Source organism: Solidesulfovibrio fructosivorans JJ] (genome assembly GCF_000179555.1).
In the GTDB taxonomy this organism is placed as follows: Bacteria; Desulfobacterota; Desulfovibrionia; order Desulfovibrionales; family Desulfovibrionaceae; genus Solidesulfovibrio; species Solidesulfovibrio fructosivorans.
Genome location: NZ_AECZ01000006.1, coordinates 1 through 107,179, shown reverse-complemented (window position 1 = coordinate 107,179; position 107,179 = coordinate 1). Strand labels below are relative to the sequence as shown.

The following is a 107,179-nucleotide window of genomic DNA, read 5'->3' as shown; positions in this document are numbered from 1 at the left end:
TAGTTCTCTAAAACCGCTTTTTCCAGTACGCCGAGCGTTTTTTCATGGTTTCTTCGAGCCGGGCCAGTTCGCGGCGATCGTCGTCGTTTTTGGCGGCGGCCTTGGCTTTTTCCATCTGGAATTTGGCCTGACGGGGGTTGTTTTCGTAGATGGCGGCGTAGGTCAGGTTGAGGTAGGCGTGGAAGATGTCGCCGGCCTGGCCGAGCACCTGGCCGTAGATGGCGCGGATTTCCGGGTTTTCCGGCACGCGCATGCGCACCTGGTCCAGGTAGGTCACGGCTTCCCTGTAATTGCCTTCCTGGGCCAGCATGCGGCCGTATTCGTAATTGGCGTCGATATCCCGGGGATTTTGCCGCAGGGCCGCCTGGAGCAGGCTCTTGGCCCGGGCGAAGTCGCGGATCTTCAGGAAATAGCGGCCCGATTCGCGCAGCACCAGCGCGTCCTTGCCGCCGCAGGCCAGCGCCGTCTCGAAGGCCGATTTGGCCTGGCTCACGTCGGCCAGCGACCGGGACAGGGCGATGGCCAGCCCGAGCTTGTCCAGGCAGGTGGCCTTGTCCCCGAGCTTGCGGAAGTAGGCCACGGCGTTGTTGGCGTCGGTGTAGCGGGCGCGCACCAGCATCTGGGCGCGTTTGAAGGCCACATCGTTGTCCTTGCGGTCGAGCACGTTTTTGGGCAGCAGCTTCAGCCGGTCCCTGAGGTAGCCCATGCGTTCCTCAAGGCCGGGGTGGGTGCTCAGGTAGGTGGGAATCACGCCGCCGCCCTGCATGAAGCGCAGCCGGCGCATGGTTTCAAAGGCCTCGACGAGCCCTTGGGGCCGGTAGCCGGCGGCGACGAGGGTGTTCATGCCGACCTGGTCGGCCTCGCGTTCGTCGTCGCGGGAATACTTCAGGTAGGCATGGGCCGAGGCCGCCTGGCTGCCTATGGCGACGGCGCTGCCGAGGTCGCGGTTGCCGGTGGTCTGGCCGAGGATGACGCCGGCCAGGACGCCGACGAGTTGGCCGATGGAAAGGGCTTGCATTTCACCCATGCGCTTGGCGATGTGCTGCTGGCTGACGTGGCCCAGTTCGTGGGCCAGAACGCCGGCCACCTCGGATTCGTGATCCATCTGGAGCAGCAGGCCGGTGTAGACGAAGACGTAGCCGGCCGGGCCGGCGAACGCGTTGACGGCGTTGTTGTTGATGACGCCGAGGGTGATGGGAAAGGCCATGGGCGGCTTGACCCGCACCAGCCGGTTGATGATGCCCTGGATGTAATCGTTGACTTCGGTGTCTTCGATCAAGGGCATCCGGGCCCGGATGAGCGCGTTGAACTTCTCGCCGAGCTCGCGCTCGTCCTTGAGGTCGAAGGAGAAGAGGCTGGCCTGGGCCGCGGGGACAAGGACCGCGGTCACGAAGAAAAAGACGGCGGCCAGGGCCGCGGCAAGTCGCCGGGTCACGCCCGGCGCGAAGCGGAAGCGTTGGACGGACATAGCCGGTATATATCTCGATCCAGGCGGGAAGGAAAGTCGACGGCGCTTCCCTAACCCATCTTTCATAAAGGGCTTTCAAGCGGGCTGGGCAAAAAAAAAGCGACGGGGAACGGCCGGAGCGCCGACCGTTCCCCGAGCGGAGGAAAAACCGGGTATATTCCCGGCTACTTATTCATGAGGTCGAGGAACTCGCGGTTGTTTTTCGTGCCGCGCATCTTGTCGAGCAGGAACTCCATGGAGTCGATGGGGCTCATGGGGGCGAGCAGCTTGCGCAGAATCCAGACGCGGTTGAGCACGTCGGTTTCGAGCAGCAGCTCCTCCTTGCGGGTGCCGGACCGGTTGATGTCGATGGCCGGGAAGACGCGCTTTTCGGCGAGGTGGCGGTCCAGATAGATTTCCATGTTGCCGGTGCCCTTGAACTCCTCGAAAATGACTTCGTCCATGCGGGAACCGGTGTCGATGAGCGCCGTGGCGATGATGGTGAGCGATCCGCCGCCCTCAATGTTGCGGGCCGCGCCGAAAAAGCGCTTGGGCCGCTGCAGGGCGTTGGCGTCGAGGCCGCCGGAGAGCACGCGTCCGGACGAGGGGGTTACGGCGTTGTAGGCGCGGCCGAGACGGGTGATGCTGTCGAGGAGGATCACCACGTCGATCTTGCGTTCGACCAGGCGCTTGGCCTTTTCGATGACCATCTCGGCCACCTGCACGTGGCGCTGGGGCGGCTCGTCGAAGGTGGAGGAGACGACCTCGGCCTTGACCGTGCGCTCCATGTCCGTGACTTCCTCGGGGCGTTCGTCGATCAGCAGCACGATGAGGAAGACGTCGGGGCGGTTGGCGTTGATGGAGTTGGCGATGGTCTGCAACAGCATGGTCTTGCCGGTGCGGGGCGGGGCGACGATGATGCCGCGCTGGCCATGGCCGATGGGGGTCAGGAGGTCGATGACCCGGGACGAGTAGTTCTCCGCTCCGTTTTCCATGACGTAGCGCTTGTCGGGATAAAGCGGCGTCAGGTTGTCGAAGAGCACCAGGTTTCGCGAGGCCTCGGGCGGGGCGAAGCCGATCTCGCCCACGCGCAACAGGGCGAAATAACGTTCGCCTTCCTTGGGCGGGCGGATCTGGCCGGAAACCACGTCGCCCTTGCGCAGGCCGAAGCGGCGTATCTGGGAGGGCGAGACGTAGATGTCGTCGGGGCCCGGCATGTAGCTGTACATGGGCGAGCGCAAGAATCCGAAGCCATCGGGCAGGATTTCCAGCACGCCTTCGCCGAAAATGGCGCCGTTTTGGGAGGCGCAGCTTTGCAGCAGGGCGAAGATGAGCTCCTGCTTGCGCATGCCGTTGGGATTCTCGACGTTGTATTGGACGGCCAGGTCCATCAACTCGGGCATGCTTTTGAGCTTGAGTTCGGAGAGGTTCATGGACGTCTCCATGAGGCCCGGTTTCGCTGCAGGTGGTTGCACAATGTCGTCGTTTTCGACGGTATCGGTAGGTGCGGGAGGGGGAGGGGACTGGGGCGGACGTCCACGGCGTTTTGGTGCGTTGCTCACAGGAATAGCCCGGCGCAAAGATGCGCATATTGAAGTGAAAGAAAAAACCCGATGCAGCGTGAGTTCAGTGGGGTCGCTCCACGGGGGGAACGGCGCAAACTCGCTTTTTTACGGGGACCAGGGCAGTGGGGGACAGACCGACAACGGCCTGGAACGATCCATATACATTTTCCGGGGACTGTCAAGCGCATGGGCGGCTTTGGGTCGAAAAGAGCCGCCGGCCCGGATCATTCCTCGGGTTTGGGCGCCAGAACGTCGGCGAAGATCTCGTTGATGACGTCTTTTATTTCCTGCTGGTCCTTGTCCAGGGCCAGGGCCAGCTCGAGGGTGAGCAGGCTGGTGGCCTGCTCGAGCAACCGGCGCTCGCCGAAGGAAAGCTCCTTGTTCTGGCCGATCAGCAGCAGTTCCTTGAGCACGTAGGCCACGTCGGCCAGATCGCCGCTTTTGAGCTTCTCGGAATATTCGCGGTAGCGGCGGTTCCAGTTCTGGCCGGTGTAGCCGGTGAAATCCGACCGGTCCTTGAGGGACTCGATGATGGCCAGCCCTTCCTCGGCCGTACACAGCGGCCGCAGGCCCACGTTTTCGGCGTTGGCCACCGGGACCATGAGCGTGACGTTGTTGCTGAGGATGCGAACGATAAAGAAATCAGCCGAGGTCCCGCCGATTACCTGGGTCTCGATACGTTCGACCCTGCCCACTCCCTGGGCCGGATACACGACAAGTTGTTCCTCGGAAAACACCGTTCGACTCCTTTCGGAAATCGCGCGTTAGGCACGCACGATCGCCGTCTAGGAGCCAAAATAGCGCACTTGCCGCCATGTGTCCACGCATTCGGACGTGATGCTCGGAGTCTGAGGGCGTTAGGGGGAGGGATCAAGCGCCTATTTCAGGCGGATGTGGCGGCAAACGCTCCGGCCCGGCTCATGGCCGTTTCCAAGCCGTCCTCGAAATAGGTGAAGACGGCGTCCACGGCGGCCGGCAATACTTGGCGCACCACGGCCATTTCCTCGCCGCGGAAGGGTTCGAGCACGTAGCCGGCCACATCGCGTCCCGGCTCGGGGCGACCGATGCCCAGGCGCAGCCGGACGAAATCCGGGCTGCCGAGTTCCTGGGTCAGGGATTTGAGGCCGTTGTGGCCGGCGTTGCCGCCGCCGCGTTTGGCCCGCATGCGCCCGAGCGGCAGGTCGAGTTCGTCGTGGATGACCAGGACGTCGGTCGGGGCGAGCTTGTAGAAATCCATGGCCGCGCGCACGGCCCGGCCGCTCAGGTTCATGTAGGTCAACGGCTTGACGCACACGAACTGGGCAAAGGCGCCGCCCGGCAGCACGGGCAGGGCGATGGCGACGGCGTCCATGTCCTTGCGGGAGGTCATGGCCGATTTGGGCGCGCCGCCGAGTTCGCGCGCCCGGGCGATCAGGGCGTCGACGGCCAGAAAGCCGAAATTGTGCCGCGTCGCGGCGTAGCGGGGGCCCGGATTGCCGAGGCCCACGATGAGGGCGGAAACAGCCATGGCGGTTTTTTGCCTCTGGGCGGCGGCGTCAAAAAGGGCGGAACGCGCCTGGAAAGCCGGTGGCGCGTCCCGCCCGAAAAGGCGCGATGCCTCTTGCGTGCGTCGGGTTAGGCCTCGGCCTCGGCGGCCGGCTCTTCGGCGGCGGCCGTTTCCTCGCCCTGGTCCTCGGTCTCGATGACCACGGCCAGCAGGGAGAAGTTGTCCTCGTAGACGGCCTTGACGCCCTCGGGCAGGACCAGGTCGGCGACCTGGACGCTCTCGTTGACGTCGAGGTTGGTGATGTCGATGACCACCCTGTCCGGGATGGCCAGGGGCAGGCAGACGACCTCGATGGACTCGCGGTACACTTCCAAAGCGCCGCCCTTGACCTGGCCCTTGGCCTTGCCGGTGACGACCACGGGGATGTGGACGTGGATGGCCTTGGTCAGGTCCACGCCGTAGAAGTCGACGTGGGTGATGCGGGGCTTGGTCGGGTGGTGCTCGACCTTCCACATCAGGGAGGGCTTGGTCTCCTCGCCGGCGTCGGTGGCGATCTTGAGGTCGAAGACGTGGGAGGAAGCGGTCTTGGCGTAGAGCTTTTGCAGCGGGAGGTGCTCGACCATGACCGGAACATTGGCGCCGGTGGCGTCGTAATAGATGCCGGGGACCATGTCCTTGGCACGCAGCTTCCGGTTGGCCCCCTTGCCGAGGCCCGTGCGGGTCGTCACGGCGAGGGAAAGAGTCTCTTTCATGGCAGGTATCTCCTTTGCGCCCGTGGGCGAAATATGATTTTGGGTCAGGCGGCGCGTGCCGGCATCTACGTGAAAAGCACACTCACCGAGGATTCGGTGTGGATGTTGTGAATGGCCTTGGCCAGAAGCCCGGCGATGGACAGGACCTTGATCTTGGAGCAGGCCTTGGCCGTTTCGTTGAGGGGAATGGTGTTGGTGGTGACGATCTGGGTGAACGGCGAGGCTTCCAGGCGCTCGATGGCCGGGCCGGAGAGCACGGGGTGGGTGGCGGCGGCCATGACCTCGCGGGCGCCGTTCTCGAGCAGCACGGTGCCGGCCTGGCACATGGTGCCGGCGGTGTCGATCATGTCGTCGAGGACCACACACAGCTTGTCGGTGACGTCGCCGATGACGTGCATGGCCTGGGCCTGGTTGGGGGCGTCGCGCCTTTTGTCGATGATGGCGAGGCTGCCGCCCAGGCGTTTGGCGAAGGCCCGGGCCCGTTCCACGCCGCCGGCGTCGGGGGAGACCACGCAGACGTTTTCCCCGGAAAATTCCTTGAAATATTCGGCCATGATCGGGGCGGAGAAAAGATTGTCCACGGGCAGGTTGAAAAAGCCCTGGATCTGGCCGGCGTGCAGGTCGATGGTGAGCAGGCGGTTCATGCCGGCGACGGTGAGGAAGTCGGCCACGAGCTTGGCGGAAATCGGGGCGCGCGGGGCCACCTTGCGGTCCTGGCGGGCGTAGCCGTAGTAGGGGACCACGGCGGTGACGCGCTGGGCGCTGGCGCGCTTTAAGGCGTCGAGGATCAGGCACAGCTCCATCAGGTTGTAGTTGACCGGATAGGAGGTGGACTGAATGACGAAGATATCACAGCCACGGACGTTGGCGCCGATTTCGACGCGGATTTCGCCGTCGCTGAACGTGCCGACCTTGGCCGGAAGCAGCGTGCAGCCGAGATGGTCGCAAATGGCGGCGGCCAGGACGGGGTTGGATGTTCCGGTCAGTATCTTCAGATCGCCTTGCGCCATGCCGGGCCTCGGGGAAGGTATGGGCCGCCGGGATGGCCGGGCGGCGGGGCCGCCGTCGCCGGCGGGCCGGGTTGCTTCGGAAATATGGCTGGGGCGGTAGGACTCGAACCCACGAATGCGGGGACCAAAACCCCGTGCCTTACCTACTTGGCGACGCCCCAGTATGCCGTTTCGCCCGAAGGCGAATACATTCGCGGTGATCCGTGTCGCACCGCCTACAGCGACGCGAGGAAGGTGCGGGGACCGTCTCCGGACAGGTCGGCCAGGGCCATGACGGCCGTCTGGCGCTGCCGGAAAAGTCCGAACACCGCGGAACCCGTGCCGGAAAGAAGGGCGCCCGCCGCCCCGAGGGCCAGCAGGCGTTCCTTGACCCGCCCGAGTTCCGGGTGGGCGGCGAATACGACGGGTTCAAAATCGTTTCGCAGTGGCGCTCCGGTCACGCAAAACGCCCTTCTATTAGCGTCAAAAACGCTTGTCAAGAGGCTGGCCCCGGCTTTGGCGGGGAAAGTTCTGGCCGCGTCCAGGGCGGCGTAGGCCCAGGCCGTGGGAACGTGGCAGGGGGAGCAGACCACGGCCGCATGCCAGCCGGAAAGCCCCGGATCGGTGGGGATGAGGCATTCGCCGACGCCGGTGGCCATGGCCGGCGCGCCGAGCAGGAAAAAGGGAACATCGGCGCCGAGAGCCAGGGCCAGGGTGGCAAGCCCGGGTTCGGCCAGGGCGGCCTCGCCGGCCCGGTCGTTCAAATAGCGAAGCATGACGGCCGCGTCCGAGGAGCCGCCGCCAAGGCCCGCGCCGTGGGGAATGCGCTTTTTGAGGCTCGCTTCGAGCCGCGGGGAAAAGCCCGTGGCCGCGGCAAAGGCGCGGTAGGCCCGCACCACCAGGTTGTCGTCGGTTTCCAGCTCCGGGTCCGAGCAGGACAGCTCGATGTCGCCCGGCTCGTCGAAACGGCGGATGAAAAAGGCGTCGCACGGTTCGGGCAGGGGCAGGAAAAAGGTGTCGATGTCGTGGTAGCCGTCCGGGCGACGGGGACCGACGGCAAGGCGCAAGTTGACCTTGCAGGGGACGGGGAGGGCGGTTTCCTCGGCGCAGTGGGAGGGCAAGGCCATGGGCGAGCCTGTCATGCCGCGGGCGCGGGGAAACCCCACGCCCGCGGTCGGTTGGTTATTTGGAATCCTTCAGGGGCACGGTCCGGAAGATGGTCTGGCGCTGCCGCTTGATCTGCAGCATGACCACACCCTTCTTCTTGCCGTCGGTGTCCACGACCTTCTTGAATTCCTCGGGGGTGGAAACCGGCTGCTGGTTGACTTCGAGCACCACGTCGCCGGGGCGCACGTCGGACTGCTCGGCATCGGAACCATCCGCGACCTCCGTTATCAGCAGGCCGCGCGCCTTGTCCATGCCCAGGGCCTTGGCCTCCTTGCCGGTGATGGGGCGCAGGGACAGGCCGATGATGGTGGTGGCATTTTCCGGCCCGGATTCGTCGCCTTCCATCTGGCCGCGCTCCTGGGCCAGCTTCTTGGCGTCCCGCTGGCCCAGGGTGACGGAAACGGTGACGGGCTCGCCCTTGCGCAGCAGGGTCATTTCAGTCGACTGGCCGGGCTTGAGGGTGGCCACGCGGCGCAGCAGTCCGTTGGAGTTGTCAACCTTTTCGCCGGCGATGGCGGTGATCACGTCGCCGCTTTTGAGGCCGGCCTTGGCGGCGGGCTGGCCGTCCATGACCGAGGTGACCAGGGCGCCCTTGGTGTTTTCCATGCCCAGGGCCTTGGCCGTGTTTTCATCGATGTCCTGGATGGTCACGCCGAGCCAGCCGCGCTTGACGGTTTTGCCCTGGCGCAGTTGGTCGATGACGTTTTTGGCCATGTCGGACGGGATGGCGAAGCCGATGCCCTGGCCCGAGGCCACGATGGCGGTGTTGATGCCCACGACCTTGCCGTCGAGGTCGATCAGGGGGCCGCCGGAGTTGCCGGGGTTGATGGAGGCGTCGGTCTGGATGAAGTTGTCGAAGGGACCGGCGCCGATGATGCGGCCCTTGGCGCTGACGATGCCCAGGGTGACGGTGTTTTCCAGGCCGAAGGGGTTGCCGATGGCCAGCACCCAGGCGCCGACCTTGAGCTTGGAGGAGTCGCCGAATTCGAGGTAGGGCAGGTTGGACTTGCCATCGACCTTGAGCAGGGCCAAGTCGGTTTCCTGATCGCGGCCGACGATCTTGGCCTTGACCGGGGTTTCGTTATCCTTGAACTGGACCTTGACCTCGTCGGCGTTGTCGATGACGTGGTTGTTGGTCACGATGTAGCCGTCGGCGGAGATGACGAAGCCGGAGCCCAGCGAGCGCTGCTTGTGGGGATGGCCGCCACCGCGTCCCTGGGGGCCGAAGAATTTCTGGAACTGGTCGAAAAAGTCGTCCATAGGCCCGCCACCGCGCTTATGGAACTGCTCGAAGAGGTCGCGCATGTTTTCCTGGGCCTTGATGGTTTTGGTGGTGGAGATGTTGACGACCGCCGGGCCGGCCTTGTCGACCAGTTCGGTGATGTCCGGCAGGGGGATGCGCGCCGCGGCCAGGCTGGCCCAGGCCAGAAAGAGCAGGGCGGCGGTAAGGGGAGCGAGGATGCGTTTGGCCATGGTGAACTCCTGCGTCGTTGCCGGGGGCTCGCATGCGGAGCCTGTCCGGGGGTGATGTGATTTCCGGGGGTGCCGGAAGGTTTCGCGGGTTGCGGCAATGGTATTTTGGTATACGCCGCTCGCGGTTGTTGTAAACCGAATCCTTTGTTCGGAGCGTTGCCGGGCGTCGGTTGAGCCCGTATCCCGACGTCGCCTTGTCGTTCGCTTGGCATGCCGTTTTGTTGACAAGTCGCGTTCGGGCAAATAATAAAATTTGTTCGGCGCGCGTCAATCGGCGCGGGCGAGCGAAACGACGGCCTTCGCAAGATTTGGTCAGAAAGAAGAGTTGTTTGATTTCGCGATGTTAACAAATGGCGACTGACCCGTATCCGGGTCAAGCTGAAAGCTGTATGAACATCGTTTCATGCGCTTGCCCTGCTCCCGTAGCTCAGTTGGATAGAGCGATCGCCTCCTAAGCGATAGGCCATGCGTTCGAATCGCATCGGGAGCACCAGAAAAATCAAGGGGTTGGACCAGGATGGTCTAACCCCTTTTGCGTTTATGGAAGGATTGGTCCCGCTATGGTCCCGCTGCGAAGGGGACAGGTCGGGACGTTGATGTAAGGCGGCGCGCGATTTGGCACTGATTTGCACTTCGTTCGGCACCCCGCCCTGACGCTCCTCTTTTTAATATCGTGCGCCCCGTTGCCCTCCTTCGTCCGCCTCGATGGACATCCGGCAATGGCCGGCTCCGAAAACGCCGTCCAGGCAGATTTCCAACACGCGCCCCATGCGGCTACCGGCGGCGGACGCCTTGCCTACGCGACTGGAAACCGTTTCGTCGGGGTCGCCGCCGGTCAGGACGGACAGAAATTGGTCTAGGCCGAGCAGGACGTTCCAGCAGTAGCGTTCAAGCTTGTTGCTCATAACTGAAAGACTCCATCCTTCAGTTGCTGCAAGCGCTCGTCGGTGGCGAGGTAGTTCTTTTCCCGCAGCATCCGCAGGGAACTTTGCGTGAGCGGAGCGGCCATATCCACGTAGCCGACGGCCCGGATGAAGGCCCACATGCGCTTGACGTCGCTGTCCGTGGCTTCGGCGACCAGGACGGCGTCCAGTTCGTCCTGGTTGAAAAGGCGCATGAACTCGGCCGGGGTGAAGCGGACACTGGCGGGCGACCGTACCGAAGCCGGAGGGGCGGCCGTCCGCGTTACGACCTCGGACCATGTCGCCGGCGCGAACAGCGTGTGTTGTTGGCCATCCATCTCGACGACTGCCGTCGAGTAGCCCTGGAACGCCGGGCGCACGACCGCGCAGGCATCGTGCCCAGAGATGATGCGGATCTCGTCCGAACCGATGGTCACGGTCGCGTCGTTGCCTCAGGGATCATGATGCCGAGGGCGGCCAGGAAATCCCGGGACTCTGCCGACAGAGGTTTGTATAAGAAGTGATCATGCCACCCACCCCATTTGAGCAAAGGATTTGGCCTGGGTTGAACCGGGACCTCCAGACCCGCCGTTGACACAGTGCGGCCCAGTCGCCACGCTCGCGGGACCTCCGTTGGCCGTCATGGCTCCGGCGTTGCTGTAGGTGCCATCGTAGAAGAAGTTAATAGATCCACCGCCGGAGCTGCCACCTCCCGCGCTGGTATTAGAGCCATAAGGTGCTCCACCAACCAATCCATTTGCCGTTAATTGAGCGCCGGCAGCGATTTCAACATTTCCTCGGCCAATATTGATGAGGACCCCACCAGTACCATCAGCACCGTTACTACTGGGACCATTGTTCCCCGTGCCGCCGGGATTTCCCGCGCCTCCCCCGACAGTGTTTACGCTGGCGTCAGGCGAGGCTATCCCCCCCCCTCCACCATATAAATCGGGGCCGGCAACACACCGAGACTGAGCCGCTCCCGCACTACCAGCTCCGCCACCCCACGGCCTGCCTGGAGCTCCATCCGCCGATGAGCCGGCGTAGGCCACACTGCCACTCGCGCCTCCTCCGGTACCCCCATTCGTGCCGCTGAGTCCGGGTGCCCCCGCTATATATGTAGTGGATTGAAATCTTCCCTGACCGCCAAGCCCGCATCCGGCGGCGGAGAGGATAACGCTCCCGTAAGATACCCAGGTCGCCCAATCGCACGACACATCACCGAGGCCGTGCAGACGATCCACGTAAAGATTGGGGTCGAAGATGCAGTACCCGGTGGACTTGATCCAATCCAGGAACTCCTTGTAGCTCGTGCCTTTTCCGCTGAAGGTGATCTGCGCCGGGACAAAGAGGTCCCGAACTACCCACTTGCTCGATCCGGCAGCACCTCTCGCCGTCATGATCATGGCCCCGGCCGCTCCCATGGTCAGAGTATCCCACAGCGGCATGAATCCACGGCACCGACTGGTCACGGAGAGCGGGGCGTTGACGGTCAGGTTGCGGGCCCGCAGGACCTGGATGGGGCCATCCAGACTGGATGCGATATTCGTGGTCGCATTGATCGTCAGATCGCCGTTGGCATCACAAAGGGGATGATAGTTGTAGAGAGCGAAGAAGTTGGCCAGCTTGGGGCCGGGCGTCCATACCCTGGTCCAGGGCAGGGGATCGCGGAATCTCGTTATACCCATGGCTACCCCTCATCTCCCGAGGCCAGAAACGACACCGCCGCCACGTTGGAGCGCGCCCGCAACTTGTCCGGCGTGTCGCTTGAGGCGATGCAGACCTTGGTGTCGATATGGATGGATTCGCCGGGTGCCAGCGACGCCATGAGGATGGTGGCCAGAATCGTGTCATCGGCGGTCGTGAGCGTCACGACCACGTCGGCGGTTGCCGCCGGGTCGGTGTTGCAGACGATCAGGCCGATCACGGCCACCTCAAGGCTTGGCGTCGGCACGACCAAGTCGGTGGCCACGCCGGCCTCCACGCTCGCTAACGGCCAGGGTTTCAGCGCCATACTCCCGTCCTCCTACCCGACAATGATGGCCAGCCGCCTGGCCTTGGACATATTGCCGACCGGGCCGGCCGGGCCGACCTCGCCCCGGAGGCCGGTGACGGCCGTGGTCACGCGCAGGCCGAACAGGACGTTCCAGCAGTAGCGTTCAAGCCTGTTGCTCATAACTGAAAGACTCCATCCTTTAGTTGCTGCAAGCGCTCGTCGGTGGCGAGGTAGTTCTTTTCCCGCAGCATCCGCAGGGAACTTTGCGTGAGCGGATCGGCCATATCCACGTAGCCGACAGCCCGGATGAAGGCCCACATGCGGCGCACGTCGGTGTCCGTGGCTTCGGCGGCCAGGACGGCGTCCAGCTCGTTTTGAGTGAAAAGGCGCATGAACTCGGCCGGGCTAAACCGGGCTTGCGCTGGCGGATTGTCGATGTCATCACGCCAGGCGCTGATGGCTTCGAGAGTCGACGGGTTGAACAGGACGTGGCGCTGTCCCGAAGCGTCCTCGTAGACCACGGTCGGATAGCCCTGGATATTGGACATAAGCGCCACGGCCGTCGCGTGATCGGTGATGACATCGCCGGGTACAGGGTTGGCGGTCTGCCAGAGGGCCAGTAAGTTCCGGCTGGCCGCGACCAAGTCGGAATGGAGTAAAAAGAGCCCTTGTGCCATATATCACCACCCCATTTGGACGAACGTTTTTATTGATGTTGCCCCGGCACCGCCATTTCCGCCGGCCGGACTGCCAGACCCTGCGGATCCGTTGGCCCTGATCGTCCCAGAATTCGACAAGGTACCACCGTAATACAGGCCCACAAAGCCGCCGCCGGCTTGGCCATAACCGGAGGAGGAGAGGTATGCTGTGGCGTCGGCAGAGAGTACCGCTCCTGTGGTTATGGTGACGTTGCCCCGGCAGATGATCAAAAGGATTCCGCCCCCGTACAACGCCGAATACTGATCGGCGTCGGGATGATAGGCGTTGTCCTCAGCCATCTCCGATCCGGCTCCCCCACCCCACATTTGCCCAGGAGCCGAAAATCCGTTTGAGGAGATGTACCCCGCGCCGGATGCGTATATCCCACCGCACCCGCCCCCTCCTGGAGCGGAGAGTCCTGCTCCCCCCGGGTTCCCCGCAATCTGGGATGCGGCTTGGGAGTACCGCGCCCCCCTGGCTCCCCGCCCCGATGCTGTAATGAGGTTTGTCCCACGACCAGCCCAGGAGACATAATCCGCAACGACGTCTGGCATGCCGGCCGGAGGTGCAGCAAAAAGGTTGGGGTCGAAAAGGCAGTACCCTGTTGCCTTGACCCAGTTTAAAAACGCCTGCGGCGAAACGTTTACCCCCGTAAAAACCATGCTTGTGGGAATGATCAGGTCCTGTTTTGTCCATTTGGACGACCCGACCGGGCCCTTGCCCGTCATGGACAGGCCGCCAGCGGACCCCATGGTCAGCGAGTCGCACAGGACGACGAGCCCCCGGCACCTGTTGGTCACGGTGAGCACCGCGTTGACCGTCAGCGCGCCGTACCGGACGACCTGCATAGGGCCGTCAAGAGTTGTGGGATTTGTCGTGGCCGACGCAATCGTCACATCACCCTGACTGCGGTACAGCGCAAAGAGATTGGCGATATTGGTCAAGGGGATCGTTTGCCGCCAACCCTTCGGATAATGCACCCCCATGGCTACCCCTCGTCTCCCGAGGCCAGAAACGACACTGCCGCCACGTTGGAGCGCGCCCGCAGTTTGTCCGGCGTGTCGCTTGAGGCGATGCAGACCTTGGTGTCGATATGGATGGATTCGCCGGGTGCCAGCGAGGCCATGAGGATGGTGGCCAGGATCGAGTCTGCGGCATTGGTGAGCGTCACGACCACGTCGGCGGTTGCCACCGGGTCGGTGTTGCAGACGATCAGGCCGATCACAGCCACCTCAAGGCTTGGCGTCGGCACGACCAGATCGGTGGCCACGCCTGCCTCCACGCTCGCTAACGGCCAGGGTTTAAGCGCCATACTCCCGTCCTCCTACCCGAAAATAATGGCCAGCCGCCTGGCCTTGGACATATCGCCGGCCGGGCCGACCTCGCCCCGGAGGCCGGCGACGGCCGTGGTCACGCGCAGGCCGAACAGGACGTTCCAGCAGTAGCGTTCAAGCTTGTTGCTCATAACTGAAAGACTCCATCCTTTAGGTGCTGCACGCGCTCGTCGGTGGCCAGGTAGTTCTTTTCCCGCAGCATCCGCAGGGAATTTTGCGTGAGCGGATCGGCCATATTCACATAGCCGACGGCCCGGATGAAGGCCCACATGCGCTTGACGTCGGCGTCCGTGGCTTCGGCGGCCAGGACGGCGTCCAGCTCATTTTGAGTGAAAAGGCGCATAAACTCGGCCGGAGTGTACCGGGTTTGCACAGGAGGGGTGTCGATCCCTTCGCGCCAGGCGCTGATCGCTTCCAGGGTCAACGGGTTGAACAGGCAATGCCGTTGCCCCTGGGCGTCCTCGTAGACAACGGCCGGATAGCCGGCGAATTGCGGCATGAGCGCCACGGCGGCCGCGTGATCGGTGATGACATCGCCGGGTACAGGGTTGGCGGTCTGCCAGAGGGCCAGTAAGTCCCGGCTGGCCGCGACCAAGTCGCAATGCAGCAAGATAAGTCCTTGAGCCATATCGCCTCTATGCTGCCCAGCCCATCTGGGCAAAGTTTTTTTCAGTTATTGGGGCCGCTCCGCCCGGTCCTCCATAGTACCCATTTAAGGGGACGGAATACCCACCGTTGGCGGTAGCCGTTCCGGCATCGGTTTTGGTGCCTCCATAAATGCAAATGTTCGCGCCAGCACCAGAACCACCATCACCGGCAGAGTAGCCACTCACCCCATTGGTGGAGCGCACGAAACCGGCAGCCAATGTGATGTCGCCTCTGCATACGATGATAAGATTCCCGCCAACACCCCAGGTCACCCCATAACAATCCCCGGGCAGCCCATAAGCGCCGTATCCATTGGCTGCCTGACCGCCGCGTCCGCCGCCCCATGGATAGCCGCGCTCCCCCCGTCCGCCGATGCTGGTCGAGGTAGGTTGCACGAAAGCCGCCGCGCTCGCGCCGCTGCCCGGCCCCTTGGCCCCAGCATTCCCCGTTGCCCCGTGCTGTCCGGAGGGTTGGCCGGCGGTTAAGGAGTTGGGCGCGGTGGCGGCGCCACAACCGGCGGCGGAGATCAACGTCAGGCCTGGGTCCAACGTGGCGACACAGTCGGCCATGGCGGCATCAGGGTATTGCCAGAATACCGGGTCACCAAGGAAAGTTCCTGTTTTGCGAATGCAACCCAGGACGTCTTGTTGATTGATTTTGCTGGCTTGTAGCACGATGCTGTTGGGAATGGTCACATCGTACAATGGCCAGGGGAAATTCGGGATGGCTCCCTTGGCATACATCGCAATGCTGCCGGCTGCTCCGCCAATGAGCGAATCGCAGAGAATCATCAACCCGCGACATCTGTTGCTCGCGGTGAGCGCCGCATTGACAGTCAGCCTGCCAAAGCGGGCAACCTGAATCGGACCATCCAGTGTCGTCGGAATGCTGGTGGCATTGGCAATCGTTACATCCCCTTGGCTGTCGTAAAAGTCAAAGAGCCTCGGCCCGACCGGTAATGTCGTCTGCCACCCCGGATAGAAGCGAACCCCCATGGCCTACCCCTCATCTCCCGAGGCCAGAAACGACACCGCCGCCACGTTGGAGCGCGCTCGCAACTTGTCCGGCGTGTCGCTTGAGGCGATGCAGACCTTGGTGTCGATATGGATGGATTCGCCGGGTGCCAGCGACGCCATGAGGATGGTGGCCAGGATCGCGTCTGCGGCATTGGTGAGCGTCACCACCACGTCGGCGGTTGCCGCCGGGTCGGTGTTGCAGACGATCAGGCCGATCACGGCCACCTCAAGGCTTGGCGTCGGCACGACCAGGTCGGTGGCCACGCCGGCCTCCACACTCGCTAACGGCCAGGGTTTCAGCGCCATGCTCTCGTCCTCCTACCCGAAAATGATGGCCATCTGTCTGGCCTTGGACATATCGCCGACAGGGCCGGCCTCGCCCCGGTCGCCTTTGTCCCCTTTGTCGCCCTTGTCTCCCTTTTCGCCTTTCTGGCCGGTTGCCCCTTGCGGGCCGGTCACGGCCGTGGCCACGCGCAGGCCGAGGACCACGTCGCATGGCGAATTGGGGATGGCCACGAAGCGCACGATGCTGCCGCCGAAGGGATCGGTCACAGTCAGGCTGTAGGCGCTGCCCTCGCTGCCGAGCGCATTGGGGAACAGCTCCAGGACCGCTTCGCCCTGGGCGTCGGTTGCGGCCTCGGCCGGGCCGAGCGTCACGTCCTGGCCCTGGTAGCGTTCCTGGCAGGTCAGGACGGCCTTGACCGCCGCGCCGGGCACGCCCTGGCCTTTTGTGTCCTGATAATGGACCGTGACAGGCACGGTGGGGATGGCGCTCATGCCGTGGCCTCGGCCTTGGGCCAGACAATGGCCTCGCGCACGGCCTGGACGGCTTCGGGCGTCGCGGCCTCCCGGACCTTTTTCTTGGCGGCCAGGCGCGCGGATTCGATGGCCGCGCCCATGGTGTGCCAGGCTTGCGACATGGCCAGGATGGTCTCAGCCACGGCTTTGGCTGTGTCGGCGGTGATGCCCACCTCGCCGGCGATGAGCGGATAGGCGGCCGGATCGGGATTTTCCGCCGCCAGGAACGCCGAGGCCTGCGCTTCCTTGGCCAGGTAGGTCATGGCCCGGCCCGGGGTGAGGCTCATGTAGGGCGCAAGCAGCGCGTCGGCCTGGGCGTCGATGGCGTCCTCGGCGGCGGCGCGGATCACGGCCATGTCCGGTTGCCAGGAGGCCGAGGCGACGTCCCAATTGTAGGCGCGGCCGGGCGGCGGCGTGCGCGTGTAGCCCTCGGGAATCGGTCCCACGGCCCGGATGGCCAGGGCGCTGCCATCGGCGGTGGCGTAGGCGGTTTGCCCCCGATAGTCCTCTTCCACGCGCCAGGTCTGGCCGTCGAAGACCGCCGCCTGGCCGTCGCCGGTCGCGGGCGGCGGCGTGGCCGTGCTCCCGGCCGGGAACAGGTAATTGGGGCTGCCGTCCGGGTTTTGCGGTCGGGCCGGGGACACGCGGGCTTCGGTTTCGCCCAGGAGCACGCCCTGGGCGTCGCACAGATACAGTTTCACGGCCTACCTCCAGCGTATGATGAACATGACGTTCGCGTTTTTCATGCGGGTTTCCGAAGCGGCGGGCACGTTGGCCAGGGCCGACGCGCCGTTCTTGTCGCTCGTCACCTGAAAATCCTTGGAATAGTAATTGTACGGGCCGTTATCCCAGGCCTGCACGTCCACCACGCCGGTCTGGCCGGCGGCGGTGCCGACCGTGCCGCCCAAGGGGTGGTTGTGCTTTTTGACGGCGTCGGCCTGGGTGGAGCCGACATGGTCGCCGCCGGTGCGCAGGGCCGCGTCCGGGTCCAGGCCACGTCCGTGGTCCCAGCCGCGAAGGGCCAGGCCGCGCAGGTCCGGCAGCCGAAAGTAGCTGGTGGGGGCCGTGCCCCAGGTGGTGCCGATAACGGCGTAGAGCGCCGTATAATCGACGATGGGCAGCGACGATCCGTCGCATTCCAGCCAGTCGCCGCTGGCCGGCAAGGTTTCGTGGGGCCATACCCGTATCTCGCCCACCTCGCTTGCGCCGGACAGCAGGTTGATGGCCTGGCGCAGCTGGTCGTAGTCGCCCTTGACCGGCGCGATGCCGGCGGCCTCGATGGTGCGCGTCAGGTTTTCCTGGACGTCGTTGAGCCAGGCGGCGGAAACGACCGTGGCCATCTGCGGGACGGTCGGGTCGCCCTCGGTGAAAAGACTGTTTACGGCTCCGGGGCCGTCTATGCGGTGCATTGCGATTATCCTCCGTAGGCAAAGTGGACCATGGTGTGGGCTGGTGCGGCGTTGCGGATGGCGCATTCCAGGAGCTGGTTGCTCCAGCTGACCAGCGGCTCGCCCGCGCCGGACACGCCGGCGCGGAAAAGCGTTGTCGGCTCGCCCGAGGCGTGGACCATCCAGACGAATTGCCAGGGCGCGCCCTGGGCCAGCGACTGCCCGGCGCGCCAGCCGGCGGCAAAGAGCGCCTCATAATTGGTGATGCGCTCCCCGGCGTGGGAGAAGCCGGCCCGAAACGGGTCGAACTCCTCGATGGTGACGGCGTAGCCGAGTTGCCCGGCCAGCCAGATGAAATAGGCCCGGTTGATGGCCGCCCGTTCGGTCAGGGCGATGGCCAGCAAGGCCAGGCGCTCTTGCAGGAGCAACCCCTGTTGGCGACAATCGCCGGGCAGGCCATAGACGCGCTCGTAATCCTCCAGCCATTCGAGGGCCGCCAGCGGCGTGAGGCCGCGCAACGGGTCGAGGCTGACCAGCAAGGCCGTATCCAGCGCCGCGCCCTCGGCTATCAGTTCCGGCTCGATGCGCCCGGTCGGGGCGTAGATTTCCGGCAAAAGCGCCTGGAGCAGCGCCGCATGGCCGGCCATCACAGCGCCTCCGCTTCGACCAGGCCCAGGCGCGGCCATTCCAGGCGCGTGGCGTCCACCACGGCCACGAAGTTGGCCTGCGGCACCTTCACCTGCCGGTCGATGACGCCGGGCAGGCTGGAGGACACGGCCTCGATCTTGGAGCGGTAGACCACGCCGCCGGGCGGCAGATCGGCCAGGGCGGCCTCCAGCGCGTCCTGAAGCTGGGCGGTGTATAGGGCCAGGGTGGTGACCGAGGCGTCCAGTCGCACAGCCACCTTCACGGCGACATCGACGGGCGTTGGCGACAGCACCCAGGCGTCCTTGCAGGCGGCCGGGCGATGCACGTCCACCACGGCCTGGGCGGCGGCGATGGCCGAGGGTGTGGCCGGGCCGTCCGGGCCGAGCACGGCCACGTCCACCGAGCCCAGGTCGCGCCTGTTCGGGAAGGTCCAGGCCCGGGAGATGCCGGCCACGGTCAGCGCCCAGCGCCGGTAGTCGTAGGCGTTGCCGCCGCCCGGCGGGTGCCGCATGTAATCCAGCAGCCGGGCCAGCAGCTCGGCGTCGGTCTCGGCGGCCAGACCGCCGGAAAGGGTTAGCCCCGCCTGGGACAGCACGCCTTCCGGGGCCTGGACGAACAGCACCGGCTCGCCGGCAAAGGTGGGCATGACGCCGGCCTTGGCGGCGGCCACAGGGACGACCACGCGGCCGTCCGCGCCGATGACGGCCTGGGCGGTCGTCTGGAAGGTCAGGCCCGTGGCCAGGTGGCGCACGGATTCGCCCGAGGCGATGACCGCGCCGGGCGTGCCTTGTACGACCAGGTCGCCGCCGGCAGCGATGGCGGGCTTTCGGGTGATGCCGCGAAGCGCGGCGTGCCGCTCCAGGTATTCCGGGTCGGCGGTATCGGGCAGCACCTGCCGGGCGATCCACAGCTGGTGCTGATAGAGGCCGTCCACGGCGGCGGCCACGGCCGTGCCGCGAATGGAGAAATCGCTGTCCGCGTCCGTGGCCGCGTCGGGAAGCTGGTTCTTGATGTCGCGCAGATACGCGGCGCGGATGTCTTCGAAGCTGGGAATGGTGTACATGGTCAGGCCACCTGCACCGGATGTTGAAAGGTGACCTGCCGGCCCAGGGCGTCCACAACGGTGATGCGGAGCAGACAGCGGCCGTCATGCGGCTGTTCGCTGATCACGTCGATGGAGCGCGCCCGTCCGTCGTCCAGGAGTGGTTGCAGGGCCGCGGCGGCATATTGGCGGGCCAATACGCCGATGCGGGGCAGGTCCTTGGAGCGCGCCAGCTCATGCAAACGCGACCCGATGGAAGGGTCCGCCCACCAGGAGCCGAGCGGTGTCGCCAAACGAATATAGACGGCGTTGCCCAGGTGGTTTATCCTGGTCTGTGAATACTCGCCGGTATATGGATCAATGCCTTTGTCGATGCCCATGGCCGCCACCATAGTGGCGGTGCGGGGTGGTGGGATAGGTGAAGGGGTTCAGGAAGTGAAAAAATACAATACGAAGTGGGGTTATTTAATATAAATGAAAAGGTGAAAACGTAGAATCAACTGTCTGATTTTTTTGACTTCAGGTTTTTTTCTTTTATGGCTTTCGCAACACGTTCTCTATAGATTGTCAACATTTGCGCAAACATAATAACACCCCAGCTTTCACGTATGGCGATACTTGAAACTGAAAATATGACAAATCTCCAAAAAAAATTACTAATAACACTTAAACCAACTAACACCCAAAGTATAAGCGCAACAAGAATAACTAGTATTGCCCGTTGGACGCTAAAAACATAACCAGTTATTCCCTCTTGATGGTATTTTGAAAGTTCATCCAGTTCTGCCGTAGTTAGTAAAGCTGTTATATTTCCAGACCATGCGAATGTAATCCCTGCCAAAATTCCCACAAATGGGATGATTATGTTTTTTGCTGAATCAACGATACAGTTGTCTAAGAATAATGAAGCTAGTAGCCCAACTAAGACATGAAGAATGAGCCAACGGTCTACGAAGACTTGAATTCCTGCTCTTCGTTCTCCATTTTTACAAAATAGCCACTTCCAAAAACTCGGCGGCTTATTCATCTTCTACTCCCCTGATGGACTTATATTTATCCCGTAGTGCATTCAGTAGCTGTATCAGCTCTTGCTTATTTTTTGCATGGACCTCTTCAATGTCAATATTTGCGATATTAAACTTACTTTTTAGTTGTATCTTCTCACTTCTAAGCTCAGGGGTCTTTTGCACCCTTGCAGACGCATCCGATCCAGTTGCCGCTGCTGCATGAGTTAACTCTATCAATGGTTGACTTTTAAGCCCTTCTTCCGATCGCACCCCCGCTGTACTTGTTTCACCATCTGTTTCTTCAAGAAAGTTTTGCAACGGTTTTTCAAGCATTTCATTGAAGTCAAAAGGATTCTTACGGAAAAAAGTTACATCAAATTCAGTTATCTTAAAAGCAGATGAAAGGTGTTCAATGAAATCAATTGGGTTAGGGATGGGGTCTACTTGGCATCTGCACAGTTTAAAAAAATTTTGCTCATCTTTCTTCAAGTACTGGAAAAGGGGACCCTCGGAGAAATTGTTTATTATATACATTATATATTTAGCTAAAGTCGTAGGAAGAGGTGTGGCGCTGCATTTTTCTATTGCTAGAACTTGATTAAACGAGTCATATAAACACTTTGTACTTTCAACAATATCGTCTTCAGTTTCAATGAACAATCTATGCGTTGGATCATATTTGTCTCTGCTCTTTGTAGTCAATCTGCCAAATTTGAAAAATACAGACTTATCATCAATTTCTTCTGTGTTTGCCATAATCCATTCAATGCCTTTACGGACATAAGCACTTGGACGCAACTTAATAATCTCAAGAAGTAACTTGCCTCTGTCTAATTCAAATAGTGTTTTCTGGTCCCTTTTATTGACAAGCTTCAGTCTGAAAAAATAAAATCTATCCATAAATTTTCTCCTGATCCATTTTTTTAGTTAATACCTCCTTAAAAATGCCACCGTCAATCATAAGGCGTAGGTATAGCAGTGAAAATTTGCCATACGACCCAATAAACAGCCTCTTATATTCCAATCGGCTCATCCGTCGGTCCGCCGCCGTCGTTCTCGGGATGGACGTGATGCACCAGCGACACCCCGCCCGTGATGTGATCCACGTCCGCCCGGGACGTCCCGGTAATATGCAGATTCCCACGCCAGACGCCTTCGCAATCCGCCCCATCCTCGTCGCCGCCCAGGTCCCAAACGGGGGCGTATAAGCCCATGCGCTGGCTGGCGCGCAGGCGGATGCGCGCCGCCGTCATGTCGATTTCGTCCTTGGCCCGGACCTCCAGCTTGTCGCATTCGATGGCCACGACCTTGTCCTGCTTCAGGGTGATCTTGGCCCCGGCCTGGTTGTAGACGCAGACCTCGCCGCTTTTAAGCGCCTGCACGCGGTAGTTGCCGTGTTCGGTGGCCACGATGACGCTGTGCGCGGTCTTGCCCCCAAGGGGCAGCACGATGCACTGGCTGCCGGCCGGGGGCGCGCTGGTAAAGCCGAACTGCTGGAAGACTTCGGAAGCCTGCAACTGCTCGCCGGCCAGGCCATCGGCCTGCAACAGCTGCACGCCGGGCGTGGTGTCCAGCGCCGTGAGAACGGCCCGAAACCCCAGGCGCACCCGGGACAAGGCGCGCGCGATCTTGGCGTCCACACGCCGCAAAAAATCGTTGCTCATGACAAATCCACCGAGTGTCCTTTCTAGGCCTTGTTTTTCCTTGTGCCCTTGCCGCCGGTCTTGGCCAGCTCGGGCAGCCAGACGCCGTCCTCTTTGAGCGTCAGCTCGGTGACGCCGCCCTTGTCGCGGCCGCCGAGGAACGTGCGGCCCATGAGGAAATAGGTGGCATCCAGGCCATGGGGCTCGCTGACCAGCCGCACCCGCTGGCCAGGCGTCCAGGGCTTGCCGCTTTCCCCCTGTCCCGTGACGCGATGGCCGCGCACCAGGGCGGTGAGGGTCAGGCCCTCCAGCCGCGAATCCATAAGCGCCTTTTGCGCCCGGCGCTTGGCCTCGGCCGCGCCGTCGCAGTCGCCGGCGACCAGAATGCGAGGCCGGTAGCCCGGCACGTCCGGGTCGGTCTCCCGGTGCTGGATGTTGTGTTGGCCGTCGGCCGTCTCGGTGCCGTGGGACTGGCCCAGCACGGTCACCTCGCTGTAGCGGCCGGACACGTCTTCGGTCACGGCAAGCGACAGGACGTTGTTGCCTTGCCCGTCCAGGCGCATGACCAGCGTGACCACGGGCACGGCGGCGTAATCCGGGCCGCCGACCACCAGCGTGCCGTCTGGCTCGAACCAGGCCCAACAGCCGTTGGCTTCGCAGGCCTGCCCCAAGGCGTCCCAGGCGGTCATGCCCGGCTCGATCTCCACCTTCTCTCGCGCGCTTACGACGTCCACCCGGATTTTCGAGACCCCGAGCGGCCGCACGGCCAGGTCCACCACTTCGGTGAGCGTGACCTTGCGCCGGGTGAAGATGGGGGCCGAGCAGTCCACCAGCACTGCCGCGCCGTCGCGGCCGGAAAGCGTCAGGGCGTGTTGGCCCTTGGCCACCTCGCGCTCGATGCGGTCGATGCGGCCGGTCAGGACCACGTCCTGGCCCAGGCAGGCCTCCATGGCCGCCCAGGGCCGCACCGTGGCCGGAATCCTGTCCGCCGGGATGCCGAGCGTCACGCGCCAGGCGTCGGCCGGGGTGATCAGGTGCGACTCGATGCGGTAGCTGGTCCAGTCCCGGTGCTCCCGGCCGGCCACGCGGAGGGTGATGCGCTCGTCGGCGGCGTCAGCTGGCGAAGCCATAGAGCACTTGGCCTTGGGCCACGAAATTGGGATTGCGCAGCCCGGGATTGAGCCGGGACAGCTCGGCGGCGCGCGTGTGGTCGGCGTAGAGCCAGTGGGCGAGCAGCCGCAGGTTGCACAGGCCCGGCGCGGCGTGGGTCACCAGCGGCGGGTGCAGGTGGATGACCGTGGCCCCGAGCTCCTGGATGGAAAGCGCCGCCGTGCGCAGCCGCTCGACCACCGGGTAGGCCTGCCCGGTGGGCAGCACCAGCCGGTGCTCGTCCATGCAGTCCTTATAGCGTTGCCGCGTCGCGCCCACGATGGCCTCCACCTCGGCCGGGGTGAGGGTCGGCTCGGCCGCGTCCTCGGCCAGGGCCGCGGCGGCGGCATTGCCCATGGCCACGGCCCGCTCCAGGTTGCACACGGCCGCCGCCATGGCCCAGGCCTGGCCGGTGGCGCTGGAAAGGTCCGCCTCGGGCGCGGCGCTTTCCGTGCCGGGCGGGGGTACGACCACGCTTGGCCGGGCGACGGCCGCGCCGATAAGCGGCCCGGAGACCACGCTCCCGGCATAGCGCGCCGGGTCCAGACGATAGGCCGAGGGACTCCCGGCGGCCGTCAGGGGTAGGCGCGGCAACTTGTCCGAGATGGCCGCCAACCGGGCGAACCGGCCGAAGGTGGCCGCCGGAAGGTCGCCCAGGTCGGTCACGGCGGCGGTCACGGCCCGGGCCTCGGAAGCCAGGGCATGCGGGAGGGCCAAAAAGTCGGAGGCCACCGCCCGGGGAAGCCCGGCCAGGTCCCTGGCCAGGTTGGTGACGGAACGGACCGCGCCCAGTGTCTCGCCCCGGACGTAAGCCGCGAGCCTGACCGGCACCGTGGCGGCCCAGGCGGCATAGCCGGCCCAGGAGGCCAGTGTGGCCAGGGACAAGGCGCTTTGCTGGTCCCCGGCCAGGCTCGCCGCTTGGGCCGTGGCCGTGGCCGGCTTGTCGAAAAAGGGGATGTCGGGGCTTGCCTCCATGAAGGCCAGCTCCATCTCGGCATAGTCCGGCTGGTCCTCGTTGTGGTCCACGCGGTAGCTGGCGCAGGCCATGGTCAGGGAGCCGAAGACCGGGTGGATGAGCTCCCCCTTGCCGGGCGTGTCCAGGGCGGCGATGAGGCGGGTTACGGCCTCCTCGTAGTCGTCGCCCCAAAAGACGGCCCGGAAGGCGACCTTACGCGGCCGGCGGCCCATGTCCTCGATCTCCGCGCCGTCGCGGTACGGGTATTCGTGCTGCACCAGCGCCCGCTCCGCGTTGTCGCTCACGGTGATGACGTCGAAGGGCACGCCGCGGAAGGAAGCGGGTAAAAGCGAATCGCGCCAAGCCATGACTACTCCCTTTTGGCGTCGGCCGTATTGTAGTTGTTCACGACCCGGGCCATCTCATGGCCGTCGACATGGAGCACGGATTCCAGGTGTATGGTGCTCCTGTCTTCGACCACGATGCGTTGCGCATCGTTCATGGCCTGGCCGGAGAGTCCCCAGGCTTTGTGCGCGCCGTGGAGGACGCGGGAAGCGTCCTGTCCCGCCTGGTCGCCCCATATCCACTGGCCCGTGTCGCGGCCCGCCTTGCCGCCCATCATGTAGCCACCAATCCCGCCGAGGATCATGCCGATAAACGTTCCCACCCCGGGGGCGACAGCGGTGCCAGCCATCGCGCCGACCTTCGCGCCCGCGATGGCAAAGGCGGTCTCGCCGGCGGTTTCGGCATGGCGGATATTTTTCTGGGCACGCGACAGCGTAGGATTCGCTTCCGTGGCAAGCGCTTCCGCGCCGGCCACCAAAAGGGGCACGCCTCGCAGCAGATTCTTGCCAGCGCCCTTTGCGATGGCGGCGGTAAGGCCGCCTCCCCCTCCGCCGGCGAAAAGACTGAAGGCGCCGGCACCCGCGAAAGCCTCGGCAACCGCGCCAAGGCCCGTGGCCGCCTCGGTGGCCAGGGTGGTCAGAGTGGGGAAGCGCTGGGCCAGATCGGTGGCCGCGTCCGCCACGGCCTTGAGCGGCCCGGACACGTCCTGCAACATGCGGGACCGTGCGATCTCGGCCTCGTTGGCCGTGCTTTCCATGCGCGCGCCCGTGGTGGACCGGTAAACCTGATAGGCCTTGTCATTCGTGCCCCGGGAGTTCCGTATCTGTTCCAGGACGTTTTGGATGGAGTCTTTTTGGTTGTTCGCCGCGATGAGGGCTCGCAGCGCCTGCCGGTTCTGAAAGACCTCGCCCACGGCCGAGGCATTGGCCAGGTCGGCCATGTCGGAAAGAATCCGTCTTTTCTCGTCGCCCTTGGCGGATGCCAAACGCTTTTGCAGCGCCTTGTATCGCGGGTCCCTGCTCGCCATCTCCTTGTCAACCAAGTTGGCGATGGCTTCCAGGGGGAGCATGCCCTGTTCCCGCGCCCGGGTGAGCGCGCCGTTCAGGTCGATGCCGAGCTTGGAGAAATTCTCTTGCGTGCCCTGGGAGTTGAGATTTCGCAGCAGGTTGGCCAGGTCGCTGCCGGCCTCGTCGCCGCTGCCGGCGGTGACGGCCGCCACCTGGGCATAGGCGAGAATCTGCTCGAAGCCGGCCATGGACCGCATGCCCGAGCCCGAGGCCATCAGCTTGGGCAGCCACTTGGCCGAGTCCCGCAGCGCGAAGCCGCCGGCCTGTCCGGCGGCCATGGCTTTGTCCAGGGCCTGGCCGGCCTGTCCCTCTGTGAAAAAGCCCTGTTGCATGCCCTGGATGACAATCGCGGCGATTTCTCTGGGACTCGTTCCGGAAGCGGTCGCGGCCTTCTGAATAGTCGGAAGAAGCCGTTTGGCCGCGTCGACCTTGACAGCTCCCGAGGTCAGCATGGCGTCCAGGGCTTCGGCCGCCTGGTCGCGATCGCCGCCGCCTTGGCGCAGGGCCGTGTTGACCGCGTCCGCCAGGCCTTGCATGCCTTTGATGCGGCCGGCCACGTCGCGGTCGGCGTACGCGGTGTTGGCCATGAGCGCCAAGCGCTTCTCGAAGGCAACAGGCTTGGCCAGCGCCCGGCCGGCGACCATGGCCCCGGCGGTGACGCCCGCGCCGGCTTGGCCGAAACCTTTGACCGTATCCAGGGCGGCCCGACCGGCCGTGCCCACGCCGCGCAAGGCGTCGCGCAGGCGCTTGCCGGCCCGGGCCGCCTGGTCAAGGCCGTGCAAGGCCTCGTAGGCCATGGCGCCCACGGACTTGACCGCGCCGCGGGCCCAGCCGATGTCCGAGACTGCCCGGGCCGCCTGGCGCGCGGTTTGCCCCAGGCCGGCCATCTCGTCGCTCAGGCGCGTGACGACGGCGATTTCCGTGGAGTTGTCCATGGGTTACGCCTCCCGCCCGCGACGGCGCGGCACGATGCGCCGACCGTTGCCGGTATCGGCGCGGCCGGTCAGGATGGCCAGATAGGTTTCCGCCTGGGGCATGGTCATGGCGCGGATGTCTCCTAAGGTGAACGTTTTGCCCGCCAGCGCTACTTCGAGGAGCCGGAAGTCCCGGAGTCGGCGCTCGCGGGCGCGAGCTTTCCCCGCAGGGACTCCTCGGCCGCGGCAAGGGGCGTGTAGTCGCTGTAATGCAGCCCGGCCAAAAGACCGGGGGTGATGGCCTCGGGCGCAAGCGTCCCCAGGCGGGTGAGCGCCCGGGACCAGATGTAGCGGGACAGGCGCGCCGAACAGGCGTTTTCCGGGGCGTTTTCGATGGCCCATTCCATGTCCTCGATGGTGGGCACGCGCATCTCGAAGTCCTTGTGCAGCGCGCCGGCGGCGTCCTTGTAGCCGACCAGCAGCTGTCCGGCGACGGTCATCATGGGCTATTCCTCCACCTTGTTGAGCGCGAGCAGCTTGATGTCGAGGCGCGCCTCGTTGTCCACGGTGTACTTGCCGCCGACGCTGATCACGGCGCAGTCCTGGTAGCTTTCGCGTTTGCCGCCGTCGGTGACGGGATAAATGGTCAGCTTGGCCCCTTCGACGCTCGACCAGTCCAGGGCGTCGTCCTTGGGCACGGCGGTGGTGACGGTCAGCTCCCAGGTCTTGACGCCCTGGTGGTAGCCCAGGGCGCGGCCGGTGCGGTTCATGGTTTTGACGACCTTGCGGCCGGCGTCGTGTTGTTCGTCGAACTCGATGACTTCGTATTCCCGGCCGTCGATTTCCAGTACGACGGCTCCGAGGTATTCCTTTAACGCCATGATGATTTCCCTCCGTTAGAGCAGCAGGTCGATGCGACCGGCGAAGACGTGCAGGCCATTGACGACGTCGGCCGGGATGGCGGCGTCCAGCCGGTTGGGGTCCTGGCTGTCGCGCTCCACGATGAGCGCCGGCAGGTTGGCCTTGACCTCTTCCACGATCTCCAGCTCCTCCAGCTTGTAGAGCACGTCGATAAGCTCCGAGCGCACCTTGGCCGCCGTGCGGGTGGTCAGCTTTTCGCGCGGGAAGCGCAGGCTGATGCGCTCGCGGCAGGCCGTGCGCACGTAGTCCAGGGTGCGGATGGTGGTCAGGTCGAGCAGCGCGATGTCCTCGATGCCTTGCGGATCGCGGGTGTAGGTGGTGATGGCCCGCACGATCTGGACCACCTCGCCGGGGCCGACTTCCAGGGGCGTCACGCCGTTATACAGCGCGGACTCCTGTTCCATGCGGCTCAGGCGCTTGGGCACGGGCGGCACGGCCACGGGCGGGAGCGCCAGGGTATTGAGCGGCCGGGCCGGGTCTTCCTCGCCGGCGATGACGGCGGCGTAGGCGGCGGCCACCACCCAGGCGGGCGAGGCCGTGCCGGGCAACAGCGCGCAGGTGATGCGGCCGCTGTTGATCTGCCCGGCCAGGGTGGTGGCCTGGGCCAGGGTGCCGGTGTGGGCGTAGACGCCGATGGCTCCGCGCTGCTCCAGGGCGTGGCTGACCGCGTCCAGATGCGAACGCAAGGCGGTCAGCTGGGCCTGGCCGCTATAGGGCACGGCGATGATGTCGTGGCCGTCGGCGAACACGGCGGTCAGCCCCGGGGCGATGTCCGGGTCCACCGCGCCGCCGGCCATGGCCGAAAGCTCCATGGCCAGGCCGTTCACGGCCAGGGAGCAGGCCAGCGTGATGCCATTGCCCGTTTCGCCCTTGTTGCGCGCGGTCAGGGTCACCACGCCGTTTGCGGCGGCGGCCGTCACGGGCAGCGTGCGGTTGGCGTTGACCTTCGCGGCCAGGGCGTCGGCCACGGCGGCGGCGGTGTCGCCGAGAGCGGCCGCGACCTGGAGGAGCTGCGCGCCGATGGTCAGGTTGACCACGCCGATGCCGGCGGACGTGCCGGTGAGCGTCACCGTGCCGGTGGCGGCGACGCCGGCCGCGTCGCCTGGCACGGTGACGACTGTCAGGCGCAGGTAGGGGTTGGCGGTGATGGCCGCGCGCACCATCAAGTGGGCCAGGGAGCCGGTGCCGAAAAGCGTGCGCGCTTCCTCGTCGGAGAAGACCTCCACGGGGGTCAGCGTCGGCTGGCTGCCTTCGGCCGTGCCCTGGGCCACGATGCACATGCGCTGCACGTTGGCCGGCAGGGTGCGCACCGCCAGCTTGGTGTTGAATTCAAAGTATTTTCCGGGCTTGCGGATGCTCGCCGGGAGCGTGTCGAACGAAATGTTGGGGCTTGCCATCACGCCTCCTTTTTCTTCGCCGTTTTGGGCGCGGGTTTGGCCGTAGCGGCCTTGGTGGTGGTCTTGTCGGACGCCCGCGGCAGCAGGTCGCCGTCCGCGACGCGGCGGCGGTAATAGGCGCTGTCCGACACGGCCACGGCGGTGTCCTCGGTGATGTGGCGGCGCGGCATGCCCTCCATGGGCACGCGCAGGCCGGGCGCGGCGCGCACGGTGATGGTGGTCACGGCTTGTCTCCTTGTAATGCGACCAGGTCGGCGGCGTCGGGCACGCCGTCGTCCGGCAGCAGGTGATAGTTGAGCCCCACGCGCTCCAGCAGGGGCGGCTCCGGGGCATCCGGTTCGCGCAGGCGCAACGGATAGACGGTGTGCCATTCCAGGGCGAAGGCGGACACGGCCTGGCTTCGCAGGCTGGCGCTCACGACGGTGCGGGCGCGACCCGGCGTGAAAGGGTCGATTTCGAGCCCCAGGTCCTGCCCGGTCAGCAGCCGGCGCACGTCCGCGATCATGCGGTAGGTGCCAACGTTGCGGCCGTCGCCCTGGCGGGGGGCGGCCTCGGAGCGGAGGTTTCGCGCCCCGACCATGACCACGAAGGTGGCCGGGATATGCCAGACGTCCTTGGCGGTATTGATCGCCTTGCCCGGGCCGTCGTGGTCGAAGGCGACCCACAGGGCCGGAAAGCGGCGCACCACCTGTTCGAGGCCTGCGTCGAACTCGCCGCCGTAGGTGGCGATGGTCGGCTTGTAGGGCAGGGCCGCCGCCGCGAGGCGGTGCTTTATGGCCTCCTCGATGACGGCGATCACGCCTTGTCCTCCGCGACCGCCTGCCCGGTGGACGGGGACTGGCCGGGCAAATCGGCCTTGTCTTCAGCCACCCGCGTCAGCCACTCGAGGGCCTGCCGGTAGCGCTCCAGGATCGTGTCCGTCTCGCTGGCCAGGCCCCCGGTCAGGCGATAGCGGGCGATGTCGCACACGGCCGCCGTCAAGACCGGCGGCACGGGATCGGCCACGGGCACGGCGTAGCGCCGGGCCAGGTAGCTGTCCGCCTCGGAAGCGGCGCGGGCCAGGGCGTTCTCGGCAAGCGCCGCGTCCACCGCGCCGGTATTGTCCCGGTCGGTGATGGCCAGCAGCTCGTCCGTGCCGAAGGCGGCCGTCATGTCGTCCAGACTGGCGTACATTTACTTGTCCTTGGGCTGTGGGGTCTCGGGTTTGGGGGCTTTTGCCGCGTTGCCGCAGGCAAAAGCCCCATCTGCGGCCCGGATGTGGGCGCGGGCGATGCGCGCCACGGCAATGGCGGCCGTGGCGTGGCTTATGGGAGAGTGGAAAGCGTTGCGCATGTCCGCCACGCTAGTGGCGGGAGGGGGATGCGCGATAGGTGAAGGGGTTCAGATGAAAATAAAAGGCGACCAGAAGGTCGCCCATGCGATGGCGCGGGAGGAATTTGACTAGATCAAGACAGATCGACTAATGTATTATTGTCATAGCAAACTTTAATCGTGAATGTAATGGTGGCGCCTGCAGCATGGACAGCCTTTTTGATTTTGTCCCGGATCGTTCGTATGGTTTGCTCAGAAAAGGTCGAAGGGGTCCAAAAAAGTAGTCCATTTCTCTCGAATTTGAAGGAAGCGCATCATAATTCTTGCGGATTTCGGCTCGAATTTCAGCCGCCTTTTCTTCCGTTTCCTTAGAGTTGCTTGCGGGATGTACCGCATAAGCAATAAAACCACTAAAGAGAGATGTGGGGGGAGACCTTTTTTCAGTCAGATCAAGGATGTTAGACGCTTTGTTCATGATTTTAACCGCATATTCCCCGTTAGTCCCCCGTTAAAATCCATCCTCCCCCCGTCGCCCTAGCCTCGTCCCTCCAGCACCCTTTGCAGCGATTCTAACGCGGGTTTCTCGATTTCCGCCTCGTCCGGCGGCCAACGCCAAAAAAGCGCCTCGCCGGGACCTTGCCCCAGGGAAAGGGGCGTCCTGCGGCGGGCGCTGCCGTACTGGCCTTTCCTGGCCCCGAACCGGTGCGTGGGGGGCTCACGTCGGCCGTTCCCACCTGGCGAAGTCCGGGATGGTTTTGTTGAAGCCGCCGGCCAGACTGGCCAGCATATCGATCTTGACCGCCGCCGCCATCTCCAGGGGCGGACGCTCGTGCGCGGAGGCCGTCCGCTCGGCCGCGATCGTGTCCTTGCCGTGGGCTATGGCTACCAGCCCATCTTGGCCTTGATGTATTCCACGGCGATGGCCACCACGCCGCCGGCAATGGTGCCGGACACTCCGCCGGCGATGGCCGCCCGCCGGTCCACGGCATCGATCCGCGCCGCCATCTTGTCCATCTTCGCGTCGATACGCCGTAACAGGGCCAGTTCCGTGGACTGCCCGGCCAAGTCGTCGCTCATGCCTTTCCTCCTTCGATAAGTCGGTCCAGCTTGGCTTCGATGGCCTTCAGCCGGTCCAAGGTTTCGGTGCGCATCAACAGGTAATCGTCGCGACGCACGCAGCCGTCCGCCACCCGCTCCCGCAAGGCCGCCACGTCGGCCTCGTGGCCCTTGAGCGCATCCTGCAAGTGCTTGATCCACAGGCCGCCGAAAAAGGCGATCAGGCCGAGCAGCACGTTGACGGCCATGGGCACCCACACGGCGGCGTCCATCAGCGGTTCCCGCCGTCCGTGGCCAGGTCGATCAGGGCGTTTAGCTGCGCCTCCATGGCTTGCGCGCGCGTCCCATAGTCGCGGATGTGGGCCAGGATGTCGGCCGGGGTCACGGCGCGGCGCGGTCGTAATCCGGGGTGAGCGGCCGGGGCGGCGTCGGGCGCTCCAGCAACTGGGGCGGGATCTGCGGCTTGGGGCACGGCACCATCACCGGTGTCACCGGAACCGGGGGCGGCGGCACCGATGGCCTCGTTGTACAGGCGCACAAACTCAGGGCCGAAAACACAATCAAGGCCAGCAGTCGCATGGGGGATTCTCCTTGTGATGCTTCTGATTTTGGCCGCGCTTTGGCGCTTGCTCCGGTCCAGCCTCGCGGCAAGGGCATTGGCCCGGCTTTGGGTCGCTTCCAGCTCCTGGCGGGCCTTGCGCTCGGCCTCGGCCCAGGCTTTCGCCTGCTCGGCCTTCCATGTCTCGGCCTGAGCCTTGAGAGTGGCCACCTCGGCCAGCCTGGCGGCATCGGCCCGGCCGTAGCCGATGCGGTAGCCGGCCCCGAAAGTCAGGACGCAGGCGAGCATCCCAGCCACGGCACCCAGCACCCACTTATTGAGCAGCAGTGACATGGCACACCCCCTGGCCCCAGCCGGCCCGGATATAGAGTGGTTCGAGCGTCCCCAGGATGCGGCGGGGATAGCCCCGGTTTTCTTTCCAGGCGGCGGCTGCGCGGCCGGCGTTAAAACGCTCGACGTGGTCGAACCAGATTAACGGGTCCACGCCGTTTCGCCCGGCAAGCGCCTTGTCGCGCCGCACCCAGCCCAGGCCGCCGTTGTAGCCGGAAAGGGCCATGGCCATGCGCTGGCAGCCGTCCTGGGCCGTCACCCGGTCCCACAGCCACTTGTCGTAGGTTGCCAGGGCGCGAAGCGCCCAGCCCGGGTTGAAGGGATCGTTGGCGGCCAGCCCGGGCACAAGCCCGGCGATCCACTTGGACGTGGACGGCATGAACTGGGCCAGGCCGCGCGCGCCCACCGGGGAGACGGCATTTTCCCGCCAGCGGCTTTCCTGGTGCACCTGCGCGGCGAGCGTCGCGACGGGCGCGGCAAGGCCGAAGGCGTAGCGGCCGCACCGGGTCAGCTCGGCCCGGTGGCGCAAGGCATTGGCCGGGATGGACTCGGCCCGGGCCGCCACAAGGGTGAAAAGGAGCACGGCCAACGCCCCGGCGGCGAAGCCCGCGCCCCACAGGAACCCTGTGAAGAAGTGCTTGCAGACAAAGCCCGAGGCCGCTTCCGCCCGGGCGAGCCAGGCGTCGGGGATGCGGCCGAGCATGTCGGCCAGGAACCGGCGCACGGCTACAGCCCCAGGCACACGGCCAGCATGACGCCGAGCACGATCAAGGCGCGACGCAGCAGCGCGGCGGCGAAGATGGATGCGTAGCCCGGCACCACGGCGTAGTCGGCCTCGTCGTCGGGGTAGGCGGCGTCGTGGGCGCGCCATTCGCGGGCCAAGTAGCCGTCCGGCCTGGCGTAGGGAAACAGCCAGCGGTCGAGCCAGTAGCCCACGTAGCCGGCCAGCAGGACCAGCGCGAGCTTGTAGAGCATGACCGGCAGCTGCACCGGCGACACAACGGACAGCGCCGCCACTAGCAACGCGGCCGCCACGGAACAGGCGAGCAGACGCGGGGAATGGAACTTGTGGGACATGGACGCCTCCTTGCATTGCGGTTTGGAGGCGCAAATGGAACCGCCCCCGGACGCCGCCTATGCTAGGCGGCGCACCAGGGGCGGTGATAGGTGAAGGGATTCAGTCTATTCCGTGCCGTTTGACATAAGGAGTCCCAGCCCGACGTTGGGCACCAACTGCGCAGCACACTTTACACCATTCACACGAGCAACCCGTTCTTTTCCATCAAGAAAATCACCAGGATTGTCACCTAATAAAGCCTTGTATAATTTATGTAGGCCGTCTTCTTTGACCTCAGGATTGATAAGCTTTCCCATGAGCTTTGTAACAAATCCAGCGGCTAGAAACGCATCCATGGCAGATGCCGCATTTTTATTCCACTGTACGAGAAAAACAATCTCTTTAACTTTTCCCGTATCCTTGCTTAGCGCTATGTGTGACGTGGTCAACGGAGTAACATCTTTTCCGGATTTTGTGATTATTTTTTTAGATGGCTCCATTTCGATGGATATAACTGCAGATTCTAAGGCTTTTATTTTTGCATTCTCTATTGGTGTCTTGAAATATCCATTATTTTCATTCGCGGCTACACTAATCGACTGCACTATATTCCCGCCGTGCAATCTCGCCATGGGATTTGCTTCAACCGCCCAAACTTTCCCGCATAAAGTCACCCACAAAGCTATTACCAATACTGCCAAACGTTTCATGTTTCCCCTCCGTTAAACTAACCGGAATTGGTCCTCTGGCTTTACCGGAACGGTCTTGAGAATGAGCCAGATACGCCTATCTGAAAGTTTATACCGCCGCGCTAAGTGAAAAACAACCTCGGCCGACGACCGCCCCTTGTTGGTCTCGGCCACGAAATACGCGTTGATCTCCGCATCCCGGACCGCCTGCAAGGCCGCCGCGCACCGGGGCACGTACAGTTCGCCGCCGCCGAAATGCGCCACCAGCGTGTCCGCCGCATCCTCGCCTACCACGTCGGCCAGCATGTTGTAGCGTTGCTCGCCCAGCTTGGTTTGCCGTTTGGGCACGGGGAAGGTGGTGCCGCCCAAGGACCGCACCAGGAGCACTGCCTTTGGCAGGCCGATCAGGTCCACCAGCTCCTGCACGGACGCCGGCAGGTTCTGCTGCTCGCTCATGCCGGCCTCCCATGGCGCGCTGCGTCGCGCGAAAGCGCCGCCAGCACGCCGCGCGCCTGCTCGGGTGTGAGCCATTCCAGCTTTTCCACGCCGAACATGCGCTTGGCGATGCCCCCGGCATAGCTCCAGGGCCGCTTGGCTTCGGCCAGCAAGGCCTCCATCTTGTCGATATATCCGGCCGCACCGGGGACCGCCGGCTTGCGGCGCGAGGGCTTCTTGGCCGGCTCCTGCCAGCCGAGGGTCCGCAGGTAGGCGACCACCCGCACCAACTGCGGCACGGTGCAATCGCCGGCGCTTTCGTGTTCGGTCAGCCGCTCCAGGACAGCGCGGTAGCTGGCGTCATCCAAACCAAGATCTTTCTTGGCGATATGGATTTTGGCCAGCAGGCTTTTACGGGATTCGGGACGCATCTTTTTCTCTTTGGCTGCTCATCAGGCCCGGGCCGCCACGCCCGGACGACCGCCCACGCGGGGCGGTTTCGCTTAGATCACACCGGCGATGAGGCGTTGCGCCTGCCGGACGTAGGACGTGCCGAGCTGGCCGTCCCGCATGGCCTTGGTGAGCAGGCCGGACAGGGCTTCGGCCTGCTTTTTCCAGAAAAGCGCCTGGCTTTCGGCGCTCTTGAGCGCCCGCATGGGCACCTGCCGTTTTGTATCGGGCATGCCTGTTCCTCCGGCCGACCTACGGCCAATCCTGATTGCAGTATTCCACCAGCCGGATGCCGGCGGCGGCCACCGTGGCCGCGACCTGCCGCGTCTCGGTCTCGCGCCCCTGGATGCCGCTGCGCAGGGCACGCAACCCGTTTCGGGCCAGGCCGCGCGCCAGCGCCGTGGCGTCCTCGGCCGTGGTCGCGGGCGGCATGCGGCGCAGCTCCTCCCGCACCTCGATGGGCAGCGCGTCCATCACAGCGCCGCCAGGTCCAGGGCGATGGGGGTGTAGGAGCCGTCGTCCTGGCGCTCGTAGACGCGCAGGAGCTTCTTGCTGCCCACCACGCGCAGGCTGTCGGCAATGGCCTCCATGGCCTCGCGCCAGCGCGGGTCCTGGATGTCGAGACGCCGCAAGCCCAGGATCGCGCCGGTGTTGACCCGGCCTTCCTTGTCCACGGCAAAGGCCTGGTTGATGATGGCCTTGATCTCGTCGGGGCTGCCCTGGGTCCATTCGGTCAGGCACTCGTCGATAAGCGCCTTGGCCGCCTGCAAGCGCTCGTCAAAGGCCAGGTGCTCGCTGATCTGCACCTGCACCTTGTAGCGGCCGTCGAAGCTCAAGAGCGAAAGATTGCCCTTGAGGCCGCCGCGCCTGGCCCCGTACTTCTCGGCCGAAAGGTCGGCGAAAGCCTGGATGTCGCCCAGGGTGTTGGCGCGGAAATCGCGCATGGCCATCTGCACGCCCTTGGCCGTGGCCACGATGTTGCGCGTCAGCTCGTCGCGCAGCTTGTCCACTTCCTTGACCTTGGCGGTGGGGATAAGCCGCCCCTTGGCGTCTTCCATGTAGCCGTCGGGAATCGCCGTAGCCGTCGTCATGCCGTTTGCTCCTTTCCGGCCGCCCGGGGCCGGTCGTTGACGTTGGTTTTGGGGGCCACCCGGTGCGGGCAGGTCTGGCAGGCCCGCCACAAGCGCAGGGCCGCCGGGCTGGACGTGGGCATCCTGTCGCCGTTGTCCGCGCATTCGCCCGGCGTCACTTCCCGGCCGAGATGCGGGCAGACCCGATGCCCGAGGATGGCCAGGACCTTGGCGGACAGCTTGTCCGTGCCTCCCGGATACTTGCCGGCCAGGGCCAGGCTGATGGAGGTGCGCGAGTAGCCCAGCCGCCGGCCTGTGGCCGCGATGGACGTCCGCGCCGCCTCGGCGGCCAGCAGCGCCAGCCAATCAGCGGACATGGCCAGCCTCCAGGGCGATGCGGCCAAGCTCGAAGACCTGGCCGGTGTTGCAATCCGTCAAGCGTCGGGTTTGGGTGTTGAAGGCCGGGGCTTCGGGGCCGCTGATGCGGTCGCGGCGCAGCCGCCAGCGCTTGACGCCGCCTTCGCCGCGACGGGCAAGCGGCAGCAGATAGCCGGCCGTCTCCAGCGCTGCGAGGTAGCGCGTCAGGTTGCGCTCCGGCTCCTTCTCGCTGCCGTCGCACAGCATGGTGAGCAGGTCGTCGAGGCTGAAGCCGTCGCGTATGCTCATGGCGCGCCAGGCCTTTTGGCGCAGGGATAACGCGCGTCGGCTCGGGGCAGCATTACCGCAGGGACCGGAAGTAATCTCCCGATCCTCGGCCAGAAATTGCCGGCCCTTGTCCGTGATCTGGTGCATGCCTTCGGCCGATAGGATGAGCCCTTTGCGCCGCAGACTTTCCAGGCAAAGCCGGGCGGCCTCGCGGGTCTTTCCCAGGCGGGCCGCGATCTGCCGCGTCAGCTTGGGGCCGTCCGCCAGGGCGTTAAGGATCGCCAGCCCTGACCAGGCCATCTAACGGCCTCCGGCGGCGCAGGCGGTGCGGTTCGGACCGGCGACGCCGATGCGGACCATCTTGGGCGTGCGGCTTTGCCAGTCGAAAGCCAGCGGCGCGCCTTCCAGGTCGGCCACGTCCACCGTTTTCAGGCCGTTGAGTCTGGCCAGGCGCTCCACGGCCGCGATGACGTTTAAGGCCTCGCGCATGCGGCCGCCGGAGATGCGGTGCACCTCGGCCATGAGCGCCGGGGCCATGCGCACTTCGGAAAGCTGCTCGCAGGCATGGGCCACGTCGACGAGGCTGGCGGGCTGAAACTCCACCACCTGGGCGATGCGGCCGTGAATCTGCTTGTATTTGCCGATTTGCTGCTGGATGCGGTCCATGCCGATCAGCACCACCGTCACCTCGGCCCGGTCGGACAGGTCCCGGATTTTCTCCAGGGCCACGGCCTTGTTGTGGAGCGTGAACTCGGCTTCGTCGATGACGATGGGCAGCTGGGCCTCCACCACCCGCTCCAGCAGGCGGCCGAAAAGCTGTTGCGCCGTGCCCGAAGGGTCCACCTTGATGGCCTTGGCCAGCTCCACCAGGAAATACTTGGGCGTCCAATCCACATTGGCCCGCAAGAACACGGCCCCGGTCTCGGCCGCCCAATGTCCGACGATATGGGACTTGCCGAGCCCCGGCGCGCCGTGCACCAGCATCATGCCGGCCTCGGCCGCGCCGCGCTGCTCCACGGCGGCGATGCCGGCCGTGAAGCGCGAATAGTTCTCCGTTTTGACAAACTGCTTGCGCATGCCTTCTCCCTGTCGGTCTATTTGGTTTGCGCCCGGTGCGGGACGTTGCCGCCGTCCCAGGCGATGCCTTCGTAGCGGTAGAAATCGTGGAGGTCGGCGTAGGCCGGCGACCGGACATAGGCGTCCATCCAGGCCTGGTCGCCTTCGGTCCAGCCGTCGCGGTGGCGCATGAGCCAGGTGTAGCGGTCCTGCTCGGACAAAAAGAGGGGCCGCTTCCCGGAGTCCGCCGGGACGACGTCCCGGGGCTCGGGAGCCGGCGGGTCGGGCAACTCGGGCGCTGGCGGCGTGACCGCGTCGGCCACAAGCGTGATGTCCTGCGGCGCTTCGGGGAGCTTCACCGTGGCCCCGGGCGCGATCCGGGCGATCTTGCCGGCGAGCCGGGCCACCTGCCCCTTGGCGCGCCGCTCGCGGGCGGCCTCCACCTGGTTTTTCGGGAAATAGTCGATGCTGTTGCCGTCGAGCCGGGCCGTGCAAATCATCTCGCCCCGGGTGGTCCAGCAGTAGACCTTGGACGCGTCCCAAATGTCGTAGCGCACGTCCACGAAATCGCCGTGAAAGTCGGCCAACGCTTCGGAAAAATAGGTGTTGTTGAAAAGCCGCACCTCGCCGTTTCGCACCTTGCGGGGGATGCCCGGCATAAAAAGCTCGTCGCGGACGGCCTCGGGAACCCGGAAAGGCTCGAAGCCGCGTTCAACGAAACGTTGCCAGGCTTCATTGGGCGAGAGGTGCCGCCGCCGGCCGCTGGTCTGGTCCTCGATCCGGGGCAGGCCGCGATGCGGCGTGGCGTTGTATTCTTCCACACGGGCGAGAAGCGCCGCCTTGAACGCCTCCCAGGTGGGGAGCAGCCGGGAGGCGGCGCGCTTTTTCAGGTCCGCCCGGGTGATCTTGAAAATTTTGTGGGCGGCGTCGCCGTCCATATCGGCATGGGAGCAGGACGGCAGGCGCTTGGACAGCGGGTCGCAAAGGGTCTTGACCGCGCGCTCCATGAGCCCCTTGCCCTGGGGACGGCCGGGAATGGCGCGGACCGCCTCGATGCCCAGGCGGTCGAGCATGCCCGAACCCGGGGTGAGCATGATGTTGTTGACGTAGCCCGGGCCGTTGTCGGTGTAGAAAAGCGCCGGGATGCCGCCGAACAGGCAGGCCATGCGCAAGGCGTCCAGCACCGTGCCGGCGCTTTCGGCCTCGCCGATGGACATGCCCACGCAACGACGCGTGGCCACGTCGAGCACAAAGGTCACCTCGGCCTTGAAGGGTTGGCCATGGATCGGGTGCTGGATTTCGGCGTCAAAGGTGGTGCCGTCGGCGGTGTAGACGTCGGTGGGCCACAGTTCGGCCGTGCTGCGGCGCTTGTGGGGGCGGCGCTTGAGCAGCGCGTTGCCCGTGTCGCGGCCGGCCTCGCGGTCGGGATCGGCCATCTTGGCCAGAAACCGGCGCACGGCGAAAATGGAGGGTGGCATGCCTTCCCAGGCATCCGCGAACTGCTTGTAGGCATCGGCCACAGTGGGCTTTTGCGGTCGCTGCCAGATGGCCAGGAAGGCCGGAGCCCAATCGGGCACACCCATGTCCTGGCCCTGGTGGCGAGGAGCCAGCGCCGCTTCGCCGCCTTCGGCGAACTTCGAGCACCAGTCGTAAAGGCGGCGTCGGGACAGGCCGCGTCCGGCGGCCATGCGGTCGTTGGCCACCTGAATCAGTTTCGCCAGCCGGGGAACCAAGGTCTTGTCCGTGGCCGCCGCAAGCAGGTTGCGGATGGCCTTCTCCTTGCCGACGAGCGGTGTGGCGTGTTCGATCTCGCGCACAAAGGCCAGCCGGGCCAGGGCGGTCTCGCGCTGGTGCCTGGTCAGCTTGGAAAGGGGCGACGGCATGGTGGCCGGAGCCGCCGTCGCGGGCACAGAGACGGTGGAAACGGTGGGCGGGGTGACCGGTCCGGGACTGCCGGCCAGCATGGCGGCGGCAAACGCCTGCCGCACGTCCTCGGGCAACGAGCGCAGGTGATAAAGGCGGCGCTTGCCGCCACGGCAGGCGGATTGTTCAAAGGACCAGGACTCCTTGCCCGCTCTGAGCTGGACCGCGCGTCCGGATTTGCCAAGCGCCCGCGCGATCTCTTTTGCCGTGACCGTATCTTGCATCATCGCAACCGCCTTACGCCGCTTCCTGTCCCTTCATGTCTTCCGGCAACGCCAACAACCGTCCCGGACACCCCACGGCAAGCAGCGCCCGAAGCGCCTTTCTGTTGTTGCGTCTGCCGTGTACGGTCTCCGAAACGATGGAGCGGGCAATGCCGGCCCGGCGGGCGACGTCGGATACCGAAATGTCCCTTTCCACCATCCAGGCCCGGACTTTCCTGCCTTCACGCATCATAATTCCGTCTCACTTTTGCGTTTGCGCACTTTCAAGCGACTGATTTTCCGTTCCGTCCGCGCCCATTCCAGGAGCCGGGCGTGGTCGCCGTCGATGGCCCGCCAGCCTTGCCCATGCGACCGAGCACGCAGTCCAGATGTCGGGCGCTTTGCATCGAACGCGTGGTCCTTGATTCGAAAATTCCCAGGCGTCGGACATTGTGTAACGGTGTCGCCCCTGGTAGCTACGTGTGTAGCGGGTTGACCGTCGCTGCTCGTTTTTAACTTAACGCTTAAAATTGTCAGTCTCAAGCTAAATTTTAAGTTCGGACTTTAAATTTTTCGGTTAGATATATGTTTAACGATTTCCGTCAATTAGCTTTTAACTGAATTTCGAACTTTGTTTCGGAGATGCCCGTGGAAAGTGCGAAGACCTTTGACACAATTTTCATGCGACTTCTGGCCGCGACGGAATCCAGGAGTGAGTCTGATTTTGCCAGGTGTATTGGCATTACGCCGCAGTCTGTTAACGGCGCGCGCAAAAGAGGGAAGGTTCCGCCCGATTGGGTTCAGTCTGTAGCTGAAAAGACTGGCGTTTCAAGCGATTGGTTGTTTTTTGGACGTGGTCCCATGCGCTGGGGCGGCGAATGCGAAGCCTCGCCTCAACTCGCAATGGAGCCAAACCGGGCGGGGGGACTGCGAGCGGGGGACCAGATTGAGCAGGTGGTTGCGGAGGATGATCTGCAGTGGATGGCCCCGGATGCCGCGCCGAGCATGGGATATGCCCTTGTTCCCAAGGTGATGGCGCGATTGGCGGCCGGGACGGGAAGTCTGGAAACGGAAGGAAAAGTAATCGGCTACTACGCGTTCAAGTTGGATTTCTTGCAGCGGAAGGGACATCCAAAGAAGATGGTGCTTATGGATGTCGCCGGCGACAGCATGGAGCCGATGCTTTTTGATGGCGACACGGTTTTAATAGATGAAAGTCAGCGCGAGATAATAGCTGGTGCGATATTTGCGGTCGGCATAGAGCAGGAAGTTTTTGTGAAGTCCCTGCTTCGTGTGCCTGGGAAGCTTGTTTTGCAAAGCCGTAACGAACGCTACGCGCCCATAGAAGTGGATATGAACGGCGACTTGGCCGGCACGGTGCGCATTATCGGGCGCGTTGTCTGGAGCTGCCGCGAGTACGTGCGCTAGCCCGTCAAAAGCCGTTCGATCCCGTGCCAAAAGGCGCGCATTTTCCCGTCATTTTCTGTCAATCAGTGCCAAAATTCCTTCGTGCCTGGCGTCGCCTTAAGATCTAGGCCCGGCTGGCCTTCTCGGCCGTTCACCCCCCTTTCTCTCTCGTGCCGAACTGATCGCCTCCCCGGTCACGGGGGCGCGGATTGAAACTCGATCTTCTGGTTGACGAATTGGATCGCGGCAGTCGCCCCCCGCATGGGGGCTGCGACATCTTTGGGTGGACCAGGGGTTGGACTGATACGGTCCAACCCCTTTTACGTTGGGGAGGGGGCTTCCCCCATCTCTTCCCCCTTTTTGCATTTGTAAGGCGGCGCGCGATTTGGCACTGATTTGTGTGGGCTTGGGCCCCACAGCACTGTTGCGGGTGTTCCCATGACCAAAATGAGAATTCCTATCGGCCAAGCTGCGTTCGGGTTCCTGGGGGTGCTGGGCCGCATCCGCCAAACTGGGAAAGATGCGGCACCGGTCAGAATGCATCCGTGAAACAATCAAAAAAGCCTGTAACGGAGAAGCAAACTCGGCATGGAATACGCTGCCCCTCCCACCACCCCGTTTGTTTGCGCCATCGGCGTGACCGGACATCGCGACCTCACGCCGGAAACAATTCCGGCCATCGCCAGGGCCGTTGCGGACGTTCTGGCCACAATCCGGGAAGAGGTGGCATCGCAACTGCGAGAAGTTGAGCGGCACCTCTTCAGTCCCTCTCCGCCCATCCTGCGCTGTGTCTCCCCGCTTGCCGAAGGCGCGGACCGGATCGTGGCCCGGGAGGCCCTGAAACAGGACTACGAACTCCAATCCCCGCTGCCCTTTGCACGAGAGGAATACGAAAAGGACTTTGCCCAGGGAGCCTCGAAACACGAGTTTCGCGACCTGCTCGCCAAGGCATCGGCCGTCCTGGAATTGGACGGAATCCGCCCCTCCCAGGACGACGCCTATCTTGCCGTGGGCCGCGTCGTGCTCGAACAAAGCGACCTTCTCCTCGCCGTATGGGACGGGGCCGAGGCCAAGGGACGCGGCGGCACGGGCCAGATCGTGGCCGAAGCCCGGAGCCGGGGCATCCCTGTGGTCATGGTTCATCCGGCCGAACCCGCCGCCAACCGCGTCCTCTCTCCCTGCGCCACCGGCGAGTGGGGCGCGGATCTCAAAACGTGCATCACCCGGTTGCTCCTGCCGTCGGCGACGCCGCTCGCTCCGTCATCCCCAAAAGCCAAGCCCGCCGCGTCATGCGTCAAGCGATGGTTCGAATCCCTTCTTGGCGGGACTCCGTCCGGCACCAGCCCGCAACAATACTTCGCGGAAACATGGAAGAAACCAAGCCGCCTGGATGCCATGCTGGGTGCGTTTCCCTCCTGGTTCGAGAAGACCCTCGCCTTCCACCGGTCCAAAGCCACGTCCCAGACGGCGTCCCCTTCGGTGAAGTCCGCCTGGGCCCGTCCCTGGTGCGATGCCCTGGACTCGCATGGGGCCCAGCCCAGGCGCGTCGAGCGCTTGCTGACCGAGCACTACCTGTGGGCCGACCACTTGGCCGTCTATTACGCCGCGCGTTTTCGCGCCCTGGGCTTCCTCCGCCATTTGCTCATGGCCTCGGTCATCATCGGCCTGCTTGTCGGGGCCTATACGAAGGAGCTCAGGGGGCTGGGGTTCACCATCCAATTTCTGTCCTTCGCGGCCATCATTTGGCTGGTGCGCATCAACCGCCGGCGCAATTGGCACCAGCGCTTTCTGGACTATCGTTACATGGCCGAGCACCTGCGTCACATGTGTTATCTCGTTTTTCTCGGCCGGACACCCGGCTGCGCTCATGAGGAGGGCGCCCCGGCCTGCGACAAGGCGGGATGGTCGGTTTGGCTACTGCGCAACGTGTTCCGCCAAGCGGGATTGGTTGATGCGGCCATCACCCCGGAAATGCTTTTGTCCTACCGTCGCCTCATCAAGGAAAAGGTGATGGAAAACCAAATGGTATTCTATCGTGATCGGCAACGGCGCTATGAGACTATCGCCAGCCGGCTTGAGGCGTTCGGCCTGGCCTGTTACCTGGGCGGGCTGCTCTTTATCCTTCTGCGCGCCCTTGTCTTCCTTTTCGTCAAGGACGACGTGGCCGTAAGACTGCCGTTCGGCGTCAACGGCCTTCAACTGTGCACGTTTATGAATATGATAGCCCTGGTTATTCCGGCTGTGGCTTCCATGGCCTTCGCCTTGCGTTCACAGGGAGAATATCCAAGTTTGGCCAGTCGCTATAAAAGCATGCTGGCCTTGCTCGGACAGCGTGAGCAGTTTCTAGAACAAAGTCATTCGATGAACTCTGCCGCGCTCGGCGATTTCGCGGAGGAATTGGCGCAGTTGCTGTCGAGCGAGGTGTCGGGATGGCATGTGCTGGTCAAAGCCAAAGGGCTCAGCCCATACTGAGTTGAAACGCGCGGCTCGGATCAGGCTGCCGCCCACTTAGGCGTGAACGTGCAGGAGTTCGCGCACCGCTTGCGCGCTCTGCGCCGCGAGCGCCTTGGCCGCCAAAGCGCGGCAGGCCTCCATGTCCACGGACCGGATGGTTTCCTTGACGTCCGGGATGGCCGGCCCGCTCATGCTGAGCTCCGTCACTCCCAGGCCGAGCAGGAGCGGCGCGGCCAGTCTGTCGCCGGCAAGCTCCCCGCACACGCCCGTTTCGATCCCGGCGGCCTTGCCCGCCTCGCAGGTCAGGGCGATCATGCGCAACACGGCCGGATGGTAACTGTCGCAGAGCTTGGAAACCGCCGCATTGCCCCGGTCGGCGGCCATGACGTACTGGGTCAGGTCATTGGTGCCGATGCTGAAAAAATCGCACAGCCCGGCGAGCCTGCCGGCGATGGCCGCGGCGGCCGGCACTTCGACCATGATGCCGGTCTGCACCCGGGAAGGCATCGCCCGGCCCGCGTCCGCGAGTTCCCGGCGCACGTCCTCCTGGAAGCGCAGCACCGAGGCAAGCTCGGCCGCGTCGGACACCATGGGGTACATGATGCGGATGTCGGCGCTCCCCGCCGCCCGAAGCAGGGCGCGCAGCTGGGTGCGCAGCAGTTCGGGCCGGGCCAGGCAAAAGCGGATGCCCCGTTCGCCGAGAAAGGGGTTCGCCTCCTGGGGAACGTCGAGATAGCGAAGCGGCTTGTCCCCGCCGACATCCAGGGTGCGGATGATGACGGGCCGGCCGTCCATGGCCCTGGCCGCCGCGAGATAGGCCTCGTACTGCTCGTCCTCGTCCGGGGCTTGCTCGCGGTCCTGGAAAAGAAATTCGGTGCGGAAAAGCCCCACGCCCTCGGCGCCGTATTCCAGAACGCGCGCGGCATCGGCCGGACCGCCGATGTTGCCGAGGACCGCGATCACGGTCCCGTCGCGGGTCTTGGCTGGAGCGGCGCCACGGGCCTTGGCCGCTTCGCGCGCGGCGAGCCAGGCCGTGCGCTTGGCCGCCACCGTCTCCCGCACGGACGGTTCCGGCGCGGTCCAGACCGTTCCGGCCACGCCGTCCAGGGCGACGACCTGACCGTCGGCGACCCCGCCGATGACATCACCCACGCCGATGACCGCCGGGATGCCCAGCGCTCGGGCCAGGATGGCGGCATGGGAGGTCGCGCCGCCGGTTTCGGTCACGATGCCGAGCACCATGGCCGCATCGAGTCCGGCCACGTCGGAGGGCGCGAGATCATGGGCCATGACGATGGACGGCGTGTCCAGGCGAATGGTGCGCGCGCCCTCGCCGGAGAGGATGCGCAACACGCGGCGGCCGCAGTCCAGGACGTCGTCGCCCCTGGCCCGCATGTACCCGTCGTCGAGGCGGTGATAGTCGTCCGCCACGGCATGGATCACCTCGGACCAGGCATAGGCGGCGTCGACGTTTTCCGAGGTGACGCGCGCCACGGCTTTTTCCCGCAGGTCCCTGTCGCCGAGAATCAGGCCGTGCACTTCGAAAATGGCGGCATTGGCCTTGCCGGCGGTCTTTTCCGTTTCCCGGCGCAGGACGTCGAGCTCGTCCAGGGCCGTGGTGATGGCCGCATCGAGCCTGGCGATTTCGCCCTTGGCGTCGGCCACCTGCCGGCGCGTCACTTCCGGCAGGTCGGCCAGGTGCGTCAGGGCCGGTCCCACGGCATAGCCGGCCGAGGCGGGCGCGCCGGAAAACTGGCCCTCTCCGTCGGCCTGAGCGGATTTGACCGGCTCCGGCGCGTTTTGCGCGACGTCCGCCTCCCGTTCCCCGAAATGGTCCGCGTGCAGCGCGCGCAGGGCTTCCACCGCCTCTTTGGCGTCCGGCCCGGAAGCGGTGATGGTGATGGTGTCGCCGTGGCGCACGCCGAGCAGGGCGATCTGGTTGATGCTCTTGGCGGAAGCGGTCTCCCCGCCCTTATGCACCTCGATGACGGAGGCGAATTTCCCGGCCGTGGTCACGAGGTTGGCCGCCGGCCGGGCGTGGAGCCCCAGGGCATTTTCGATGGCAAGTTCCAGAGTGAGCGTCTCTCCCTGGGCTGCCGCCTGGGCGACCGGGGCATCGGGGGCCGAGGCTTCGCCGGTCAGGGGCGCGAGCTGGGCGATTTTCGCCTGGAGCGCGGCGGCGGCCTCGTCGCCGGCCTCCTTGAGCGAGGTTCCAGCCGCCGCCTGCACCGCCGCCGCCACGGTTCCTTCCACAAGGGGAGCGGCGCAAAGGCGGATCTTTGCCCGGACTTCCTCGGACAGGAAATCGAGGGCCGTTTCGGCGCTCAAAAGGGCGCTGCCGAGGTCCATGAGCACCAGCACGCCGGCGTCCGCCCGGCCGGCGACGCTTTCGATGGCCGCCAACACCTGCATGGCGTCGGTGCCGATGGGATTGTCGGGGTCGTCGATGCCGCCCACAGCCTCCATGGGCACGGCTCCTTGGGTCATTTGCGAGGCCAGTTCGAGCACGCCCTCGGCGAGCTTTTTGCTGTGGGAAACAATGACGATGCCGATCACGGGCGACTCCGATGCCATGGGGCCTTGTGTTTCGGTGCGGGGGATTAGCGCAATGCTTCCCGCAGGGTTTCGAGCATATAGAAGGAAGACGTCGCGCCCGGGTCCTGATGGCCCACGGAACGGGGTCCAAGGTAGCTGGCGCGGCCTTTCCTGGCTTGCAGGGGAATGGTGGCGGCCAGGGCCTTTTCCCCCACGGGCACGAGCGCCTCGGCCAGGGCCGCCGCATCGTCGCCGTTTTGGGCGAAAGTCCTGGCTTCCGTAAGAACCGGGGCCCACAGGTCGTACATGGTCTTGTCCCCGGGCTCGGCCCGGCCCCGTTGGCGCAGGCCCTCCACGCCCGTTTCCAGGAAGCGCAGGAAATCGGCCACGGAAAGGGCGTCCTTGCCGGCCACGGCCATGCCGCCCTTCATCCAGAACGTCCCGTAAAGCGGGCCGCTGGCCCCGCCAACGCTGGACATGAGGGTCATGCCCACGGTTTTTAAAATCTCGCCGATGTCCTTGTCCGCCACCCCGGGCAGCTTCTCCATGACCTTGCTGAAGCCGCGGTGCATGTTGATGCCGTGGTCGGCGTCGCCGATGGCGGCGTCAAGCTCGGTGAGATAGCCCTTTTTCGCGGCGTAGACCGCATCCAGATTGCCGAGCCAGGCGAGGACCTGGGCCTTGCTGATGGGCATGGAATTCCTCCGGGGTGGCGTTATGGAAAGCCTTTTAACGGATCAGGCCGGGCGTGTGCACGGGCGCGTCCCAGAACCGCAGGATCTCGTCGTCGGCCTTCAGCAGCGTGATGGAAAAACCCTGCATCTCCAGGGAGGTGATGTAGGAGCCGATAAGGTTGCGCGCGATGGTGAGGCCTTTGTCCCGGCAGACCGCGTGGAGCTTCCGGTACACGGCGTAGAGTTCGGACACCGGGGTGCCGCCCATGCCGTTGACGAAGGCGATGACCGCGTCACCCTTGGCCAGGGGCGCGTCGGTGAGCGTCCGTTCCGTCCAATCCCCTCCGTCCCATTCGCGCACCGTTCGGGTGTAGGCGGGGTCGTCGATGATCTGCCCGGCCGCGTATTCGGTCAGCGCGTCCACGGGCTCGATGGGCATGCGGTGGGTGCCGGGCTCGCCGTGGATGCCGATGCCCATCTCGACTTCGTTTTCGCCCAGTTCGAAGGTGGGCTTGCCCGCCGCCGGAACGGTGCAGGAGCTTAACGCCACGCCGAAGGAACGGCCGTACTGGCTCACCTTGCGGCAAAGCGTCGCGCACCGCTCCAGGTCGTAGCCGGCCGCCGCCGCCCCGCCCACGATCTTTTCGGCCAGCACGGTGGTGCCCACGCCGCGCCTGCCCGCCGTGTACAGGCTGTCTTTGACGGCCACGTCGTCGTCGATGAGGACGTTTCGGACTTTGACCCCTTCGGCGGCGAGCAGTTCCACCGCCGTTTCGAAATTCATCACGTCGCCGGTGTAGTTTTTCACCACGAACAGCACGCCTTCTCCGCTGTCCACGGCCTTGGCGCAGGCGACCATCTGGTCCGGGGTGGGGGAGGTGAACACCTCGCCGGGACAAGCTCCGTCAAGCATGCCGGAGCCGACAAAACCGCCGTGCATGGGATCGTGGCCGGAGCCGCCGCCGGAAACCAGCGCCACCTTGCCCGCCACCGGCGCGTCGGCCCGGCGAATGAAGGTGGGGTCGAAGCTCACGGCCAATTCGGGATGGGCCAGGGCCATGCCCTCCAACTGTTCCCGCACAACGTTTTCCACGGCATTGATCAGTTTCTTCATGGCGGACCTCCTTGGGCGACTGGTGATACGCAAAGATAGCAGATATGCGGCGGAAATTGAAGGTGGTTTCCCGGGATAGGCCGGGGAACCGATACGGCGGGAGAGGCGCGTCGGGAAGCCTCCGGGGACAGCGGCGTTGCCGTGCGCGGCAAAAGGGGACTTTGACGGTCCGGCCAGTCCCGCTCCTGCGGGGACTTCGGCGTTTATACGGGCAGGTTGGCGGTCGAGGCCGGATGATCCCCGCAGGCGCGGGGATCATCTCATGGCATCGAACGCATCAATGGAGCGGAACGGATCATCCCCGCGCCTGCGGGGGACACGAGCCGGCGAGCTCCTGACGATCGCCTTCCGTAAGCTGTTGCTCGTCTTTGAGGTCCACTCCGGAAAGGCCCAGGGCCAGGGACTTGGCAACGAGATAGTCCAGGGTCCGGGCCGCCCGATCATGGGGCAGTCCCTGGGGCCGGATGTTGGAAATGCAGTTGCGGCGCTCGTCGGTCAGCCCCGGCTTCGGGGCGTAGGTCAGGTAGACGCCGAGGCTGTCCGGCGAACTGAGTCCCGGCCGTTCGCCAATAAGCACGATGACGATCCGCGCCCCCAGGATTTGCCCGACCTCGTCACCCACGGCGACGCGTCCGCCCTCCACCAGGATGACCGGCGAGCGGCGAAGTCCCCGGGCCTCGGCCAGGGGCGAAAAGGCTGTCAGCAAGGGCACGGCCTGACGCTGGACCGCAAAGGACGAGAGCCCGTCGGCCACGACCAGGGCGAGGTCCACGGGGGCGAGGTTCGCCTGGCGCAAGGTCGTGGCGCCGGCCTCGGACAGGCGTCGTCCCAGATCCGGCCGGGCCAGATATTCCCGTCGATCCCGAACCCGGCTGGCCAGGGGCAAGGCCGCGATTCCCTCCCGCGCCAGATCGTCGAGAAACCTGGGCGTATCCAGGGGATGGTGCACGGCGTCCCGGGCCTTGGCGTGGTCCAGGGTAAAGCGCAGGTGGGCGGCCGTGGGCAGGCTGACGCCGGCCTGGCCCAGAGCCACCCGGGCGGCGGTAAATTGGCGCAACCGGTCCCAGGGGGCCGGCGTGACGATGGCGTCGGAATCGTGGTTAGGCAATGGCATGGGGAAGAGCCAACCTCATGTTCTCCCGGCTCAGGGGCCGCGGCCGCATGTCGCGGTCGAAAAGGCCCATGTCCACGAGCCACTTCTCGAACTCGGGCGCGGGGCGGAGCCCCAGGACCCGGCGCAGGTACAGGGCGTCGTGGAAGGAGGTGGTTTGGTAGTTGAGCATGATGTCGTCCGAGCCGGGAATGCCCATGATATAGGCGCAGCCGGCCGCGCCGAGCAGGGTGAGCAGCACGTCCATGTCGTCCTGGTCGGCCTCGGCGTGGTTGGTGTAGCACACGTCCACGCCCATGGGCAGGCCCAGGAGCTTGCCGCAGAAGTTGTCCTCGAGCCCGGCCCGAATGATCTGCTTGCCGTCCAGGAGGTATTCCGGGCCGATGAAGCCCACGACGGTGTTGACCAAAAACGGGGAAAAGGCCCGCGCCACGGCGTAGGCCCGGGCCTCCACGGTCTGCTGGTCCACGTCGTGGTGGGCGTTCGCCGACAGGGCCGAGCCCTGGCCCGTTTCGAAATACATGACGTTGTCCCCCACCGTTCCGCGTCCCAGGGACAGGGCCGCCTCGCGTCCCTCGGCCAGGAGGGAGAGGTTCACCCCGAAGCTGGCGTTGACGCCCTCGGTGCCGCCGATGGACTGGAACACCAGGTCCACCGGAGCGCCCTTGGCGATGGCGGCGATGGTGGTGGTCACGTGGGTGAGTACGCAGCTTTGAGTGGGGATGGCGTAGCTTTGGCGCAGTTCGTCGAGCATGACCAGAAGACGGATGACGCCCTGGAGATTGTCGGTCGCCGGATTGATGCCGATGCAGGCGTCGCCGGAGCCCAGGATCAGGCCATCGATGATCGTGGCCAGAATGCCCTTGGGGTCGTCCGTGGGATGGTTGGGCTGCAACCGGGTGGACAGGCGGCCGGGCAGGCCGATGCTGGTTCGAAACGCCGTGTTGGTCCGTGTCTTTGCCGCCGCCAGGATGAGGTCCTGGTTGCGCATGATCTTGGAGGTGGCCGCCACCATCTCGGGCGTGAGCCCAGGAGCCAGGGCCGTTAGGCTGGCCTCGTCGGCCTGATCCGAAAGCAGCCATTCGCGGAAGGTTCCAACGCTCAGGTGTTTGACCGGGGAAAAGGCGGCGGCGTCGTGGCTGTCCAGGATGAGCCGGGTGACCTCGTCGGCTTCGTAAGGAATCAGCAGCTCTTCCAGAAAGGCGGTCAACGGCACGTCGGCCAGGAGCATCTGGGCGGCCGCCCGCTCTTCGGCGCTTTGGGCGGCGATGCCGGCGAGTTGGTCGCCGGAGCGTTCGGGCGTGGCCTTGGCCAACAGTTGGCGCAGTCCGTCAAAGCTGTAGCGGCGAGGGCCGATGGTCAGGGAGTACACAGCGGTAGCCCTCTTGGGGTTTGGGTTGCGTCCCCCCGCGCACCTTTTCGGGAAGGCGCGCGGGGGGCGGTTCTAGCGGCGGTCGTTATTTCTCCTCGACGAAGACCGCCTCGAGTCCTTCCACCATATCCTCCTCTTCTTCGGCTTCCTTGGAAAAGACCCTGAAGTAGAGATAGGAAGCGGACAGAATGACGAAGAAGATGACGGCCAGGGAGAGGTTATAAATAGTCACCGCCACCAGGGCCAGCACGGCGATGGCCAGTCCCACGGCCGGGGCCACGGGGTAGAAAGGCGCCTTGAAGGGCCGGGGCATGTCCGGTTCGTTGCGGCGCAGGGCGAAGTAGGTGACCAGGGAGATGACGTAGAGGGTCAGGGCGCCGAACACCGACAGGGTGATGATGTCCCCGGTCTTGCCGGAAAGCAAGGCGATGATGCCCACCACCATGTTGGCGATCAGGGCATTGGCCGGCGTCTTGAAGCGCTTGTTCACCTTGCCGAGTATCGGGGCCATGTAGCCCACCCGGCCCATTTCCATCACAGCCCGGCCGGCGGCCAGGATGATGCCGTGGAAGGAGGCGATGAGCCCGAACAGGCCCACGAAGATGAGCATATGGTAGAGCAGGTGGCTGTCGCCCACGATGTGGCTCAGGGCCAGGGGCAGGGGGGAGTCCGAAGGCGCCGCGCCCGGGGTGGGGTAGACGATGGCTTCCCAGCCGGACACGCCCACGGAGCAGGCAAAGGTGAGCACGGCCAGGACCACCAGGGTGAGAATGGCAGAGCCGAAGCCGATGAGGATGTTGCGCTGGGGATTGACCGTTTCCTCGGCCACGTTGGCCACGCCCTCGATGGCCAGGAAGAACCAGATGGCGAAGGGAATGGCGGCGAAAGCGCCGCTTATGCCGTGGGGCAGGGCATTGGCGGTCAGGTTCTGCCAGTGGAAGCTGGGGGCGGTGACGCCGCAAAACAGCAACAGTTCGCCCACGGCCAGCACGGTGACGAACAGCTCGAACCCGGCGGCGGCCTGGACGCCGTAAATGTTCAGGGCCGTGAACACAACATAAGCGGCGATGGCGATTTCCGTGGAGGGCACATTGGGGAAGAACAGGTTGAAGTAGGCGCCGATGGCGGCGGCGATGGCCGGCGGCGCGAACACGAATTCGATGACCTGGGCGATGCCGGCCAGAGCGCCGAGTTTCCGGCCCAGTCCCCGGCTGGCGTAATCAAACGCGCCGCCGGCCTTGGGGATGGCGCAGGCCATCTCCGTGTAGCAGAAGGTGAAGGTCAGGTACATGAGGATGATAAACCCGGTGGCAATGGCCAAGCCCAGGGTGCCCCCCTGTTCCAGGCCCAGGTTCCAGCCGAAATATTCCCCGGAGATCACGTAGCCCACTCCGAGGCCCCACAGCATCCATGGCCCTAATTTTCGTTCCAGTTGCGTAGATTTTTCGCCACTCATAACTCCGACCTCCGGTAAGATAAAATGAGGGGGACGCGCCCTTCCCTCGGGGGCGGTCCCGGCCGTAAGCGCGTTGGGCATGTCAGCCCCAGCTTCGCGGAATAACTGGGACTATTTGCATGGGACATGCCAAGGAGCCGGGGCAAGGCCTTGGAGGCCCGTGAAAGGGCGGCGGCGAGGATTGGCGGCAGGAGCGTTCGGACGGCATGTAGGCCGCCAACGAAAACGCATTGTAAAAGCGTATTGTTATGATTCGCGGATTTCTTGGCCGACGCGACGGCGATTCCAGGAGCGAAATGGTTCGTCAGTTTCTGGAGGCAAAATTGGGGGAAGCTGGAATGGAGGGCTCGGACAACTCCATCAAGCCGACAGTTTTCGCATGCTATGGAACAGAATTGTTGTTTGATGAGACAATATTGTTTTGCGGATGATCGCGCCTGGCCAGCCGGTTCGCCTTTCTCCCGGTCCGGTTCACAAGAAGGGCCGCATCACGCCGCCCACCTCCCGGTCCCTTATGGTTTGAGCGCATTGGAACCCTTTGTTGAAGAAAGACGCTACGGCAGGCGCAGGATCTCCCTGACCTGGCCGTCGGTAAGTTCGCGGCCGAAAAAGCGCGCGTAGAAATCCTTCGCCTCGGCAACCAGGTCCATGTCCTTGAAGCGCTTCGGATACAGGGTCTTGCCCATCCACAGCACCGCCAGGATCTGCTCCGGCGTGAAGTGCGTGTAGCCGTGCATGCCGAAGGGAACCGCCGCCACCGCATGGCGCTTGACCGCGGAAAGCGTCGCGTAGCGCGGGTCGGAGAGCACCTCGTTGACTTCCTTTTTGTTGAAAACGAGCAGCACGTCCGGGTCCCAGGCCAAAAGCTGCTCTGGGCTGATGCGGGGATGTTCCAGGGACAGGCCGGCTGGCGCGGCGTATGTCCCGCCTGCTTTTTCAATCAGGAACCTCGCCGTGGACACCATGGGAATCATGAGTCCTGAGGCCCGGATATAGAGCGCCTTGACCCGCTTGTCCGGCGGAATGTCCGCTGTCGCCCGGGCCACGCGGTCCAGATTGGCCGCAAACGCCGCCTGCAACGCCTTGGCCCGCGCCGTCGCGCCAAGCGCATCGCCAAGATCGGCAAGGGCCCGGCTTACGGCCGTCGGTTCGCGCCAGGACAGGCAGTAGGCGGGAAAGCCCCTCGCCGACAGCATGTCGGCCGTGGCCGTCGATTCCACGAGCACCAGATCGGCGCGCAAGGCCATGAGCGCTTCGAGGTCGGGCGTCCAGGACGGCCCCATGGACGAGACCACCGGAGCCGTCGTCACCTGGGGCGCGAACACGCCTTGATACTTCCATTGCCCTCCATGGAGCCCCTGGGGCAGTCCGTTGACGATTTCGCCGCCCTTGCCCAGGGCGACCAGGAACGCGTTGAGCGAAGGCGTGCCGCCGGCCGTGACCACACGCGCGACGGCGTCGGGAATATCCACCGCGCGGCCGCAGCCGTCCGTGACCCGCCTGGCCAGGGCGGACCCCGGCCAGACGAGCGATCCCGCCAACAAAACCGTCGCGGCGAGCAAGCCGGCGCGCCCGCGCAAAGGACGGAAAGCGAGTGAGGTAATGCGCATGACGGCTCCGGACCTAAAACGTGATGGTGATGCCGCCGACCACGGTCAGCGGCGAGCCGGGGTAGTAAGTCGCCGAAGCGGTCTGCGTATCGTCCGAGGCGCTGCGGATAGTGGCCACGTAGCGTTCGTCGAAGAGGTTCAGCACGTCCAGGGTCAGCTTGCATTCCTTGTTGCGGAAGACCGGCGGCAGATCGTAGCTCAAATACAGGTCCACGATGTTGTAAGGACGGATGTAATCGTGGTTCTGCACATCGCCGTAACGCGAATCCACGTATCGGTACAGGACCGTGCCTTTGAACTTGTCATAGGTGGCCGTGGCCCCGAGCTTGCCGAGCCACAGCGGCACGTCCGGCACCTGGTTGTTTCGCACGCGCAGCGTCGTGCCGAGCGAGGAGTTGATGTTCTTGGTGAACTGGAAGTTGTTGTAGGAGCCGGAACCGAAGAGCGTCAGCCAGGACAACGCCTTCCAGGACACTTCCAGCTCGGCGCCGAAGGAGCGGGCGTCCGCGCCGGGTTGCAGGTAGCTTGCGCCGATGAGCGAATCGTAGGCCGTGACCTGCTTGTGGTGATAGTAGGCGTAAAACAATGTCGGGGCGATGGAAAAAACGCCGTTGTTGTAGCGCAGGCCGACGTCGATGTTGTCCGAGGTCTCGAGCTTGATGTCGTTCCACAGATGCTGGAGGGTGATGCCCTGGGCCAGGAAGGCGGCGGCATTGCTGTTATAGGCGCTGTAGAGGGGACCCTGGAGCGGATAGGCGTAGTTGCGGCCATACATGGCGCGCGCGGTGAGGTTGTCCGTCAGGTCGTAGCTGAGGCCGACATTGGGCAGCCAGGCGTGCTTTTCGGTGGCGTCGGTGGATTTGCTGGTTACGACGCCGGAGCTGTAGTCCCGGGCGTCGTCGTAGGAGACGTCGGGCACGCCCGAGGTGTCGTAGCTCGTGACCCGGGGCATGGAGGCGGACAGGTATTTGAGGCCGGCCGTGGCGTGGAGCTTCCCGAAGTCGCCCGAGGCCTGGATGAACGGAGCCTTGAAGAGCCGTTCGCCCACGGTGTTGAGCATCTTCCAGCCGCCAAAGGAATTGCCCCAGGTCTGCAGGGTGTAGAACCGCTGTCCGGCCACGGGAGGCGGAAAGGCCGTGATGTACTGGTACCAGAAGCCGCCCTTGAGTTTCACGGGATGCAGGTCCTGCTCGATCTGGGCCACGAAGCCCCACTGGCTTTCCCGCATTGCGTTGAGGTTGAAGCCGATCTGCTTGGCCTTGGACGGGATGGAGGTGACGTTGGTGAATCGGCGCGAGCCGCCGTCCCCGGCGTAATAGGGCTTGAAGGAGAAAAGCCCCCCGGACCAGAGGTCGGCTTCGAGTTTGCCGAAGACCGTCCACTCCTGCATGTCCTGGTAATTGTAGCCGTAATAGGCGTAATCGGTGGTGGTGTCGCCGGTTCGTTCGCCGGTGAAGTCGAAGCCCCGGTACAGCGACATGTTTTGGGTTTGGGCATAGGTCAGGGGGCGGTATTCGTCCTGGTGGAAGGCGTTGTAGATGCCGTAGGCCTCCAGGCGGACATGGCCGTAGAACAGCGGCTGGGCCAGGCCGGCCATGATGTTGGTGCGGTCGGTGTAGCCTTTGCCGCGCCATTTGTCGGTCTGGCTGTAGGAGGCGGAACCGAGGAAGCGCGTGCCGAGCAGGGGCGATTCGCCGGTGTCCAGGCGGGCGAAGCTGCGGGTGAAGCCGAAGGAGCCGTATTGCTCGGAGAACGTGGCTCCGGGGGTGTCGGCGGGTTTTCGCAGCAGCATGTCCAGGGCGCCGGCGGAGTTGCCGAAGCCGAAGCCCTTGTCCGCGGCGATGGGGCCCCGGCCCAGGCTGAGGCTGGAGACGTTTTCCATGTCCAGGAAGTTGCCCATGCTGCCGTTGCCGACGTTGATGCCGATGGGCAGGCCTTCGATGGTGCGGGACAGCCGGCCGTAGGTCGAGGCGGACTGGCCGCGGATGCGCAGGGAATTTTGATCCTGGACGAGCCCGTAGGGATCGGTGCCTTCGGCGTTGACCGAGGGCAGGAGATTGAGCGCCCGGTAGGGGTTGGTCTGTCCCGGGCCGGCGAAGGTGGTCACCGTGTCCTGGTCGAGGACCGTTTCCGTGGCCGGCTGGGACTGCTCCTCCTGCAGGGGGCCGGGGGTCTTCTTGCCGGTGACCACGGCTTCGCCCATGTCGTATTCGCTTGTCGCCCGGTCCTGCCCTTGGGCCATGCCGCACGGCAACAGGCACAGCAGGGCAAGGACGGCCGTGATAAAACGGGGGGTACGCATCACATCACTCCTCAAGGCTTCCGTGTTTCCTGACAGGCGGCGGCAGGACCCGCCACATCCCCTCCACAAAGGCCAGCTTGGCCTCGATGCCGTACATGATGGCCAGATGCTCGGGCGTAACCACGGACGCGGTCGGACCGACGTCCAGCACCCGTCCCCCCGCCAGCAACACGGCCCTGTCGGCTACGGCCAGGGCGTGCTCGGGCAGGTGGGTGGAAAAGACGCAGCTGCGCCCGCCGTCCGCCAGGGCGGCGATGCGGACGAGCAGGCGGCGCTGGTTGCCGAAATCCAGGGCGGATTCCGGTTCGTCCATGACGGCCACGTCCGCGCCCTGGATGAGCGCCCTGGCAAGCAGGGTGAGCTGGCGTTCGCCGCCGCTGATTTCGGTGTAGGGGCGGCCGGCCAGCGCCTCGAGTCCAAGCTCGGCGAGACAGTCCCGGACAAGGGCGCGGTCGGCGGCGGTGTAGGGCGCAAGGGGGCCGCGACGCGGCAACAGACCCAGCCGCGCCACTTCCTCCACGGTGTAGGGGAAGACGGGGCGGTGTTGCTGGGGCAGGTAGGCGATCCGACGGGCCAGAGCGCGCCTGGAAAGGGAGCGGATATCGCGGCCGCGAAACCGGATGGTGCCGGCTTTCGGGGCGAGCACGCCCATAAGCGCCCGCAGCAACGTGGTCTTGCCCGAGCCGTTGGGGCCGAGCAGGGCCGTGATCCCGCCTTCTTCCACGTGGAAGGATAGCTCGCGCAGCACCGTGCGTCGTCCGTGGCCCAGACGCACGTTTTCGAGGGCGAACAGGGCGTTCACGCGAAATTCCCGCGTCTGGCGCGCAGCAGCAGGACAAAGCAGGGAATGCCGCAAAGGGCCGTCAGGATACCCACTGGCGCTTCGACCGGGAAAGCGGTGCGGGCCAGGGTGTCCATGGCCAGAAGGTAGGCCGCGCCGACCAGGGCCGAGGCCGGCAGCAGCCGCGTCATGGACGGCCCGACAAGCCGTCTGGCCAGATGGGGGGCGATGAGCCCCACCCAGCCGATGACGCCGCCGACCACCACGGTGAGCGCCGAGGCCAAAGTGGCCAGGGCGATGACTCCGCCCCGCACTTGCCCGACCCGCACGCCGAGGCTTGCGGCCTCATCGTCGCCCATGGTCATGGCGTCCAGGGGCCGGGCCAGCAGCAGCAGGCCGCAAACCGCCGCGAGCATGGGGAGGCAAGCGAGCGCCGTCGTGCGGCCGTCCACCAGCGCCAGGGAGCCCATGAGGAAAAATACGATGCTCGGCAGTTGGTTGTAGGGGTCGGCCACGTATTTGACCAGGGACACCAGGGCCGAAAACAGCGCCCCGCTGATGACACCGCCAAGGACGATGGACATGACGGCCTTCTCGCCCTGGAAAAGCGACAACAGCACGGCCAGTCCGGCGGCGGCCAGCCCGAAGCCGAAGGCCAGCCCCTGAACCCCGGCCAGGGACCAGGACCACAACAGCCCCAGGGCCGCTCCGAAGGACGCGCCGGCCAGGACGCCCAGTATGCCCGGGGAAACCAGCGGATTGACGAGCAGGGCTTGATAGGCCGAGCCGGATGCGGCCAGGGCGGCCCCGGCGGCCAGGGCGGCCAATATGCGCGGGCCGCGTATGGCCCACAGCAGATTGGAGAGCGTCGCCTCTCGCCGGGGATCGAGCCCGCCCAGGGCGTATTGTCCCAGTTCCTTGGCGGAGACCGGCATTTTGCCGAGGCACAAGGACAAGGCGGCCAGGGCCAAAAGCAGGGCCGACAGGCCTCCCCAGGCCAGCAGGGGACGTACGCGCGTCACGGCCGGGTCTCGCCGCGCCCCTCCTCGAAGAGGGTTGCCGCCCGACGGCGCAGGGCGGCCAGATCGTTTTCGCGCAGCGTGTCCCAGCCGAGCCAGGCTAGGCTGGCTTCCTCGGGCAGGGGGCATGGCACGTCCGGGTGGAGGGAGGGGAAAAAGGCTCCGGAGCACACGCGTCCGACCTCCGCCCCTTCCATGTGGGCGGCGAGAGTGGCGAGTTTTTCCGGGCCGTTGCGTTTGACGAGCTGGAAAAAGGGCATGGCCACCGCCCCGTCGCGGGGCCAGACCACCGTGGCTGGCCGGCGTATGTCGGCAAGGCGGGCGAAAAAATACGGCATGACGGCCACGGCCGGGCTCTGGGGACTGCCCGTGCCGAGAAATTTGATGACCTGGGAGGGGTGCATGCCGCAGCGGACGTTGCGTCCCAAGCGGCGCACGGCGTCGTCGCCGAATTTGGCCTGGATGTGCAGCATGAGCGAGCCGCTGACCTTGTCCCCCATGCCGCAGACGGCCACGTCCCGGACGAAGGCCTCGTCCAGCAGTTTTTCCCAGGCGTCAGGCGTTTCCCGTCCCTTGGCCAGCACGGGATCGATGACGAAGACGAAGACGTTGACTCCGATGGCCCGGTAAATGCCCTGCGGATCGGCAAAGCCGTACGGAGCCAGGGCGGGGTTGACCTTTCGGCCGGGGTTGGCGGCGAAATGTTCCTTTGTGGCCCATCGCCGCATGAATGCATGGTCGAGCAGGGTGTTGTATCCGGCGGCCATGGTCAGGTCGGGCATGCGGGCGAGGTCGGTGATGGTGTCGCCTTGATTGCTGATGGACGACTCGTTTTCGGATTGCACCGTGATCCGGGCTTCGGGGGGTGTCCCACGTCCCTGGATTTCGCCGGCCTGTTTCAGGGCGATTTCCAGCGGCGCTTTCAGGGCGCAGGGGACGTTTGCCTCCACCCAAAGCGGTCTGCCCGTCGTTTCCGCCATCTCGTGCCGGGCCGCCACCAGTTCCAGAAACGCCCGCGGATCAAGGCCGCGGTGGCGCAGCAGACTTCCCAGAGTGAGATACGCGGACAAGGGGTCATTTTGTTCGTGGGAAGGTTCTTGCGTCAGTCCGGCCAGCTCCAGCAGATGGCGTCCATCGGGGTATTGCCGCAAAAAATGTTGAACAGTGAAGTCGAGAATGTCGCTTACATTTGCAGACATGTTATTTGGTACCTGATAATCGTAATTCAGTTTTGTAAAAATAAAAGGGAAAATGAGACTGTTGCGTGGAGTACAACATGATTTGACAAAAGTGCAATATTGTCACGCGAGAAAGATTTTTAGTGACGTCATATAGGGTCACGGTTGTTACTGGAATGGTGATGTCGCGTATTGCCGGCATATTGCGTATTTTGCGTGGCGTACATCTGGCCAAGGGGAGAGGGGCTGGCAGGGCGGCCGATCGGCTGGGGATGGGGGGATCACGATGCGGCTGTGCGCGCATGGTCGGCGTGGACGTGGCCTTGCTCGTGACTGTATGATGCGGTTGGCTGTGCGAACCCCAAGTGGGGAGGGATTGCCGGGGAGGTTCGCACGGTTGCGGAGGGGAATGATTTCGGTAGATTGTTTGGTGAGAGTTCTTTGCCAAGGGAAGATAGGGATACATTTTGACGTCGGTTCGCGGAGATGCGGGGGAGAACCCCGTGTTGTCCGGGTATCGGGACCGACAGTCGCCCCCCCCCCCACGCGGGGGCGTGGATTGAAACCACGATTTCAAGGTCTCCAATGATTATGGCGGCCAGTCCTCCCCCCGAACGGGAGGCGGTGACAAACCTCGCCGCGTCTCGGGCGGGGGAGAGGCATGCCGCTTAGGCGACTCCCAGAATCCAGCCCTCGATGGCCGCCGTCGCCCGCTCCGAAGCGGTCAGCGCGGGGCGGCAACACGCCGCCAAAGCGCCGTCGGCATCAGCCCGGCGCAACCATGCCGCCAGACTGTACGCGTCCTGCTGGTCCTGGGTGCGGCCTTCCCTCGGAAAGCTCCGGCTCCACAAGGCGGGATAGCATTCGGCCACGACCGATTTCCCGCTCGGAAAATCCCAGCCGTCAAACGGCCAGAAATGCACCCGGTCGCCAAGCTCGCGCCGCAGAAATCGCAGCCAGGGCAGGCCGGCGTGGGTGGACTTGGCCACCGATCCCGGCACATCGAAATGAAACACCGACTTGGCCCGGCCCGTGCGGATCTCGGACAGACGCCGCCAGCGGGCGTTGCCCGGTCGCGTCCCTTCCTTGCCATATGCGCCGTCGCGGATCTGCTGCACGGTGACCGAAGGCGCGTCGGTCGGCCAGAATGCCTGGAAATCATCCAGAAAAGCCGGCCAATCGCGCGGCGAGCCGTATCGCTCGAAGTAGGGCAGGGGAAAGGAAAACCCGTGGTCGATGCCGACAATGGTCGGGACATCCTCGCCAAGACGTTGCGTGAGCCAGACGGCCAGCTCCCGGCGCGACCAATGCTTCCGGCCATACTCCGGCGTATGCGCCTCGGTCGGCGGAGCGGTCCCTTGCGCCGTGTAGACGCGCAATCCCGCCAACCCCGTTTCCGCCGTGGCGGCCCCGGAATAATCGATGCCGATCGCCCGGCCAAAAGCGGGCCGGGGCTTCGCGGCGAGTGTTTTTTCGTGCATGGGGCTCCTTGCATTCCTGAACGGGCGGTCAAAAAAAACCTAACGCCCGGCGCTACCGGCCGCAACGGCGCTTGGACGCCGATGCGCCGCCCCGCTTGCGAAGTCTCCCGATTCTCCCTATGTCGGTAGGAAGTTGGAAAAGGAGACCCCATGGGACCCAAGCATGGTCGCATTATCGTGTGGCTGGTCGTCTGGACGCTTTTGGGCCAAGGCATCGCCCTGGCCGGCGATGCGGAAACCATCGGCCCGAAGGGCGTCTGGAAGCTGCCCGAGGCCGCCTGGACCGACTGTCTGCAAAAGGCGCAGGACGCAACCGACTGCCTGGCCCGCATCATGCGTCAGACCGGCGCGACGCCGGAAGCCCTGGCCGTAAACAAAATGCTCGACGGCGAGGGCTACATGGAAACTTTTCAGGAAATGGGACGAGTGGACGTGGCGGTGATGGTTTTTCCGTTGCGGGCCAACACCAACGCCGTGACCTACCTGGTCAACGGTTCGCCGACGCTCGTTTCGAGCGAAATCGAGCCTGCCGACCTGCCGCTTGCCGCCGACCCGACTTACGCCGCCTTGCAAAAGGCCCATCCCGAACTCATGTTCTGGCCGACCGGCGAAGGCCCGAGCGCCGTGGACACCCCGCCCGGCGGCGGCCAGGGCTTCGTCTTCACCTATCCGCTCTTAAACGGCTGCCACGCCTGCGCCGTGCTCGGCCAGGCCCTGCTGTCCCTCGATTTCGGCCCGGACGGAACCTACCACGGCCCACGGCTCCTCCGCGTGGAAGCCGCACGGTAAGCTGTTTCGCGGGCAAAGCGCGGGAGGGAAACCTTTGTCCTCCCGGCTTGCGTGCGTCCCTTCCTGAAACCATAATAGTGTGCCCGGAAGGCGGCTAATCGCTGTCCGGGCGGCAGCCTGTCCGGAGAGCCCAGGGAATGCATTACGAAATAACGGACGCGAAAGCCCAGGACCACCCGGCGATCGACGCACTGGCCGTGGAGGGCTGGCAGGTTCTCAAAAGCGGTTACGCTCCCGAAAAATGGGAAAGCCTCCTTCTGGCCATTGGTGGCATGTCAAAGCTGTCCGAAAACGGGCGGTTGATCGTTGCCAGAAATTCCGAAACCATTTTGGGCGTTGTGGCCTACCTGCCGCCCAATGCCTCTGACCCTGTCGTTTTTCCGGAAGGATGGCCTTCCATTCGCATGTTGGTGACCCGACCGGCCTATCGGAACATGGGGATCGGAAGGCGTCTCATGGAGGCTTGCATTGCGCGGGCCAAGCAGGACGGTTCCGCGTGCATCGGCCTGCATACCAGTCCGATCATGACCGTCGCATTGCCGCTCTATTTACGCATGGGATTCGTGAAGGACAGGGATTTGGAGCCCTTTGCCGGAGCGCCTTATGCGAGATATGTTCTATACTTGAGGGGAAAAGATAGAGTTTGTGGGCTGCCGCGACGTTGCAATCAGGTTCCGCTTTCCGGCTCCTTCATGCCGCTGTCCCGCTCCACTTTGACCACCCGCGTTTGGAATGCCGTATACCATTTCTCCCGGCCAAGCCGCTGCGCATTTTGGTGGTGAAGATTTTGCTTCCATCGAGTGATGGATTCGAGATCCGACCAATAGGAAACCGTGATCCCCACAGCATCCCTTGCCGATTCCACGCCGAGATAGCCGGGTTGGCCGGCCGCCAGGGCAAGCATTCTGTCCGCCATGGCGGCATACCCGTTATCGCCCTCTGTGCGGATCGAGGTGAAGATGACCGCATAATACGGCGGTGTTGGCGTATGGGCGATCAAAAGGAAGGTGTCTCCTTGGAGTGTACTGCCGGCCTGGGGAGAACCTTCCCCCAAAAAAACGGCAGGCCTTTTCCCACACCCTTTAACTGCGCTTCCAGCCCGTGACCAGGGCGATGGCCTTGATGCCTTTTTTCTCGCCGGTAAATCCCAGTCCTTCCTCGGTCGTGGCTTTCAGGTTCACGCGGGATTTGTCGAGGCTAAGAAGCGCCGCCACGTTCAGGCGGATGGCCTGGGCGTGGGGGCCGATGCGTGGAACCTGGGCGATGATGGTCAGGTCCACGTGGGTGATGGTCAGCCCCGCTTCGCGCGCCAGGAGCAGCGCCTCGCTGACGAACACCCCCGAGGCCATGTTGTCGAAGTCGGGATTGCTGTCCGGAAAAAGCTGGCCGATGTCGCCGCCGGCCACGCAGCCGAGAATGGCGTCGGTCAGCGCGTGCAGCAGCACGTCGCCGTCGGAATGGGCCAGCACCTCGGGCGCGCCGAGGATGGGATAGCCGCCGAGCTTCATGGGCCGGGCCGGCTGTTTGCCGGGATGGGCCGGGTTGGCGTAGCGGTGCACGTCGTAGCCGTAGCCGACCACGGGCACGGGCGACGGAGTGGCGTCTTCGAGCAAGGCCAGATCCTCGGGATTGGTGATTTTCCGGTTGTCCGGGTGGCCGGGCACGGTGTGGACGGGACGGCCGAGGTGCTCGACGAGGCTTGCGTCGTCGGTGACGGTGAACTCCTCGCCGGCGTGGGCGAAGGCCTGGCGCAAAAGGGCCGCGTCAAAGCCTTGCGGGGTCTGCACGGCGGCCAGCCGGCTGCGGTCAAAGGTGGCCAGCACCGTTTCTTCGCGCACTTCCTTGATGGTGTCCGTGACGGGCAGCACCGGAATGACGGCCTCGTGTCCCTCGCGAAGGGCGGTTATGACCCGGCCGACAAGCGCGGGATCGACAAAGGGCCGCGCCGCGTCGTGGACGAGCACGAAGCGGCAGTCTGAGGGCAGCGCGGCAAGGCCGTTTTGGACCGAATCCTGCCGGCGAACGCCTCCGGCCGTGGTGAGAACCGCCACGCCCGGATCATGGGCGGCGAGCAGTCCGGCCAACGCCTTTCGGGCTGCGTCCAGATCGGCCGGCGGAAACACCACCATCACGCCGGCAATGTCCGGGCAGCGGGCAAAGGTGGAAAGCGACCGCCAGTACAGCGGCTTGCCGCCAAGGCGCAGAAACTGTTTTTTGACGCCGCCCGAGGCTTCGGCGAGCCGGGTTCCCGAACCGGCGGCGAGCAGAACGGTCCAAACGGACACGGGGTATCCTCGATAATCAGGTAGAAGGTGGAAAAAAGGGGGAGCCGGCCGATAAGCCGGGTTCTGTTCCCCGGAGATTCCGGGGCGGTCGTCATTCCTCTAGGACCGCGATTGCCCGCGGCCTCAAGCAACCTACCCGAGGGCACGGCCGGGCCAGCCTTGACGCCCTCCTATTTGGTTTTGCTCCGAACGGGGCTTGCCGAGCTTGCCGCGTCACCGCGGCAACTGGTGGGCTCTTACCCCACCGTTTCACCCTTACCGGCGCAAGCGCCGGCGGTTTGCTTTCTGTGGCGCTCTCCCGGGATCGCTCCCGCTGGGGGTTACCCAGCGTCCCGCCCTGCGGAGCCCGGACTTTCCTCCCCGGGCCAAAAGGCCCGCGACGACGACCTGTCCGACTCCCCGAAATCCCATAAGACCGTTTCCGCCGCGCGTCAAAGCAATTGGGGGAATCGGCGGCCCATTCCGGTGATCTTTCCGGTCGGCGGCTTGTGTCCGCGTCACGCCGGTGCTACACGGAAACCATGGGAAATGGCACGACATTATCGGGAGGCGGCGTGATGCGGACCTGCCTTTTCATGGCTTTTGCCGTGGCGGTGGCCAGTCCGGCCCTGGCCACGGATTGGGTCTTTTTGAGCGCGCACGACGACCAGTCCGTGGAACTATATTATGACCGTCATTCCGTGCGGGTGTCCGGGAACACCGTGCGTGTTCGAGTGAAGCGGGTCTTTTCCGAGGACGAAGGCCGGGAACTGGCCGCCGAGCACGGCGACGGCGAGCCCATTGCCTACAGCGTGGAGCGCATCCTGCTCGACTGCGCCGGCAGACGCCTCAAACGCAACGCGGCGGCCTGGATCGGTGTCAGCGGAAAGCTGCTCGAACGGACCGTGGCCACGCCGGGCGTGCCCTGGCGCCCCTTGCGCCATGGGGGGTTGGGCCAGGCGCTTTGTCTGGAACTGGAATAGATGGACCAGGTTTATCCAAATACCCGTCGATTCCTGTTCGTTCGGTAGCAATACAGCGTTATACAGAGTCGTTGGAAGGGGGGCCTGGGGGGAGAAGTTTTCCGCGGAAAGGGTTCCCCCAGCCTCTTTTCGAGGGGCGTCACGAAGAGGCTCCTTGGGCAAAAAGTCCGGTCAGGGCGGCGAGCAGCATCGCCTTGCGCACGGGTTTGCGTAGGTACAAGGTATAGCCGGCGTCCAGGCAGGCGGTCTCGTCCGCGGTTTGGGCCTTGCCCGAGATCCCCACGATGGGGGTCGGGGGCAGGCCGTGCACTACCTCGTAGGCGCGGATGCGGCGCGTGGCCTCCAGACCATCCATGACCGGCATGATATTGTCCATGATGACGCAGTCGTAGGCCCCGGCGACAAACCGCTCCAAGGCCTCCCGGCCGTTTTGGGCCTCTTCCAGGACAATGGGCGCTTCTTCCAGATATAGCCGCACGATCTGCCGGTTGACGCTGGAATCGTCGACCACGAGCACCTTCCAGGGGCCGCCGGTGGGCCATGTCGTCCCGGTGGGGGCGGTTTTTGCGTCCGAAGGCGTGTTCGGCGCGTCTTCGACCCTCATATCCAGGCATGGGGCCGGCAAGGGCGCTTCGGGCAAAGCGCGTCGACCGTTACATGGACGCCTCGGTGGATGGGCATGCGTTGGCATAATCTATTTCTTATTATTTATTTATAAATAATAACGGCTTGTATTGTCGCCAAATATCGAACAACGAATGTCGAACACTTCACGGTATTTTTACTATGGGACTTTTTTCCGCCAGGTTCAATGGGATTCCGCAAAAAACAATCCCTCTGCCTGGTGACAATAGGAAAGTGCCTGTGGCAGGCTTAGGGAAACGGAAATGACGAAACTTCCGGGCTCCTGTTATGAAAAAACGCTTCCTCTTGATCGTGGCGGCATCGCTGCTGCTGGCGGTCGCCGTATCCGCCCTGGCCGCCGCCGGCGACGATGCGGGCTATGGTGGGCTTTTGATGCGTCATGTCGCGGACGGGCGCGTGGATTATGCCGGGCTGAAAACAGATGAGGCGCGACTCGACGCGGCCTTGGAGGCCATGTCCCGGGTCGATCCGGCCGCGCTCTCGCCCCAGGCGCAATTCGCCTATTATATTAATGTCTATAACGCCTGGACCCTGAAGCTGATCCTGGAGCATTACCCGGGCATTCGTTCCATCAAGGAGGCGGGGAGTTTTTTTCGTTCGCCGTGGAAACGGTCATTTGTGCGTCTGCGGGACGGGGTGGTGAGTCTCGACGACATCGAGCACGGCATCCTGCGGTCGCGTTTCCATGACCCGCGCGTGCATTTCGCCGTCAATTGCGCCTCCAAAAGCTGTCCGCCCCTGGCCGACGCGCCGTATCGCGGTGAGACGCTTGACGCCCAGCTCGACGCCGCGACCAAGGCCTTCATCAACAACCCGAAGAACACCTTTTTCAAGGATGGCGCGCTCCATGTCAGCCGCATCTTCGACTGGTACGGCGAGGATTTCGGCGGCGCGACCGGGGTGTGGACGTTCATCCGCCGTTTCGCCGATCCGGCCCTGGCCCGGGAGATGGATGCCGCGCCCCGCCATGAACTGGTCTATGACCCGTACGATTGGTCGCTCAACGGCCGATGACCATGTCTTGCGTCAGGCCCGCTGATTTGTGCTCGAAGGAGCCCGGGGAAGCGGCCACGCGATGCTGGCGATCAAGGGAAGCGACGCCCGTTGTCCTTTTGCTTTGCGCGCTGGCCGGGTTGGCGCTTTGCGGGAGGCTCGAAGCGGGGCGTGGGTGGTATGCCTTCTGGTGGCTGGCGTCCTTTGGCGGTCTGGCCTGGACGGCGGTCCGGTTTCCGGCGATGGGGCGGGGCAGGGCAACGTTTGCCCTGCTCACGTTGGGGCTGGTGTTGCGGTTCGCCTTCGTGTGGGCTTGGCCGGCCGATTCCGACGTCAACCGCTACATCGTCGAAGGCGCGCTCCAGACGGTGGGCGGCAATCCCTATTTGCTGGCTCCGGGCGACCCGGGAGCGGCGCGGCTTTTGCCCGAAGCCCTGCGCCCGGTGTTGGCCCGGGTCAACCACCCGGAGCTTTCTGCCGCCTATCCGCCCCTGGCCGAACTTTATTGCCGGCTGGTGGCCGCGATTTCCCCCACCCGGGTCGCATTTCAGACAGCGGCCGCTCTGGCGGACTGGGGGGTATGCCTGGCCGTGGCCGTCTGGGTGTGGCGCACGGGACGTCCGGCAGCGCTTTTGCTTTTGTGCGTGGCCAATCCGCTCTCGCTGGCCATGGCGGCCGGGGAGGGGCACTGCGACGCGGTCGCGGCCCTTGGCGTGGCCCTGGCCATGGGCGCATTCGCGTCCAGGCGGGACCGCGCGGGCTTTTTCCTGCTTGGCGCGGCGGCCATGGTGAAATACCCGGCCGCGCTTCTCATTCCCTTCTTTTTGCATCGAAGCAACGCCCGCCAGGCCTGGGCGGCATTGCTCCCTCTGGCTTTTTTCATGGTGTATGCCTCGGCCGGGGGCCATTACTTCACCTCCCTGGCCGCCTTCGCCGGCTACATCGCCCATGGCGGGCCGGTCGCGGCCGGGCTGCGACCACTTTTGGGGGGGCTTGCGCCGTGGGCGTCCCTGTTCCTTGGCGCGGCGACCCTGGCCGTGCTGTGGCTCTCCCTCCAGGACGACAGGCGCGGCCCCATCGCCGGGCTGACCGTCGGGCTCGCCTGCCTGCCAACGCTCTATCCCTGGTACTTTCTGCCGGTCGTGCCGCTTTTTTCGGCCCGGCCGGGCTGGGCGTACTGGTGGCTTTTGGCCGGCCAATGCCTGGTGACCACGCCTTCCTGGCTGCGGGCCGGCGGACTTGGCGGCGAGGGCTGGGCCATGGCGGCCGTCTGGCTGCCGTTTGTCGCTTTGACGGTCCTTGGCTGGCGACGCCCGCTGCTTCTGGTCGCCGACAGGCCTTTCGCGCCGGTTGCGCGGTGTTGGGTGGTGATTCCGGCCAGAAACGAGGCCGATCGGCTCGGGGCCTGCCTGACGTCCCTGGCTCCGGGGCGTGCCGCGGGAACCATCGCCGGGGTGGTGGTGGCCGACGGCGGTTCGAGCGACGCCACGGCCGCAGTGGCCGCCGCCCACGGGGCGCGGGTGGTCGCGGCGATGGGCGGCCGGGGGGGACAGATCGCGGCCGCCGTGGCTGTTTGCCCCGGCGAGGCCGTGCTGGTGGTTCACGCCGACGCGGTGTGCCGGCCGGACGTGCCGGAGCGGGTGCTTTTCGCCCTCAACCGGGACCCGCGCCTTTCGGGCGGGGCGGTGGGCATGGATTTTTCCGGCGGCGGCTTCGGGCTTTGGGGCATTGCCGCCTTAAACGCCCTGCGCGCCCGGGCCACGGGCATAAGCTTTGGCGATCAGGGGCAATTTTTCCGGCGCGAGGCCCTCGATGCCGTGGGCGGCTTTCCGGACATGGCGCTCATGGAGGATGTGGAACTGGCGCTCAAGCTGCGCGAGGCCGGCGAGACGGCCTCCCTCGGCGGCGGGCTAACGGTTTCGGCCAGACGGTGGGCCGGCCGGGGATTTGGTCCCAACCTGGTCCGGGTGCTCACGCTTTTTATCGGCTATCTCCTGGGGCGTCGTCTGGGGCTTGGCGATCCGACGGGCGTGCGCCACTTCCGGCGCTACTATGGCCGGCCGCCTCACCAGACCCCGATATAGCCCTTGGGCGCAAGGTCCCAGGTGCGGCCGTAGACGTTGACCGTCTTGGTCGGCTCGCCCTTGGCGTCGACCAGCGTGCCGCCGGCGTGCAGCCAGCCGAGCAGGCCGGCGGCCATGTTGGCCACGGGAAGGCCCTCCCTGGCCTTGGCCTCGGCCCATTGGCCGCTGCGGTAGCCGATGGTGCAGTAGGCCACCGGCCGTTTGTCGCCAAAGCGACCGGGATCGGCCAGGTACTCCTCGGCCGTGACGGCTCCGGGCAGGGTGGACACGGCCCGCTCGGTCGGCTCGCGTACGTCGATGGGCAGGAGCTTGCCCTGTCGCCACAGCGACACGGCGTCCTCGGCCGACACTTCCGGGGCGTTCGGAAAATCCTTTTTGTACTGGGCGAACAGTTCGTAGACGCGGGCCTTGCGCGCGGCGTCGTCGGCCGGCGGTCGGGAACAGGCGGCGGTCACGAACAGGGCCGCAAGCACGGCAAGCGCCGTGGCCAGCCCGGCCCGGCTTATGATCCGTTTTTGTCCGACCCGGCGTTTCGGGCCGGGGAGAGTTCCTTGATTTCCCGCCGCCCCCGGCGGCAGGTTTCGGGCAATCATGTTCCCCCCGGGCTCGCCTTGTCCCCGGTCAGACAAAACCCGACAACGCCGATGACGATGGCCGCCATGAGAACCAAATATTCCATGGTATGAGTCTACCACGCCTCGCCCCCCGCGTCGATGGGCAAGAGATGACAGCCGCGCCAAAACGATCTATCTGACGGCGACAGTTGCCATAGCCTTTTGAAGCTCTATTGGAGGACACATGCGAAAATGGAACTGGCTGCTTGCGGCCGCCCTGGTTGCCTGCGTGGCCGCGCCCGCACGGGCCGATGACGATGTGGACCGGGTGCGCAAGGTGCTAAGGGAGCACCCCGAGATCGTCCTGGAGGCCATCAAGGCCCAAGGACCGGCCGTGCTGGAAGTGATCGAAAATACGGCCAGGGCCCGGCAACGCGATCTCGAGCGCGCCCGTTTCGCCGCCGAGCTGGCCAAACCGCTGAAACCCGCGCTGGAGCCCGGCCGCGCCTCCCTCGGACCGGCCAACGCTCCGGTGACCATCGTCGAATATTCCGATTTCCTGTGCCATTTCTGCGCCCAGGCCAACGGCACGGTCAAGGCCCTGCTCAAAAAGCATCCGGACGACGTGCGCCTCGTCTTCAAGCACTTCGCCACCGGGAAAAACGACGCCCGGGCCGCCCTCTACTTCGAGGCCATCAACCTCCAGGACCCGAAGAAGGCCTGGGCCTTCATGGACAAGGCCTTCGCCGACCAGGAAGCCGTGGCCAACAAAGGTGACGAAGCCCTTTCGGCCATGGCCAAGGAACTCGGCGTGGACATGAACCGGCTGGCCAAGGACCTGACCCGCAAGGACCTTGCCGAGCGCATCAAGGCCGACGTGAAGGAAGCCCGGGGCTTCGGCTTTGCCGGCACCCCCATCTTCCTGATCAACGGCGCGGCGGTGCGTGGAGCTGTGCCGCTCGATATCCTTGAAGAATATGTGGCCGTGGCCAAGAACCCCAAGGCGGCCGCGACCCAAAAGCCCTGACGCCGCGAACCCGTCCCCGACGCGGGCGGCATCGCGGCGGAACAGGGAAGGAATCCTCCCCCCCCCGGGCGGGCTTGTCAACCGGGCCCGCCCGGCCTATGGAGAGATATCCCGAAGGCCTTTTACGGCCAGGTCGTGCCATGCCAAGCGTCAGACAGATACTCGTCCAAAACGTCATTAAATTTCTGCCCGTGGGCCTCATCGTCATCGACCCGAAGGGAGACGTGATGGTGGCCAGCCCTTCGGCGGGCGTGCTGCTCGGCATTCCGGCGGAGAGCCTGGAAGGCAAGAACTGGCGCACGCTCATCCGCCCCGAGTCGGCCAACGAACAATTCAACCGCAACGTCGTCGACGCCGTGGAAAAGGGCCGGGCCTTCCGCCATTGCCTCACGGATTACCAATGTCCGGACGGGCAGCCGCGCCGTTTTTCCATGACCGCTTCCTGCGCCGAAAACGGCGGCAAGCGGGCCGGCGTGACCTTTCTGCTTGACGACGTCACGGCGCTTTACCGGAGCCGGGAACGCGAGACGGCCATATTGCGGGAGAAAAACCGCCTGCAATACGACATGATCGAAAGCCTCAACAACCTGGCCTTGTCCGTGGCCCACCAGATCCGCAATCCGGCCGCGGCAATAGGCGGCTTCTCCCTGAAGCTCTTGCGCGAGCACAAGGAGCGGCATCTGCCGACGGAATATCCCGACATCATCTTTCAGGAGGCCAGACGCCTCGAGGAACTGGTGGCGGCGGTGGTGCGGCTGTCGTCGCTGCCCCATCCGCGCCTGACCGCCTTGCCGCTGGCCGGGTTGGTGGAGGAGGCCACGGCAAGGGCCGAACAGGCGGCCGAGTCCCTGCACAAGCGCTTCGAGTGCTCCTTGTCCCTGGAGGATGTCGAGATCGTGGCCGACGGCAGCCTGCTCGGGCAGGCGCTGCATGAAATCCTGCTCAACGCCCTGGAATTTTCCGGCCGCGACACCGTGCGCGCCGCCATCACCCTGGCCCGGCGCGACGACAGCGTCCTTTTGGCCGTGACCGACGACGGCCCGGGCGTGCGCCCCGATCTGCTTTCCTTCGTGTTCGACCCGTTTTTCACCACCAAGGCCCGGGGCGCGGGCATCGGCCTGACCCTGGCCCGGCGGGCCGTGTCGGAGCACAACGGCGAAATCGACGTGCGTCCGGCCGAAGGCGGCGGCACGACCGTCTCCATGCGCCTTTTCGACACCCCCGAGGCCGGGCTCGGCCGGGAGGCCTTTTGCGGGCCCATGGGCCTCGACGTGCGCGAGATCAAGACCAAGGCCCGGGAACTGGGACTCGACGTCACGGGACTCACGACCATCGACGCCGTGCGGGCCATCCAGAAAAAGGAAGGCTTCGCCCCGTGTTTCGCCTGGGGCGTGCACGACCGCTGCGGCCAGGAACTGTGCGCCTTCCGCCGTGAATGCGTGAAGACGACCCGTATCGGCGATGTGCGCCGCATCACCTATGGCGGGAATAACGACGGTCCGGCCTGAAGGGGGCTGGTCGGCGATCCCGATGCCGTTTTTTATGAGAAGTAGAGCATTCGAAGTGTATGGGCAGGGTATTTCCCCGTCTGGCGGGCGCGGGCGTTTCGTGCGGGGGCTTTTGCTTTGCTCCCTGGCCCTGGCCGGCTTGACGACGGCCGCCTCGCCGGCTGTGGCCGGTCCGAAGGACAAGGGGCGGGCCGTCTACGGCTACGAGGACGATTGCGGCATGCTGCATACGAGCCCGGTCAAGCGAAACGCCCACTACAAGCTGCTTTATACGGGCAAGGCCGACCACGAGACCCTGATGCGGGCGCTCAAGGACAAAGACGCCATCGGCGGACCGACGCCGCCCCGGCCGGTCGCCGCGCTGCCGGTGGATCTCGGGCCGCTGTCCGAGCGCGGCGAGCGCATCATGAGCCTGGCCAAGCCCTATCTCGGCGCGCCCTACCGGCTTGGCGGCGACACCCCGGCCGGCATCGATTGCTCCGGGCTGACCAAGGCCGTCTTCGCCGGGTTCGGCTGCGATCTGCCGCGCCAGAGCCGGCTGCAGGCCGAGCGCGGCAAGCCTGTCGCGCCGGGCGAACTCGAGGCCGGGGACCTGCTCTTTTTCGCCCCGGATCGAAGCGCGGGCATAAGTCACGTGGGCATTTACCTCGGCGGCGGGCGCATGCTCCACTCCAGTCCCCGCCGGGGCGGCGTCGGCGTGGACCGGCTGCCCGGAACGGACTATGCGCGCTGGTTCGTGGGGGCAAGGCGTCTGGCCCGGGTGGAAACGGCGGCCGTGACGCGGGCGGGTCGATAACACGGCGGGGGCCGCGCGAGAAAAGCGGCTGATGGAGCTTTCATGAAAAACTGCGTTCCCCGGATCGATGCCGAGGCATGTCTGGGCTGCGGCGCTTGCGCCGCGGTGTGCCCTTCGGGCGTTTTGGGTTTCGACGGGCGGAAGGCCTCGGTCGTCGCCGAGGGCTGCATCGGCTGCGGGCATTGCGCGGCCCTGTGTCCGGCCGAGGCCGTGACCGTTTCGGCCGGGGAAAACTGGACGGCCGCCTTCGCCACCATCGACGCCCCGGGCAAGGTCGTCGCGCCCGGCGAATTTTCCCCGGCCGAACTGGTGGACCTCATGCGCTCCAGGCGCTCCTGCCGGTGCTACACGTCCGATCCCGTGCCCGGCCCCATGCTCGAGGACCTCGTGCGCGCGGCCGTGACCGCTCCGTCGGGCACCAATTCCCAGGCCTGGACGTTTACGGTGCTGACGTCGCGGGCGGCGGTCATGCGCCTTGGCGAGGCCGTGGCCGGCTTTTTCCGGCGCATAAACAAGCTTGCCGCCAACCCCGTCGTGCGCAAGGGCTACGCTCTGATCGGCCGGCCGGAGCTTGAAAACTACTTTCGCGAGCATTATCCTTCCGTGGCCGCGGCGCTGGTCAAATGGGACCGGGACCGGACGGATCTGCTTTTTCACGGGGCCACGGCGGCCATCGTCATCGGGTCGGTGCCGGGGGCGAGCTGTCCGACCGAGGATGCGCTGCTGGCCGCCCAGAATATGCTGCTGGCCGGGCATGCCATGGGCCTTGGCTCCTGCCTCATCGGCTATGCGGTCGAGGCCATACGTCACGACAAGAGGGTCCGGGCGGCGGCGGGGTTGCCGACCGGGGAAGCCGTGCATGCCGTGGTGGCGCTCGGGTGGCCGGATGTGACGTTTTTGCGGCACACGTTTCGGCGGCGGCCGATCGTGCGCTATCAGACCGCCTGAGGGCAGGCGGGCGAGTCCATTCCGAAACGTCCGGGGGGTATTTCCGGCGGGGGCCGGGGATGCCGACGTTTTGGGGAGGGGTAACGATGCGGGGCAGGCTTTTTTGGGCCTTGGCCTTGACGCTGGGGCTGGCGATGGCTTGGCCGCGATTCGTCGTGGCCGCGGATGCGCCAATTTTCAAGCAGGTTGCGTCGTTGCCGAAGGACATGCCCGACGCCCGGGCTCCCGCGCCAGGCGGGGCGGCGCATCCGGGCGCACACGGGCCGGCCTACGCGCCGGTTGCCGACGGGGGCGGGTTGGACCTTTATATCGCCAACCTGGGGAAAACGGCCCGGAGCCCGGCGGGGACGGCGTTCGATGCGCGTATCGCCGATTTTGCCGCCAGCAGTAACCGGTACTCCATTGAGGTGCGTCTCTCCCGGAGGAGGTTGTACCTGTATGAAAACCTGCCCGACGGCACCCGGCGGCTGGACCGCGTCTACACCGTCGCCGTGCCGAGCCGGGACATGGAAGCGCCGCAGGGCTGGGGCGTGGTGACCGGCATCAGCTTCGAGCCCTGGTGGCACCCGACGCTGGCCATGAAGGAGCGGGCCCGCAAAAAGGGCAAGACGCTGCCCACGGCGGTGCCGCCCGGGGTCAGGGAAAACCCCATGGGCACGTTCAAGATATTTTTGTCCCACGGCATGGGGTTTCGTATTCACGGCAACAACAACCCTCGCTCCATCGGTCGTCCCGTCACCAGCGGCTGCATCCGCATGCGCAACGACGAGGGCAAGGAAATGGCCAAGCTCCTGGATGTGGGAACGGAAGTGGTCTTTTTGCAGTAGGAAAGGCCCGGTCGTCCGCCACGTGGAGGGAGTTCCCCGGGGGCCCGGGGAAGGAGACGCATGAAAGCGATGTATCCTTGCGGCGCGTCGTTGCCCGAGGATGTCCTGTCCGTCTTCGATCCCGAGGGCGCGAGGCGGCGCATGGGCGTCGACCGGGCCGGCTTTGGCCGCGTGTTCGAACATATCTGGCGCGAGGTGTCCGAGCGCCGCACCTTGATCGACGCCGCCTGGCAGGCCGGGGATTTCAAGCGGATCGGGCTGCAGGCCCATACCATCAAAAGCGCAGCCGCGACCATCGGCGCGGAGGGCCTTTGCCGCGCCGCCGCCGCGGTGGAGCGGGCGGCCGAGGCCGGCGATCGCCAAGCCCTCGACGCCGCCATGGCCGCGCTGCGCACGGCCCGGGAAACGCTTTGCCGTCTGGTCGGCATACAGCAGCGTTGACAATCCCCCGGGCCGCAACATGACGAAAGGAGTGCCCATGCGGCGTTTGTTGTCGGCAGTGGCCGTGCTGGCCCTTTGCCTGTCCGGGTGCGCCACGGACAAATCGTTTGAAAAGGAAATCCTGGGGCATCAGGCTCCCCCGTCGCCGACCGATACGGGCTGGTCCCGTGCGCCGGCGACGCCACCACCGCCTCCCCCCCCGCCGCCGAGCGCCGCGCCCGCGCCCGAGCCTGTTCCCGCAGGGACAGCCCCTGTCGCCACGCCTCATGGGCCGGCGGAGGAGCCCGCCGCGCCCAAGCTCTTTACGCCGGCCCAGGCGAGCCCCGCTCCCGCCCCCGTTTCCCCGACCAAGTCGGCGACGCCTGTCCACGGGGCGCAGCACGGTTCGCTTTTCACCTTCCAGGTGGGGGCGTTCGCCCATGCCCAGACGGCCAACCAGCTCATGGCCACGCTCCAGGGCAAGGGCTACAGCGTGCGGGTCGAGCAGGGGACGCTCAACAGAAAGACGTTTTACAAGGTCTTCGCCACCAAGGAGGGAACCAGGGCGGCTCTTGAGGGTGAACTGTTCGCCCTTGGCGTGAGCGAGCCGCGTCTGGCCGCGGAGCGTCCGCTTGGCAGCGCCGCGCCCGCCGGTCAAAAGGCCGCCGCGCCGGCCGCGCAGCCGGCGTCAGCCACAGCCGCGCAGCCGGTTCCCGTCGTCGCGAAACCGGCGCCCGCCGCCACGGCAAAGCCTCCGGTGCGCTACGCGCCCCCCGTGGTGGAGCCGGCCCCGCCCTTGCCGGACGGCTACGTGCCGCCGCCTCCCAAGAATAAGGAATAGAGGAGCATGAACATGCGAGAGGGGAAACCCTTTTGCAAAGGGTTCTCCCCTCTCGCGCTCTCCTTTATAATAGGAATAGGGTGAATTTGTCCGTAATAGGCCAATTATCCTATTAAAAATCTTTGGAAAGGGGGCCCGGGGGGAGAACCTTTCTGCAAGAAAGGTTTCCCCCCGGTCTTTTTTTTCTGCCCATCCCGGACAAAATGGCGATGCCGGCAAGAACCCCGGCGCAACCGGCGAGTTGCCGCGCGCCGATCCCTTCGCCGCACAGCCAGGCGACAAAGGCCAGGGCCGCCACGGGCATGACGCCCGTGACCACGCCGGCCGTGGCCGCCTCCACCCGCACCACGCCGTAAAACCATAAGATGTAGGCCACGGCCGTGACGCCGAGGCCGTAGTAGACCAGCTCGGCCATGTCCCAAGGCGTCAGCCCCCCGGCCGGAAGCGCTCCCATTTGCCATATCCCTGGGATCAGAAAGAGGAAAAAGCCCAGCAGCGACACCCACATGGCGGCGGCCAACGGGGAAAGCGGTTCGTCGACCGCCCGGCGCAGCAGCAAAAAGGCGGCCTCGAACACGACGGCCAGACAGACCAGTCCGTTGCCGAGGAGGGCCGAGGTCCCGTGGGCGCTTGACGGAGCGGCGTTGACGGCGGCCACGCCCGCCACCGTGGCCGCGATGCCGATCACGGCGCGCCGGTTCGGTCGTTCATGGAACAACAGCCAGCCCAGCAGCGCCACCATGGCCGGCGTTGCCGCCGCCACCACGCCGGCGTCGGCCGCTCCGGTCAGACGCAGGCCTTCAAGCAGACAAACCGTAAAGAGAAACGATCCGCAAAGGGACTGGGCCGTCAAAATGCCCAGGGTTCTTGGGGCGATTTTGGGGAAACGTCCCTCCATGACGATGGTCAGGGGAACGAGGACCAGCGACGCCAGGGCGAAGCGGACCATGGACGCGAAGTGGATGGGCAGTGTGGTCGCCAGGATGCGGCCCACGGCCACGGACGAACCGACCAGGATCATGGCCGCGACCAGGGCGGCCACGGCGAACGTGCGCGCGTGCATGAGAAACCTCCCGCGTTGATGCGGAAGGCAGGCTAGCCCTGGTCGCGGCCGCTGTTTTGAACAATCTTGCGGTAGGCCCCGGGCGGCATGCCGAAATGGGCCACAAAGGCCCGGGTCAGGTGGCTTTGGTCGGCAAAGCCGCTTGCGGCGGCGATGTCGGCGAGCCGCGCCTGGCTGGTGAGCGCGTCCTTGGCGGCGCGCAATCGCCTGGCGAGCAGGTGGGCGTGGGGCGGCAGGCCCGTGGACCGGGCCACGACCCGGGTCAGGTGCCAGGGCGAAAGGCCGGTCGCGGCGGACAGGTCGGCCAGGGTTATGGGCTCGGCGAAGCGCTCGGCGATGACCTCCAGGGCGCGCCGCACGGCGCGCGGTTCGGGACCGGGCGCCCGTGCGGTCCTTCCCTCGGTGGCATGGCGGCGCACCCAATAGGCGAGCAACGACAAAAGCCGCGCTTGCCGGGCTAGGGCGTCCGCCTCGGCGTCGAAAAGCATTTTGTGGACGTCGGCGACCAGTCCGGCCAGTTCCGGGTCTTCGATCACGCCCTGGCGGAAGTAGGGCGGCGACACGCCTTGGGCTTGGACCATGGCCAGGACCTCGACCGGGATATAGAGCATGCGGTAGCGCCAGCCGCCGGGCAGGGCGGGTTCGCCGTCGTGGGGAACGCCCGGCTGGACCAGATTGACGCTGCCGGCCGGGGCGACGAGGCGGCTGCCCCGGTAGCGGAAGGCCAGTCCCCCGGCCTCGATCACGCCCAGGGCGTAGCCTTCGTGGGCATGGCGGGCGAAGCGCTGGTCGCTGTAGCTGGCCCAAAGCGCCAGCCCGCCCGTTCCCAGAGGGAGCGGGCGGGCTGTGACTGTCGATCGGGAAGGCGTGTCGCGTCGGCCGGTCATGTCGGTTTCGGCCCGGACCGCGTGCGGTTTACTTGCTGACGGCGTTGCGGCGATACTGGATGTAGGCGTCCTTCATGGCGCTGTAGGGATCGACGGCCGGTCCCACCACGCTGTCGTAGGCCTCAAGCGTGCCGGGCAGGTTGTTGAACACGTCGCCGGCCTTGATGATGTAGGACCAGTACCAGGGGTTGTAATCGTCGTGGATGGCCCAGGGGCCGAAGATCCAGGTGAGCGGATTGGCGGCGGCGTCGCCGACGAGGCCTATGCTGTCGCGCACGCTCGACGGGCCAAGCAGCGGCCACACGATGTAAAAGCCGTCGCCCATGCCGTAATGGCCGAGGGTCTGGCCGAAATCCTCATTGCCGGGCTGGAGGTTCGGATCAGCCTTGGCCACGTCCATCAGGCCGCCGATGCCGAGGGTGGAGTTGATCATGAACCGGCCGAATTCCCGGGACGCCTTGGTGAAGTCGAGCTGGAGCAGGGCGTTCAAGAAACGGATGGGGAAGATGAAGTTCTGGTAGGCGTTGGTGAGTCCCTGGCGCAGGGGCTTGGGCACGACGTAGGCGTAGCCCTTGGCGAAGGGACGCATCAGGCCGCTGTAAAAGAGGTTGTTGAAACCGAACCAGAACTTGTTCCAGCGGTAGAGCGGATCGGCGACAGGGGCCGGAGCGGCGTCGTACTCGTCGTCGGCCGGGGTCGTCGCTTTCGGCGCGGCCACGGACGGTTGGGCCGCCGATTCCGCCGTGGCGGAAGGGATAAACGGCTTGGCGACCTTGGACACCGCAGGCGTGGCGTCTTTGTCCGCGGCCCCTGTCTGGGGTGCGGCGTAACAATCGAATCCCGCCAAGAGCATGGCGGCAAGCAGGGGAAAGATGATGAGGCGTCGCGGCATGACGTTCATGGAATTCTCCGGGAGTTGTCCTGTCGGGCCGGCACATGGGCCGATCCGAGCTTCCCTGTGCTGTCTTCCTGGACGGGTTGGGTTCGCGGCGTCAGGACATCTTCGCCGATATTTTCGCGATCAGCGCGTCCGGAGTCTCGTTGGTGAGAATCTGGCCGAACTGGGTGCGATAGTTTTGCACGAGGCTTACCCCCTCGATGATCACGTCGTAGATCTTCCATCCGCTATGGTCGATAAGCCGATAGGTGATGGGGATCTCCTTGCCCTTGCCGACCACCGTGGTGTCGACTTCGGCCTTTTCCGGCCCAAGTTCCTGCTCTTTGAGATACTGCACCTTTTCATCGGTGTAGCTTTCGATTTTGTCAAGGTAGGTGCGCTGGAGCAGATTGCCGAACGCGGTCACGAACCTTTTTTGCTGCTCGGGGGTGAACGTGTTCCACTGCGCGCCGAGCGCCCGGCGGGACAGCTCCTTCATGTCGAAGATGCCGTCGATGGAGGTGATGAGCTTGGCCCGCATGGCCGGCCGGGTCTGGGGGTTCTTGTAGGCCGGATCGGCCAGCAGGGAGATGATGCGGTCCACGGAGGCGGAAAGCGTTTCCGTGGCCGAACCGGCCGCCGCCGGGAGGGCGGTGGCGACGACGACCAACAGGGCAAGAAACAAGCGAAGCAGGATGCGATGCATACGGCCAGTCCACTCTTTTGGGGTAGATGGTTGGGACAGTCGGCAGGGCCGGCTATTTCACGCCCCCGAACACGTATTTGCCGATGAGGTCGCCGAGATCGACCGACGACTCGGTTTCGACGATCAGCCCTCCGGGCTTCAGGATATCGTCCGAACCGCCCGGCGAAACCTTGACGAACTTGTCGCCGATAAGGCCGCTGGTCTTGATGGAGGCGATGGAATCGTCGGTTAAGCGCACGCCGTTCTGGATGTCCAGGGTGACCATGGCCATATTGTTTTTGGGATCAAGCCTGATGCCGGTCACCCGGCCGATGCGCACGCCGGCCATCTCCACGTAGGCGCCGCTTTTAAGCCCGGTCACGTCCTTGAACCGGGCTGTCACCGAGTAGCTGTCGCCGCCGATGACTTCGAGCTTGCCGAGCTTGATGGTCAGGTAGGCCACGCATAAAAGCCCGGCCAGAACGAAAACCCCGACCGTGGTTTCCATCGTGTATTTTTTCATGCCAGTGGCCTTTTACGGCGAACCCGTCGAAGATGCAACACGCTTGGCTCCGTGTCTTCACAGTAAAAACGACGTGAGCACGTAGTCCGCCACCAATACGGTGACGCAGGACACGACCACGGCCGATGTCGTGGCGAGGCTGACCCCTTTGGCGCCAAAGCCTTCCCGCCGGGTATGGGTGAAGTAGCCTTCGTAGCAGCAGATGGCCGCCACGAGCAAGGCGAAGACGATGGATTTCTCGAAGCCGCCGGTCACGTCGGCAAGCTCCACCGCCGCGTCGATGCGGTCGAAATAGACGCCGGGGTTGATGCCCAGAAGCACCACGCCCGTCAGATACCCGCCGCCGATGCCGACCACGTCGAAAATGGCCGTCAAAAGCGGAAAGCAGATAAGCGACGCGGCGAGGCGGGGCGCGATGAGGAACCGCATGGGGTTGATCCCCATGGTGGTCAGCGCGTCGATCTGTTCGGAAATGCGCATGATGCCGATTTCGGCCGCGATGGACGATCCGGCCCGGCCCGTGAGCATGATGGCCGTCAGCACCGGCCCCAGCTCCCGGATGATGGACAGGGCCACGGCCGCGCCGAGAAGCCCTTCCGAGCCGAACTTGACCAGGGTGTAGTAGCCCTGCAACCCCAGCACCATGCCCGTGAAAAGCCCGATGAGCACGATGACGAAGATCGATTTGACCCCGATGAAATACACCTGCTGCACGATTTTCGGCACCGATGGAAACGGCACGAGGATGCGCCACAATCCCTGGCACAGGAAAATGAAAAAACCACCCAGTTCGGACAGGATGGAAAGCGCCGTCCGGCCAAGCCAGGTGACGGGGGAGAAAAGGATCTGTAGCGCGTCGGTCATGGTTAATCCGGCCTGGCCTTTGGTTTTTGCGGTCCGACCGCGACTGTCGGTTACACTTCTTTACCTCGAATGGGAAGCGATCAGGGGTGCTTGACTCGGTTGACCACATGTTTTAACCAAATGGTTAAACGAAGAGGTTAAACCAAATGGTCGAAAGCGAGGAATCCACGTCGGTCCTGGCCCGCATCCTGGATGCGGCGGCCGAAGAGTTCGGCCGGGTCGGCTTTTCCGGGGCCAAGGTGGACGCCATCGCCCGCCGGGCCGGGGTCAACAAGGCGGCGCTGTATTACCACGTCGGCAACAAGGAAAAGCTCTACGAGACCGTGTTGCTCCAACTCTTCGCCCAGGTGGCCGGGACCCTGGAGCAGGCGGCCAAGGCCGGGCCTGACCCCGTGGCCGCGCTCTCCGCCCTGGCCTCCGCCATGGCCGGGCTTTTTTCCCGCCTGCCCGTGCTGCCGCGCATCATGACCATGGAGATGGCCTCTGGCGCGCGCACCATGCCCCTGGCGGCTTTGGCCGAGTTTCGCCGCATTTTCGGCGCGACCCGCGATATCTTGCGTCAGGGGCAGGAAACCGGCGTCATGCGCCCGGCCAATCCCGCCTTCGTCCACATGGCGCTTGTTGGCACGCTGGTCGTGTACAGCCTGTCCGAGCCGCTGCGCCGGCGTTTCGCCGACGCGGTCCAGGAAATGGACGTGCGTCTCGACGCGCCCCTGGCCGAGGCGGCCGCTTTTTTGGGCGATTTGATCGGCCGGGGGTTGCGGCCAGACGCGGCGGTTGGCGAAACGCCCGTGAACACGGCCGGGACGGAGGGGCATGGAGATGCGTAACATCCTTACGGCGCTGCTTGCGGCCATGGTCTTTCTCCTGGCCGGCTGCGAGGCGGAAAAGCCCGCCGTCTGGCAGGGCTATGTCGAGGGCGAGTTCGTGTACGTGGCCGGCAAGATCGCCGGCCGGCTGGACGATTTGCGCGTGGCTCGGGGGCAGACCGTCACCTCCGGACAGACGCTGTACGTGCTGGAGCATGCCTACGAGACCGAAGGGTTGGCCCTGGCCCAGGCCCAACTGCGCCAGGCCGAGGACACGCTTCGCGACAAGGAAAAGGGGCTGCGTCCGGAGGAGATCGACCAGATCGTGGCCGACCTGCGCCGGGCCGAGGCCGCCCGGACCTTGTCGACCCTGGAATTTAATCGCCGGGTCAAGCTCTACGCCGACGCCACCATCGCCAAGGAGGAGCTCGACAACGCCCGGGCCACCCACGACCGCGACAAGCAGCAGGTCAAAGCCCTGGAGGCCCAGCTGGCCACGGGCAAGCTTTCCAGCCGCATCGACCAGGTCCGGGCCGCCCAGGCCGCCGCGGACGCGGCCAAGGCCTCCGTGGAGCAGGCCCGATGGAACCTGGATCAGATGACCCAGCAGGCCGGCGTTTCCGGATTCGTCTACGACGTGCTGCGCTACGGGGGCGAATGGGTGGCGGCCGGCAGTCCGGTTGTGGTCCTTTTGCCGCCGGGCAACGTCAAGGTGCGCTTTTTCGTGCCCGAGGCCGTGGCCGGCGCGCTGGCCGTCGGTCAAAAGATCCGCGTTTCCTGGGACGGCGGCAAAGCGCCCGTCATGGCGTCCATCTCCTATATCGCCCCGAGTGTCGAATACACGCCGCCGGTCATCTACAGCCAGACCTTCCGGGAAAAGCTCGTCATCATGATCGAGGCGCGTTTCGCCCCGGATGTGGCCGTGGGCATGCACCCCGGCCAGCCCGTGGATGTGTCCCTGGAGCCGGCCGCGCCGGCCGCTAAGGCCGGAGGCGACGCATGAACGCCCCGGCGTCGTCGGTCATCGACGTGACCGGGCTGACCAAGATCTTCGGCCACAAAACCGTGGTCGACCATATCGACATGCGGGTCTCGCGCGGCGAGATCTACGGCTTTCTCGGCCCCAACGGCTCGGGCAAAACCACGTTTATCCGCATGCTGTGCGGACTGTTGCGCCCGGACGACGGCAGCGGCACCTGCCTGGGGTTCGATGTCCGGGAACAGGCCGAGCTTATAAAACCCCACGTCGGCTACATGTCCCAGCGGTTTTCCCTTTACGAGGACATGACCGTGCGGGAAAATTTGAAGTTCATCGCCCGTATGTACGGGGTGGCGGATCGCCGGCAAGCCGTTGGCCGCACCATCGAACGCATGAACCTCGGCCGCTTCGCCAACCAGCTCGCCGGCACGCTCTCCGGCGGCTGGAAACAGCGCTTGGCCCTTTCCGCCTGCATGATCCACGAGCCGAAGCTCCTGCTCCTCGACGAGCCCACGGCCGGCGTGGACCCCATGGCCCGGCGCGATTTCTGGGACGAGGTGCACAAGCTCGCCGGCGAGGGCATTACGGCGCTTATTTCCACCCACTACATGGACGAGGCCGAACGCTGTCACCGGCTGGCCTACATCGCCTACGGCCATCTTCTCGCCACCGGCGCCGTCAGCGAAATCGTTGCTGCCGAGGGCCTGACCACCTTCGAAATCAGCGGTCCGGAACTTTACAGCCTCATCGACAAGCTGCGGGGACTTCCCGGTGTGGAACAGGTGGTGGCCTTCGGCGTGACGCTCCACGTCAGCGGCCGGGACGGGCCGGCTTTGGAAAAAAGCCTCGCGCCCTATACGAAGCCGCCCCTTGGTCTGCACGAGATTCCTCCCAACCTCGAAGAGGTCTTCATCAGCCTCATGCGCAAGGCGGTGTCCTGATGGCGCGTTTCCTCAGCTTCTCCCCCAAGCGGTTCGCGGCCATGGTGGCCAAGGAATTCACCCAGATGCGCCGCGACCACGTCACCTTCGGCATGATGGTCGGCATCCCGCTGCTCCAGCTCATCCTCTTTGGCTACGCCATCAACTCCGATCCCAAACACCTGCCCACAGCCATCCTGGACAACGACCGGTCGACCTTTTCCCGCGACATGGCCGCGGCCATGAAAAACAGCCTCTACTTCAAGTTCACCAAGGAACTCACGACAGAGGCCGAGGCCGACGAGCTGCTGCGCCTGGGCCGCATCCAGTTCGTGCTGACCATTCCCCAGAATTTCGGCCGCGACCTTGTTCGCGGCGACCGGCCGGTGGTGCTCCTCGAAGCCGACGCCACCGACCCTTCGGCCACTTCCAACGCCGTGGCCGCCGTCCGCCAGGCCGCAAGCGAAGCCTTCAACCGCGACCTTACCGGGCCGCTTCTGCCGCTTCGCACCGGCGACGGCCTCGTCGACCTGCGCATGCACGCCCGCTACAACCCCGAGGCCATCACCCAGTTCAACATCGTGCCCGGACTCATGGGCGTGGTCCTCACCATGACGCTGGTCATCATCACTTCGCTCGCCATCACCCGCGAACGCGAGCGCGGCACCATGGAGAACCTGCTCATCACTCCGGTGCGGCCGGTGGAGGTGCTGCTCGGCAAAATCCTGCCCTACATTGTTGTCGGCTATCTTCAGATGATACTCATCATCATCGCCGCCAAATTCCTCTTCCACGTCCCCTTCGTCGGCAGCCTGCCGCTGCTCCTCCTCGTCTCCTTTCCCTTCATCGCCGCCAACCTCGGCGTCGGCATCACTTTTTCAACCATCGCCCAGAACCAACTCCAGGCCGTCCAGATGTCCTTTTTCTTCTTTCTGCCCTCCATCCTGCTCTCGGGCTTCATGTTCCCCTTTCAAGGCATGCCCGAATGGGCACAGTGGATCGGCTCGGTCCTGCCGCTGACCCATTTTCTGCGCGTCGTGCGCGGCATCGTGCTCAAGGGCAATACCTGGATCGAAATCGCGCCCCATATGTGGCCCATCGGCCTGTTTCTGCTCGTCTCCCTCGGCATCGGCGTCGTGCGCTACCGGCAGACGCTGGATTAGGCGGGCAGAGTGGACAGGGCGGGCAGGGGAGGCTCTGCCTCCCCTGCACCCCTCCGCCGGGGGACTTGATGTCCCCCGGACCCCCTTTTACCGGGTTGGGTTGGTGCGGTGGGAGTATGGGAGAGGGCAGGGTTGGTTTGGTGTTGGTGGGCGGCGGGACGCCGTAGGTTTGTTGCCGCAATCGGCCCGGCGGCACGAAGGGCTTTCGCCCCTCGACGCCGGACGCGATTGCGGCAACAACCGCGCCAGCGGCGAAGCGCCGCATTTTAAGAAAAATATGGGAAGTTTTTTCTCAATTTGTCGCCCCCTTGGGGCGACCGGCGTGGTGGAGGCGGAATTTGTTTGGGACGAGCCTGCCGCGAAGCGGCGGCACCGTCCCGACAAATTCCGCCTCCATCTTCACCCAGCCGCCCTCTTGCCCGCCAACCCCACTCCCGCCAGGCCAGAGCCGAAAAGGGGGGCCCGGGGGGCCCGTGGCCTCCCGGCGGGGTCCGGGGCAGAGCCCCGGTTGAGAAGTCGAAATGGACGCGATATAATAGTTTCAAGAGGAAACTATTATGACAAATTTGCAATCCAATGCGGATCGGTTCGAGGGGCTGGCAACGGTGTACGAGGCGAGTCGTCCCGCGCCGCCGGTGGTCCTGGCGCGATTGTTGTGCCGGTATGCGGGGGTGGAGCGGCCGGAGCTGGTGGTGGATCTTGGCAGCGGCACGGGGCTGGCAACGCGGATGTGGATCGGCCTGGCCGGGCGTGTGGTTGGCATCGAGCCGGGGGACGACATGCGGCGTCGGGCGGAGGAGGTCGCGACCCGGATTCCGGGCGGGGAGATCATTTCGTTTCGCAAGGGCTATGGCGACGATACGGGGCTGATGTCCGGGTGCGCGGATATCGTGACGTGCAGCCAGAGTCTGCATTGGATGGACCCGCATCCGACGTTTGCCGAGGCGGCCCGGATATTGCGGCCGTGCGGGGTGTTCGCGGCCATTGACGCGGACATGACGCCGTCGTTTGGCGGTCCGGCCGAGGAGGCGTTTTTGATGCTCAGGCGTCGGCACCGGGAGCTGGAGAACAAGCTGCGGTTGACGCCGGTCAGGCGCTGGGACAAGGCGGGGCATCTGGGCCGCATGGTCGCGTCGGGGCAATTTCGCTACACGCGGGAGGTCTTGGCGCATCATGTGGAGCCGGGCAGCGGCGCGCGGCTGGTGGAGCTGGCCTTGTCCATGGCGGCGTGGCGACGCTTTTGGCCCATGGGGTGGAGGAGTCCGCGTTCGGGCTGGACGTGCTGCGCCGGGAGGCGGCGGCGCTTGGCGAGGTGCCGTTTCATTGGGGCTATACCATGCGCATCGGCGTGAAGTGAGGGTTGCGGATGGCTGAGGGGTGGTGGGTGCTGGCGCTCGGCGGAGCGTACGATCCCGATGATTTCGAGGTGCGCGAGACGGCCAGGGTGCGGTTGCGCCAGGAGTTGCTGCTGCTGGCCATTGTGCCGGACGAGTACGTCTGGGTCTGGGACGAAACCGACCGGGCCCAGCTGGTGGTGCGGGCCTTTGCCGATGCGGCTTCGGCCGAGGCGTACGCCGCCTATCTTTCCGGCCGGGGCGTGGAGGTGCGGGTGCGCCGGGCCTTTGGCGAGGAGGTGTAGGGAACGTGTTCGCATCGTGTTCGTTACGGGTGCGGGTTTGTGCGCAATCTGTTCCTTCCGTGTTCCTTTCGCGGTCCGTATTGTCGCTTTGCTGTTCCTTTTGGGGCGGCAATTGTTCCCGGTGTGTTCCTTTTCTGTGCGTAAGTTGAGTAGTATATCGAAATGATACGATAAAATAATTTTCACGCGGGCTGGAAAGCCTTTTGCCTCCTGCCCGCTCTCCGGCATATCCTGCCGGCCATGGGCATTCCGTTCGATCCCCTTGTCGCGGACTGGTTTGGCGCGCATGTCGGCGCGCCCACGGACATCCAGGAGCGCGCCTGGCCGCGCATCGCCGCCGGCGAGCATGTGCTGGCCGTGGCCCCGACCGGTTCGGGCAAGACGTTGACCGCCTTTTTGTGCGCCCTGGACAAGCTGGCCACGGGCGTCTGGCCGTCCGGCCGGGTCTCGGTGGTCTACGTCTCACCGCTCAAGGCCCTGGGCACGGATGTGCGGGCCAATCTGCTCGTGCCCCTGGCCGGGCTGCGCCGGGCTTTCGTGGCCGCCGGCCGGACCATGCCCCCCATCCGGGCCGAGGTCCGCACCGGAGACACCGCGCCCGAGGCCAGACGCCGCATGCTGCGCCAGCCGCCGGAGATCCTCATCACCACGCCGGAATCCTTGAACCTGCTGCTCAGTTCCCGGGGCGGCCGGGGCATGCTCGGCGACGTGCGGCTGGTCATTCTCGACGAGATTCATGCCGTGGCCGGCAGCAAGCGCGGCGTGTTCCTGCTGGCCGCCGTGGAGCGGCTGGCTCTGCTTGCCGGCGAGTTCCAGCGCGTGGCCCTCTCGGCCACGGTCTCGCCCCTGGAGGCGGTTGCGGCTATGGTCGGGGGATTTGCCCCTGCGCCCGATCCGGTCGATCCCGACGACTTGCAGCTTGTCCCGCGTCCGGTCTCCATCGTGACCAGCCGGGCCGAGAAGCGCATGTCCCTTGGCGTGCGCCGCATCCCCTGGCCGGCCGGCGAAACCCAAGGCGGCTACATCAAGGCCCTGGCCGACGACATCCGGGCGCGCATCCTTTCCGCCGGCACGACGCTGGTCTTCGTCAACAACCGAAGGCTGTGCGAAAAGCTGGCCCGGCTCATAAACGCCGAAGCCGACGAGCCGCTGGCCTACGCCCATCACGGCTCCCTTTCCCGGGAACTGCGCCAGGCCGTGGAAACCCGGCTCAAGGCCGGCGAGCTGCGGGCCGTGGTGGCCACCAATTCCCTGGAACTCGGCATCGACGTCGGGGCCGTGGACGCGGTGCTGTTGGTGGAATGCCCGCCCACGGTGAGTTCCGCCGTGCAGCGCATCGGCCGCTCGGGCCACCGCGTGGGCGAGGTGAGCAAGGCCGTTTTTCTGCCGACCGGCGGCAAGGATCTGCTCGAGGCGGCGGTCATGGCCCGGGCGGCCAATGCCCGCGACATCGAGCCCCTGCGCCCGGTCCTGGCGCCCCTCGATGTGTTGGCCCAGACCCTTGTGGCCATGTGCGGCGTGGAAACCTGGGAGGTTGCCGCGCTCTATCAGGCCGTGCGCCGCGTATGGGCCTACCGCGACCTGTCCCGCACGGCCTTCGACCTGACGCTCGGCATGCTGGCCGGGCGCTATGCCGCCACGCGCATTCGCGAACTGGCCCCGCTTGTGGCCGTGGACGGCCTGGACAGTACGGTCTCCGCCCGCAAGGGGGCGCTGTTGCGGCTGTATGCCTCGGGCGGGGTCATCGCCGACCGGGGCTACTATGCCCTGCGCCGCCAGGAGAGCGGGGCCAGGCTTGGCGAGCTGGACGAGGTCTTTGTCTGGGAGGCGCGGCTTGGCCAGATTTTCGCCTTTGGCGCGCAGAACTGGCGCATCGAGCGCATCACCGACGCCGAAGTCTTCGTGTCGCCGGCTCCGACCGGGACCGTGCCGGCACCGTTCTGGATCGGCGACGGCCGTTCGCGCGACCGTCATTTCTCGAAGCTCTTGGCCGATTTTCTGGAGGAAGCCGACACCCGGCTCGACGACCCCGATTTCCGCCGGGAGCTGGAAACCCAATATGCCATGGAGCCCCAGGCGGCCGGGGAACTCGTCGATTACCTGCGCGGCCAGAAAGAGGCCACCGGCGTCGGCCTGCCCCATGCCCGGCATCTGGTGGTCGAGGTCACGGCCACCGGTCCCGGCGGCGCGCCCGGCAGCCAGGTGATCCTGCATGCGCCCCTCGGGCTTGCCGTCACCGCGCCGTTGTCCCTTATCCTTGAGGCGAAGCTAGCTGAACGACTGGGAGAGACTGCCCCGGTTTTTGCCGGCAACGACTGCGTGGCCGTGACCCTGCCCCGGGAAATCGATCCGCAGGCCGTGCTCGCCGCGCTGCCGGTCGGGGATGTGACCCCCATGCTGCGCTCGCGCCTCGAAGGGTCGGGCGCCTTCGGCCTGGCCTTTCGGGAAGCGGCCGGCCGGGCGCTCCTGTTGCCCAAGGACGGCTTCGGCAAGCGCCAGCCGCTTTGGATCACGCGGCTTCGGGCCCGAAAGCTGCTCGCCGCCGTGGCCCATAGCGGCGATTTCCCCATGGTGCTCGAAGCCTGGCGCACGTGTCTTGGCGAGATATTTGACATCGAAGGTTTGGCCGGCTTCCTGGCCGCGTTGCGGGCCGGGGACGTGGCCGTCAGCATCGTCCGCACCCGCGTCCAGAGCCCCTTTGCCGCCGACCTCGTCTGGCGGCACATCACCGAGTACATGTACCTGACAGATGCCGGCACCACGGCCGGTCCGACCGGAGCCCGGCCCGACCTTGTGGCCGAGGTGGCCCGGGGGCCGGTGCGGCCGGCCGTGCCCGACGCGGTGGTGGCGGCGTTCGAGGCCAAGCGGCAGCGGCTTTTTCCCGGCTACGCCCCGACCACGCCGGCGGAACTGCTCGAATGGCTCAAGGAACGGGTGCTGGTGACGCGCGGTCAGTGGCGGGAAATGCTCGCCGCCGCCCATCGCGACGGTGGCGGGGAACCGGAGGCGCTCGAAGCGGCGCTCTCCCCGAAACTGGCCCGCATCGACGCGCCGGGGGACGCGGAGCCGCGTCTGGCCGCCTTGGAGCGGGCCGGGGAGATCGCCCTGGCGCTGTACGGCGGCGCCGCCTTGGCCCGGCCGTTTTCGGAAAAGGGAAAGCTGCCGCGCCGGGCCGGCATTTCCGAGGAGGATCTCGCCGCCGCGCGGGAATCGCTTTTTACGGAGTGGATGTCCTTTTACGGCCCCATGTCGCTTGGCCGTATGGGTGAACTGCTCGCCATCGCGCCGGAGAGCGTGGCCGGGGCGGCCGAGGACCTGACCATTGCCGGCAAGTGGGTGTCCGGGGAACTCGTTTCCGGCAGCCCGGAAGCGCGCTGGTGCGACGCGGCCAATTTCGAGACCCTGCTGCGCCTGGCCCGGGCGGCCCGGCGTCCCCGGGTGGTGGCGCTTGCGGCCGACCGGCTGCCGTATTTCGCCGCCATCTGGCAGGGTTTGGCCAAGCCGGCCCAGGATGCCGACGGTCTGGCCGACCGCCTGGTACAGCTCGCCTGCCTGCCGCTTCCCGCCGCGCTGTGGGAAGCCGATGTGCTGCCGGCGCGAAGCGTGGGCTACGATCCGGCTTGGCTCGATGTGGCCCTCGGCGCGACCGGCATGGGGTGGTACGGGGCTGGCCCCAAGCGGGTGCTTTTCGCCTTGCCGGACGACCTGGACCTGGCCGGATTCACGCCGTCCAAGGGGACGGAAGAGCTCTTTCCCGATCCCCGGGCCGGCTACGATTTCTCCGCTTTGCTGGAAATCACCGGCCTGCCGCCGTCGGAGCTGGCCAAGGCGTTGTGGCAGGCGGCTTTTGCCGCACAGGCGACCTGCGATTCCCTGGCCGTGCTGCGCCGGGGCGTGGCCACGGATTTCACGCCTGAGGCCGCGACCTACAAAGGGGCCATACGCGGCCGGCGCGCCATCCGCCGCACCGCGCCGGCCCGGTTTGCCGCCGCGCTGCCCACGGCCGGCATGTGGCGGGCGCTGCGCGTTCCCGAGCCGCCGGACGATCCGCTGGCCCGCGAAGAGCTGGCCATGGACCGGGCCAGGCTTCTTCTGGCGCGCTACGGCGTGGTCTGCCGGGAGACCATCGCCAAGGAGAACAAAGCATTCGCCTGGCCCGGAGTGTTCCGGGCGCTGCGGCGCATGGAGCTTTCCGGCGAGGTCGTCTCAGGGGAATTTTTCGCCGGCCTCTCCGGGCCGCAGTTCGCCGCCGCCCGTGCCGTGCGCCTTATAAGCGGCGGCCTTTCGGGAAGCGAATCCTGGTGGTGCTGCGGCCGCGATCCCGCCGCCTTGTGGGGGGGGACGCCGCAAGACGGGGCATTGTCCCTGCCGCGCCGGGCCGCCGGCGCGTATGTCGCCTTCATCGGCCCGGACCCCGTCCTGACCCTCGAAACCGGCCCCGGCAGGCTCACCATAAAACTTTCGCCCGAAGACGCCGCGCTTCCCGCAGCCCTCGCGCCCCTGACGCACCTGCTTACGCGCCGCGTTGCCCCCGTGCCGCGTCTCACCCTGACGACCATCAACGGTACCCCCGCTGAAAAGAGCCCCTACGCCGCGCTGCTGCGACAGCTTTTCGAAGCCGTCCAAGAGCGCAAGGGCGTGACACTTTTTAGGAAGAGGTAAAAGAAAGAGGATGCGAGAGGGGAAACCCTTTAAAAAGGGTTCTCCCCTCTCGCGCTCTCCCTTTCCTAAATTTTCTGACGGTGATGGGTGGCATGCGGGTAACATGCCGTCATTATGAAGAGTCTTTGGAAGGGGGGCCGGGGGGAGAACCTTTCTCCAGAAAGGTTTCCCCCCGGTTCCTCTCTCCCAAATACTTCCTACGCCTACCGCCTACCGCCTACCGCGCGGCGCGGCCGGTGCCGTGGTACATCTTGGCTTCGGTCTTTTCGGGCTTCTGGGCCAGATACTGGTAGCGTTTGACGGCCACGGCCGCGAATCGGGCCAGAATGGCGGGCAGGTCCGAGGAGGCGAGGAGCTCGGCCAGGGCTTCGTTCTCGGCCAGGCGCGGCGAGAGGGCATAGCCCGGCCCGGCCTCATCGTCCGGGGTCAGCCAGATGTCCTCGTAGCGCAGCTCGAAACCGGCGGCGGCATCGGCCAGGACGCTGTTGAGCAGCTCCAGCATGGTGTAGACGAAGAATTTTTGCGCGTCGGCCGTGGACTGCGCCCGGGACATGCTTTCCCGGAAGCGGGGGACCAGGGCGTTTTCCAGCTTGGTAAACGATGCGATCTTGGTCATGGCGCCTCCTGTATTCGCGGGTCGTCACCCGTATTGTAACACAGGCCCGGCGACGGCGGTAGACCGGCGCGGCGGTTTTCGCGGCCGGATTTTCAAATGCCGGGCAGGGGTTTTACGCGCGGCGGGCCGTCCCAGATGCGGTTGAGCAGCCGTCTGGCCTCGACGAGGTCGGGATTCATGGCCAGGGCTTCGCGTGCGGCGGCTTCGGCTTCGGGCAGTCTGTTTTGCTCGTAGTGGACGCGGGCGATGTTGAGCAATAGATGGTCGTCGTTGGGAGAGAGTTCGCGCGCCCTGAAGTAGTACTTGAGGGCTTCCTCGTAGAGGCCTTTTTTGCGCAGGTTGATGCCGAACTCGTTGAAGAGGTGCTTGTGCTTGGGCTCGAAGGTTTCCTCCAGCCGCACCAGCCGGTCGAAGATGTAGGTGGCCTTGTCGGTCTTCTCGAGAGCCAGGTAGATCAGCCCCAATCCGAAATTGGCCCGGATGTTGTCCTCGTCGATGCGTTTGATCTTGAGGTATTCCTGCTCGGCGCTCCCGTATTTGGCCGTGGACCGGTAATGGTCGCCCACGAGCAGCGGCTGGCTGAGGAGCCGGTAGCTCAGGTCCGGTTCCAGGTGGTAGTCCTCGAAGAGCTTGGCCCGGGAAATGGTGAAAGGCTGGCCTTGGGGCTTGAAGTCCATGTCCAGGCTTTGCACCTGGAACTGTCCCGAGTCCTGTTCCTTGACGAACCAGTAGGTTTCCGAAAGGGCGGCATGCTTTGTCGTGCCGAAACCGACCTTGAGGGTGGTTTTGCGGGAAAAGATGCCGTTTATGCGGTTTTCTTGCTCCATGTCGCGCCGCGGGAACCGGTCAGGAGTCCATGGCCAGGCCGTCCCGTCCGGAAGGGCTCCGGGCCGCGCCGTTTGAAACGCCTAAGGAATCGTATTGCTTGGCCCGAAGCTTGGCAAGCAGCCGTTTGGCCTCTTCGAAATCCTGGCGCAGTCCGGCCGCTTTTTCCAGATGCTCCATGGCCGCGTCGTAGTCCTTGGAGAAGATGCAGGCCTTGGCGATGTTGTAGTGCAGGTTTTCGTCGTTTGGCGTCAGCGTCAGTGCCTGGGTGTAGGCGTGCATCGCGCCGACGTAGTCGCCTTTTTTGCGCAGGTCGATGCCCATGGTGTTGTAGGGGTTGATCGCGTCGGGATTGGCCTGCAGGATTTCGGCGAAAAGCTCCTTGAGTTCGTCGAGGCGGTCCTGCATGGCCAGTATGGATGCCGACTTGTCCAGGCAGGCCCGGAAACCCGCGTCGTCGCCTTTGCCCTTATAGGCGTAGGCCATGCCCTTGTAGGCCTCGGCGTACATGGAATTGAGCGCCACGGCCTTGTTGAAGGCCAGGATGGCCTTGCCGAACTTCCGACGGCGCAGGTAGTCCATGCCTTTGTTGAAGAAGGCAACGGCCTCGTTTTCCTCTTCCACCAGTTCGTTGAATTCGCTGATGGCCTCGTCGAAGCGGCCCTGGGCGACCAGCTCGGTGGCCGCGTCCAACTGGGCCGTCTCGATGCTGTCGCCGCTCATGGACTCGAAGGCCATGCGCAGATGGCGTTCGAAGGTTTGCAGGGAATAGGGGCGGATGACATAGCCGTTGCAACCGGCGGCGATGGCGTCGACCACGGCTTGGAGCTGGCTTTCCGGCGTGACCATGATCGCCGGCAGGAGAGCGGTGTTCGCCGCCTTGCGCAGGGCCCGCAGGCAGGCGCTGCCGGTCATGTTCCTGACGGCCGCGTCGATGAGTACGAGTTGCACCTCCTGTTGCCGCACCGACTCCAGCACGTCTTCCGGATCGTCGAACACCTTGATGCTCTTGACGTTGAGCTTGACCAGGCACTGCTTGTCCCGGGTCGCATGATGCTGGTTGTTGGTCAGTATGGCGACGGAAATTTCGCTTCTATCCATGGTGGCTCGCGGGGACGGACTGGAAACGTTGCAACGTTTACGGATAAGGCGGCGGACGGAGACAGTCGCCGAAACGCGTTTGCGCCGGGTGTAAACGAAACACGGCGGCAAGGCAAAAGTCTGTCGGCGCGGTGTCGCACGCGCTGGGCATGGGATGGCATCCGAAAAGCCGTGTCGTGCACGACGCACGGTGTGATCGTGCTTGCCCGGTTGCTTGACGGGGGCGTCCTGCTGCGGCGCTTGCACCCGGGAAAGAAAGGGTTGCCCGAAAAGCCTGTGGTTGCCTAACATGTCTTGGCCCCGAAACCAAGGGCCATGGCGGGCTCATGGCCGAAGGACAGCGGCTTTCCCGCCGGATTCCGCTACCAGCCGCCGCCGCCACCTCCTCCTCCCCCTCCGCCGGAACTGCCGCCGCCGCCGCTTCCCGAACTCGATCCCGGGGCAGAGGACGCGGCGGAGATGGCCGAGGAAAACCCGTCGGCGAATCCACTCGCGAAGTCGGAAGAGCCGAGGGAACTCCAGGACTGCCCGGTATACCAGATCGGAGCGGAGCCCGCCGCCTCCGCCCGGGCCAGGGCGTCCTTGAACTGGGCCGCCCAGGCGTTTTCCACGCCCAGCGCCAGGGCATAGGGGAGGTAGCGCTCGAAAAGCTCCACCGTGCGATCGGGCGGGTTGAGCAATTCGAGCCGCTCTTTTTCGCCCACGGCAAGATACAGGCGAAAGCCCTCGATGGCGTCCATGACCCGGCGGCCTTCGGGCGTCGGGGCCTTGAGCAACTGCCAGAAGACCGCGTTCATGCCGCCGATGGCTGCCAGGGCCACGGCGGCCGGAATGGATACGGCCGTGGACAGCAGGCCGGCGATGAAGACGGCCGCGATCCACATGGGGATGGCGAAGAGCGTGAGGATGATCGCGCCGCCGATGGTCCGGAACCTGGGACGGTTTTTGGCCTGGCCTAGGGCGGCGATCCACCGGAACGTGGTCACGGCGGCGCCGAAGGTCCAGACGCACAGAAAGGCGATCATCGCGCCGGCCGCGGCCGGTTCGTCGGCCAGCTTGGCGGTCAGCGCCATCACGCCCGCCGAGAGGGCCACGCCGAGGAAAAACTGCGGCCTGTTGGCATGGAAGAGCTTCCCCCGGTAGGCCAGTTCCAGGGACGTGCGCAGGCTTTTCCGGGCCGCCTTGAGGGTGGCGTGGTTGGCCCGTTCCAGGCGGATGCTGTCGGCCGCGCCAAGAAGCTTTTGCGACACGGCCCCCTGCCAGGAGCCGCCCGGAAAATCCTTTTGCCCGCGCGTAAGGACATAGACCCGCTTGACGCGTTCGATGACGAGTCCGCCTTCCACGGCCATCTGCACGAGGCCGGCGGCAAAGGTCTTGTCGTCGAAACCCATACGCCGCACATAGCGCGTTCCCGGGGCCGACATGTCGTTTGGCGGCGCAAAAAGCGGGATCAGAATGCCCTGGCGCGGGTCGCGTCCGACTTTCCACCAGACGAAAAGGAAATAGGCGGTCACGAGCAGGAGGCCGAGCGCCGCGGTCAGAAAGGCCGGTGCCGTGAGCAGTCGTTTCGTGGTCGAAGGCGGATGGACGAAGCCCTTGGGAAAGGCCACGGCCACGGTGAGCCCCTCGCCCGGGGGCAGCGGGGCGGTCGTGGCGAAGGTCATCATGCCCGGAGCTTTTTGGGCCGTATAGTCGCGCCCTTTTTTTCCTTGCCTGCCGGTGTAGGCGGCATAGCGCGTGACCGTCGCCCCTTCCGGCAGCACGATTGCGGCCGTGGCCGCGTCGATGGGCAGCCGCCAGCCGTTGCCCGTCACGTTCCAGTAGAGCTCGTCGAATTCGGGAAACTGCCCGACCTGCCCGTCGGTGCGGTAGGTCAGGACGTAGGTGTGCCGCCCTGGCGGCAGCAGGGCGTCCTTTTGGCCCATGTACACCTTCTTGCCGTTGGACACGTCTCTGATGTGGTAAGCTTCCTTATGTCCGTCGCGGCTGACGGAGAGGACCTTGAAGCCGACGGTGACGGTTTTGCCGCCTGGCGCGCGGTAGCGGGTGGGAAACTCCCGCACGAGGCCGTGGCGGATGGTCTTGCCGGCGGTCTGGGCCTCGATGGTTTCGGTCACGGTGAGGGCGGCGTCCGGGGCGATGACGATGCGGCTGTCAAAGGACAGGATGCGTTCCGAGGGCGTGTCGGCCCGGGCCACGGTGACGCCGGCCGCGAAAAAAGTCAGGATGGCGGCGCACAGCAGGATGCGCCGGGTGTTCACGACCCGCCTCCCGCGTCGAAGCCGACCTTGGGCACGGCCCGGTCGGCCGGGTCGGCGATCTCGAAATAGGGAAAGGTGGTGAAACCGAAGGCCGGGGCGAGCAGGTTGGTCGGAAACGACTGCACCCGGTTGTTCTGGGCCCGGGCCGCGCCGTTGTAATAGCGGCGGGCAAGCTGTATTTCGTTTTCAATGGCCGCCAGCTCCTGTTGCAGGGCCAGGAAGTTTTCGCTGGCCCGCAGGGCCGGATAGTTTTCCGCCACGGCCATGAACCGACCGAGCGCCGTGGAAAGCTCGCCTTCGAGTTGGAAACGGGCGGCGGCGTCCGGCGCGACGTCGATCTTGGCGCGCAGTGCCGTGACCGACTCCAAAACGCCGCGTTCGTGGTCCATATAGCCTTTGACCGTGGAAACGAGATTGGGAATCAGGTCCGCGCGGCGCTTAAGCTGCACGTCCATGCCGCTTTGGGCCTCGGCGGCCAGGTTGCGGCCGCGCACCAGGCCGTTGTAGATGGCGACGAGCCAAGCGCCGGCCAAAACGAGGATCGCTGCCAGGATGGCCAATGCGGTCATGGGGTTCTCCTTGGAATCGGGGCTTGGGAATGGGATTGTCCTCTGCCGTATACAGGAATTGTGTGGTGTTGGGCAACGGCCCCGCCATCGGACACGGGCGCAAGCGCCAATGAGGTGGACATGAGCGTGATCGGCGTGTGGCGTGACGGGAAGGCGGGGGCCGATCTTGCCGCCGGTTTGGAGGCGGCGGGGTTTTTCGTACGGACGGTGGCCGACAGCGCTTCCCTGCCCGGGGAGTGCCGGGGGCTGGTGGCCGATCTGGCGCACCTCGACCGACATGCCGCCGTCGTGAAGACGCTTCGCGAGGGAGAGCCCGACCGCTTTCCGGTGGTGGCCGTGCTGCCGCCCGACGCCGACGAGGGGACGGTTGCCCGGGCGCTTGCCGTCGCCGACGAGGTCGTGCGCGAGCCGGTCGGGCCGGCCGAGCTGACCGCGCGGCTGCGCCTGCTTTGGGATTTGCGCCGCTGCCGCCTCGAGGCCCGGGAGGAGCGGGCGGTCCTTGCGCGCAACATCAAGACGCTCGCCTGCCTGGCCGACGTCCATGCCGTGATCCAGCGGTTCGACCAGCCCCGGGAAAGGCTTTTTCGCGGCATCGCGGCCTTGCTGCCGTCGGCTATGGAACGCCCGCAGGCCGCCGGAGCGCGCATTTTGGCCGACGGCCAGGCGTTCGCTTCCCCTGGCTTCGCGCCGGGGCCGCATCGTGTGTCGTTTCTCCTGGCCCGGTCCGGGCAGCCGGACGCCCTCTTGGAAGCGCATTACGCCGACGCGCCCTTTTCGCCCGAGGAGACGGAGTTCGTCCGGGTCGTCGCCGAACGTCTCGAGCGCACCATGATGCGCCTTCGCGGCGACGAGGCCCTGCGCCGGGAGCGGGAATACTCCGCCCTGCTCATGGACACGCTGCCGGGCGGCGTGGTCCGGTTCGACAGGAAGGGAACCATCGTTTTTTGCAACCCACGGGCCGAGGACATTTTGGAGTTGGCGGCGCGCGGTTCGGGCTCCCTGGCCTATAACGATCCGGGATTTTTCCCCGAGACCCTCGAGGGCCATCCCCTGCCCCCGGGTGGGTATCCCTTCGATCGGGTCATGGCCACGGGAAAGCCGGTCTACGACATGGTGCTTTCCATCGCCCGGCCCAAAGGCGGGCGGCGTTTCGTGTCCGTCAGCGCCGCGCCTTTGATCGGCCCGGACGGGACCATCGACGAAGTGGTGGCGAGTGTGGTCGACGTCACCGCTCAAAAGGACATGGAACGCCAACTGGCCCATGCGCTCAAGATGGAATCCCTGGGGCAGCTTGCGGCCGGCATTGCCCACGAGATCAATACCCCGGTGCAGTATGTCAGCGGGAACCTTGAATTTCTGGCCAACGCCTTGAGCCGGCTCGTGGAATTGCTCGACAAGCAAAGCGCCCTGGTCCTGGCCTCCCGGGCCGGAGCGCAAGACCTGCCGGAACAGCTCGCCGCCATGCTGGCCGACGAAGACCTGCGCTTTGTGCTCGAGGAAACGCCGGCGGCCATCCGCGAATCCCGCGAGGGCCTCGACCGGGTGGCCGCCATCGTCGGCTCCATGAAGCGCTTCGCCCATCCGGACCTGGAGGGCTCGCGGCCCATCGACGTGGCCGAAGCCATAGACGACGCCCTGGCCGTTTCCCGCAGCGCCTGGAAATACGTGGCCGACGTGGAAACGGACATCGAAGACGACCTGCCCTTGGTGCCGTTCGTGTCCGGCGAATTCAACCAAGCGCTTTTGAACATTATCGTCAATGCGGCCCAGGCCATCGAGGAAAAAAACGCCGGGACCGGGGACAAGGGCGTCATCAGCGTCAGCGCCGCCCGCCAAGGGAACGCCGTGCGCATCGCCATTGCCGATACCGGGACCGGCATTCCGGAAACGGCGCGCGCCCGCGTGTTCGACCCCTTTTTCACCACCAAACCGGTGGGCAAGGGCACGGGCCAGGGATTGGCCATCGTCCACGCCATCATGGCCCGCCACAAGGCGGTGGTGGATTTCGTCAGCCGGCCGGGCCAGGGCACGACCTTTTTTCTGACTCTGCCGCTTGCCGGGACCGAGCCTCTTCAGGCGTGACCCGACGCGGCTTGCGCCGATAGTCTTCTCCCGGTATTGACGCCGGTTGGCGGGGTGACGCCAACGGTCACGCCCGCATCCGGAGGAGACATGAAAGACGGCGCGAAAATCTTCGTCGCCACCTGCACCCGGGATTGCCCCAGCGCCTGCGGCCTGCTCGCCCATGTGGAAGGGGACCGGGTGGTGAAATTGACCGGCAACCCCGACCACCCCGTCAACAAAGGGACGATCTGCCGCAAGGCCCCGGCCTTTTTGCGCCGCTTCTACAGCCCTGAGCGCGTGTTGACGCCGCTTCGACGGCGGGGTGACACTTTTGTCCCGGTCACCTGGGACGATGCCCTGGACGAGATGGCCGACCGGCTGAAAGCCTGCGTGGCCACATACGGCCCGGAGTCCATCCTCTATTACATGGGCTTTGGCGAGCGCACGGCCCTGAAAATCGTCAATGCCCGCTTTTTCGCCCACCTCGGCGGGGTGACCACCCTGGCCGGCACGCTTTGCGGCGGCACGGGCTACGCCGCCCAAAGCCTCGATTACGGGCCGCGCGTTTCCCACGATCCCCTGGATATTTTAAACGCCCGCACCATCGTCTTGTGGGGCCGCAATCCCGTGGCCACCCAGCCCGGGATCATGGTCCATCTGCGCGAGGCCAAAAAACGCGGCGCCCGCATCCTCCTCATCGACCCGCGCCCGTGCGAATCGGTGCCCCTGGCCGACCTGCACATCGCGCCCCGGCCCGGCCGCGACGCCTTTCTGGCCTTGGCCGTGGCCCGGCGCATCGTGGACACCGGCCGGGAGGATCGGGAATTCCTTGCCCACCGTTGTGATAACCTGGACGCCTATCTGGCGCTGTTGCATCGCTATTCCCCGGAACAGCTGCGCCGGGCCTGCGATGTGGAGCCGGATCTCGTCGACGCGCTGGCCGAGGCCTACGCGGCCGGCCGGCCCACGGCCACGCTTTTAGGCTGGGGCCTGCACCGCTTCACGCTGGGCCATGAGCTGGTGCGGGCGGTGGATGCGTTGGGGGCCGTTTCCGGCAACATTGGCATTCCCGGCGGCGGCGTGTCCCAGGGCTTCGAGGAATGGGGCCCGTACGACCAGGAAATGTGGGGGGAGGGGCTCCATCCGCCGCGCCGCAAGCTCCTCATGCCGCAAATCGGCCGGGAGATTCTGGCAGCCAAGGACCCGCCCATCGAAATGGCGGTCATAAGCGCCGCCAACCCGGTGTGCATGGCCCCCAATTCCAATCTGGTGGCCAAGGCGCTCGACGCCGTGCCCTTTGTCGTGGACATGAACCTCTTTCTCGACGACACGGCCGGCCACTGCGACCTGTTTCTGCCCTGCGCCGCCTTTTTCGAGCAGCGCGACATCGTGGCCAGCTTCGGCCACAACCACGTAGGGCCGCTCCTTCCGGCCGCGCCGCCACCCGGGCAGTGCCGGTCCCAGTTCGACATCTTCATGGACCTGGCCAGACGCTTTCCTTTTGCCGACGCGTTCATCAAAAGCGACGAGGCGTGGCTGCGGCTGATCCTGCGGCCACTGCTTGAGCAGGGCGTGGCCTGGGACGATTTGTGGAAAGGGCCGGTGCGCATTCCAAACGCCCCCATGGTGCCCTGGGCGGACGGGAAATTCGATACCCCGAGCGGCCGATTCCAGCTCCTGACGGACGTCGCGGGCTGCGACGACTGCCGGGTCGCCACGCGCTACCCGTATCGGCTGCTCACCCCGGGCATGGCCAAGCATCTGTGCTCCGAGCGGGTGCCGGGGGATCATGGCGGCCCCATTGTGCTGGCCATGGCCGCCTCGGAAGCGACGCGGTGCGGCATTGCCGACGGCGGCCCGGCCAGACTGGTCGGCGAACTCGGTTCGCTTCCCGTGACCGTGCGCCACGATCCGGCCCTGCGCCCGGACGTGGTCTGTTGTGAACGGGGCGGCTGGATCAAGGCCGGGCAGGGGATCAACACGATCATCCCGGATATGGTCAGCGCCGTGGGACAGGGCACGCCCTATTACGAAGCGGTCGTCGATGTGGAGAGGTTGCCGTGATGCTTGCCAGGGAATGGAAATGTCTGTGTCCGCCGGTCCATAGGGACGGGTTTTTGGCCCATCTGGTCGCCACGGGCGTGGCCGAGACGTCGGCGACGCCGGGGTATCGGGGGCACCAGATTCTCACACGCGAAGTCGACGGCATGGTCGAGGTGACCTTCGTCAGCTACTGGGAGTCCCTGGCCGCCATCAAGGCTTTTGCCGGCGCGGACATCGGCCGGGCGGTGCTCTATCCCGGCGACGACGCCTACGCGATCGTGCCCGAAACGGTGGTGCGGCACTATGAGGTTGTGGAAGCGACGCTTGTATGAAGCGAAGCCGCGCAAAATGAAGCCGCCCCGCTGGTCCGTGACAGCGGGGCGGCTTTTTCTATGGGAGTCCAATCCAAACGGTTGGCAAACCGGCTTTCGGTTAGGGGAGCAGATGTTCCTCGCAGGCCTCGCCGTTTTCCAGGGCGTCCAGGATCTCGTCCACCTTGTCCTCGCTGTCGATGCCCCGGTACCACCAGTTCTCGGGCATCACGACCACAATGGGGCCTTCCTCGCACTGTTTCATGCAGCCGGTGCTGACGATTCGGGCGTCGATGCCCCGGTCGAGCACACCCTCTTCGAAGTATCCCATCAGGTTGTGCGAGCCTTTTTTGTGGCAGATGCCCTTGGCCTCGCCTTTGACGCGAAAGCTCGCGCAGACGTTGATCAAGTATTGCGGCTTTTCGATGGCCATGCGTCTCGTCTCCTCTCCCTTGAAGTTTCGGTTCCGTTACATCTGCAGTTCGAAGCGGGTCTCGGGGGCGTCGCGGTCCTGGCGGTCCATGATGGCGGCCAGGATTTTCTCCAGAAGGCGCATGCCGCCGGTGTAGCCGAAGGTCGGGAAGTACTGGTGCCCCATGCGGTCGAGGATCGGGAAGCCGTGGCGCAGCAGTGGGATGTCCTCGTCGCGGGCGATGTACTTGAGGTAGGTGTTGCCGATGAGCAGGTCGACCGGATCGTTTTTGATCCACTGGTGCAGCAGGTACATGTCGGCCAGGGGACCGCACTTGTACTTGCAGTCGTAGGGCACGTCCTTGGTCAGCTCGGCCATGCGGTCATCGAAGTACTTGCCGGCCGTGCCGGACACGACGTAGGCCGGGATCATGCCCAGGGTGACGATCAGCTCGACCAGGGGCAGCAGCTGATCCGGATCGCCGGCCAGGGCCACCTTCTTGCCGTAGAGGTACTGGTCGTAGTCGGAGATGATGTCGACCATCTGGCCGCGCTCGAAGGTGATGGCCTCGGGGACCGGCTTGCCGGTCAGCTTGTGCAGGGTCTCGATGAACCGGTCCGTGGCCTGGAGGCCGATTGGCATGCCAAGGATGGTGCCGGGCACCTTGAACTCGGCGTCCAGGAAGTTGACGCCGTCGGTGGTGGCCCACCGGCCCAGGCCGACGGTGCCCATGGAGTCGCCCATGGAAGCGATCTCTTCCCTGGTGGCGCCGCCCTTGGGGAACATCTCGTACTTGCCGGTGAGCGGGCCGTTGACCACGCCGTTGGTGTCCGGGACCATGATGATGTCGATGCCCATCATCGCGCACAGGCGGCGGACTTCGGCCATGTCCGAGGGCTCGCAGAAGCCGGGGATGATGTTGAGCTTCCCGTTGGGCGTGCCGGTCTTGGCGGCGAAGCCCTTGAGGATGCCCTTGACCATGTTGGAGTAGCCCGTGATGTGGGTGCCGACATAGCTCGGGGTGCTGGCGTAGATGAGGACCTTGCCCTCGGGCACCTTGCCGTCGTCCTTGGCCTTTTGGGAGATCTGCATCAGGTCGTCGCCGATGGTCTCCGACAGGCAGGTGGTGTGGACCGCGATGATTTCGGGGTCGTAGAGGGTGAAGATGTTGTCGATGGCCGTGATCAGGTTCGACTGGCCGCCGAAGACCGAGGAGCCTTCGGTGAACGACGAGGTGCCGGCGACGATGGGCTCCTTGTAATGGCGGGTCAGGGTGGAGCGGTGGTAGGCGCAGCAGCCCTGGGAGCCGTGGCTGTGGGGGAAGCAATTGTGCACCCCGAGCGCGGCATACATGGCGCCGATGGGCTGGCAGGTCTTGGCCGGGTTGACGGTGAGCGCCTTGCGTTCCTTGATCTCGCCGGTGGTATGTCTGAGGAGAGCCATAAATGCGTTCCTTCTCTAGCGAAAAGCTTGTTTATTCCGCCACGTAGCTGGCTTCGAGCTCGGGCCCTTCCATCTGCCAGGGGGCCTTGGTCAGCGCCCAGATCTTGGAATTCACCATGCGGTCGATGTCCCGGTACCAGTTGACGGCTCCGACAAACCCGGCGTAGGGGCCGCCGATGTCGTAGTTGTGCAGCTGCTTCATGGGCATGCCCATCTTCTGGATGATGTACTTTTCCTTGATGCCGGCGCAGAAGATGTCGGGCTTCATGATCTCGATGATCTTTTCGGTCTCGTACTGGCTGATGTCGTCGATGATCAGCGCGTCCTTGGACATCTGGCCGATCATGCCGTCGTAGTCCTTGACCTCGACGCCCTTGGCCTTGAGCGCCTCGAGCTGTTCGGGCGTCTTGCGGGGATTGTAGCGGGTCGCGTCCTTCTCGACTTCCAGCTCCTCGATATTGCGCGAGTCGGCGTCGACCTTGATCTTGGGCAGCACGTGGCGGCCTTCGTAGTCGTCGCGGTGGGCGAACTCGTAGCCGGCGCACAGGACCTTCATGCCCAGTTCGCCGAACAGTTCCTGGTAATGGTGCGCCCGGGAGCCGCCCACGAACATCATGGCCGTCTTGCCTTCGGTGCGGGGGCGGATGTCCTTGATCGTCGCTTCGATGGCGGGCATCTCCTCGGCGATGACCTGCTCGACCTTGTCGATGAGGTCCTGGTCCTCGAAGTAGGTGGCGATGCGGCGCAGCGACTTGGCCGTGGCATGGGCGCCGATGAAGTTCACCTTGATCCAGGGAATCCCGAACTTGGTCTCCATCATCTCGGCCACGTAGTTGAGGGAGCGGTGGCACATGACGGTGTTGAGGTCGGCGAAGTGGGCCCTGCGGAAGGATTCCACCGTGGAGTTGCCGGAGAAGGTGGAGATCAGCGTGATGCCGCACTTCTCCAGGATGCGTTCGATCTCGAAAGCGTCGCCGCCGATGTTGTACTCGCCAAGGATGTTGATCTTGTATTTGCCCTCCACCGGCGTGTCGTTCGTGCCGATGATGTGCTTCATGATCTGGTTGTTGGCGATGTGGTGGCCGGCGGACTGGGACACGCCGCGGTAGCCTTCGCAGGAGTTGGCGAACACGGTGATGCCGAGCTTTTCCTGCATCTGCCGGGCCACGGCGTGGATGTCGTCGCCGATGAGGCCGACCGGGCAGGTGGAGAAGACGGAAATCGCCTTGGGATGGAAGTTGTCGTAGGCTTCTTGGATGGCCGCGGACAGCTTCTTCATGCCGCCGAACACGATGTCGTGCTCGGTCATGTCCGTGGAGAAGCAGTAGGGGATGAAGTTGTCCCCGTCGGGACCGGCGTCGGTCTCGTTGCGGCGGGTCAGCCAGGAGTAGAAGCCGCAGCCGATGGGGCCGTGGGTCAGGTTGACGATGTCGCGTGAGGGACCCAGCACGACGCCCTTGCAGCCGGCGTAGGTGCAGCCGCGCTGGGTGATGATGCCCGGAATGGTGCGGACGTTGGCCTGGATCTCGGGAATCTCCTCGCCGCCGCCCGCGCCCGGGACAATGGCCTTGGCCCGCTTGCGCGCGACCTTGGTCGGCATCTTGGCGATGAGTTCCTTCTTGATTTCTTCTACATTAATGGGCTTGCTGCTCATTTGGATGCTTCCTCGTTATCTCGGTATAGGTCCGGGGACGTCCGCAGGGGCCGCCTTTTAGATAATGGCCGCGTCGCCGTCCTCGCCGGTCCGGACCCGGATGGAATCGGTGACGGGCAGCACGAAGATCTTGCCGTCGCCGGCCTGACCGGTCTTGTTGACGGATAAGATGGCATCCACGACCTTGCCCACTTCGGCGTCCGGGACAACGATGGACAGGATGCGCTTGGGGTACAGCCGGCCCTTGGTGCCGAGAAGCGCGATGGCTTCCTCGTTGCCGGCGGCGGCGCCCTCGAGCACCGCCTGATTGACCAGGCCCTTGCCGCGGCCGTACCCCTCGCGGGCCACGAAGGCCGGCATGCCGGAGTCGGCCAGGACTTTTTTGGTCTGGTTCATCTTATTCATGCGGATAATCGCCATGATCTCCTTCATGACGCCCTCCTAGGATTCCTTCACGCCGGACGAAATGGTGTACATTTCCTCAACGGGGTTCACGAAGATCTTGCCGTCGCCGAAGGCTCCCTTGGTGCCGGTGCGGGCGCTTTCCATAACGGTCTTGACCACGAAGTCCTTGTCTTTTTCGTCCACGACGCAGATCAGCATGACTTTGGGAATCTCGTCGTACTGGATCTCGCCGATCTTGATGCCGCGCTGCTTGCCGCGTCCGGCGACGTTGAATTTGGTCACGGCCGGGAAACCGGCGTCCATCAGGGCCGCCAGGACTTCATCGCATTTCTCGGGACGAACGATGGCTCTCACCATGGTCTGCATGACTGTGCTCCTTACGTGCGTGTGTGGGTGTCGTGTTCGCTGGATGCGGCGCGATGACTAGTTGGCGATGCCGAAGTCGATGAGCAGCTTTTCCAGTTCGTTGATGGAGATGGGCTTGGGCACGACGAACATGTCGTTGTTGTCGATCTTGTTGGCCAGGGCTCGGTATTCGTCGGCCTGGGGATGTTCGGGGGAAAAGTCGATGACGGTCTTGCGGTTGATCTCGGCGCGCTGCACCTGGTTTTCGCGGGGCATGAAGTGGATCATCTGGGTGCCCAGGCGCTTGCAGAGCTCCTCGATCATTTCCTTTTCCTGGTCGACCTTACGGCTGTTGCAGATGATGCCGCCCAGGCGCACGCCGCCGGAATCGGCGTACTTCACGATGCCCTTGCAGATGTTGTTGGCCGCGTACATGGCCATCATCTCGCCGGAGCACACGATGTAGATCTCCTCGGCCTTGCCGTCGCGGATCGGCATGGCGAAACCGCCGCAGACGACGTCGCCGAGGACGTCGTAAAAGACGTAGTCGAGGTGCTTGTCTTCCTCGTAGGCGCCGAGCTGCTCGAGAAGGTTGATGGAGGTGATGATGCCGCGGCCGGCGCAGCCGACGCCGGGCTCGGGGCCGCCGGACTCGGTGCACATGGTGCCGCCGTAGCCTTCCTTGAGGATATCGTCGATGTCGACGTCCTCGCCTTCCTCGCGCAGGGTGTCGAGCACGGTCTTCTGGGCCAGGCCGTGCAGCAGGAGCCGGGTGGAGTCGGCCTTGGGGTCGCAGCCGACCACCATGACCTTCTTGCCCATTTCCGCCAGACCGGCGACTGTGTTCTGCGTGGTGGTGGACTTGCCGATGCCGCCCTTGCCGTAGATAGCGATCTTGCGCATTTTGTAAAGCCTCCTGCTCCAGAGTGTGATGGAGGCTTTTAAGGCAAGAGTCATGCCAGACGGGTAAAGTCGTGATGCCTTTGAATTATCTATTTGATTTAAAAAGATTTATTTTTTCAGGGCAGGCGGACGACAACCAAGGGGATCGTATTGGAGACAAAAATGTCGCAAAGGGTGCGACAAAAATGTTGTGGTAAAAAACGGCCCGACAAGATTGCAGGAAGGCGGGGAAATCAGTACCGGACCACGCCGTCGCGGATCACGGACCTGGCGGCGTCCACGGCGTCCGGGTCGAAGGTCGCGCCCCGGTGCCGGATCAGCTCCGCAAGCGCCGCCTCCACGCCGAGCGCCGGCCGGTAGGGGCGGTTGGAGGCCATGGCGTCCAGCACGTCGGCCACGGCCAGGATGCGCGCCTCGATGCCGATGGCCGCGCCGGTAAGCCCGCGCGGGTAGCCCGAACCGTCCAGGCGTTCGTGGTGGGCCCAGACGATTTCCGCCACCGGCCAGGGGAAATCGATGTCCTTGAGTATCTCGTAGCCGGTCTGGGCGTGCCGCTTCATGAATTCCCACTCCAGGCCGACCAGCCGGCCCGGCTTGCTGAGGTAGCGCACGGGCACGTTGATCTTGCCGATGTCGTGCAGCTGCCCGGCCACCCGGATGCCGGCCGTCATGTCTTCGCACAGCCCCATGGTCCGGGCCATGGCCTCGGCGAGCCGGGCCACGTTGTCCTGGTGGCTGGCGGTGTAGGGGTCGCGGAAGCGCACGGTCGTGGCCAGGGATTTGACGGTTTGGTGAAAAAGGGTGCTGGTCCGGGCCAGGCTCTGGCGCAGTTGCTCCTGGGACTGGCGGCGTTCCGTCACGTCTTCCATGGAGCCTTCGAACAGCACGATGCCGCCGTCGACGTCGCGCACGGCCCGGGCGTGGATCGAAGCGAAGATGCGCGTCCCGTCGGCCCGGAAAAGTTCCACCTCGTGCCCCCGCACCATGCCTTCGGCGTCGAGGACGGCTCCCAACTCGCGCCAGTCGGCGGGGGAAACGAAGACATGCTCGGCGGCGTTGGACATGGCGGTCAGGTTTTCGGGGGCCGCATAGGCGAGCATGCGTGCCAGGGCGATGTTGACCGTGACGAAGCGGCCGCCGGGCGTCATCTGGAAAAGGCCTTCCACGGCGTTTTCGAAAATGCCCCGGAATTTTTCCTCGATTTCGGTCAGCGCCCAGCGCGTGCTCTTTTCGGCCGTGATGTCGCGCAGGTAACCGAAATAGAAGGTTTCGCCGGCCGGGGAGACGATCCGCCGGGCCGATTCCTCCACCCAGATGACGAAGCCGTCCTGGCCGAGCGCCTGGAACTGCCGGCCGGTCACGCGGCCGTCGCGGGCCAGGGTGGAAAGGACCGAGGCGCGGGTGTCCGGGTCCAGGTAATATTGGTCCGGGATCGCGGCCATGGCCTCCAGGAACGCCGCCGGGTCGTCGAAGCCGAACAGCACGGCCATGGCCATGTTGGCGTCGAGCAGGGCGCCGTCCGTGCCGCGCAGATACACGGCCAGCGGGGCGTCGTGGAAGAGCAGGGCTCCGCTGTCCATGCCGGCGGCGTCGAGGTCGGGCAAGGTATAGTGGTCCTGGGGTGTGTCTGCCATCTTTGGCTTGTCCGGGGGGGCTGCTCAGCACAGGAAGCGGCGCACCAGGGCCAGCAGCACTTCCGGGGCGAACGGTTTGACGATCCAGCCCGAAGCGCCGGCCGAAACGGCCCGGCGGCGCGTGTCGCTCTGGGATTCGGTGGTCAGGACCAGGATCGGGGTGAAGCGGGTATCCGCCCGCTCCCGCAGCCGGGTGATGAGTTCCAGGCCGCCCATGCCCGGCATGTTGAGGTCGGTGATGACCATATCGATCCCCTCCGATGCCTTTTCCAAGGCGTCGGCGCCGTCCACGGCCTCGGCGATGTCGTAGCCCGCCTGGCGCAGCGTTTGGGAGACGAGTCCACGCACGCTTTTTGCGTCGTCGACCGTCAAAATACGTTTATGAGGCATCGCCGCTCCTTGCCGGGCGCGTCCTGGACGCTTATTATGAATCACAATATGAAGCTACGACGGCCTTGGCAAGCCTTGCCCGGGCATTTCCGACTCATGCACGGCGGCAAAGGAAAACCGTTTTTGCCGCGTGGACAGCCCGGATACGGCTGTGCTATGCCCATCACCTTTACAACTCGCGGGCCCCACCCTTCCTTGCCCGACTCCTGGAGGACTCCAGTTTGAACAGTTTTGCGAAAAATCTCATGCTTTGGGCGGCCATATCCCTGGTCATGGTCGTCCTGTTCAACTTGTTCAACCAGCCGCAGACCCAAAGCGCCAAGCTTTCCTATTCCGATTTCATCCAGAAAGTGAATGCCGGCGATGTGGTCTCCGTCAAGATCCAGGGTTCGAAAATTTCGGGCGTCACCACCGGCGGCGGCAAGTT

114 protein-coding genes, 2 tRNA genes and 2 other RNA genes are annotated in these 107,179 nt (G+C 65.0%); 26 read left to right on the top strand and 92 right to left on the bottom strand.

Annotation, left to right across the window (positions count from 1 at the left end; all coding sequences use genetic code 11):
- Nucleotides 1-7 precede the first annotated feature (7 nt).
- The 9 genes from DESFRDRAFT_RS05950 to DESFRDRAFT_RS05910 all read right to left on the bottom strand — a co-directional run bounded on the left by DESFRDRAFT_RS05950 (nucleotide 8) and on the right by DESFRDRAFT_RS05910 (nucleotide 8,879).
- Nucleotides 8-1,468, bottom strand: coding sequence for a M48 family metallopeptidase (locus DESFRDRAFT_RS05950; protein ID WP_005992109.1), 1,461 nt, complete (start codon nucleotides 1,466-1,468; stop codon nucleotides 8-10).
- Nucleotides 1,469-1,632: 164 nt separating this feature from the next.
- A complete protein-coding gene (gene rho, locus DESFRDRAFT_RS05945) occupies nucleotides 1,633-2,880 on the bottom strand; it encodes a transcription termination factor Rho (protein ID WP_005992107.1) in 1,248 nt (415 codons plus the stop codon).
- Nucleotides 2,881-3,236: 356 nt separating this feature from the next.
- Nucleotides 3,237-3,749, bottom strand: a complete 513-nt coding sequence (locus tag DESFRDRAFT_RS05940) for a CarD family transcriptional regulator (protein ID WP_005992106.1) — start codon at nucleotides 3,747-3,749, stop codon at nucleotides 3,237-3,239.
- Between the two features lie 146 nt (nucleotides 3,750-3,895).
- Nucleotides 3,896-4,519 carry an aminoacyl-tRNA hydrolase gene (gene pth / locus DESFRDRAFT_RS05935; RefSeq protein WP_005992104.1) on the bottom strand — a complete coding sequence of 208 codons (624 nt, stop codon included), beginning with the start codon at nucleotides 4,517-4,519 and terminating at the stop codon, nucleotides 3,896-3,898.
- Between the two features lie 107 nt (nucleotides 4,520-4,626).
- Nucleotides 4,627-5,250 (bottom strand): 50S ribosomal protein L25/general stress protein Ctc, encoded by a 624-nt coding sequence (locus DESFRDRAFT_RS05930; RefSeq protein ID WP_005992102.1) that lies wholly within the window; start codon nucleotides 5,248-5,250, stop codon nucleotides 4,627-4,629.
- A 65-nt stretch (nucleotides 5,251-5,315) separates the two neighbouring features.
- Nucleotides 5,316-6,260: a ribose-phosphate diphosphokinase gene (locus tag DESFRDRAFT_RS05925; RefSeq protein ID WP_005992100.1), complete on the bottom strand. Its 945-nt coding sequence runs from the start codon at nucleotides 6,258-6,260 to the stop codon at nucleotides 5,316-5,318.
- Between the two features lie 85 nt (nucleotides 6,261-6,345).
- A tRNA-Gln gene (locus DESFRDRAFT_RS05920) sits at nucleotides 6,346-6,421 on the bottom strand.
- 54 nt (nucleotides 6,422-6,475) lie between these two features.
- Nucleotides 6,476-7,366, bottom strand: coding sequence for a 4-(cytidine 5'-diphospho)-2-C-methyl-D-erythritol kinase (gene ispE / locus DESFRDRAFT_RS05915; RefSeq protein WP_005992098.1), 891 nt, complete (start codon nucleotides 7,364-7,366; stop codon nucleotides 6,476-6,478).
- A gap of 55 nt (nucleotides 7,367-7,421) precedes the next feature.
- Nucleotides 7,422-8,879: a DegQ family serine endoprotease gene (locus tag DESFRDRAFT_RS05910; protein WP_005992096.1), complete on the bottom strand. Its 1,458-nt coding sequence runs from the start codon at nucleotides 8,877-8,879 to the stop codon at nucleotides 7,422-7,424.
- Nucleotides 8,880-9,295: 416 nt separating this feature from the next.
- Between DESFRDRAFT_RS05910 and DESFRDRAFT_RS05905 the strand changes: the two genes are divergently transcribed.
- A tRNA-Arg gene (locus DESFRDRAFT_RS05905) sits at nucleotides 9,296-9,372 on the top strand.
- 172 nt (nucleotides 9,373-9,544) lie between these two features.
- Here DESFRDRAFT_RS05905 and DESFRDRAFT_RS05900 read toward each other — a convergent pair.
- The 47 genes from DESFRDRAFT_RS05900 to DESFRDRAFT_RS05690 form a co-directional block, all read right to left on the bottom strand.
- Nucleotides 9,545-9,784 carry a hypothetical protein gene (locus DESFRDRAFT_RS05900; protein WP_005992094.1) on the bottom strand — a complete coding sequence of 80 codons (240 nt, stop codon included), beginning with the start codon at nucleotides 9,782-9,784 and terminating at the stop codon, nucleotides 9,545-9,547.
- Entirely contained in the window at nucleotides 9,781-10,218 is a 438-nt protein-coding gene (locus tag DESFRDRAFT_RS22855; protein WP_005992093.1) for a hypothetical protein, read from the bottom strand. The genes DESFRDRAFT_RS05900 and DESFRDRAFT_RS22855 overlap by 4 nt, the downstream gene beginning before the upstream one ends.
- Nucleotides 10,219-11,471: 1,253 nt before the next feature.
- A complete protein-coding gene (locus tag DESFRDRAFT_RS05885) occupies nucleotides 11,472-11,795 on the bottom strand; it encodes a hypothetical protein (protein ID WP_005992091.1) in 324 nt (107 codons plus the stop codon).
- 12 nt (nucleotides 11,796-11,807) lie between these two features.
- Entirely contained in the window at nucleotides 11,808-11,957 is a 150-nt protein-coding gene (locus DESFRDRAFT_RS22670; protein ID WP_005992090.1) for a hypothetical protein, read from the bottom strand.
- The gene (locus tag DESFRDRAFT_RS05880) at nucleotides 11,954-12,454 is read right to left on the bottom strand and encodes a hypothetical protein (RefSeq protein WP_005992089.1); all 501 of its coding nucleotides are present in this window, start codon (nucleotides 12,452-12,454) and stop codon (nucleotides 11,954-11,956) included. Before DESFRDRAFT_RS05880 ends, DESFRDRAFT_RS22670 begins: the two co-directional genes overlap by 4 nt.
- Nucleotides 12,455-12,457: 3 nt before the next feature.
- Nucleotides 12,458-13,462, bottom strand: a complete 1,005-nt coding sequence (locus tag DESFRDRAFT_RS05875) for a hypothetical protein (protein WP_005992088.1) — start codon at nucleotides 13,460-13,462, stop codon at nucleotides 12,458-12,460.
- Nucleotides 13,463-13,464: 2 nt separating this feature from the next.
- Nucleotides 13,465-13,788, bottom strand: coding sequence for a hypothetical protein (locus tag DESFRDRAFT_RS05870; RefSeq protein WP_005992086.1), 324 nt, complete (start codon nucleotides 13,786-13,788; stop codon nucleotides 13,465-13,467).
- Between the two features lie 12 nt (nucleotides 13,789-13,800).
- A complete protein-coding gene (locus DESFRDRAFT_RS22665) occupies nucleotides 13,801-13,941 on the bottom strand; it encodes a hypothetical protein (protein WP_005992084.1) in 141 nt (46 codons plus the stop codon).
- Nucleotides 13,938-14,438, bottom strand: coding sequence for a hypothetical protein (locus DESFRDRAFT_RS05865; protein WP_081458424.1), 501 nt, complete (start codon nucleotides 14,436-14,438; stop codon nucleotides 13,938-13,940). The genes DESFRDRAFT_RS22665 and DESFRDRAFT_RS05865 overlap by 4 nt, the downstream gene beginning before the upstream one ends.
- A gap of 7 nt (nucleotides 14,439-14,445) precedes the next feature.
- Nucleotides 14,446-15,453, bottom strand: coding sequence for a hypothetical protein (locus DESFRDRAFT_RS05860; protein ID WP_005992080.1), 1,008 nt, complete (start codon nucleotides 15,451-15,453; stop codon nucleotides 14,446-14,448).
- A 3-nt stretch (nucleotides 15,454-15,456) separates the two neighbouring features.
- Nucleotides 15,457-15,780, bottom strand: coding sequence for a hypothetical protein (locus tag DESFRDRAFT_RS05855; RefSeq protein ID WP_005992078.1), 324 nt, complete (start codon nucleotides 15,778-15,780; stop codon nucleotides 15,457-15,459).
- Between the two features lie 12 nt (nucleotides 15,781-15,792).
- Complete coding sequence (locus tag DESFRDRAFT_RS22660) at nucleotides 15,793-16,251, bottom strand: hypothetical protein (RefSeq protein ID WP_005992076.1); 459 nt, start codon at nucleotides 16,249-16,251, stop codon at nucleotides 15,793-15,795.
- The gene (locus DESFRDRAFT_RS20680) at nucleotides 16,248-16,973 is read right to left on the bottom strand and encodes a hypothetical protein (protein WP_005992074.1); all 726 of its coding nucleotides are present in this window, start codon (nucleotides 16,971-16,973) and stop codon (nucleotides 16,248-16,250) included. Before DESFRDRAFT_RS20680 ends, DESFRDRAFT_RS22660 begins: the two co-directional genes overlap by 4 nt.
- A gap of 3 nt (nucleotides 16,974-16,976) precedes the next feature.
- Nucleotides 16,977-17,681: a phage tail protein gene (locus tag DESFRDRAFT_RS20675; RefSeq protein ID WP_005992072.1), complete on the bottom strand. Its 705-nt coding sequence runs from the start codon at nucleotides 17,679-17,681 to the stop codon at nucleotides 16,977-16,979.
- A 5-nt stretch (nucleotides 17,682-17,686) separates the two neighbouring features.
- Nucleotides 17,687-18,307 (bottom strand): YmfQ family protein, encoded by a 621-nt coding sequence (locus DESFRDRAFT_RS05830; protein WP_005992071.1) that lies wholly within the window; start codon nucleotides 18,305-18,307, stop codon nucleotides 17,687-17,689.
- Nucleotides 18,307-19,371, bottom strand: coding sequence for a baseplate J/gp47 family protein (locus tag DESFRDRAFT_RS05825; RefSeq protein WP_005992069.1), 1,065 nt, complete (start codon nucleotides 19,369-19,371; stop codon nucleotides 18,307-18,309). Before DESFRDRAFT_RS05825 ends, DESFRDRAFT_RS05830 begins: the two co-directional genes overlap by 1 nt.
- Before the next feature lie 2 nt (nucleotides 19,372-19,373).
- Entirely contained in the window at nucleotides 19,374-19,730 is a 357-nt protein-coding gene (locus tag DESFRDRAFT_RS05820) for a phage GP46 family protein (protein WP_005992061.1), read from the bottom strand.
- Between the two features lie 116 nt (nucleotides 19,731-19,846).
- Complete coding sequence (locus tag DESFRDRAFT_RS22025; protein ID WP_144004944.1) at nucleotides 19,847-20,377, bottom strand: hypothetical protein; 531 nt, start codon at nucleotides 20,375-20,377, stop codon at nucleotides 19,847-19,849.
- Nucleotides 20,370-21,257, bottom strand: a complete 888-nt coding sequence (locus DESFRDRAFT_RS22020; RefSeq protein WP_005992059.1) for a hypothetical protein — start codon at nucleotides 21,255-21,257, stop codon at nucleotides 20,370-20,372. Before DESFRDRAFT_RS22020 ends, DESFRDRAFT_RS22025 begins: the two co-directional genes overlap by 8 nt.
- A 113-nt stretch (nucleotides 21,258-21,370) precedes the next feature.
- On the bottom strand, nucleotides 21,371-22,021 hold the full coding sequence (locus DESFRDRAFT_RS05815) for a phage baseplate assembly protein V (protein ID WP_005992057.1): 651 nt from the start codon (nucleotides 22,019-22,021) through the stop codon (nucleotides 21,371-21,373).
- A 23-nt stretch (nucleotides 22,022-22,044) separates the two neighbouring features.
- The gene (locus DESFRDRAFT_RS05810) at nucleotides 22,045-23,130 is read right to left on the bottom strand and encodes a phage baseplate assembly protein (RefSeq protein WP_005992055.1); all 1,086 of its coding nucleotides are present in this window, start codon (nucleotides 23,128-23,130) and stop codon (nucleotides 22,045-22,047) included.
- Complete coding sequence (locus DESFRDRAFT_RS05805; protein WP_005992053.1) at nucleotides 23,114-24,472, bottom strand: DNA circularization protein; 1,359 nt, start codon at nucleotides 24,470-24,472, stop codon at nucleotides 23,114-23,116. The genes DESFRDRAFT_RS05810 and DESFRDRAFT_RS05805 overlap by 17 nt, the downstream gene beginning before the upstream one ends.
- Before the next feature lie 2 nt (nucleotides 24,473-24,474).
- Nucleotides 24,475-26,451, bottom strand: a complete 1,977-nt coding sequence (locus tag DESFRDRAFT_RS05800) for a phage tail tape measure protein (RefSeq protein WP_005992052.1) — start codon at nucleotides 26,449-26,451, stop codon at nucleotides 24,475-24,477.
- A 149-nt stretch (nucleotides 26,452-26,600) separates the two neighbouring features.
- A complete protein-coding gene (locus DESFRDRAFT_RS05795; RefSeq protein ID WP_005992050.1) occupies nucleotides 26,601-26,933 on the bottom strand; it encodes a hypothetical protein in 333 nt (110 codons plus the stop codon).
- Nucleotides 26,934-26,936: 3 nt separating this feature from the next.
- A complete protein-coding gene (locus DESFRDRAFT_RS05790) occupies nucleotides 26,937-27,311 on the bottom strand; it encodes a hypothetical protein (RefSeq protein WP_005992049.1) in 375 nt (124 codons plus the stop codon).
- 15 nt (nucleotides 27,312-27,326) lie between these two features.
- Nucleotides 27,327-28,748 carry a phage tail sheath subtilisin-like domain-containing protein gene (locus tag DESFRDRAFT_RS05785; protein ID WP_005992048.1) on the bottom strand — a complete coding sequence of 474 codons (1,422 nt, stop codon included), beginning with the start codon at nucleotides 28,746-28,748 and terminating at the stop codon, nucleotides 27,327-27,329.
- The gene (locus tag DESFRDRAFT_RS05780; protein ID WP_005992047.1) at nucleotides 28,748-28,972 is read right to left on the bottom strand and encodes a hypothetical protein; all 225 of its coding nucleotides are present in this window, start codon (nucleotides 28,970-28,972) and stop codon (nucleotides 28,748-28,750) included. The genes DESFRDRAFT_RS05785 and DESFRDRAFT_RS05780 overlap by 1 nt, the downstream gene beginning before the upstream one ends.
- Nucleotides 28,969-29,547 carry a phage protein Gp37 gene (locus tag DESFRDRAFT_RS05775; RefSeq protein WP_005992045.1) on the bottom strand — a complete coding sequence of 193 codons (579 nt, stop codon included), beginning with the start codon at nucleotides 29,545-29,547 and terminating at the stop codon, nucleotides 28,969-28,971. Before DESFRDRAFT_RS05775 ends, DESFRDRAFT_RS05780 begins: the two co-directional genes overlap by 4 nt.
- Nucleotides 29,544-29,921 carry a DUF1320 domain-containing protein gene (locus DESFRDRAFT_RS05770; RefSeq protein WP_005992043.1) on the bottom strand — a complete coding sequence of 126 codons (378 nt, stop codon included), beginning with the start codon at nucleotides 29,919-29,921 and terminating at the stop codon, nucleotides 29,544-29,546. Before DESFRDRAFT_RS05770 ends, DESFRDRAFT_RS05775 begins: the two co-directional genes overlap by 4 nt.
- Complete coding sequence (locus tag DESFRDRAFT_RS22500; RefSeq protein ID WP_158306964.1) at nucleotides 29,922-30,080, bottom strand: hypothetical protein; 159 nt, start codon at nucleotides 30,078-30,080, stop codon at nucleotides 29,922-29,924.
- An 861-nt stretch (nucleotides 30,081-30,941) separates the two neighbouring features.
- A complete protein-coding gene (locus DESFRDRAFT_RS05760) occupies nucleotides 30,942-31,136 on the bottom strand; it encodes a hypothetical protein (protein ID WP_005992042.1) in 195 nt (64 codons plus the stop codon).
- Nucleotides 31,133-31,387, bottom strand: a complete 255-nt coding sequence (locus DESFRDRAFT_RS05755) for a hypothetical protein (RefSeq protein ID WP_005992040.1) — start codon at nucleotides 31,385-31,387, stop codon at nucleotides 31,133-31,135. Before DESFRDRAFT_RS05755 ends, DESFRDRAFT_RS05760 begins: the two co-directional genes overlap by 4 nt.
- The gene (locus DESFRDRAFT_RS05750; protein WP_005992039.1) at nucleotides 31,387-32,007 is read right to left on the bottom strand and encodes a hypothetical protein; all 621 of its coding nucleotides are present in this window, start codon (nucleotides 32,005-32,007) and stop codon (nucleotides 31,387-31,389) included. The genes DESFRDRAFT_RS05755 and DESFRDRAFT_RS05750 overlap by 1 nt, the downstream gene beginning before the upstream one ends.
- A complete protein-coding gene (locus DESFRDRAFT_RS05745; protein WP_005992038.1) occupies nucleotides 31,988-32,728 on the bottom strand; it encodes a transglycosylase SLT domain-containing protein in 741 nt (246 codons plus the stop codon). The genes DESFRDRAFT_RS05750 and DESFRDRAFT_RS05745 overlap by 20 nt, the downstream gene beginning before the upstream one ends.
- 2 nt (nucleotides 32,729-32,730) lie before the next feature.
- The gene (locus tag DESFRDRAFT_RS05740) at nucleotides 32,731-33,081 is read right to left on the bottom strand and encodes a putative holin (RefSeq protein WP_005992037.1); all 351 of its coding nucleotides are present in this window, start codon (nucleotides 33,079-33,081) and stop codon (nucleotides 32,731-32,733) included.
- A 105-nt stretch (nucleotides 33,082-33,186) separates the two neighbouring features.
- Entirely contained in the window at nucleotides 33,187-33,771 is a 585-nt protein-coding gene (locus tag DESFRDRAFT_RS22015; RefSeq protein WP_005992036.1) for a hypothetical protein, read from the bottom strand.
- Nucleotides 33,772-33,783: 12 nt separating this feature from the next.
- The gene (locus tag DESFRDRAFT_RS05735) at nucleotides 33,784-34,206 is read right to left on the bottom strand and encodes a Mor transcription activator family protein (protein ID WP_005992035.1); all 423 of its coding nucleotides are present in this window, start codon (nucleotides 34,204-34,206) and stop codon (nucleotides 33,784-33,786) included.
- The gene (locus DESFRDRAFT_RS05730) at nucleotides 34,203-34,616 is read right to left on the bottom strand and encodes a gp16 family protein (RefSeq protein ID WP_005992034.1); all 414 of its coding nucleotides are present in this window, start codon (nucleotides 34,614-34,616) and stop codon (nucleotides 34,203-34,205) included. Before DESFRDRAFT_RS05730 ends, DESFRDRAFT_RS05735 begins: the two co-directional genes overlap by 4 nt.
- 8 nt (nucleotides 34,617-34,624) lie before the next feature.
- Nucleotides 34,625-34,690, bottom strand: an RNA gene (locus DESFRDRAFT_RS21135) — hammerhead ribozyme type II.
- Complete coding sequence (locus DESFRDRAFT_RS05725) at nucleotides 34,689-34,868, bottom strand: hypothetical protein (RefSeq protein ID WP_005992033.1); 180 nt, start codon at nucleotides 34,866-34,868, stop codon at nucleotides 34,689-34,691. Before DESFRDRAFT_RS05725 ends, DESFRDRAFT_RS21135 begins: the two co-directional genes overlap by 2 nt.
- 19 nt (nucleotides 34,869-34,887) lie before the next feature.
- A complete protein-coding gene (locus DESFRDRAFT_RS05720; protein ID WP_005992031.1) occupies nucleotides 34,888-35,109 on the bottom strand; it encodes a hypothetical protein in 222 nt (73 codons plus the stop codon).
- On the bottom strand, nucleotides 35,109-35,726 hold the full coding sequence (locus DESFRDRAFT_RS05715; protein WP_005992030.1) for a DUF3164 family protein: 618 nt from the start codon (nucleotides 35,724-35,726) through the stop codon (nucleotides 35,109-35,111). Before DESFRDRAFT_RS05715 ends, DESFRDRAFT_RS05720 begins: the two co-directional genes overlap by 1 nt.
- Nucleotides 35,723-36,082 (bottom strand): hypothetical protein, encoded by a 360-nt coding sequence (locus tag DESFRDRAFT_RS05710; RefSeq protein ID WP_005992028.1) that lies wholly within the window; start codon nucleotides 36,080-36,082, stop codon nucleotides 35,723-35,725. The genes DESFRDRAFT_RS05715 and DESFRDRAFT_RS05710 overlap by 4 nt, the downstream gene beginning before the upstream one ends.
- Nucleotides 36,072-36,650 carry a winged helix-turn-helix domain-containing protein gene (locus DESFRDRAFT_RS05705; protein WP_005992026.1) on the bottom strand — a complete coding sequence of 193 codons (579 nt, stop codon included), beginning with the start codon at nucleotides 36,648-36,650 and terminating at the stop codon, nucleotides 36,072-36,074. The genes DESFRDRAFT_RS05710 and DESFRDRAFT_RS05705 overlap by 11 nt, the downstream gene beginning before the upstream one ends.
- Nucleotides 36,651-37,427 (bottom strand): AAA family ATPase, encoded by a 777-nt coding sequence (locus DESFRDRAFT_RS05700; protein ID WP_005992023.1) that lies wholly within the window; start codon nucleotides 37,425-37,427, stop codon nucleotides 36,651-36,653.
- Between the two features lie 17 nt (nucleotides 37,428-37,444).
- A complete protein-coding gene (locus DESFRDRAFT_RS05695; RefSeq protein WP_005992021.1) occupies nucleotides 37,445-39,556 on the bottom strand; it encodes a Mu transposase C-terminal domain-containing protein in 2,112 nt (703 codons plus the stop codon).
- A gap of 10 nt (nucleotides 39,557-39,566) precedes the next feature.
- A complete protein-coding gene (locus DESFRDRAFT_RS05690; RefSeq protein ID WP_233489565.1) occupies nucleotides 39,567-39,782 on the bottom strand; it encodes a helix-turn-helix domain-containing protein in 216 nt (71 codons plus the stop codon).
- Between the two features lie 392 nt (nucleotides 39,783-40,174).
- Between DESFRDRAFT_RS05690 and DESFRDRAFT_RS05685 the strand changes: the two genes are divergently transcribed.
- Complete coding sequence (locus DESFRDRAFT_RS05685) at nucleotides 40,175-40,960, top strand: LexA family transcriptional regulator (RefSeq protein WP_043793973.1); 786 nt, start codon at nucleotides 40,175-40,177, stop codon at nucleotides 40,958-40,960.
- Between the two features lie 567 nt (nucleotides 40,961-41,527).
- Nucleotides 41,528-43,411, top strand: a complete 1,884-nt coding sequence (locus tag DESFRDRAFT_RS20670; protein ID WP_005992018.1) for a hypothetical protein — start codon at nucleotides 41,528-41,530, stop codon at nucleotides 43,409-43,411.
- Nucleotides 43,412-43,447: 36 nt separating this feature from the next.
- Here DESFRDRAFT_RS20670 and ptsP read toward each other — a convergent pair whose 3' ends face one another.
- The 12 genes from ptsP to DESFRDRAFT_RS05620 form a co-directional block, all read right to left on the bottom strand.
- The gene (gene ptsP / locus DESFRDRAFT_RS05675; RefSeq protein WP_005992017.1) at nucleotides 43,448-45,949 is read right to left on the bottom strand and encodes a phosphoenolpyruvate--protein phosphotransferase; all 2,502 of its coding nucleotides are present in this window, start codon (nucleotides 45,947-45,949) and stop codon (nucleotides 43,448-43,450) included.
- Nucleotides 45,950-45,993: 44 nt separating this feature from the next.
- Nucleotides 45,994-46,623 carry a dihydroxyacetone kinase subunit DhaL gene (gene dhaL, locus DESFRDRAFT_RS05670; protein ID WP_005992015.1) on the bottom strand — a complete coding sequence of 210 codons (630 nt, stop codon included), beginning with the start codon at nucleotides 46,621-46,623 and terminating at the stop codon, nucleotides 45,994-45,996.
- 34 nt (nucleotides 46,624-46,657) lie between these two features.
- Nucleotides 46,658-47,716 carry a dihydroxyacetone kinase subunit DhaK gene (gene dhaK, locus DESFRDRAFT_RS05665; protein WP_005992013.1) on the bottom strand — a complete coding sequence of 353 codons (1,059 nt, stop codon included), beginning with the start codon at nucleotides 47,714-47,716 and terminating at the stop codon, nucleotides 46,658-46,660.
- Nucleotides 47,717-48,011: 295 nt separating this feature from the next.
- Nucleotides 48,012-48,830 carry an ethanolamine ammonia-lyase subunit EutC gene (gene eutC / locus DESFRDRAFT_RS05660; RefSeq protein WP_005992011.1) on the bottom strand — a complete coding sequence of 273 codons (819 nt, stop codon included), beginning with the start codon at nucleotides 48,828-48,830 and terminating at the stop codon, nucleotides 48,012-48,014.
- Complete coding sequence (locus tag DESFRDRAFT_RS05655; protein WP_005992009.1) at nucleotides 48,817-50,199, bottom strand: ethanolamine ammonia-lyase subunit EutB; 1,383 nt, start codon at nucleotides 50,197-50,199, stop codon at nucleotides 48,817-48,819. The genes eutC and DESFRDRAFT_RS05655 overlap by 14 nt, the downstream gene beginning before the upstream one ends.
- Before the next feature lie 85 nt (nucleotides 50,200-50,284).
- Nucleotides 50,285-51,655: an ethanolamine permease gene (eat, locus tag DESFRDRAFT_RS05650; protein ID WP_005992007.1), complete on the bottom strand. Its 1,371-nt coding sequence runs from the start codon at nucleotides 51,653-51,655 to the stop codon at nucleotides 50,285-50,287.
- A gap of 554 nt (nucleotides 51,656-52,209) precedes the next feature.
- Complete coding sequence (locus DESFRDRAFT_RS05645) at nucleotides 52,210-53,265, bottom strand: ABC transporter substrate-binding protein (protein WP_005992005.1); 1,056 nt, start codon at nucleotides 53,263-53,265, stop codon at nucleotides 52,210-52,212.
- 13 nt (nucleotides 53,266-53,278) lie between these two features.
- Nucleotides 53,279-55,567 (bottom strand): TonB-dependent receptor, encoded by a 2,289-nt coding sequence (locus tag DESFRDRAFT_RS05640; protein WP_005992003.1) that lies wholly within the window; start codon nucleotides 55,565-55,567, stop codon nucleotides 53,279-53,281.
- Between the two features lie 4 nt (nucleotides 55,568-55,571).
- Nucleotides 55,572-56,369 (bottom strand): ABC transporter ATP-binding protein, encoded by a 798-nt coding sequence (locus tag DESFRDRAFT_RS05635; protein WP_005992001.1) that lies wholly within the window; start codon nucleotides 56,367-56,369, stop codon nucleotides 55,572-55,574.
- The gene (locus tag DESFRDRAFT_RS05630; protein ID WP_005991999.1) at nucleotides 56,366-57,370 is read right to left on the bottom strand and encodes a FecCD family ABC transporter permease; all 1,005 of its coding nucleotides are present in this window, start codon (nucleotides 57,368-57,370) and stop codon (nucleotides 56,366-56,368) included. The genes DESFRDRAFT_RS05635 and DESFRDRAFT_RS05630 overlap by 4 nt, the downstream gene beginning before the upstream one ends.
- The gene (locus DESFRDRAFT_RS05625) at nucleotides 57,367-58,566 is read right to left on the bottom strand and encodes an ABC transporter substrate-binding protein (protein WP_005991997.1); all 1,200 of its coding nucleotides are present in this window, start codon (nucleotides 58,564-58,566) and stop codon (nucleotides 57,367-57,369) included. Before DESFRDRAFT_RS05625 ends, DESFRDRAFT_RS05630 begins: the two co-directional genes overlap by 4 nt.
- A 647-nt stretch (nucleotides 58,567-59,213) precedes the next feature.
- On the bottom strand, nucleotides 59,214-60,026 hold the full coding sequence (locus DESFRDRAFT_RS05620; RefSeq protein ID WP_005991995.1) for a hypothetical protein: 813 nt from the start codon (nucleotides 60,024-60,026) through the stop codon (nucleotides 59,214-59,216).
- 150 nt (nucleotides 60,027-60,176) lie between these two features.
- Between DESFRDRAFT_RS05620 and DESFRDRAFT_RS05615 the strand changes: the two genes are divergently transcribed.
- The gene (locus tag DESFRDRAFT_RS05615) at nucleotides 60,177-60,815 is read left to right on the top strand and encodes a hypothetical protein (protein ID WP_005991993.1); all 639 of its coding nucleotides are present in this window, start codon (nucleotides 60,177-60,179) and stop codon (nucleotides 60,813-60,815) included.
- Nucleotides 60,816-60,952: 137 nt separating this feature from the next.
- Entirely contained in the window at nucleotides 60,953-61,597 is a 645-nt protein-coding gene (locus tag DESFRDRAFT_RS23230; protein ID WP_005991991.1) for a GNAT family N-acetyltransferase, read from the top strand.
- Here DESFRDRAFT_RS23230 and DESFRDRAFT_RS05610 read toward each other — a convergent pair.
- The 3 genes from DESFRDRAFT_RS05610 to rnpB all read right to left on the bottom strand — a co-directional run bounded on the left by DESFRDRAFT_RS05610 (nucleotide 61,483) and on the right by rnpB (nucleotide 63,499).
- Nucleotides 61,483-61,815 carry an antibiotic biosynthesis monooxygenase family protein gene (locus tag DESFRDRAFT_RS05610; RefSeq protein WP_005991989.1) on the bottom strand — a complete coding sequence of 111 codons (333 nt, stop codon included), beginning with the start codon at nucleotides 61,813-61,815 and terminating at the stop codon, nucleotides 61,483-61,485. The two genes, DESFRDRAFT_RS23230 and DESFRDRAFT_RS05610, sit on opposite strands and share 115 nt — an antisense overlap.
- Before the next feature lie 82 nt (nucleotides 61,816-61,897).
- Nucleotides 61,898-63,100, bottom strand: a complete 1,203-nt coding sequence (gene ispD, locus DESFRDRAFT_RS05605; RefSeq protein ID WP_005991987.1) for a 2-C-methyl-D-erythritol 4-phosphate cytidylyltransferase — start codon at nucleotides 63,098-63,100, stop codon at nucleotides 61,898-61,900.
- A gap of 36 nt (nucleotides 63,101-63,136) precedes the next feature.
- Nucleotides 63,137-63,499: RNase P RNA component class A (gene rnpB, locus DESFRDRAFT_RS20695), an RNA gene on the bottom strand.
- A 158-nt stretch (nucleotides 63,500-63,657) separates the two neighbouring features.
- Here rnpB and DESFRDRAFT_RS05600 point away from each other — a divergent pair.
- The gene (locus DESFRDRAFT_RS05600) at nucleotides 63,658-64,062 is read left to right on the top strand and encodes a surface-adhesin E family protein (protein ID WP_005991985.1); all 405 of its coding nucleotides are present in this window, start codon (nucleotides 63,658-63,660) and stop codon (nucleotides 64,060-64,062) included.
- Nucleotides 64,063-64,201: 139 nt separating this feature from the next.
- Here the strand turns inward: DESFRDRAFT_RS05600 and DESFRDRAFT_RS05595 are convergent, their stop codons facing one another.
- A complete protein-coding gene (locus DESFRDRAFT_RS05595; protein ID WP_005991983.1) occupies nucleotides 64,202-64,666 on the bottom strand; it encodes a response regulator in 465 nt (154 codons plus the stop codon).
- A 308-nt stretch (nucleotides 64,667-64,974) separates the two neighbouring features.
- Between DESFRDRAFT_RS05595 and DESFRDRAFT_RS05590 the strand changes: the two genes are divergently transcribed.
- On the top strand, nucleotides 64,975-65,721 hold the full coding sequence (locus DESFRDRAFT_RS05590) for a DUF547 domain-containing protein (protein ID WP_005991981.1): 747 nt from the start codon (nucleotides 64,975-64,977) through the stop codon (nucleotides 65,719-65,721).
- 98 nt (nucleotides 65,722-65,819) lie between these two features.
- Nucleotides 65,820-67,784: a glycosyltransferase gene (locus DESFRDRAFT_RS20665; protein WP_233489563.1), complete on the top strand. Its 1,965-nt coding sequence runs from the start codon at nucleotides 65,820-65,822 to the stop codon at nucleotides 67,782-67,784.
- Here the strand turns inward: DESFRDRAFT_RS20665 and DESFRDRAFT_RS05580 are convergent.
- Nucleotides 67,766-68,377, bottom strand: a complete 612-nt coding sequence (locus DESFRDRAFT_RS05580; RefSeq protein WP_005991977.1) for a rhodanese-like domain-containing protein — start codon at nucleotides 68,375-68,377, stop codon at nucleotides 67,766-67,768. The two genes, DESFRDRAFT_RS20665 and DESFRDRAFT_RS05580, sit on opposite strands and share 19 nt — an antisense overlap.
- A 205-nt stretch (nucleotides 68,378-68,582) precedes the next feature.
- On the opposite strand from DESFRDRAFT_RS05580, the gene DESFRDRAFT_RS05575 reads away from it, so the two are divergent.
- The 7 genes from DESFRDRAFT_RS05575 (at nucleotide 68,583) to DESFRDRAFT_RS05545 (ending at nucleotide 74,705) form a co-directional block, all read left to right on the top strand.
- The gene (locus DESFRDRAFT_RS05575; protein ID WP_005991976.1) at nucleotides 68,583-69,365 is read left to right on the top strand and encodes a DsbA family protein; all 783 of its coding nucleotides are present in this window, start codon (nucleotides 68,583-68,585) and stop codon (nucleotides 69,363-69,365) included.
- A gap of 140 nt (nucleotides 69,366-69,505) precedes the next feature.
- Complete coding sequence (locus DESFRDRAFT_RS05570; RefSeq protein ID WP_005991974.1) at nucleotides 69,506-70,873, top strand: sensor histidine kinase; 1,368 nt, start codon at nucleotides 69,506-69,508, stop codon at nucleotides 70,871-70,873.
- A gap of 34 nt (nucleotides 70,874-70,907) precedes the next feature.
- Nucleotides 70,908-71,669: a C40 family peptidase gene (locus tag DESFRDRAFT_RS05565; protein ID WP_081458429.1), complete on the top strand. Its 762-nt coding sequence runs from the start codon at nucleotides 70,908-70,910 to the stop codon at nucleotides 71,667-71,669.
- A 42-nt stretch (nucleotides 71,670-71,711) separates the two neighbouring features.
- Entirely contained in the window at nucleotides 71,712-72,617 is a 906-nt protein-coding gene (locus tag DESFRDRAFT_RS05560; RefSeq protein ID WP_005991970.1) for a nitroreductase family protein, read from the top strand.
- Between the two features lie 86 nt (nucleotides 72,618-72,703).
- On the top strand, nucleotides 72,704-73,444 hold the full coding sequence (locus tag DESFRDRAFT_RS05555; protein ID WP_005991968.1) for a L,D-transpeptidase: 741 nt from the start codon (nucleotides 72,704-72,706) through the stop codon (nucleotides 73,442-73,444).
- Nucleotides 73,445-73,504: 60 nt separating this feature from the next.
- Nucleotides 73,505-73,885 carry an Hpt domain-containing protein gene (locus tag DESFRDRAFT_RS05550; RefSeq protein WP_005991965.1) on the top strand — a complete coding sequence of 127 codons (381 nt, stop codon included), beginning with the start codon at nucleotides 73,505-73,507 and terminating at the stop codon, nucleotides 73,883-73,885.
- 37 nt (nucleotides 73,886-73,922) lie between these two features.
- Nucleotides 73,923-74,705: an SPOR domain-containing protein gene (locus DESFRDRAFT_RS05545; protein WP_005991963.1), complete on the top strand. Its 783-nt coding sequence runs from the start codon at nucleotides 73,923-73,925 to the stop codon at nucleotides 74,703-74,705.
- A 112-nt stretch (nucleotides 74,706-74,817) separates the two neighbouring features.
- Here DESFRDRAFT_RS05545 and DESFRDRAFT_RS05540 read toward each other — a convergent pair whose 3' ends face one another.
- From DESFRDRAFT_RS05540 to DESFRDRAFT_RS05515, 6 genes are all read right to left on the bottom strand, one after another.
- Nucleotides 74,818-75,768 carry a DMT family transporter gene (locus DESFRDRAFT_RS05540; protein WP_005991961.1) on the bottom strand — a complete coding sequence of 317 codons (951 nt, stop codon included), beginning with the start codon at nucleotides 75,766-75,768 and terminating at the stop codon, nucleotides 74,818-74,820.
- Between the two features lie 32 nt (nucleotides 75,769-75,800).
- Entirely contained in the window at nucleotides 75,801-76,655 is an 855-nt protein-coding gene (locus DESFRDRAFT_RS05535; RefSeq protein ID WP_005991958.1) for an AraC family transcriptional regulator, read from the bottom strand.
- 28 nt (nucleotides 76,656-76,683) lie between these two features.
- Nucleotides 76,684-77,556 (bottom strand): MlaA family lipoprotein, encoded by an 873-nt coding sequence (locus DESFRDRAFT_RS05530; RefSeq protein ID WP_005991956.1) that lies wholly within the window; start codon nucleotides 77,554-77,556, stop codon nucleotides 76,684-76,686.
- Nucleotides 77,557-77,647: 91 nt separating this feature from the next.
- On the bottom strand, nucleotides 77,648-78,238 hold the full coding sequence (locus DESFRDRAFT_RS05525) for a Tgt2/MlaC family protein (RefSeq protein WP_005991954.1): 591 nt from the start codon (nucleotides 78,236-78,238) through the stop codon (nucleotides 77,648-77,650).
- A 52-nt stretch (nucleotides 78,239-78,290) separates the two neighbouring features.
- The gene (gene mlaD, locus DESFRDRAFT_RS05520) at nucleotides 78,291-78,740 is read right to left on the bottom strand and encodes an outer membrane lipid asymmetry maintenance protein MlaD (RefSeq protein WP_005991952.1); all 450 of its coding nucleotides are present in this window, start codon (nucleotides 78,738-78,740) and stop codon (nucleotides 78,291-78,293) included.
- Nucleotides 78,741-78,797: 57 nt separating this feature from the next.
- Complete coding sequence (locus DESFRDRAFT_RS05515; RefSeq protein WP_005991950.1) at nucleotides 78,798-79,604, bottom strand: MlaE family ABC transporter permease; 807 nt, start codon at nucleotides 79,602-79,604, stop codon at nucleotides 78,798-78,800.
- Nucleotides 79,605-79,750: 146 nt separating this feature from the next.
- On the opposite strand from DESFRDRAFT_RS05515, the gene DESFRDRAFT_RS05510 reads away from it, so the two are divergent.
- The 7 genes from DESFRDRAFT_RS05510 (at nucleotide 79,751) to DESFRDRAFT_RS05480 (ending at nucleotide 89,776) form a co-directional block, all read left to right on the top strand.
- Nucleotides 79,751-80,434, top strand: a complete 684-nt coding sequence (locus tag DESFRDRAFT_RS05510; protein ID WP_005991948.1) for a TetR/AcrR family transcriptional regulator — start codon at nucleotides 79,751-79,753, stop codon at nucleotides 80,432-80,434.
- Nucleotides 80,421-81,416 carry an HlyD family secretion protein gene (locus tag DESFRDRAFT_RS05505; protein WP_144004943.1) on the top strand — a complete coding sequence of 332 codons (996 nt, stop codon included), beginning with the start codon at nucleotides 80,421-80,423 and terminating at the stop codon, nucleotides 81,414-81,416. The genes DESFRDRAFT_RS05510 and DESFRDRAFT_RS05505 overlap by 14 nt, the downstream gene beginning before the upstream one ends.
- Nucleotides 81,413-82,333, top strand: coding sequence for an ABC transporter ATP-binding protein (locus DESFRDRAFT_RS05500; protein WP_005991943.1), 921 nt, complete (start codon nucleotides 81,413-81,415; stop codon nucleotides 82,331-82,333). The genes DESFRDRAFT_RS05505 and DESFRDRAFT_RS05500 overlap by 4 nt, the downstream gene beginning before the upstream one ends.
- The gene (locus DESFRDRAFT_RS05495) at nucleotides 82,333-83,475 is read left to right on the top strand and encodes an ABC transporter permease (protein ID WP_005991941.1); all 1,143 of its coding nucleotides are present in this window, start codon (nucleotides 82,333-82,335) and stop codon (nucleotides 83,473-83,475) included. The genes DESFRDRAFT_RS05500 and DESFRDRAFT_RS05495 overlap by 1 nt, the downstream gene beginning before the upstream one ends.
- A 557-nt stretch (nucleotides 83,476-84,032) precedes the next feature.
- Nucleotides 84,033-84,827 (top strand): class I SAM-dependent methyltransferase, encoded by a 795-nt coding sequence (locus tag DESFRDRAFT_RS05490; RefSeq protein ID WP_005991939.1) that lies wholly within the window; start codon nucleotides 84,033-84,035, stop codon nucleotides 84,825-84,827.
- Between the two features lie 14 nt (nucleotides 84,828-84,841).
- Nucleotides 84,842-85,114, top strand: coding sequence for a hypothetical protein (locus tag DESFRDRAFT_RS05485; protein ID WP_005991937.1), 273 nt, complete (start codon nucleotides 84,842-84,844; stop codon nucleotides 85,112-85,114).
- A 240-nt stretch (nucleotides 85,115-85,354) separates the two neighbouring features.
- The gene (locus DESFRDRAFT_RS05480) at nucleotides 85,355-89,776 is read left to right on the top strand and encodes a DEAD/DEAH box helicase (RefSeq protein ID WP_005991935.1); all 4,422 of its coding nucleotides are present in this window, start codon (nucleotides 85,355-85,357) and stop codon (nucleotides 89,774-89,776) included.
- A 217-nt stretch (nucleotides 89,777-89,993) separates the two neighbouring features.
- Here the strand turns inward: DESFRDRAFT_RS05480 and DESFRDRAFT_RS05475 are convergent, their stop codons facing one another.
- The 5 genes from DESFRDRAFT_RS05475 to DESFRDRAFT_RS05455 form a co-directional block, all read right to left on the bottom strand.
- Entirely contained in the window at nucleotides 89,994-90,392 is a 399-nt protein-coding gene (locus DESFRDRAFT_RS05475; protein ID WP_005991933.1) for a hypothetical protein, read from the bottom strand.
- 92 nt (nucleotides 90,393-90,484) lie between these two features.
- Nucleotides 90,485-91,219, bottom strand: a complete 735-nt coding sequence (locus tag DESFRDRAFT_RS05470) for a tetratricopeptide repeat protein (RefSeq protein WP_005991931.1) — start codon at nucleotides 91,217-91,219, stop codon at nucleotides 90,485-90,487.
- A gap of 19 nt (nucleotides 91,220-91,238) precedes the next feature.
- Nucleotides 91,239-92,318, bottom strand: coding sequence for a tetratricopeptide repeat protein (locus DESFRDRAFT_RS05465; RefSeq protein WP_005991929.1), 1,080 nt, complete (start codon nucleotides 92,316-92,318; stop codon nucleotides 91,239-91,241).
- Between the two features lie 362 nt (nucleotides 92,319-92,680).
- Nucleotides 92,681-94,579 (bottom strand): DUF2207 domain-containing protein, encoded by a 1,899-nt coding sequence (locus tag DESFRDRAFT_RS05460; protein WP_005991927.1) that lies wholly within the window; start codon nucleotides 94,577-94,579, stop codon nucleotides 92,681-92,683.
- Nucleotides 94,576-95,148 (bottom strand): LemA family protein, encoded by a 573-nt coding sequence (locus DESFRDRAFT_RS05455; RefSeq protein ID WP_005991925.1) that lies wholly within the window; start codon nucleotides 95,146-95,148, stop codon nucleotides 94,576-94,578. The genes DESFRDRAFT_RS05460 and DESFRDRAFT_RS05455 overlap by 4 nt, the downstream gene beginning before the upstream one ends.
- Nucleotides 95,149-95,268: 120 nt before the next feature.
- Here DESFRDRAFT_RS05455 and DESFRDRAFT_RS05450 point away from each other — a divergent pair, with 120 nt between their 5' ends.
- The 3 genes from DESFRDRAFT_RS05450 (at nucleotide 95,269) to DESFRDRAFT_RS05440 (ending at nucleotide 99,587) form a co-directional block, all read left to right on the top strand.
- On the top strand, nucleotides 95,269-97,230 hold the full coding sequence (locus tag DESFRDRAFT_RS05450) for a two-component system sensor histidine kinase NtrB (RefSeq protein ID WP_005991923.1): 1,962 nt from the start codon (nucleotides 95,269-95,271) through the stop codon (nucleotides 97,228-97,230).
- A 90-nt stretch (nucleotides 97,231-97,320) separates the two neighbouring features.
- Complete coding sequence (locus tag DESFRDRAFT_RS05445; RefSeq protein WP_005991922.1) at nucleotides 97,321-99,276, top strand: molybdopterin-dependent oxidoreductase; 1,956 nt, start codon at nucleotides 97,321-97,323, stop codon at nucleotides 99,274-99,276.
- Nucleotides 99,276-99,587 (top strand): antibiotic biosynthesis monooxygenase family protein, encoded by a 312-nt coding sequence (locus DESFRDRAFT_RS05440; protein ID WP_005991920.1) that lies wholly within the window; start codon nucleotides 99,276-99,278, stop codon nucleotides 99,585-99,587. The genes DESFRDRAFT_RS05445 and DESFRDRAFT_RS05440 overlap by 1 nt, the downstream gene beginning before the upstream one ends.
- 100 nt (nucleotides 99,588-99,687) lie before the next feature.
- On the opposite strand, the gene DESFRDRAFT_RS05435 is transcribed toward DESFRDRAFT_RS05440, so the two are convergent.
- From DESFRDRAFT_RS05435 to DESFRDRAFT_RS05400, 8 genes are all read right to left on the bottom strand, one after another.
- Nucleotides 99,688-99,999, bottom strand: coding sequence for a (2Fe-2S) ferredoxin domain-containing protein (locus DESFRDRAFT_RS05435; RefSeq protein WP_005991918.1), 312 nt, complete (start codon nucleotides 99,997-99,999; stop codon nucleotides 99,688-99,690).
- 36 nt (nucleotides 100,000-100,035) lie between these two features.
- Nucleotides 100,036-101,421, bottom strand: coding sequence for a nitrogenase molybdenum-iron protein subunit beta (gene nifK / locus DESFRDRAFT_RS05430; RefSeq protein ID WP_005991916.1), 1,386 nt, complete (start codon nucleotides 101,419-101,421; stop codon nucleotides 100,036-100,038).
- A gap of 31 nt (nucleotides 101,422-101,452) precedes the next feature.
- Nucleotides 101,453-103,075: a nitrogenase molybdenum-iron protein alpha chain gene (gene nifD / locus DESFRDRAFT_RS05425; RefSeq protein WP_005991915.1), complete on the bottom strand. Its 1,623-nt coding sequence runs from the start codon at nucleotides 103,073-103,075 to the stop codon at nucleotides 101,453-101,455.
- A 57-nt stretch (nucleotides 103,076-103,132) separates the two neighbouring features.
- The gene (locus tag DESFRDRAFT_RS05420; RefSeq protein WP_005991912.1) at nucleotides 103,133-103,507 is read right to left on the bottom strand and encodes a P-II family nitrogen regulator; all 375 of its coding nucleotides are present in this window, start codon (nucleotides 103,505-103,507) and stop codon (nucleotides 103,133-103,135) included.
- Nucleotides 103,508-103,516: 9 nt separating this feature from the next.
- Nucleotides 103,517-103,846 carry a P-II family nitrogen regulator gene (locus DESFRDRAFT_RS05415; protein WP_005991911.1) on the bottom strand — a complete coding sequence of 110 codons (330 nt, stop codon included), beginning with the start codon at nucleotides 103,844-103,846 and terminating at the stop codon, nucleotides 103,517-103,519.
- Between the two features lie 57 nt (nucleotides 103,847-103,903).
- Entirely contained in the window at nucleotides 103,904-104,728 is an 825-nt protein-coding gene (gene nifH / locus DESFRDRAFT_RS05410; RefSeq protein WP_005991910.1) for a nitrogenase iron protein, read from the bottom strand.
- Between the two features lie 233 nt (nucleotides 104,729-104,961).
- Complete coding sequence (locus tag DESFRDRAFT_RS05405; RefSeq protein WP_005991909.1) at nucleotides 104,962-106,362, bottom strand: HD domain-containing phosphohydrolase; 1,401 nt, start codon at nucleotides 106,360-106,362, stop codon at nucleotides 104,962-104,964.
- Between the two features lie 24 nt (nucleotides 106,363-106,386).
- On the bottom strand, nucleotides 106,387-106,752 hold the full coding sequence (locus DESFRDRAFT_RS05400; protein WP_005991908.1) for a response regulator: 366 nt from the start codon (nucleotides 106,750-106,752) through the stop codon (nucleotides 106,387-106,389).
- A 221-nt stretch (nucleotides 106,753-106,973) separates the two neighbouring features.
- On the opposite strand from DESFRDRAFT_RS05400, the gene DESFRDRAFT_RS05395 reads away from it, so the two are divergent.
- A partial coding sequence (locus DESFRDRAFT_RS05395; RefSeq protein ID WP_005991907.1) for an ATP-dependent metallopeptidase FtsH/Yme1/Tma family protein occupies nucleotides 106,974-107,179 on the top strand: 206 nt, incomplete at its 3' end.

Excerpts from the sequence above, each read along its gene's own strand:
- DESFRDRAFT_RS05830 (WP_005992071.1), bottom strand. The coding sequence starts at position 18,307 with ATGGCCGGCCATGCGGCGCTGCTCCAGGCGCTTTTGCCGGAAATCTAC.
- DESFRDRAFT_RS05495 (WP_005991941.1), top strand. The coding sequence starts at position 82,333 with ATGGCGCGTTTCCTCAGCTTCTCCCCCAAGCGGTTCGCGGCCATGGTG.
- DESFRDRAFT_RS05640 (WP_005992003.1), bottom strand. The coding sequence starts at position 55,567 with ATGCGTACCCCCCGTTTTATCACGGCCGTCCTTGCCCTGCTGTGCCTG.
- DESFRDRAFT_RS05415 (WP_005991911.1), bottom strand. The coding sequence starts at position 103,846 with ATGCAGACCATGGTGAGAGCCATCGTTCGTCCCGAGAAATGCGATGAA.
- DESFRDRAFT_RS05880 (WP_005992089.1), bottom strand. The coding sequence starts at position 12,454 with ATGGCACAAGGGCTCTTTTTACTCCATTCCGACTTGGTCGCGGCCAGC.
- DESFRDRAFT_RS05565 (WP_081458429.1), top strand. The coding sequence starts at position 70,908 with ATGAGAAGTAGAGCATTCGAAGTGTATGGGCAGGGTATTTCCCCGTCT.
- pth (WP_005992104.1), bottom strand. The coding sequence starts at position 4,519 with ATGGCTGTTTCCGCCCTCATCGTGGGCCTCGGCAATCCGGGCCCCCGC.
- DESFRDRAFT_RS05810 (WP_005992055.1), bottom strand. The coding sequence starts at position 23,130 with ATGGCTTCGCCAGCTGACGCCGCCGACGAGCGCATCACCCTCCGCGTG.
- DESFRDRAFT_RS05405 (WP_005991909.1), bottom strand. The coding sequence starts at position 106,362 with ATGGCAGACACACCCCAGGACCACTATACCTTGCCCGACCTCGACGCC.
- ispE (WP_005992098.1), bottom strand. The coding sequence starts at position 7,366 with ATGGCCTTGCCCTCCCACTGCGCCGAGGAAACCGCCCTCCCCGTCCCC.
- dhaK (WP_005992013.1), bottom strand. The coding sequence starts at position 47,716 with ATGAAGAAACTGATCAATGCCGTGGAAAACGTTGTGCGGGAACAGTTG.
- DESFRDRAFT_RS05470 (WP_005991931.1), bottom strand. The coding sequence starts at position 91,219 with ATGGAGCAAGAAAACCGCATAAACGGCATCTTTTCCCGCAAAACCACC.
- DESFRDRAFT_RS05755 (WP_005992040.1), bottom strand. The coding sequence starts at position 31,387 with ATGGACGCCGCCGTGTGGGTGCCCATGGCCGTCAACGTGCTGCTCGGC.
- DESFRDRAFT_RS05435 (WP_005991918.1), bottom strand. The coding sequence starts at position 99,999 with ATGGCCATCGAAAAGCCGCAATACTTGATCAACGTCTGCGCGAGCTTT.
- DESFRDRAFT_RS22020 (WP_005992059.1), bottom strand. The coding sequence starts at position 21,257 with ATGGATAGATTTTATTTTTTCAGACTGAAGCTTGTCAATAAAAGGGAC.
- DESFRDRAFT_RS05925 (WP_005992100.1), bottom strand. The coding sequence starts at position 6,260 with ATGGCGCAAGGCGATCTGAAGATACTGACCGGAACATCCAACCCCGTC.
- DESFRDRAFT_RS05750 (WP_005992039.1), bottom strand. The coding sequence starts at position 32,007 with ATGTCACTGCTGCTCAATAAGTGGGTGCTGGGTGCCGTGGCTGGGATG.
- DESFRDRAFT_RS05645 (WP_005992005.1), bottom strand. The coding sequence starts at position 53,265 with ATGCGCATTACCTCACTCGCTTTCCGTCCTTTGCGCGGGCGCGCCGGC.
- DESFRDRAFT_RS05860 (WP_005992080.1), bottom strand. The coding sequence starts at position 15,453 with ATGGGGGTTCGCTTCTATCCGGGGTGGCAGACGACATTACCGGTCGGG.
- DESFRDRAFT_RS05625 (WP_005991997.1), bottom strand. The coding sequence starts at position 58,566 with ATGTCTGCAAATGTAAGCGACATTCTCGACTTCACTGTTCAACATTTT.
- DESFRDRAFT_RS05700 (WP_005992023.1), bottom strand. The coding sequence starts at position 37,427 with ATGCGCAAGCAGTTTGTCAAAACGGAGAACTATTCGCGCTTCACGGCC.
- DESFRDRAFT_RS05450 (WP_005991923.1), top strand. The coding sequence starts at position 95,269 with ATGAGCGTGATCGGCGTGTGGCGTGACGGGAAGGCGGGGGCCGATCTT.
- DESFRDRAFT_RS05580 (WP_005991977.1), bottom strand. The coding sequence starts at position 68,377 with ATGATTGCCCGAAACCTGCCGCCGGGGGCGGCGGGAAATCAAGGAACT.
- DESFRDRAFT_RS20670 (WP_005992018.1), top strand. The coding sequence starts at position 41,528 with ATGGAATACGCTGCCCCTCCCACCACCCCGTTTGTTTGCGCCATCGGC.
- DESFRDRAFT_RS05440 (WP_005991920.1), top strand. The coding sequence starts at position 99,276 with ATGCTTGCCAGGGAATGGAAATGTCTGTGTCCGCCGGTCCATAGGGAC.
- DESFRDRAFT_RS05455 (WP_005991925.1), bottom strand. The coding sequence starts at position 95,148 with ATGACCGCATTGGCCATCCTGGCAGCGATCCTCGTTTTGGCCGGCGCT.
- DESFRDRAFT_RS05540 (WP_005991961.1), bottom strand. The coding sequence starts at position 75,768 with ATGCACGCGCGCACGTTCGCCGTGGCCGCCCTGGTCGCGGCCATGATC.
- DESFRDRAFT_RS05530 (WP_005991956.1), bottom strand. The coding sequence starts at position 77,556 with ATGAACGTCATGCCGCGACGCCTCATCATCTTTCCCCTGCTTGCCGCC.
- DESFRDRAFT_RS05910 (WP_005992096.1), bottom strand. The coding sequence starts at position 8,879 with ATGGCCAAACGCATCCTCGCTCCCCTTACCGCCGCCCTGCTCTTTCTG.
- DESFRDRAFT_RS05555 (WP_005991968.1), top strand. The coding sequence starts at position 72,704 with ATGCGGGGCAGGCTTTTTTGGGCCTTGGCCTTGACGCTGGGGCTGGCG.
- DESFRDRAFT_RS05420 (WP_005991912.1), bottom strand. The coding sequence starts at position 103,507 with ATGAAGGAGATCATGGCGATTATCCGCATGAATAAGATGAACCAGACC.
- DESFRDRAFT_RS05570 (WP_005991974.1), top strand. The coding sequence starts at position 69,506 with ATGCCAAGCGTCAGACAGATACTCGTCCAAAACGTCATTAAATTTCTG.
- DESFRDRAFT_RS05620 (WP_005991995.1), bottom strand. The coding sequence starts at position 60,026 with ATGCACGAAAAAACACTCGCCGCGAAGCCCCGGCCCGCTTTTGGCCGG.
- eat (WP_005992007.1), bottom strand. The coding sequence starts at position 51,655 with ATGAGTGGCGAAAAATCTACGCAACTGGAACGAAAATTAGGGCCATGG.
- rho (WP_005992107.1), bottom strand. The coding sequence starts at position 2,880 with ATGAACCTCTCCGAACTCAAGCTCAAAAGCATGCCCGAGTTGATGGAC.
- DESFRDRAFT_RS05550 (WP_005991965.1), top strand. The coding sequence starts at position 73,505 with ATGAAAGCGATGTATCCTTGCGGCGCGTCGTTGCCCGAGGATGTCCTG.
- DESFRDRAFT_RS05875 (WP_005992088.1), bottom strand. The coding sequence starts at position 13,462 with ATGGGGGTGCATTATCCGAAGGGTTGGCGGCAAACGATCCCCTTGACC.
- DESFRDRAFT_RS05740 (WP_005992037.1), bottom strand. The coding sequence starts at position 33,081 with ATGTCCCACAAGTTCCATTCCCCGCGTCTGCTCGCCTGTTCCGTGGCG.
- DESFRDRAFT_RS05705 (WP_005992026.1), bottom strand. The coding sequence starts at position 36,650 with ATGGCCTGGTCAGGGCTGGCGATCCTTAACGCCCTGGCGGACGGCCCC.
- DESFRDRAFT_RS05500 (WP_005991943.1), top strand. The coding sequence starts at position 81,413 with ATGAACGCCCCGGCGTCGTCGGTCATCGACGTGACCGGGCTGACCAAG.
- DESFRDRAFT_RS05760 (WP_005992042.1), bottom strand. The coding sequence starts at position 31,136 with ATGAGCGACGACTTGGCCGGGCAGTCCACGGAACTGGCCCTGTTACGG.
- DESFRDRAFT_RS05690 (WP_233489565.1), bottom strand. The coding sequence starts at position 39,782 with ATGCGTGAAGGCAGGAAAGTCCGGGCCTGGATGGTGGAAAGGGACATT.
- DESFRDRAFT_RS05475 (WP_005991933.1), bottom strand. The coding sequence starts at position 90,392 with ATGACCAAGATCGCATCGTTTACCAAGCTGGAAAACGCCCTGGTCCCC.
- DESFRDRAFT_RS22025 (WP_144004944.1), bottom strand. The coding sequence starts at position 20,377 with ATGAATAAGCCGCCGAGTTTTTGGAAGTGGCTATTTTGTAAAAATGGA.
- mlaD (WP_005991952.1), bottom strand. The coding sequence starts at position 78,740 with ATGAAAAAATACACGATGGAAACCACGGTCGGGGTTTTCGTTCTGGCC.
- DESFRDRAFT_RS05575 (WP_005991976.1), top strand. The coding sequence starts at position 68,583 with ATGCGAAAATGGAACTGGCTGCTTGCGGCCGCCCTGGTTGCCTGCGTG.
- DESFRDRAFT_RS22670 (WP_005992090.1), bottom strand. The coding sequence starts at position 11,957 with ATGAGCAACAGGCTTGAACGCTACTGCTGGAACGTCCTGTTCGGCCTG.
- DESFRDRAFT_RS05770 (WP_005992043.1), bottom strand. The coding sequence starts at position 29,921 with ATGTACGCCAGTCTGGACGACATGACGGCCGCCTTCGGCACGGACGAG.
- DESFRDRAFT_RS22015 (WP_005992036.1), bottom strand. The coding sequence starts at position 33,771 with ATGAAACGTTTGGCAGTATTGGTAATAGCTTTGTGGGTGACTTTATGC.
- eutC (WP_005992011.1), bottom strand. The coding sequence starts at position 48,830 with ATGCCATTGCCTAACCACGATTCCGACGCCATCGTCACGCCGGCCCCC.
- DESFRDRAFT_RS05950 (WP_005992109.1), bottom strand. The coding sequence starts at position 1,468 with ATGTCCGTCCAACGCTTCCGCTTCGCGCCGGGCGTGACCCGGCGACTT.
- DESFRDRAFT_RS05560 (WP_005991970.1), top strand. The coding sequence starts at position 71,712 with ATGAAAAACTGCGTTCCCCGGATCGATGCCGAGGCATGTCTGGGCTGC.
- DESFRDRAFT_RS05930 (WP_005992102.1), bottom strand. The coding sequence starts at position 5,250 with ATGAAAGAGACTCTTTCCCTCGCCGTGACGACCCGCACGGGCCTCGGC.
- DESFRDRAFT_RS05485 (WP_005991937.1), top strand. The coding sequence starts at position 84,842 with ATGGCTGAGGGGTGGTGGGTGCTGGCGCTCGGCGGAGCGTACGATCCC.
- DESFRDRAFT_RS05615 (WP_005991993.1), top strand. The coding sequence starts at position 60,177 with ATGGGACCCAAGCATGGTCGCATTATCGTGTGGCTGGTCGTCTGGACG.
- DESFRDRAFT_RS05480 (WP_005991935.1), top strand. The coding sequence starts at position 85,355 with ATGGGCATTCCGTTCGATCCCCTTGTCGCGGACTGGTTTGGCGCGCAT.
- DESFRDRAFT_RS05730 (WP_005992034.1), bottom strand. The coding sequence starts at position 34,616 with ATGCGTCCCGAATCCCGTAAAAGCCTGCTGGCCAAAATCCATATCGCC.
- DESFRDRAFT_RS05695 (WP_005992021.1), bottom strand. The coding sequence starts at position 39,556 with ATGATGCAAGATACGGTCACGGCAAAAGAGATCGCGCGGGCGCTTGGC.
- DESFRDRAFT_RS05715 (WP_005992030.1), bottom strand. The coding sequence starts at position 35,726 with ATGACGACGGCTACGGCGATTCCCGACGGCTACATGGAAGACGCCAAG.
- DESFRDRAFT_RS05820 (WP_005992061.1), bottom strand. The coding sequence starts at position 19,730 with ATGGGCATCGACAAAGGCATTGATCCATATACCGGCGAGTATTCACAG.
- DESFRDRAFT_RS05600 (WP_005991985.1), top strand. The coding sequence starts at position 63,658 with ATGCGGACCTGCCTTTTCATGGCTTTTGCCGTGGCGGTGGCCAGTCCG.
- DESFRDRAFT_RS05685 (WP_043793973.1), top strand. The coding sequence starts at position 40,175 with ATGCCCGTGGAAAGTGCGAAGACCTTTGACACAATTTTCATGCGACTT.
- DESFRDRAFT_RS05790 (WP_005992049.1), bottom strand. The coding sequence starts at position 27,311 with ATGGCGTTAAAGGAATACCTCGGAGCCGTCGTACTGGAAATCGACGGC.
- DESFRDRAFT_RS05445 (WP_005991922.1), top strand. The coding sequence starts at position 97,321 with ATGAAAGACGGCGCGAAAATCTTCGTCGCCACCTGCACCCGGGATTGC.
- DESFRDRAFT_RS05885 (WP_005992091.1), bottom strand. The coding sequence starts at position 11,795 with ATGGCGCTGAAACCCTGGCCGTTAGCGAGCGTGGAGGCCGGCGTGGCC.
- DESFRDRAFT_RS05590 (WP_005991981.1), top strand. The coding sequence starts at position 64,975 with ATGAAAAAACGCTTCCTCTTGATCGTGGCGGCATCGCTGCTGCTGGCG.
- DESFRDRAFT_RS05710 (WP_005992028.1), bottom strand. The coding sequence starts at position 36,082 with ATGTCCGCTGATTGGCTGGCGCTGCTGGCCGCCGAGGCGGCGCGGACG.
- nifK (WP_005991916.1), bottom strand. The coding sequence starts at position 101,421 with ATGGCTCTCCTCAGACATACCACCGGCGAGATCAAGGAACGCAAGGCG.
- DESFRDRAFT_RS05785 (WP_005992048.1), bottom strand. The coding sequence starts at position 28,748 with ATGGCAAGCCCCAACATTTCGTTCGACACGCTCCCGGCGAGCATCCGC.
- DESFRDRAFT_RS05515 (WP_005991950.1), bottom strand. The coding sequence starts at position 79,604 with ATGACCGACGCGCTACAGATCCTTTTCTCCCCCGTCACCTGGCTTGGC.
- DESFRDRAFT_RS05900 (WP_005992094.1), bottom strand. The coding sequence starts at position 9,784 with ATGAGCAACAAGCTTGAACGCTACTGCTGGAACGTCCTGCTCGGCCTA.
- DESFRDRAFT_RS05545 (WP_005991963.1), top strand. The coding sequence starts at position 73,923 with ATGCGGCGTTTGTTGTCGGCAGTGGCCGTGCTGGCCCTTTGCCTGTCC.
- DESFRDRAFT_RS05870 (WP_005992086.1), bottom strand. The coding sequence starts at position 13,788 with ATGGCGCTTAAACCCTGGCCGTTAGCGAGCGTGGAGGCAGGCGTGGCC.
- DESFRDRAFT_RS23230 (WP_005991991.1), top strand. The coding sequence starts at position 60,953 with ATGCATTACGAAATAACGGACGCGAAAGCCCAGGACCACCCGGCGATC.
- DESFRDRAFT_RS05865 (WP_081458424.1), bottom strand. The coding sequence starts at position 14,438 with ATGGCTCAAGGACTTATCTTGCTGCATTGCGACTTGGTCGCGGCCAGC.
- DESFRDRAFT_RS05535 (WP_005991958.1), bottom strand. The coding sequence starts at position 76,655 with ATGACCGGCCGACGCGACACGCCTTCCCGATCGACAGTCACAGCCCGC.
- DESFRDRAFT_RS05490 (WP_005991939.1), top strand. The coding sequence starts at position 84,033 with ATGACAAATTTGCAATCCAATGCGGATCGGTTCGAGGGGCTGGCAACG.
- DESFRDRAFT_RS05825 (WP_005992069.1), bottom strand. The coding sequence starts at position 19,371 with ATGTACACCATTCCCAGCTTCGAAGACATCCGCGCCGCGTATCTGCGC.
- DESFRDRAFT_RS05720 (WP_005992031.1), bottom strand. The coding sequence starts at position 35,109 with ATGGACGCGCTGCCCATCGAGGTGCGGGAGGAGCTGCGCCGCATGCCG.
- DESFRDRAFT_RS22665 (WP_005992084.1), bottom strand. The coding sequence starts at position 13,941 with ATGAGCAACAAGCTTGAACGCTACTGCTGGAACGTCCTGTTCGGCCTG.
- DESFRDRAFT_RS05505 (WP_144004943.1), top strand. The coding sequence starts at position 80,421 with ATGGAGATGCGTAACATCCTTACGGCGCTGCTTGCGGCCATGGTCTTT.
- DESFRDRAFT_RS05510 (WP_005991948.1), top strand. The coding sequence starts at position 79,751 with ATGGTCGAAAGCGAGGAATCCACGTCGGTCCTGGCCCGCATCCTGGAT.
- DESFRDRAFT_RS05735 (WP_005992035.1), bottom strand. The coding sequence starts at position 34,206 with ATGAGCGAGCAGCAGAACCTGCCGGCGTCCGTGCAGGAGCTGGTGGAC.
- nifD (WP_005991915.1), bottom strand. The coding sequence starts at position 103,075 with ATGAGCAGCAAGCCCATTAATGTAGAAGAAATCAAGAAGGAACTCATC.
- DESFRDRAFT_RS05525 (WP_005991954.1), bottom strand. The coding sequence starts at position 78,238 with ATGCATCGCATCCTGCTTCGCTTGTTTCTTGCCCTGTTGGTCGTCGTC.
- DESFRDRAFT_RS05725 (WP_005992033.1), bottom strand. The coding sequence starts at position 34,868 with ATGCCCGATACAAAACGGCAGGTGCCCATGCGGGCGCTCAAGAGCGCC.
- DESFRDRAFT_RS05595 (WP_005991983.1), bottom strand. The coding sequence starts at position 64,666 with ATGAGGGTCGAAGACGCGCCGAACACGCCTTCGGACGCAAAAACCGCC.
- DESFRDRAFT_RS22660 (WP_005992076.1), bottom strand. The coding sequence starts at position 16,251 with ATGAGCGCCATCCCCACCGTGCCTGTCACGGTCCATTATCAGGACACA.
- DESFRDRAFT_RS20675 (WP_005992072.1), bottom strand. The coding sequence starts at position 17,681 with ATGCACCGCATAGACGGCCCCGGAGCCGTAAACAGTCTTTTCACCGAG.
- DESFRDRAFT_RS22500 (WP_158306964.1), bottom strand. The coding sequence starts at position 30,080 with ATGCGCAACGCTTTCCACTCTCCCATAAGCCACGCCACGGCCGCCATT.
- DESFRDRAFT_RS05800 (WP_005992052.1), bottom strand. The coding sequence starts at position 26,451 with ATGGACAACTCCACGGAAATCGCCGTCGTCACGCGCCTGAGCGACGAG.
- nifH (WP_005991910.1), bottom strand. The coding sequence starts at position 104,728 with ATGCGCAAGATCGCTATCTACGGCAAGGGCGGCATCGGCAAGTCCACC.
- DESFRDRAFT_RS05855 (WP_005992078.1), bottom strand. The coding sequence starts at position 15,780 with ATGGCGCTGAAACCCTGGCCGTTAGCGAGTGTGGAGGCCGGCGTGGCC.
- dhaL (WP_005992015.1), bottom strand. The coding sequence starts at position 46,623 with ATGCCCATCAGCAAGGCCCAGGTCCTCGCCTGGCTCGGCAATCTGGAT.
- DESFRDRAFT_RS05795 (WP_005992050.1), bottom strand. The coding sequence starts at position 26,933 with ATGATGACCGTCGCCGGACAGCTGCTGGTCGGCTACAAGGACGCCGCC.
- DESFRDRAFT_RS05805 (WP_005992053.1), bottom strand. The coding sequence starts at position 24,472 with ATGGCTTGGCGCGATTCGCTTTTACCCGCTTCCTTCCGCGGCGTGCCC.
- DESFRDRAFT_RS05815 (WP_005992057.1), bottom strand. The coding sequence starts at position 22,021 with ATGAGCAACGATTTTTTGCGGCGTGTGGACGCCAAGATCGCGCGCGCC.
- DESFRDRAFT_RS05465 (WP_005991929.1), bottom strand. The coding sequence starts at position 92,318 with ATGGATAGAAGCGAAATTTCCGTCGCCATACTGACCAACAACCAGCAT.
- DESFRDRAFT_RS05400 (WP_005991908.1), bottom strand. The coding sequence starts at position 106,752 with ATGCCTCATAAACGTATTTTGACGGTCGACGACGCAAAAAGCGTGCGT.